Raw genomic sequence first — 113,657 nt, forward strand, 5'->3', positions numbered from 1 at the left:
GGGCATCAGGTCGCCGACCCGCACGCCGACCCGGAGCGGGGCGTCGCACTCGATTCCGTCGATGAACTTGATGCTCCATCGTTGCAGCACCATGAGCTGGACGGTCTCGCCGACGGCGGCGTGCAGGTGGTCGAGCCCGGCCCGGGCCGTCGCCCTGAGCTCGCTCGTGCTCAGGGCGGTGTCGTGCTGCTGACTGATCGCCGGGCCCGCGCGGTACCGGCGTTCCCGGTCCTGGACGGCGAAGCCGCGGTAGACCAGCGCGCCGAGCAGCCGGTGCGCGGTGGAGGGTGCGACGGCGAGGCGTTCCGCCGCGGCCTTGACGGTCAGCAGTTCGCCGTGACGCAGCATCTCGACCAGGCGTAGCGCCCGGTCGACCGATTCCAGCGGCGACCCCGACTCGAGGGTTTCCATCGCTCCCTCTACGCTGTGAGCCGAAGCAGCCGGATCGCGTTGTCCTTCATGATTAGCGACCGTACCTCGTCATTGATCTCCAGCTTGCCGAAATCGGACAGCCACCGGTCCGGGGTGAGCAGCGGATAGTCGGAGCCGAACAGCACCTTGTGCTTGAGCAGCGAGTTCGCCTGCCGGACGAGCTGCGGCGGGAAGTACTTGGGCGACCAGCCACTGAGGTCGATGTAGACGTTCGGCTTGTGCGTGGCGATCGAGATCTGCGCGTCCACCCATGGCACGGCCGGGTGGGCCATGACGATGTCCAGGCCGGGGAAGTCGGCCGCGACGTCGTCGAGCAGCATCGGGTCGGCGTACCGCAGCTTGATGCCCCGGCCGCCGGGGAGTCCGCTGCCGATGCCGGTCTGGCCGGTGTGGAACAGCGCGACCACCCCCAGCTCCTCCAGCGCCGCGTACAGCGGGTAGAACTCGGTGGAGTTCGGCTCGAACGCCTGCATGCTGGGATGGAACTTGAAGCCGCGCACGCCGTACTCCTCGACCAGGCGGCGGGCCTGGGCGACGGCGGCCGAGCCGCGGCGCGGGTCCACGGACCCGAACGGGATGAGCACGTCGGCGTGCTCCGCGGCCTGTTCGGCGATCTCCTCGCTGGATAGCGCCGGGTGGTTCATCCCGGTTGAGGCGTCCACGGTGAAGACGACGGCGGCCATGTTCCGCTCGCGGTAGTAGGAGGCCAGCTCGTCGATGGTCGGCGTGCGGTTGTCGCCGGACTTGAAGTACTTCGCGGAGGCGGCGAGCAGTTCGTCGTCGAGCGCGAAGTGCCGGTGGTCGCGGTCGGCCTCGATGTGGGTGTGCACGTCGATGGCCACGACGCCGGCGACGTCGATGGCGGGTTCGTAGCGGGTGGTCATGATTCTCCCTGCGGGTGAATGCGGTGCCGGGCGAGGTCGGCGAAGGCGGTGAGCGTGTCGGGGTCGGCGACCGCGTCCATGTTGACCACGGCCTGAGGCGCCTCGCCGCGCAGGATGCGCTTTACCGGGAGTTCCAGCTTCTTGCCGGTCCGGGTGTACGGGACCTTCGCTAGCCGAAGGATCCGGTCCGGGACGTGCCGGGGCGAGAGCCCGGTGCGGATCGTCCGGACGATCGTGTCCCGCAGCGTTTCGTCGAGCGGCCCGCCGGCGGAGGGGACGACGAACAGCAGCAGCTCACCGGTGCCGCCCTCCGGGTCTTCCAGGTGGACGACGAGGCTGTCCGCGACGCCGTCGATCTCCTCCACTGCCCGGTAGAACTCGGCGGTGCCGAGGCGTACGCCGCCGCGGTTGAGCGTGGCGTCGGATCGGCCGGTGATCACGCTGCTGCCCAGCTCGCTGAACCTGATCCAGTCGCCGTGCCGCCACACCCCGGGGTAGGTGCCGAAGTACGCGTCGCGGTAGCGGCTGCCGTCCCGGTCGCCCCAGAAGCCGACCGGCATGGACGGCATCGGCGAGGTGATCACCAGCTCGCCCAGCTCGCCGACCACGACGTCGCCCTTTTCGTCGTACGCCTTGGCGTCCACGCCGAGGCTGGGGCCGGACATCTCGCCGAGCCAGACCGGCTGCTCGGGGCTGCCCTGCACGATGCCGGTGCACACGTCGGTGCCACCGCTGCCCACGTTGAGCAGCACGTCGTCGCCGAACTGCTCGTGGATCCACCGGTAGCCCTCCGCGGCCAGCGGGCTGCCGACCGCGCCGATCTGCCGGATGCTGGACAGGTCGAAGTCGCGGCCCGGGTTGAGCCCGGCCTTGCGGCACGCCATCAGGTACGGCGGGCTGATGCCCATCAGCGTCGTCCGGGTGCGCTCCGCGAGCCGCCACTGGAAGTTCAGGTCCGGATATGTCGGATCGCCGTCGATCAGGACGACCGAGCTGCGGGTCAGCAGCGCGGAGACCAGCATGTTCCACACCATCCACGCCGTGGTGGAGAACCACAGCAGCCGGTCGCCAGGCTGGAGATCCCACTGGAGCGCGTGGTTCTTCAGGTGCTCCAGCAGCACGCCGCCGTGACCGTGCACGATCGGCTTGGGCCTGCCGGTCGTCCCGGAGGTGAACAGCACACACAGCGGGTGGTCGAACGGCACCGGCTCGAACGCGGGCTCGCCCGGCGCGTCGCCCGGATCGCCGAGCAGCTCCGCCCAGGACAGCGTCCCCGGCAGGTCCTGTGTACCGTTCGGCACGTGCACGACGTGCTTGAGCGTCGGCAGCCCGGCCCTGATCTCCTCCACAGCCGCCCTGCGGTCGATGTGCTTGGCGCCGTAGGTGTATTCGGAGACGGTGAGCAGCACAGTCGGCTCGATCTGCTCGAACCTGTCCACGATGCCGGCTGGGCCGAACTCTGGAGAGCAACTCGCCCACACCGCGCCGAGACCGGCGGTGGCCAGGAACGCCACCATGGTCTCCGGGATGTTCGGCAGGTAGGCCACGACCCGGTCGCCCCGGCCTACACCCAGCCGGCGCAGGCCCGCCTGGGCCCTGGCCACCTGGGCGCGCAGGTCGCCGAATGTCAGCTCCATCGGCGGCCGGTTCTGCGAGTGGGCCACGATCGCGACCGTGTCCGCGTCCTCCGGCAGGCCGAACGCGTGCTCCGCGTAGTTGAGCGTGGCCCCGGGGAACCATTCGGCACCGGGCATCTCCCTGCGGCCGAGCACCTTCTCGTACGGTGTGTGCGCCCGGACCCCGAAGTAGTCCCAGATCGACGCCCAGAACCCTTCGAGGTCGGTGACCGACCAGCGCCACAGCTCGTCCCACCCGGAGAACCGCAGCCCGCGCTCGGTCTCCAGCCAGCGCAGGTAGCGCTGCACGCCCGACTCGCGGGAGGAGTCGTACGGTGGGGACGTCAGCGGTTCGAGACCCGCGGCGGCGGAGCGGGTGGCCAGGTCCACCGTCGGGTCAGCCATGACGGTGACCTCCGTGCCCGTGACCGTCGCCCGCCCCGGCGGGCGTCCGGGCTCCCGCTCCGATCGAACCGACGATCCACGACATCAGGCCCGTGCCCGCGTCGAACGCCGGGGCGCGTTTGACCGAGCTCCACACGGTCTCCGGGCGGCACTGGAGCAGCACCAGGTTGGCGTCCTGCGGCAGGTCCTCGTCGACGGCGAACTCGATGTCCTGCGGCCTGCCCTGGAGCTGTTCGAGCTTGCGGCCGAGCGCGGCCAGGGCAAGCACCTCGTGGTCCTCCAGGCAGAGCCGTTCCCTGCGGTCCTCCGGCACCGGCACCGGCCGGTCGCCCCTGCGGTACTCCACCCGCTTGTCGCCCAGGACACGCTGGTCCAGGCTGAGCCCCACCTTGTTGACCACGTACCGGTCAGGGGTGACCTCGCCGCCGACGACGGACAAGCCGAGGCCCCAGCTCGATTCGAGGACGATCCTGGACCGGTCGCCGGTGATCGGGTCGAGCGTGAACATGACGCCCGCCGACCTGGCCCGGACGGTCTTCTGCACCACGACCGCCATCTCGACGGTCCGCAGGTCGATGCCGCGCTCCACCGCGTACGACAACACCCGGCCGGTGAAGACGCTCAGATAGCAGCGGTGCACGTGGGCCAGCACGTCCTCAGCGCCGACCACGTCCACCCAGGTCTCGAACTCCCCGGCGAAGCTGTCGCCGCCGGAGTCCTCGGCGGTGGCGCTGGAACGGACGGCCACCGGGACATCGCCCCCGCCGATCCGCGCGTTCAGCTCGGCGTACGCGCGGCGCACCTCGTCGGCGACCCGCGCAGGCAGCGGCGCCCGGCTCAGCCGCTCGGTCAGCGCCCGCTCCGCCGCGTCGTACGTGGACCGGTCGTCCGGATCCACCTGGCCGAGGATGCGCCGGACGTCATCACGCAGCCCGTTCTCGTCCAGGAAGTCGCGGTAGGCGGCGGCGGTCACCGTGAAACCGGGTGCGACCGGCAGCCCGGCGGCGGTCATCTCGGCCAGGCCGAGCGCCTTGCCGCCGACCTCGCGCACGTCGCGGCACGCCTCGGAGTCGAACGGAACCGTGTAGACCGTCATTCGCCCGCCTCGGTCAGGATCGTCACGACACCGGTTTCGCCGTCCACCCGGACCCGCTGACCGGTCTTCAGCCTCGCCGTGGCGAAGCCGGTGCCCACCACGGCGGGCAGGCCGTACTCACGGCAGACGATGGCGGCATGGCTCATCATGCCGCCGATGTCGGTGACCACGCCGACCGCGACGGAGAACGCCGCCGCCCAGGACGGCGCGGTGATCGGCGCGACCAGGATCTCGCCGGGCTGGAGCAGCCCGAGGTCGTTCTCGGTGCGCAGCACCCGCACCACGCCCTCGACGGTGCCGGGACCGCCGGGGATGCCGGTGAGCCGGGCGTCGCCGCCGCTCGCCGCGCCCAGCCACTCCTGCACCCGCTCCGTGGTGACGCCGTAGTTCATGACGGCGAACGGGTCGGTCACCTGCTCGGGCGGGATGCCGTAGGCGGGGGGCGCCACCTGACTCTGCAGGGCGGCCATGATGCCGCGGCGGCGGTCGATCTCGGCCTGCCAGCGCTTGGAGCCGCGGGCCGGGACGCCGATCGCCCAGGACTCGACGACGTCGAACAGGACGGTGTCCAGCTCGAAGCGGTTCAGGTAGAACACGTCGTCACGCTCCCGGGTGAATCCGGCCGACACCAGCAGGCCGCCCAGCTCCCAGGCCTTCTCCCAGAAGACCGCGTGCGCCCAGTGCTCGACGTAGATGTTGTGCTCCTCGATGTACGGGAACACCGTCCGGGCCAGGTTGAGCAGCTCGTCGAACTGGCGGGCCTCCTCCTCGGTGAGCAGCGCGCGGTACTCGGCGACCAGCCGGTCCCGCTCCTCGCGCAGCCTGGCCACCGGGCGGCTGATGTCCTCACCGGCCTGGAGCTTCGCGACGTAACGCGCGATTCCGGTGAGCGGAATGGACAGGTTGCCCGCCCAGGTGTCCTGGTCGTGGGTGAAGCCGTACTCGGCGAAGTAGTTGAACCAGGGGTCCTTGGCCTTCTCGAACGCCTTCAGCCAGACCTGGCCGTTCTCGGTCCCGGCCAGCGCGTCCAGCAGCGCGTCGGCGGCCGACGTGGCGGTGAACCCGGCGAACCGGTCGGCCAGGTCCAGCTCACCGGCCAGCACGGCCAGTCGGCGCAGCTCGTCGTCCGGCCGGAACGCCAGCACGTCCACGCCCGCGACCATCCGGGCCACGTCCTGCTCGCTGATCTGCGGGAACGCCTGGCGGCAGAACTGGAAGAAAGTGATGTAACCGCCGTAGCCGAGGTTGAGGAACTCGAAGTGGTACTGCCAGACCAGGAAGAACTCGTCGATCAGGCGGTGGTAGTTCTCGATGACGTCCCACGACACCGACCGGCCGCGGGCCTCGGTGACCACCTCGACCGGGTCCAGCTCGGGCAGCGGCGTGAACTTCAGGGTCCGCATGGACTCGATCGCGGCCAGCATCTTCTCTTTCCAGCGGCCGTACAGCTCGTCCCAGTTGGCGTAGTAGTAGCCTGCTCGCTCCTGGAAGAACGAGGCCCGCCGCCCGATCTCCTCCGGGTCGGTCACCGCGATCGGCGAGATGTACACATAGCCGTTGACAACCCGCACGTCCAGGCCGAGCGAGGTGGGCAGCACGAAGATCCGGGTGCTGTTCTGGCCGGCCCCCAGGTAGACCGCCTCGGCGCCGATGCTGTCGAACGGGTGGACCCCGCGCGACCAGTGCATCGTGTCGGCGAACCAGAACCGCGAGTTCTCCTCCTCACGGGTCTCCTCGCTCGGCACCAGGAAGTACGGATACATCGACTCCCAGCCCGCAGCGCCGTCGGGTGCCTGGGCCTCGTTGAAGAAGGGGAACCTGGAGTGATCGTTGGCGGTCATGCCGTGACTCCTTCGGACATGGTGAGGTGAGGGGTGAGGAGCCGGTAAAGCTCCGCGACGTCGGCGTATACCGCGTCCGGTCGTTCTTCCTGTGACACGCCGTCGAGCTGTTCCGGTGTGGTCGCCCCGCTGAGGACGAGAAGGGCGTGCGCTCCCATGTGCCGTGCCAGACGTACCTCGACGAGGGCGTCGCCGACGACGGCGACACGGCCCGGCGGCCGGCCGAGCCGGTGGGCCAGAGTCGCGGCCAGGGCGGGCGAGGGCTTGCCGAGCACCCGGGGCTCGGCGCCGGCCACCCAGCCGATCGCGTTGGCGATCGCCGCGGAGGCGCAGATGGACTTGCCGAGCCCGCCGTGGAACCAGCGGACGTCCACGGTGGTGTAGAGAGGGGCGCCCGCGTCCACCGCGAGGCCGGCCGCGTTCAGTTCGGCCGTCCCGTACGACCGGGCCGCGCCGACCACGACCACGTCGGCCAGGTCGCCCGGGTCGGCCAGCGCGACGCCCAGGCGGCGCAGCGGGTCGCGCAGGCCCTCCTCGCCGACGACGAGCACCCGGGCGCCGGGGTGCTCCCTGGCGATGAAATCGGCGGCAGCGCTGCCCGCGGTGACGAAGTGGTCGTCGGCGATGTCGAAACCGTGCGCGCGCAGGTGCTCGGCGTACGTCCCCGGCGGCTGCTCGGAGGCGTTGGTGCATATCACCACCTCGTGGCCGGCCGCCTTCAGTGCGGACACGAACCGCACGGCGTCCGGCATCGGCGTGCCGCCCGCGCCGCCCGCGTGGGCGGTACGCATCAGGCAGCCGTCCACGTCGAGCACCCAGGCGTCGATCGCGTGCAGCGGGCCGGTCATCGGGCCTCCTCGGGGGCGTTCCTGGTCAGGTCGAGCCGGGTGTCGCCGAGCTGGACGGAGACCGTGGTGAGTCTCGGCCGGTCCTCCACCGACCGCAGCAGGTTCCGGAGCGTGGACGCCGGTGAGGAACCACGCGCCGCGACCATGGCGTCCACCTGCTCGGCGGGCATGACCGCGCGGAGCAGCAGATCCTCGTCGCTGGTGGTCTCGCCGAACCGCTTGCGCAGTTCGGCCAGCGTGATGTCGGAGCTGCCGTCGTCGGCCGGCCGGCTGCCGCGCTTGGTGCTGAGCGCCCGGTCGAGCAGGTCCTGGTTCACCGGGCCGGGCAGCGGACCGAAGTCGCCGCGCAGCAGGTCCACGACCTCGTCGGAGATCTGCCGGTACCGCTCACCGGTGATCACGTTCAGCGTGGCCTGCGTCACGATGTACTGGGCGAACGGCGTCATGACGATCGGCCAGCCCAGGTCCTCCCGGACCCGTACGGACTCCTCGATCACGGCGGGGACCAGCTCGGGGCGGCCCAGCTCGCCGAGCTGGCGCGCCAGGGTGGACTGGACACCGCCCGGGATGGTGTGCCGGTAGTAGTCCTGGTCGTACTCGGCCGGGACTCCGGCGGGCAGCCGCTTGATTTTGGCCTGCCTGGTCAGGTAGGCCGACGCTCGGTCCATCGCGTCGAGGTCCACGTCCAGCCGATGGCCGCGGGCACGCAGGTTGCGGACCAGCCGCTGCGCGGCGGGGTGCGAGTTGCCGTTCGCGAGCGGCGGCAGCGCGCAGTGGATCGTGTCGATCCCGTGGTCGGCGGCGGTCAGTGCGGTCAGCGGGGACAGCCCGGTCGTGCTGTGGCTGTGCAGCTCGTTCAGCCGCAGCCGCGACAGCTTCGACTGGAGCATCGGCACCAGCGTGGACAGCCGCTCGGGGGTGAGCAGCCCGGCCGGGTCCTTGAGGTAGACGTTGTCGATGTCGGGGCAGCCGTCCAGCTCGGCGATCCGCTCGGCATAGTAGACGTCGGTGTGCACCGGGCTGGTCGTGTAGCAGACGCCGCCCACGATCTCCTCGAACCCGGCGCGCCGCGCCATCGCGGCCATCCGCTTGGCGCCGGCCATGTCGTGCATCGGGTCGATGATCCACAGCCTGGTCACCCCGTTGCGTACGAGCAGCCGGAAGGCCAGCTCGAACAGGGCGTCCGGGGTGCGATAGAAGGTGATGAACCGCTTGCCGGTGGTGAGGAAGCCGAGCCTGGTGTTCGGCATGCGGTCGCGGGCGGCGCGCAGCCGTGCCCACGGGTCCTCCTTGTGGAACCGCACGGCGACCGCGAGCACCGTGCTCGATGCGATCTCCACCGCCCGGTAGCCGACCTGGTCGAGCAGGGGCGCTACGCCCTCGACCATCCTGGTCGTCACGCCGACGGCGCCCCAGAGGCTCTGGTTGCCGTCGCGCAGCGATACGTCGATGAGATTGATGTCCGTCATTCACTCGTTCCGATCGCCGAGCAGATCGTTGTACCGGTCGTTCAGCCAGTGCGTGGTCACGGTCCCGGCCAGGAAGTCCCCGTGCCGGGTGATGCTCCGCAGCAGGTCGCGCGACGTGGTGACGCCGCCGATCTCGAAGGCGGCCAACGCGGCGTTCAGCCGGGCCGCTGCGGCGGCCCGGTCGGTGCCCCAGGCGACGAGCTTGCCCATCAGCGCGTCGTAGAAGGGCGGGAAGGCGTAGCCCTCGTAGATGTGCGAGTCGAGTCGCAGGCCGCCGCCAACGGGGGGCCGCCACCGCGTGACCGTCCCGGGGGAGGGCCGCAGCAGGTCGTACGGGTCCTGGGCGGTGATCCTGGCCTCGATCGCGTGCCCGGTGAGCCGCACGTCCTCCTGGCGGACCGAGAGCGGCTCGCCCAGCGCGGCGAGGAGCTGCTCGCGGACCAGATCCACTCCGGTGACGGCCTCGGTGACCGGGTGCTCCACCTGGAGCCGGGGGTTGACCTCCAGGAAGTTCAGCTCGTCGCGGCGCACGTCGTACAGGAACTCGACCGTGCCGAGCCCGACGTAGTCCAGCGCGCGCGCGATCCGCAGCGCGCTGTCGTGCAGCCGCTCCCTGGTGGCCTGCGGCAGCGCCGCGCAGGGCGCCTCCTCGACCATCTTCTGGTAGCGGTACTGCACCGAGCACTCGCGCTCGCCCAGGTGGATCCGGTTGCCGTGCCGGTCACCGAGGATCTGCACCTCGACGTGCTTGGCGTCGGTGACGTACCGCTCCAGGAAGACCGTGCCGTCGCCAAAGGCGGCCTCGGCCTCGGCGGAGGCCAGCGCCCATGCCTCGGCCAGCCCGGCGTCCGACTCGACCAGCTTCATGCCGCGCCCGCCGCCGCCGTGCGCCGCCTTGATCAGCACGGGGTACCCGATGCGGGCGGCCAGCTCGGCCGCCTCGGCGACGGAGGAGGCGTAGCCGCCGGCGGAGACCGGGACGCCGAGGGACTCGGCCAGTTCGCGGGCCGAGAGCTTGTCGCCGAGCGCTTCGAGCGCCTCGGGGGACGGCCCGACGAAGGTCAGCCCGTTCGCCGCGCACTCCCGGGCGAAGTCCGGCCGCTCGGACAGGAACCCGTACCCGGGGTGCACGGCGGTGCAGCCGGTGGAGACGGCGGTGTGCAGCACGGAGGGGATCGACAGGTAGCTGCCGGTGGCGTGCGGGCCGCCGAGGACGACCACCTGCCCGGCGCGGCGCGCGGCCAGCGTGTCGCGGTCGGCGCTGGAGACGCCGAGCACGGTCTCGAAGCCGAGCCGGTCGCACGCCTCGATGATGCGCAGGGCGATCTCCCCGCGGTTGGCGACGAAGACCCGCTGCCGCGTACGGTCGGCCTGACGGCTCATGCTGCCGGCCTGACGGCGAACAGCGGGCTGCCGTACTCGACGAGTTCGCCGTCTCCGGCGAAGACCTTGGTCACCTCGCCGGAGACCCCGGCGGGCACGGAGTTCATGAGCTTCATGACCTCGACGATGCACAGCACCGAGTCAGGCTCGACCTTGTCGCCGATCTCGACGTATGGGGGCTCGCCGGGCTTGGGGGAGCGGTAGAACGTGCCGAGCAGCGGGGCCGTGATCACGATCTCGCCCTCGTCCGGTTCAGCGGCCGCCTGGGCCGGGGCCTTCAGGGGGGTCTTCGCCGGGTTCTTCAGTGGGGCGGGGGCCGCCGACGCGGGCGCGGCCTGCACCGGAGCGCCCGGCACTGCGGCGGGTGGCGGGACGGTCGGTGCGGCGAGGTCGAGCGGAACGTTCCCGTCACGGCTGACTGTGATGCGAAGGTCGCCCTTCTCAAACCTGAAGTGCCGGAAATCTGCCTTGTCCAGCAGCTCGATGATCGAGGCGAGTTCCTCAAGATCGAAGTCCATCGGTGCCGACTCCATTGCCCGAATTGTCGTCGTAGTTACGGTGAAGTTACGTTTGCTCTCCATCAGGCGCAACGAAGTATCGGTAAATTCTCCTGAGCGGAATCTGCAGCCTAAGAGCCCCTAACAGAATGATCTCCGTTGTGGTTTGATCTCTCGTGCTAGTCGGCGAGAGGAGTGGCAGGTGGCACGGCTGAAGCCGTGGGAGGTCAGCGACGAGTTATGGGCGGTCATCGAGCCGTTGCTGCCCAAGCATCAGCGCCGGAGCCGCTATCCGGGGCGCAAGCGGCTGGATGACCGCCTGGTCCTGCAGGGCATCTTGTTCGTCCTGCACACCGGCATCGGCTGGGAGCACCTGCCGCAGGAGCTGGGCTACGGCTCGGGCATGACCTGCTGGCGACGGCTGGCCGAGTGGCAGAAGGCCGGAGTGTGGCAGCGCCTGCACGAGGTGTTGCTCGATCGCCTCCGCGCCGCCGACGCACTCGACTTCTCCCGCGCTGTCGTGGACTCCTCCCACGTCAGAGCGTTAAAAGGCGGGCGCAGACCGGCCCAAGCCCGGTCGATCGAGGCCGCCCGGGCAGCAAGCACCACCTGGTCACCGACGCCACCGGCATCCCGCTGGCATTCACCCTCACCGGTGGCAACCGCAACGACGTCACCCAGCTCGTCCCCGCGCGCTGCGTCCAGGTTGAGGTGGCCAGTCAGGGCCGGACGGTTGACGAGGCCCTGGCCGGCCTCCGCGACGCTCTGGAGCTCTACTTCGAGGACGAGCCTCTTCCCCAGACCCCGCAGCAGCCGATCGTGGCGCCGATCGAGATCCGTCGCTCGGCACGAGCCCGCGCCAGTTTCGGTCTGCTCCGGCACCGACGTCGTGCGCGCGCTGGAGAAGTGTGGCTTTGAGGTGGTGGCCACCCTGCTGTGATCACGGGGCCGTGCCGCGTTCCGTCGGCAGTCCCTGTCACCTGTGCACGACGGACCATTGGGTGACGAACTGAGTGACAACGACCACGGACGCCCCTAGAACCGTACGGACGTCCGTGGACGGTCGGCCCAGGTCAATGCCACTTTCATGGCACGTCGGCGATACGTCCAAGTGGACATCTGCTCGTGCCCGAGGATGCGCGCCACGGCGTAGCCGGGATTGTGATGCCCTACGTCGGATGGAACGTCAGTCGTGAGGGCTACCTTCACTCACTATGAGTGCCCAGTACGCATGGCCTGAACTCTTCCCTGCAAGGCATCAGGTGACCGACGGTTCTGACCACCCGGCGGTCAGTCCACTCGGCGATCTGTTCTCCCCGGCTACCGAAGCAGAGGTCCGCGAGCTTGAAGAGCGGCTGGGTGTGGAGCTGCCGCCGAGTTACCGGCAGTTTCTCCTGTCCGCCAACGGGTGGGGCAGCGACGATGACTGCTGCCTGCTGCGTGTCGAAGAAGTCGGCTGGCTCCGCGATGTCGATCCCTCGATCGCCGAGAGCTGGTCGGCACCCAAGCCGGAGAACTCATGGAGCGTGCCCGACGAGCTCTACTTCGTCTACGGACTGGAGCAGGACTCCATCCATTTCAGAGGGGAGTATGTGCCCGACACCCTGCTGCTCGGATACTGGGATGACGGAGCGGCGCTCCTCAATCCCCACGTCAGCACCGTTGAAGGTGAGTGGGAAGCCTGGTATCTCGCGCCGTGGCTGCCTGGCGCCAGGCGCTACAGGTCCTTCTGGGACCTCGCTATGGACCAACTGAGGATGGGCGTCAACCGGATTCGCTAGTGCTGGACAGGGCGGCCTCGTCTACGACGTTGCCCCTGCGAGCAGTGTCGGGAACCTGGTTCGCGTCACAGTCCTCAAAGCTGACAGCTTGGATCCGATGCTGATCCACCAGCGGGTGGCGGTGACCACCTGGGACCAGGCAGACATTCGCAATGTGTGGGCAACGGCGGTGGTGGTGGTTCTTTCGTGCCGGTGGAGAAACCTAGGAGATCGCGAGGGGTGCCCTGTTCCTACCAGCGGTACCCTCCATACGGCCTTTCCGCGGTCGTGGTGTGACCCTGGTATCGGCCTCGGCCCGCGTCGACCGAAGGCCAGACCGCTCAGCTTCCCCAGACGCCGACGGTCTCGCCCGAGGCGACGGCGGCGTCCTTGATCTGCTGGTGCGTCGACTTCGCGTCGCCGCTCGGTGCGACGGGACCGCGCAGGGCGTACACGATGAAGTGGTAGTGGTGAACGCCGCTCGGCGGGCAGGGGCCCGCGTAGGCGGCCTGGCCGTCGCTGCCCGGCAGCACCTTCCCCTGGGTCTGCCCCTCGCTCACGCTCGTCGCCGAGACCGGGATGCCCGTCACGATCCAGTGGATGTACGTCCCGCCAGGGGCGTCGGGGTCGTCCACCACGATCGCCAGCTCGCGTGCGGACTCGGGAACGCCGGTCCAGGTGAGCGGAGGTGAGACGTTCTCACCGCCCTGCTGCGTGCACACGTACTTCTCGGGGATCTCGGCGCTCTCGGCGAACGCCGGGCTGCTCACCTTGAGACCGTCGGTGGGTGAGGCGTCTCCGGCGTTCCCGGGTGCGCACCCGGTCAGCAGAAGGATGACGGCGCCGGCCACCACGCGCTTGCCGAGCTTCACCCGCCCAGGATAAGCGGCCGGAGGCCGGCAACTACGGCGTTCGTCCCCCATGTCGGCGAACTCATCCGGCACGCCGAGAGCGGGCGGCGCGGCTGAGCGGCCGGTCTGGCCGAGCTGTCAAAGGTCGGCCTTTTCAATCCCTCCCTTCGGTATTTATCAGCATCTCGGGCGCATTGATCAGATAGGCGCGGTGAGGATCGGGGTGCAAGCGCCGTCGCGTAGGTGCGCCCGGGAGGGATGACGGGGGTCAACCCTCGCACGACAGGGCTTCGTCCGGAGGGGACAGAAGGCGGTCTCCCGATCGCGAGACCGCCGGATCGGGGGAAACCAATGCGCAAGATGCTCACGAGCCTGGGGCTGGCCTTCCTGCTCACGCTTGCCCCGGCCGCGGCCGCCACGGCGGAGACGCCCGTCGCGCCGGCCACGTACAGCCAGCCCAATCCGTCACCGCAACCCGGCCAGGGCAGGGACGGTGGCGGCAACGGAGGCCTGTGGGGTCTGCTGGGCCTGCTCGGTCTGCTCGGTCTCGCCGGTGTGCGCAAGCAGAAGCACCGCGTGGGCACGGCCGAGCACATGTCCAACCGTCCGTACAGCTGAGGCCCTCCGTGGCGCGTGTCCCCGCGGCGGCCCGCCGCGGGGACACCGCCGCGTTCGGCGGCCCACTGGCAGGTTTGGCCCTCCTACCAGCGGGTACGGCGCGCGGACTGCTCGTAACCGCTTGATGGAGGAATCGCACGATGGATGCCAGCAAGCCCGCCAAGGCGGTCAAGGAGGTCGTGGAGAACGCAGCGGAGAAGGTGACTGACTTCCTGACGCCGGACGTGCCCGGCTCGCCGGGCAGCGCCCCGGCGACCGTGGAGGAGCCGACGACGCCGCGTGACCCGCTGCCCCCGAAGAAGGAGCAGGGCGCTCCCGCGACCGTCACGCCGACCGGAGCGGAGACCGGCGCGCCCGCCACGGCCAAGGGACAGCAGGGCGCCCACCTCACCACCGCGCAGGGGGCGCGGCTGCGCGACACCGACCACTCGCTGAAGGCGGGCGAGCGCGGCCCTACCCTGCTGCAGGACCACCATCTGCGCGAGAAGATCACGCACTTCGACCACGAGCGCATCCCCGAGCGTGTCGTCCACGCCCGGGGCGCCGGCGCCCACGGCGTTTTCGAGGCGTACGGCACCGCCGAAGCGGTGACCAGGGCCGGTTTCCTGAAGAAGGGGAAGAAGACCGACGTCTTCGTGCGGTTCTCCACGGTCCTCGGTTCGCGGGGATCGGCCGACACGGTCCGCGACACCCGCGGGTTCGCCACGAAGTTCTACACCGACGAGGGCACCTTCGACCTCGTCGCCAACAACATGCCGGTCTTCTTCATCCAGGACGGCATCAAGTTTCCCGACGTCATCCACGCGGGCAAGCCGCACCCGGACCGGGAGATCCCGCAGGCGCAGAGCGCGCACGACACGTTCTGGGACTTCGTCTCGCTGCACACCGAGGCGCAGCACCACACCATGTGGAACATGTCCGACCGCGGGATCCCGCGCTCCTTCCGGATGATGGAGGGCTTCGGCGTCCACACCTTCCGGCTGGTCAACGAGGCCGGGGAGACGGTGCTGGTCAAGTTCCACTGGAAGCCCAAGCTCGGCGTGCACTCCCTGACCTGGGAGGAGGCGCAGATGCTCGGCGGCATGGACCCCGACTTCCACCGCCGCGACCTCTACGACGCGATCGAGGCCGGCGCCTACCCTGAGTGGGAGCTCGGCATCCAGGTCCTCCCCGACACTCCTGACCAGACGTTCGAGGGCATCGACCTGCTCGACCCGACCAAGATCGTGCCTGAGGAGCTCGCGCCGGTGCAGCCCATCGGGAGGATGACGCTCGACCGGACGCCCACGAACTTCTTCGGCGAGGTCGAGCAGGTCGCCTTCCACGTCGGGCACCTGCCGCCGGGCATCGACGTCACCAATGACCCGCTGCTGCAGACGCGGCTGTTCTCCTATCTCGACACGCAGATCACGCGGCTGGGCGGCCCGAACTTCGCGCAGATCCCGATCAACCGTCCGCACTGCCCGGTCAACGACATGCTCCGCGACGGCTTCCACCAGCACGCCGTCCACGCCGGCGTCGCGCCGTACCGGCCGAACTCCCTGGACGGCGGCAACCCGTTCGTCGCCGGCGACGGCGAGAAGGCGTACACCGACGTGCCGGTCGAGGTCGCGCAGGCGAGGAAGGTCCGTGCCAACCCCGTGTCCTTCGACGACCACTTCAGCCAGACGCGCCTGTTCTGGCTGAGCATGACGCCGGTGGAGAAGGAGCACATCATCCGCGCCTACACCTTCGAGCTGGGCAAGTGCTACGAGCAGGCGATCAAGGAGCGTCAGCTCCAGTGCCTGGCGAACATCGACCCGGTCCTCTGCCGGGAGGTCGCCACCGGGCTGGGCCTTCCCGCGCCGGAGCCGGCCCTGCCGCTCGCCGACCCGGCGCCCAGCCCCGCGCTCTCGCAGGTGGGCAAGGAGTGGCCGGGTGACGGCCGCATGGTCGGCATCGTGGTCGACGACGGCGCCGACCTCGACGGCGTACGCGACCTGCGCAAGGCCGTGTTCGCCGCCGGGATGGTGCCGCTGCTGATCGCGCCGCACGGCGGCACGCTGGGAGACATGCCCGTGCAGCGGACCTTCGCCACCGCCCGGTCGATCGAGTTCGACGCGCTGCTGCTGGCGGCCGCGCCCGTGCCGGCGCCCGACGCGCTGCCCGCGCGCGACGCCAAGGCGGGAGCGGGCGATGCCACCGTGGTGGACCCGCGGGTCATGCTCATGATCGACGAGTGCTGGCGGCACGCGAAGGCGATCGGCGCGTGGGGCGGCGGCGCGAAACTGCTCGCGCAGGCCGGGATCACCGGCACGCCGGGCGTGGTCTCCGGTGACTCCGCCACCGAGGTGTTCACCGCAGTGCAGCGGTCGATGGCCGCCCACCGCGTCTGGGAGAGGTTCCCCGCCTCGGTCGCCTGACGGGTCCGCGTCAGGCGGCGAGGCGCGGGTCGCCCACTCCGCGCAGTCTCCACACGGCCTCCTCCCTTGATCGCCGCCGGGGGAGGAGGCCGTGGTGAGGAGCCCGGCGGATGGGTAGTGGGAGACAGTGCACCGATCCCGCGAATCCGGACGTCGACGAGCTCGTGATTCACGGTCGCGGCCGTTGTGAACGAGAGCCGGCCCTCCGGCATCGCGTGCCGGAGGGCCGGGTGCTCGGCGGTGAGCCGGTCGCTACCAGGTGATCGGCATCGTCGTCAGGCCGTGTACGACGGTGAGGGAGCGGAACAGGGGCTCGCCCGCCAACCGCAGGCCGGGGAACCGGCGCAGCAGGGCGGGGAACGCGATGTGCATCTCCATGCGGGCCAGGGGAGCACCGAGACAGTGATGGACGCCGTGTCCGAACGCGACGTGGCCGATGGCATCCCGGCGGATGTCCAGGTCGTCCGGGTTCGGGACGAGCCCCGGGTCGCGGTTGGCGGCGGGCAGGGAGCAGATGACGGTCTCGCCGGGGCCGAGGGTCCGATCGCCCAGCCGGACCTCGGACGTAGTGATCTTGACCGTCCCGGAGTGCACGATGCTCAGCCACCGCAGCAGTTCCTCGACGGCGGCGCCCACGCGGTCCGGCTCGTCGCGGAGCAGCGTGAGCTGGCCGGGGTGCCGCAGCAGGGCGAGTGTGCCCAAAGACAGCATGTTGGCCGTGGTCTCGTGCCCGGCGAGCAGCAGCAGGGTGCCGATGCCGGTGAGTTCGGCGTCGCTCAACTCGTCGCCGTGCTCGCGTACGAGCATGCCGAGCAGGTCATCACCGGGATCGGTCCGCATCCTCTCGATCAGGCCTGCGATGTACGCCCGGGCCTCCGCCGCCGCGGCCGCGCGTTCGTCCGGAGACAGGGACACGTCCAGGATCCGTTTGGACGTCCCCTGGAAGCCGGCCCGGTCGGCGTACGGCACGCCCAGCAGTTCGCAGATCACCAGGGAGGGAACCGGGAGGGCGAAGTCCGTCACCAGGTCGGCGGGTGGTCCGCCGCGCTCCATGGCGTCGAGATGGTCGTCGACGATCTGCTGGACTCTGGGCTCCAGCCGCCGCATCCGGCGGACGGTGAACTGGGCCGTGAGCATCCGGCGCAGCCGGGTGTGCTCGGGCGGGTCGGAGCCGAGCAGGTTGCCGGCGCGCATCGCGGCGGCCTCCTCCGCACTGGGCGGCGGCGCGCCGGGCGGCCGGAGCGGAGGCACGAGCGCGTTGCTGTACAGCTCGGGATGGCTCAGCACCGTACGGACATCCTCGAACCTGGTGACCAGCCAGGCGTCGGTGCCGAACACGGTGCGGATCCGGGCGACCCCCTCGTCGTTCCGCAGCGCGGAGAGCTCTGGGACGGGATGGAATCCGTCCCTTCGCATGTGCAGGGGCGGGGACATGTCGCGCACGCGATCTCCTCGGGTCACCGGCAGTCTGATGATCACCTTGCCATGATCCGACGATAACCGTCAGGTGCCCGCCGTGGACGGTCGTGACGCGATTTCGGCGGCGGCGCCCCATGCCGTTCGGCCGGGCGGCCGCGTGTCAGGGCGCGAGCCCGGCCAGGGCGGCGCTGTAGATCTCGACGGCCTCCTCGATCCGGTGGACCAGGCAGTATTCGTCGGTGACGTGCGCCTGCTCGGGCTCGCCCGGGCCGCAGATGACCGTGGGACCCCCGCCGCAGGCGGTGGCGAGGACCGAGGCGTCGGTGAAGTAGCTGGCCGCCGGCTGGTCGCCAGGAGCGCCCGCCCCCGCGTCGACCAGGGCCCGCACGAAGGGGTCGTCCGGCTCCGTCCAGATCGCGGGCAGGTCCACGAGCACGTCGAGGGTCGCCTCGTCGCCGAGCGCGGTCTGCAACCGCTCGCGGAGCCGTCCGTGGTCCTGGCCGGCGACGGTCCGCAGGTCGATGGTCGCGGCGGCCAGGTCGGGCACGGAGTTCACGTTGATCCCGCCGCGCACCGTCCCCACGTTCACCGTGGACGGGCCGAGCCAGGGGTGATCGGGCACCCCGGGATCGAACCGCTCGACGGCGCCGATAACCCGGGCGAGCTTGTAGATCGCGTTGTCGCCGAGGTGCGGCATCGAGCCGTGCGCCGTCCTGCCTCGCGTGGTGGCCTCCAGCCAGAGCGCGCCCTTGTGCCCGAGCAGCACCCGGTTGGCGGTCGGCTCGGCCACCAGCAGCGCGCGCGACCTGCCCACCAGGCCCGCGGCCGCCATGCCGGCCGCGCCGTCACAGCCGGTCTCCTCGCCGGCGGTGAGGACGACCTCCAGCGCGACCTTCGCCCCGGCGCGGCGCACGTGCCGCTCGGCAGCGACCACCAGCGCGGCCACCCCGGCCTTCATGTCGCTCGAACCACGTCCGTACAGCCGGTCGCCGTCGATCTCCGCGCCGTGCGGCGCGTGCCGCCACGCCTGCCCGCCCAGCGGCACCGTGTCGAGATGCCCGGTCAGCGTCACCGGCTCGCCCGTTCCCCAACGGGCGACCAGGCCGGTCCGGCCGGGCGCGTGCTCGTGCCGCCGCACCGCGAAACCGGCGTCCGACAGTCGTCTGGCGAGCGGTTCGGCCACCGCGGCCTCGCCCCCGCCCACCGAGTCGATCCTGATCAGCTCGCGTGCGAGCTCGACCGCCTCGTTCACCCGGACTCCTTCCCTGACCTACTCCGCGACGCCGGCCGCCGACAGCCGGCTGGTCTGCCGTACGACGAGCCTGGGCGTGATCGCGATCCGCTGCGCGGGCCGCGGGTCGGCGGCCTTGACCTGGCCGAGCAGGCGCACCGCCTCCGCCGCCATCTCCTCCACCGGCTGGCGCACGGTGCTGAGCGGTGGGTCGCACATCGTCGCGTGTCCCACGTCGTCGAACCCGACCACCGAGACGTCCTCGGGAACGCGCGCCCCGCCGAACCGCAGCGACCGCACCAGGCCCACGGCGATCTCGTCGTTCCCGCAGACCACCGCGTCCGGCAGCCGGCCGGCGTCGAGCAGCCTGCGCCCGGCCTCGACGCCCCATTCCAGTGTGAACTCGCCCAGCAGCGGCGGCAGGACCTCCACCCCCGCCCGCGCCGCGGCGCGTTCGAACCCGCTGAGCCGCAGCCGGGCGGAGGAGCTCACCAGCCGGCTGCCCGCGAAGACCACCGAGCGTGCCCCGCCCGCGAGCACGTGGTCGACCGCCAGGGTCACCCCGGCCTCGTCGTCCACGCCCACCCAGTCGGCCGCGCCGCCCTCGATGTGGCGGTCGAGCTGCACGAGGGGCACCCGCCGGGCCGCGTCCAGCACCGCCGGGACGCTGGCCTCGATGTCGCACGGACTGATGATCAGCCCGTCCACGCGCCGGGCCAGCAGGGTGCCCAGCCTCCGCGCCTCGACCTGGGGATCGTACCGGGACGAACACAGCAGCAGGTCGGTGCCGGAGTTCTGCAGCTCGCGCTCCACGGCCTCGACGATCGTGGTGAAGAACGGGTTCCCGATGCCCGGCACGACCATGCCGATGGTGCCGGTGGTCTGGTCGCGCAGCGCCTTGGCGACCGCGTTCGGCTGGTAGCCGAGTTCGGCCGCGGCACGCGCGACCCGCTCGGCGACCTCGGGCGTGACCTTGCGCCGCCCCGAGAGCGCGCGGGAGGCCGAGGCCACGGAGACGCCCGCGGCTCGCGCCACGTCGTGGATCGTCACGCCCATCGTGTAATCGATTTCCCTTGATCTTTGCCAACGATCGACCTTGCGGCCCCTTGCGGTGCCGGGATCACACGGAACGATAGAGGTTCAGTGAGGAAACCGCACCTTGACGGTGCTTTTTGGGTCCCACTAGCATGCCCGAAACTCGGGTAATCGATTACCCGCCGACCACCCCTACCCGGCCCCCCGAAAGGCTCATCTCTCATGGCTCGATCCACGAGACTCATCCGCCTGACAGCGGCGACGACGATCCTGGCCACCGGCCTGCTGGCGGCGGCCTGTGGCAGCTCGGACGACTCCGGCGCCTCCGGAGGCTCCGGCGGAGACCGGCCGAAGGTCGGACTCGTCCAGATCAACCAGCAGGCGATCTTCTTCAACGAGATGAACGCCGGCGCCCAGCAGGCGGCGAAGGAGGCGAACGTCGACCTCACGATCTTCAACGCCAACGACGACCCGGCCAAGCAGAACGAGGCCATCGACAACTTCGTCCAGCAGCAGTTCGACGCGGTCATCGTCGTCGCCATCGACGTCGAGGGCATCAAGCCCGCAGTGAAGATCGCCAAGGACGCCGGGCTGAAGGTCGTCGCCGTCGACGCCATCGTCGACTCGCCCGCCGTGGACACCCAGGTGGGCGTGGACAACGCCGCCGCGGCCCAGCAGGCGGGCGACTTCGTCAACAAGTGGGCCCAGGCGCAGGGCCTGACCGCGCCGAAGATCGGCGTGGTGGGCGCGCTCAACTCCTTCATCCAGAACATCCGCAAGGACGACTTCAACAAGACCGTCGAGGGCGCCGGCGCGAAGATCGTGCAGACCGTCGACGGGCAGAACAAGCAGGAGGCCGCGATGTCGGCCGCGGAGAACCTGCTCACCTCCCGCTCCGACATGAACATCGTGTACGCCACCGGTGAGCCGGCCCTGCTCGGCACGGTCGCCGCGGTGAAGTCGCAGAACGCGGCCGACCGGGTCAAGGTCTTCGGCTGGGACCTGACCAAGGAGGCCATCAACGGCATCGACGAGGGGTTCGTCGCCGGCGTGGTCCAGCAGGACCCGAAGACCGAGGGCTACGAGGCCGTCAAGGAGGCCCAGGCCCTGGTCGGCGGCGCCCAGGCGAAGAAGAAGATCGACGTGCCCGTGACGATCGTGACCAAGGACAACGTCGACCCGTACCGCGCCACGTTCAAGTGAGCGGCGAAGGGACTCGCATGACCGACCAGAAGGCGGATCGCGTTGATCGGGTGGTCATGCGCGACATCCGCAAGCGCTACGGAATGGTCGACGCGCTGCGCGGCGTGACGCTGCGCGTCGGCCCGGGAGAGGTGGTGGGGCTCGTCGGCGACAACGCGGCCGGCAAGTCCACCCTCATGAAGGTGCTGGCCGGCGCCGTCGTGCCGGACTCCGGCGAGATCGTCTTCGACGGCCGGCCGGTCTCCTTCGCCAGCCCGAAGGACGCCCGCGAGCTGGGCATCGAGATGGTCTACCAGGACCTCGCGCTCTGCGACGACATCGACGTGGCCGGGAACCTGTTCCTCGGCAGGGAGCCGCGCAAGGCCGGCGGCATGATGCTCGACGTGCGCAAGATGCACGCGGACGCCCGTCGCCACCTGGACGCGCTGAACATCCGGATCCCGCTGACGGACATCCCCGTCGGAGGACTGTCCGGCGGTCAGCGGCAGGCGGTCGCCATCGCCCGGGCGGTGACCTTCGGGCCCAAGCTGCTCATCCTCGACGAGCCGACGGCGGCGCTCGCCGTCGCCGAGGTCGAGACCGTCCTCGAACTGATCAAGACCGTCTCGGCCCAGGGCGTGTCGGTGATCCTCATCACGCACCGCCTGCAAGACCTCTTCCGGGTCTGCGACCGGCTGTGCGTCATGTACGAGGGCACGCTCAGGGCCGACCTCGACGCCCGGAGCACCAGCCTCGAACGGCTCGTGTCCGAGATCGTCGCCCACGACGAGGAAGACAAGGAGGGGAGGCGACGGTGACCGCCACCAAGACCGGGACCGGTCACGGGACCAGCCAGCGGGTCGTCACCACCAGGTCGGCCCGGGCCAACGCCCACATCGGCCGGCACGCGCAGACGATCGCGATCGCGGTCGTGCTGGTGGTCCTACTGATCTTCTTCGCGTTCTCCGCCGACCGGTTCGCCACGACGGGCAACCTGCTCAACCTGTTGCGGCAGATCGCCCCCACGCTGGTCGTCGCGACCGCGATGACCTTCGTGATCAGCACGTCCGGCATCGACCTGTCGGTCGGCTCCACGGTCGCACTGTCGGGTTCGCTGCTCGCGATCGTGCTGCAGCACGGGTGGAACCCCACCCTCGCCCTGGTCGCGATCCTCGCGCTCGGCGCCCTGATCGGGTTCGTGAACGGGTGGTTCTCCTCCTACCAGAGCATCCCGCCGTTCATCGTCACACTCGCGATGTTGTCGATCATGCGGGGCACGGCGCTGCGCGCCACCGAGGGCTACTCGACCCCCATCGACGGGAACCTCTGGATCGTCCAGATCGGCCAGGGCCGCATCGCCGGGGTGCCCGTCCCGGCCATCATCGCCGTGGTGGTCGCGCTGATCGGCTGGCTCGTCCTCACCCGGACGCCGTTCGGCCGCTACGTCATCGGCCTCGGCTCCAACGGCGAGTCGCTGCGCCGCACCGGCGTTAACACGCGGAAGGTCGGGCTGACCGTCTACGTGCTCGCCGGCGTCGCGGCGGCGGTCGCGGGCGTGCTCATCGCCACCCGCCTCAGCTCCGGCTCGTCCAACGCCGGCACCGGCTTCGAGCTGGAGGTCATCACGGCCGTCGTGCTCGGCGGCACCAGCCTCTTCGGCGGCCGGGCGAGCATGCTCGGCACGATCCTCGGCGCGCTCACGCTCGGCGTGATCGCCAACGGCCTGGTGCTGCTGCACGTCTCGCCGTTCTACGTGCAGATCGTCCAGGGCGGCATCCTGCTGCTGGCCATCTTCGCCAACAGCAAGGTGTGGGCGAAGTTCGGGGCGATCCGGAAATGACGTCCCCGGCCCGGCCCGCGGCCGTGACGACCGTGCTCGGCCCGGTGTCCCCCGACGACCTCGGGATCACGCTCTGCCACGAGCACCTGCGCAACGACGGCGCCCGCGCCTGGCACCCCGCGCCCGAGGGCGACGCCGAGGGCGAGCTGATCGCCCGCGACCGCCTGCGGTTGGAGTTCCTCGGCAGACTGCGCAACGACCCGTACCTCTCCCGCGACAACGTCTCGCTGGACGACACGGGGACCGCGATCGAGGAGGTGCGCAGGTTCGCCGAGCGCGGCGGGCGCACGCTGCTCGAAGTGACCCCCGAGGGGATCGGGCGGGCGCCCGCCGAGCTGGTCGCGATCGCCCGCGCCACCGGGCTGAACATCGTCATGGGCTGCGGTTTCTACCTGGAGAAGACCCACCCCGCCCGGGTCCGCTCGATGACGGCGGCGGACGTCGCCGACGAGATCGAGCGCGACCTCACCGAGGGCGTGGGCGGCGTTCGCGCCGGAGTGATCGGTGAGATCGGCGTCTCGCCCGACTTCACCGCCGAGGAGGAGAAGGTGCTGCGCGGCGCGGCCCGGGCGCAGGCCCGCACCGGCGTGCCGCTCTCGGTCCACCTCCCCGGCTGGGTACGGCACGGCCACCGCGTGCTCGACGTCGTCGCGGAGGAGGGCGGCCTGCTCGCCGGCACCGTGCTCTCGCACCTGAACCCCAGCGGGGCGGACCGCGACTACCAGGTGTCCCTCGCCCTGCGCGGCGCCTACCTCGGCTACGACATGTGCGGCATGGACTACCTCTATCCGGGCGAGGGCCAGTCCCCGTGCGACGAGGAGAACGCCGCCGCCGTGGCCTGGCTGGTCCGCGCCGGGCTCGGGCACCGGGTGCTGCTCTCCCAGGACGTGTTCCTGAAGACCATGCTCGTCCGCTACGGCGGCACCGGCTACGCCCACATCCTCACCCACTTCGTCCCGCGCCTGCACCGGCACGGGCTGACCGCCGGCGACACCACCCGGCTGCTCGCGGACAACCCGCGCGAGCTCTTCCTCGCCGCCGCGCGCGGCCACTGATCACAGAAGTAGATAGAAGGAGACGATTTCCATGACCCGCGTGCTCGTCGCCGGTGAATCGTGGGTGAGCGTGTCGACCCACTACAAGGGCTTCGACGCGTTCACCTCGACCACCTACCACACCGGAATCGAACCCCTGCGGGGCGTCCTGACCGCCGACGGCATCGAGGTCGACCACCTGCCCGCGCACGACGTGCCCGCGTTGTTCCCCGGCACGCCCGAGGCGCTGGCCGCCTACGACGTGATCGTGCTCTCCGACATCGGGGCCAACAGCATCCTGCTGCACCCCGCCACCTGGCTGGCCAGCGAGAAGACCGTCAACCGGCTCGACCTGCTGGCCGAGTGGGTGGAGCAGGGCGGCGGCCTCGCCATGGCCGGCGGCTACCTGAGCTTCCAGGGCTTCGAGGCCAAGGCCGCGTTCGCCGGTACGGCGGTCGAACGGGTGCTCCCCGCCGAGATCTCCCGCTACGACGACCGCGTCGAGACCCCGCAGGGCGTGCCCGGCCTGCTGGCCGACGACGCGCACCCCATCGTGGCCGGGCTCCCCGCCCAGTGGCCCGACCTGCTCGGCTACAACCGGTTCGCGCTGCCCGAGGACGCGACGCTGCTCGCGACCGTCGCCGGCGACCCCCTGCTCGCCGTACGGCAGGCCGGGGCGGGCCGCACGCTCGCCTGGGCCTCCGACATCGCGCCGCACTGGTGCCCGGACGAGTTCGTCTCCTGGGACGGCTACCGCACCCTGTTCACCCGGGCGGTCCGCTGGCTCGCGAAGGAGCTCTGACATGCCGATCCCGGTGATCCTCGACTGCGACCCCGGGCACGACGACGCCATGGCCATCCTGCTCGCGGTGGCCAGCCCGGCGATCGACCTGCGCGCGGTCACGACCGTCGCGGGGAACCAGACGGTGGAGAAGACCGCGCTCAACGCCCGCCGGATGCTGAGCCTCGCGGGCGTCACCGGCGTGCCGGTCGCCGCGGGCTGCGACCGCCCGCTGACGGCGCCGCTGGAGATCGGCGACTACGTCCACGGGGAGAGCGGCCTTGACGGCCCGGCGTTCGGAGAGCCGAGCGTGCCGCTCGACCCCCGCCACGGCGTTGACCTCATCCACGACACGCTGGCGGCCGCCGCCGAGCCGGTGACCGTGGTGGCCATCGGCCCGCTGACGAACATCGCCACCCTGCTGCGCCGCCATCCCGAGGACCGCGAGCGGATCAGGGAAGTCGTGATCATGGGAGGTTCCACGGATCGCGGCAACCACACGCCGTACGCGGAGTTCAACATCTACGCCGATCCGGAGGCGGCGGCGGAGGTGCTGGACAGCGGTGTGCCGACGACATGGGTCGGGCTCAACGTCAGCCACCAGGCGCTGGTGACCGCCGACGTGCTCGCCAGGATCGACGCGCTCGGCACCCCGCTCGCCCGGGTCTGCGTGGAACTGCTCACGTTCTTCGGCTCCACCTACCACGAGACCTGGGGCTTCCCCGCTCCGCCGCTGCACGACCCGATCACGGTGGCGTACCTGATCGATCCCGAGGTCATGACGTACGAGCGGGTGGGCCTGCGGATCGAGCTGGACGGCCGGCACACCCGGGGTGCGACCGTGGCCGACCTGCACCACCGCATGGACTGGGAGCCCAACGCGAACGTCGGCATCGGGCTGGACCGGGACCGGTTCTGGGATCTCATGATCGGCGCGATCGAGACGCTCGGCCGGGCCTCCTGAGCCTCGCCGCAGCACTGACAGCCTGAAACAGGAGGAACATCATGGAACCCCAAGGTGTCGTCGTCGTCGGGAGCATCTCCGCGGATGTCACCGCCTTCACCCGCCGCCTCCCGCGCCGGGGAGAGACCGTTCTCGGCGACGACGTCACCTTGGTCCTCGGAGGGAAGGGCGCGAACCAGGCGGTCGCCGCCGCCCGTGCGGGGGCGCCCACCTGGCTGGTCGGCTGCGTCGGCACGGATCCGTTCGGTGAGATCGTCTCGTCGGCGCTGCGCTCCCACGGCGTGGCGCTGACGGAGGTCCGCTCCGTGGCCGGCCGCACCGGCGTCGCGCACATCAGGGTGGACGCGTCGGGCGAGAACGACATCGTCATGACTCCACTGGCCAACGCGGACCTGAACGCCGCCATGGTGGACGAGAGCATCGGGGCCGTGCGCGACAAGGCGAGCGTGCTCCTGCTCCAGCTCGAGACCCCCGCCGACGTCGCCTGTCACGCCGCCGAAGCGGGTGCGCGGGCCGGCCTGACCGTGGTGCTCGACCCCGCGCCCGCGCAGCCGCTGCCCGACCGGGTCTGGCCGCACGTCGCCGTCGTCACCCCCAACGAGAGCGAGGCGGCCGCGCTGACCGGGGTGGAGGTCGTCGACGTCGCGTCCGCCGAGCGGGCCGCGGCCTGGTTCCTCGACCGCGGCGTGCGCCACGCGCTCATCACGCTCGGCGCGGCCGGGGCCCTGTCGGTCACCCCGGAGCGCACCCGGCACTTCCCCGCCTACGCCGTCACCCCGGTTGACACCACCGCCGCGGGCGACGCCTTCACCGGCTTCGTGGGCGCGGCCCTCGCGGCCGGCCTCGACACCGCCACGGCCATCCGCCGGGGGATGGCCGCCGGGGCCCTCGCCACCACGCTGCCCGGCGCCAGCCCCTCGCTCCCCGACCGGAAGGCCGTGGACGAACTGCTCGACGCCGAGGGAACCGCCCGATGACGCGCGCCGGCATGGGCTGAGCCGCGCGGGCCGCTGCCGGCGGGGGCGGTATCTCGGCGCGCCCCGGCGGCGGTGGGGAACAGGGCGGGAAAGAGCAGGCAAAGCCGCCTCCGGGCCGTGTCCGCGGGCGTTAGCGTCGCGCCGACCCGCTGCGTCGTGCCGATCCCGGCGCGGCCGGTCATGACCGTACGGGGGCCGGCCGGGCACAGCCCGCCGCGACGAAGGGGCAGGCGTGGACCGAGCGCGTGGAGCCGCTGCCGTGACCGTGGCGCTGATGATCGTCGGGGGATACGCCCTCGCCGGCTGCGCGGCGGGGCCGCCCGTGCCACCGGTCGCGCCGTCGCGGGTCACCGAAGCTCCGACGGCGTCCGCCCGGCCGTCGCCGCAGGCGTCGGTTGGGGCGAAGGGCCGGGATCAGGTCGACATCTACGCGGCCGACCGTCCGGGCATGCTCAGCCCCGTCGTGAAGGGCTTCCGCTCTCTCGTCTACGTGCCCAACAGCGAGAGCGGCACGGTCGACGTCATCGACCCGGAGACGTACCGCATCGTGCGGCACTTCACGGTCGGGGCGCTGCCCCAGCACGTGGTGCCGTCCTGGGACCTCAAGACGCTGTGGGTGAACAACAACCGGGGCAACTCCCTGACCCCGATCGACCCCCGCACGGGCAGGCCCGGCCGCCCGGTGCCCGTGGAGGACCCCTACAACCTGTACTTCTCGCCGGACGGCACGTACGCGCTGGTCATGGCGGAGCGCAACAACCAGCTCGACCTGCGCGACCCGCACAGCATGAAGCTGCTGCGCTCGCTGTCGCTGCCCTGCCGGGGGATCAACCACGGGGACTTCACCGCCGACGGCTCGGTGTTCCTCGCGAGTTGCGAGTTCAGCGGAGACCTCGTCGTGCTCGACTGGCGCACGCCGAGCGTGATCCGGCACATCCATCTGGGCCACATGAGCATGCCGCAGGACGTGAAGCTGTCGCCCGACGGCACCGTCTTCTACATCGCCGACATGGAACGGCACGGGGTGTGGCTGGTGGACGCGGCGACGTACGAGGTCATGCGGTTCCTGCCGACCGGCCGGGGCGCGCACGGCCTCTACGTCAGCCGCGACTCGCGCCATCTGTACGTGTCGAACCGGGGTGAGGGATCGGTGTCGGTCGTGTCGTTCGCGAAACGGAAGGTGGCGGACGTCTGGCGGATCCCCGGAGGGGGCTCGCCCGACATGGGCGGCGTGTCGGCGGACGGCACGAAGCTGTGGCTCAGCGGTCGCTACCACGGGGTCGTCTACGTCTTCGACACCCGGGACGGCAGAGTCGTCCGCACCATCCGGGTCGGCGCCGGGCCGCACGGGCTGTGCGTGTATCCCCAGCCCGGCCGGTACTCGCTCGGCCACACGGGTGTCTTCCGGTGACCTGAGCCCTCGGGGCCGGCCGCCGCGGGGAGCGCCCTCGGATGCCGAACCGATACAGGGATGGTGAATCGGTATCAAAGGTCATCATTATGATCGATTCCGATCGTGTCCCCCCATCCCAGGAGTAACTCCGTGCGTACCCGATCCCTGCTGACGGCCGCCGTGGTGGCCGCCGGCGTGGTCGCCGTCTCCCAGCCCTCCTACGCGGCGGGCCCGGCCGTCCGGATCACCAAGATCTACTATGACTCGCCCGGCTCGCCGGACTTCGGCGCGAACAGCAGCCTGAACGGCGAGTACGTGCAGATCAAGAACACGACGAGGAAGGCCGTGAGCCTCAGGGGCTGGACCGTACGCGACAGGACGAGGCGAGCGGACCACGTCTACACGTTCGGCGGGTTCACCCTCGGAGCCGGGAAGACGGTCACCCTGCGGACCGGCAGGGGGAAGAACACCGCGACCACCCTCTACTGGGGCAGGAGCGGGGGAACTTTCGCCTACATCTGGAACCAGACCGCGGACGCGGCGTACCTGCGGGACGCCTCCGGCGCGCTGGTCGACTCCTGCTCGTACAACTCGTCGCGGCACGACTACAAGATCTGCTGACCTGAACCGGCGGCCCCGCGGTCCGGTCGGCGAGATCGCGGTGGCATGACCGTATGTGAAACATTCAGCGGCCCCGCGGGGATTTCGACCGGCTCCGCCGCCGTCCCTGTCCTGGTCGTCGCGGAGCGGCGTCGGCAAGGTCCCCCCGGGCGCCGCGTTAACGCCGGACCGGATCCAGCCCTCGCGATCGCCCCGCTGGATCGGCCCGTGGCCGCGGCCATAGCCTCCGGGCACTCGCACTCCTGCAACGGATGAGGTGTGATTTGACCGCACGCTCGACAGGACGTCGCCTCACGGCGTCGTTCGCCATGGCCATCGGGGCGATCGCCGCCGCGCTCCTGCCGCTCAGCCCCGCGCACGCGGCGTACGGCCCGGACCAGCCGGTCTACCTGCAGCTGGTGAGCAACGACGGCAACGCGACGCAGCTGGCCCTCCTGGACGGCACTGTGGCGTTCGACGACGGGAACACGAAGTACCGCTACTCGCTGCGCCTGTGCTGGCAGCACGCCTACCCGCAGCCCTACTTCACGATCAACGTGAACGGCACGAGCACGGCCTGGCCGACCCAGGTCGGCCCGACGTCGATGCCCGGGTGCCAGCAGGCCTACCTGTACAGCGCCGAGGTGAACTTCGGCAGCACCGTCCGCAACGTCCGCTTCGACGTGACCGGCGGGTGGTTCGGCAGCAACGGGCAGTACCAGATGCGGACGAAGAGCACCGGCACCTACGACAACCCCTACAACTGAGCGCTGTCGCCGGAGCGCACCGGGGACAGTGTGAACCATGACCGAACGGCGAGGTCTCCGGCGGGCGGTTCCATCAGGACCGCCGACGCCGGGGACCTCGCGCCGCCTCCCGCCCGGGCCCGCGGGCGGAAGGCGTCCCGGCCCGGTCCGGGCCGGGACGCGTCGGTACGGCCTAACCGCCGCAGGGGTTGGCGGCGTCGCCGGTGACCACCCCGTTCTTCACGGTGCTGGTGCCGGCGCCGAGGGTGTAGTCCCTGCCGTTGTTGTTGTCCCAGGAACCGGAGCCGTTGTTGAAGGTGACCTGGAAGGCGGTGGCCGTGCCGAGGTTCACGGTCCTCTTCTTCCAGCCGGCGCAGGCGGCGTCCATGGCCACGCCGGGGACGGTGGTCCAGGAGCCGTTGACGCCGTAGTGGATGTAGGCCGGGTTCCAGCCCGTGTAGTAGTAGACGGTGGCGGTGCCGCCGGTCGGCGTCGCCGTGGGTGAGGGCTGGGCGCCGACGCGGATGGCGACGGCGCTCCTGCCCGGGACGGTCACCGTCGCCGTCCCCGCGGCGTCCACGGTCACCGAGCCGCCACCCGCGACGTTCGGATACGTCCCGGCCGGCAGGCCGGTGGTGAAGGTGCGGGTGACGCCGCCGCTCTCGTTGTTGATCGCCACCCAGCCCCTGCTCCCGCGGCTGAAGGCGATCAGATTGCCCCCGTTGTCGGTCCAGTTCGCGACCGGGGTGCCGGCGACCGTGTTGTAAAAGCCGACCATGCCCGCCATCTCGCGGTCGAAGCAGGTCCACCGGCCGCCGGAGCAGTCGGTGTCGGTGACGAACCCGCCACCGGCCGACGGCGGGCCGCCCTCGCCGTCGCTCCACGTGAAGGAGGAGTAGACGTTGGGCTTGCCGTACGGCCAGGCCAGCATGAAGACGTTGGCCAGCCTGTAGGCGGCGCCGTACTTGTAGTTGAGGGTGGAACCGTTGCGCTCGGTGTCGTGGTTGTCGACGAAGACCACCGCCTTGTCGTCGCCCACCGACAGGCCCCAGCTCTGGCCGAAGGTCCGCAGCCACTTGATCTGGCCGGTGAACTGCTCCTTGAGCTTGCGGCCGTAGACGAACTCGTCCACGTCGCCGATGCCGGTGTACTGGCTCGGCTGGACCGCCTCGTTCGTGCCGTGGATGACCTCCTGGTGGATGTACGGCGAGCCCCTGAGCCTGGACCGGATCGCCGCGAGGTCGTCGGGGCTGATGTGCTTGGCGGCGTCGATGCGGAAGCCGTCCACGCCGAGGTCGGTGAGCCTGTTCATGTACGCGGCGATCTGGCCGCGCACGTAGTCGGAGCCGGTGTTCAGGTCGGACAGGCCGACGAGTTCGCAGTTCTGCACCCGCCAGGCGTTGTTGCCGTAGTCGGCGTCGTTGATGCCGCAGGTGGGGGAGTGGAAGTCCCAGGAGGAGTACAGGCCGGGGTAGTCGTACTTGCTGAAGGAGTAGCCGCCGTAGCTGGTGGCGCCCTGCCCGGTCATGTGGTTGACGACCGTGTCCACCTGCACCTTCACGCCTGCGGCGTGGCAGGCGGCGACCATGTTCCTGAACGCGGTCTCGTCGCCGAACTTGCTGGTCAGGACGTAGCGGGCGGGCTGGTAGACGTCCCACCACACCGAGCCGCCCTTGGACATGGAGTCGGCGGGCGGGGACACCTGCACCGAGCCGTACCCGGCCGGGCCCAGGACGTCGGTGCATTCCCTGGCCACCGACTTCCAGTTCCAGTTCCACAGGTTCGCGGTCACGCCGGGGCCGGTCGCGGCGCCGGCGGCGGTCTCGGTGAGCACGGGCAGCGTCACCACGGTGCCGGCCGCCACGGTCGCGGACAGCGCGCCCGCGACGATTGCTTTGTACAGTCGCATAGAGGGGTCTCCAGGACATCGGATCGGGATCCCTTGAACGCGGGCCGGGTGGAGCCGACACCCGGCCCGCTTCGTGCGCACGCCTGTGAGAGGCGCACGCGGTGCCGCGGACGCGCGGGGTTGTCCGGGCGGCACGGACGATCGACGTCGCGCGGCGGCCGGAACACGGACGAGGCGGGGCGGCGCCCTCGCGCCGTGGGGAGACTGGCACACCATCGGGGCCTCCGTCGGGTTTCCGAGGTGTTGCCTGGAAGTTACTTAGCGGGCACCTGTTGTGCAAGAGCTTGCAGCAAGTTTCAGAATTTTTCCGACTACCGGGCTGTGCGGTGATCCGGGGCGCGTGGCCGGTGGCCGGGGACGATAGCCTCACGGGGTGAGCCCTGCTTCCCGCCGTACGCCCCGAGCCGGCGAGCCCTGCCCCTGTGGTCTGCGGGCGTACGGCGAGTGCTGCGGCCGGTACCACGCGGGACGGGCCGCGCCGACGGCCGAGGCGCTGATGCGCTCGCGCTTCTCCGCGTTCGCGGTCGAGGACGAGGCGTACCTGCTGCGAACCTGGCATCCCGCCACCCGCCCGGCGCGGGTCGAGTTCGAGCGGGGCATGCGCTGGACCGGGTTGGAGATCGAGGCGGTCACCGGCGGGAGCCCGATCCACACGGACGGCACCGTCACCTTCCGCGCCCGGTACGCCTACCGGGGACGGCCCGGCGAGATGCGCGAGCAGAGCCGCTTCGCCCGGCACGAAGGCGCCTGGGTCTATCTCGACGCCATCGGCGAATAAATCCACAAAGGCCGGACATTCACCTGAATAGCGGTATAGGCGTCGAATGTCGGGGTCTAAAGGCATAGCGACAAAAAATGCGTCATCATCCATGCCGCGCTCGGCATGAGCGAGGCCGAGGCCATGATGCGGGGTATGACGTCGGCGTTGCTCATGTCCGCGACGAAAGCCCACGTCGGATGGCCTTGGTAGGTAAGTAAAGGTGCGTGCCACGATGTCTCGCCGCTGTACGTTCCGCTCGCGGCCGCTCCAGGCCGTGACGGCCCGCCGCCTGACGCTGGCCGCTCTCGTGGCCACGATCGCGTGGACCGCCGCGGCTCAGGACGCGAGCGCGAGCCCGGCCGCGCATTCCGCGCATCGTGGTGCGGCGCACGTCGTCACAGGCAACGGCGGCGGTGGCGGGGAGCAGGTGGCGTCCGGCGGGTCGGCCAGGGCCCGGCAGTCGAAGTCGGGCAACGGCAGGTTCAACCAGAACCTCAACGGCGTGTTCGCCCCGACCTTCATGATCGGCCAGCAGCAGACCGGCATCACGAACGGCGGGCGCGTCAGCACTCAGGGCGCCTTCTGCGGCCCCGGCCCGAGGCTCTGCAAGATCTGGCAGAACATGCCCATCACCTCCAACGGCTGGTGATCGGGGATACGCGGGGCCGCGAATTCCACGAATGGGAGAGTCGTGCTGACTGATATGGCAACGATGCCGTAAGACATCGCGCGGGCCGGGCGCGGAAAACCGCCGCGTCACTAGCCTGGGGGCGGCCTGGGCGAAAAGGGCCGCTCAAAGCACGGGAGCGCGCGATGAAGTGTCGGTGGTACGTCAGGACGGCTTCGAGGAAGATCGGTCTCGGTCTCCTCGCCTGCGCGTCGGTCGCGGCGGTGCTGGCCGCCGCGGGCCCCGCCGCCGGGGACACGCGCAGCCACGGGCGGGAGACGCCTCGCCGGCAGGAGCCCGGGCTCACCGCCTCGAACACCACGAGCAGCCGCGGCACGCAGCAGGTCTCCATCAACGTCGCGAACGGGGGGACCGGCGTCCAGAACGCGATGTGCAGGGGTAACCGCGGGTGTGACATCGTGCAGGCGCTCGGCGTGCCGTACGCGGGCGGTGCGCCCGTGCGGGCCCCGGCCCCCCGGGCGATAGTGGCGACGCCGGCGAAGGCGAAGGCACGGCACCGGGCGGCCTCTCCCGGCGGACCGGGGGACGGGTCCGCGGACGGCGCGCGGCCGGGTGCCCGTGCCGGACGCGGGACTCCGCCGCGGACGCCTCCGTTGGTAACCTCGACAGTGGGAAGGGCGAACGCGTCCCCTCCTCTGTCCACGGCCCGTTAACGAGGATCACCCCGAGTCGTCAGGATTGCGCACCATGTCGAAAGCCGGTCGGTCCCAAGAGGAGATTCGCCGGCGCAACCTCGGTGACCTGCTGCGGCACGTGCACCTGTCCGGCGCGCTGTCCCGCTCGGAGCTGGCCGACCGGATGGGTCTGAACCGCAGCACCATCATGGCGCTGACCGCCGAGCTGTCCGCGGCGGGCCTGGTCGGCGAGGAACTGCCGGGGGACACCGGCAGGGCGGGCCGGCCGTCGCTGGTGGTCCGTCCGGAGCGCGACCAGGCGCACGTGCTGGCCTTCGACGTCCGCGTCGACCGCCTGGTCGCCGCCCGGGTGGGACTGGGCGGCGAGATCCTCGACCGCCGTGAGGCCGTGAGGCCCCGCGCGGGCGCGGACCTGGAGGACGTCGTCGGCGTGCTCGCGGGATTCGGCCGCGAGCTGCGGCGCGGCGCCCGGCCGGGCTCGGTGTGCGTCGGGATCGGCGCGGCCTACTGCGGCATGATCCGGCCCTCCGACGGCACCGTCCGCTACGGGCCCTACATCGGGTGGGTGGACCAGGCGTTCGGCGTCGAGCTCGGCGCCCGGCTCGGGCTGCCGGTGCTCGTCGGCAACGAGGCCCACCTGGGTGCGCTGGCCGAGCGCGACCGCGGCGTGGGCCGCGGCTACGACAACCTGATCTACCTGCACGGCGACGTCGGCGTGGGCGGCGGGATCATCGTCGGCGGCAAGCTGCTGGACGGCGACGGCGGCTACGGGTGCGAGCTGGGGCACATGATGGTCAACCCGTACAACGGGCGGCCCTGCATGTGCGGCTCGCGCGGCTGCCTGGAGGCCGAGGTCGGCGAGCACGCCCTGATCGACGCCGCGGGCCGTTCGGAGGAGCTGAGCGGACGCGAGGGCGTACGCGCGGTGGTGGAGGCCGCCGCGCGCGGGGACGCGGCGGCGGAGGAGGCGCTGCGCCGGATCGGCGACTGGCTGGGCATCGGCGTGGCGAACCTGATCAACCTCTTCAACCCCGGGATGGTGATCTTCGGGGGAATGCTGCGGGACGTGTACCCGGGGTCGGAGGCGCAGGTCCGCCGCAGGGTGGAGACCAACGCCATGGTGATCTCCCGAGAGCAGGTGCGGCTGTGTGTCTCGGCGCTCGGGGACGACGTCACGCTGGTCGGCGCCGCCGAGCTGGCCTTCTCCAGACTCCTGGCCGGCCCTCTGGAGGTGCTCGCGGAGATGCGGCGCCGTGCCGCGAGCCGGGCGGCGGCCCGGAGGCGCGCGCTGGCGCTCTGAGGGCGCCGCAGCCGTTCCCCGCGCCGTTCCCGCGCCGGCAGGGCTCGACGGCAGGGGCTCAGCGGCAGGCGAAGCTCTCGGCCCGGCGGCGGAAATCGTCCGCCTTCGCCAGGTGGGAGTCCCCGTCGCAGGACAGGCCGGAGCACGGCCGATCCGCGAGCGCGTGGTGAAGGGCCGCGAGACGCTCCTGCGCGTCCGCCAGACCCGCGCAGATCGACTCCGCCCTCATCCGCATCGTCGCCATGCGCGTGCGGGCCTGCTCACGCAGCAGCCGCGAGTGTTCCAGCAGCGTCTCCCGGTCCTGCCCGGACGTACGGGGCACCGCCGCCACGGGGCGTACGGGCGCCACCCGAGGCCCGCCGAGCCCTTCGCCCCGGCCCGGCAGCAGCACGAGCCGCCGCTCCAGGGGCGTCATGGGCGCGGCGCGCACGACGGCGGGGCGGTCCGGCCGTCCCTCCGGCCACAGGAGAGCGAGCAGCCGGCCCAGCGGGCGGCTCGCCCAGACGATGAGGCCCCCGGAGGCCTCGGCGGCGGCGATGTGCACGCGCTCGAGCGCACGCACCCCGGCGAGGTCGCTGAACTTCAGGCGGACCGCGTCGAGCACCAGGTGCACGCAGCCGTCGTCGATCAGCCCCGCGACGACCCCTTCGAGCCTCGGACAGCTGAAGAGGTCCATCTCTCCGCTGACGCTCACCACGGCGGAGTCCGACTCGCGCTGCGGCACCTTCACCCACAGATTCATGGGTGACCTCCTTACCCCGCCTGCGGCGGGGAGACGGGCACCGGGCGATCGAATTTTCCGAGCGCTCCGCATGACTCCGGCAGTTCCAGGATATGGGGCGAATATGGATGCGCTCGTCCAGCGGGACGTCGTGGTCGTCGCCGCGTCCGCGGGAGGCATCGAGGCCCTGCGGACGCTGCTCGGCAACCTCCCGGCCGGTCTGCCCGCCTCCGTCCTGGTCGTCCTCCACATCTCGCCGCGTGCGGGCAGCGCCCTGCCGGGCATCCTCGACCGCGCCGGACCGCTGAAGTCGGCCGCGGCGCAGGACGGCGAGCCGCTGCGGCACGGGCGCGTCTACGTGGCCCCTCCGGACCTGCATCTGCTGGTGGACGACGCATTCGTCCGGCTGTCGCGGGGGCCCCGGCACAACGGGCACCGCCCGGCAGCCGATCCGCTGTTCCTGAGCGCGGCCGCCTTCGCGGGCCCGCGGACCCTCGCCGTCATCCTGAGCGGCACCCTCGACGACGGGGCACGGGGCTGCGCCGAGGTGGAGCGCCGGGGCGGGCTGGTGGCCGTGCAGGACCCCGAGGAGAGCCCGTTCGACGGCATGCCGCGCGCGGCCATCGCCGCGACGAGGCGGCCGGCGGTGTCCTCCGTACCCGGCATCGCGGAATGGATCGTGCGGGAATGCGTCGGGACGCGGGCCGCCGGGGAGGTCGCGGTGGACCGGAGGCTCCAGCACGAGCTGGCGGCGTTCTTCTCGGCACGCCCGCAGGAACCGCCCCCCGGACGGTTGAGCGCTTTCACCTGCCCGGACTGCAACGGACCGCTGTACGAGGTGGCCGCGCCCCCCAGCGGGCACTACCAGTGCATGGTCGGCCACGCCTGGTCGATGGAGAGCATGGTCGACGGGCAGTCGGAGGCCGTCGAGCGGGCCTTCTGGGTGGCGATCCTGCGCATCGAGGAGCGGTTGCGGCTCCTGACACGGATGCTGGGCCACGCCGAGGAGCGCGGGCAGGTTCTGACGGTCCGCCGTCTGCGGCAGCAGACGGCGCGGGACCGGGACGCCCTGGAGACCCTGCGCCACCTGCAGAGTCAGATCGGCCGCGAGGTGCCCGCCCCGGTCACCCACGGCGACGAGCGGCGATAGCGCGGACCCATGGTCACCAGCGAGGAACGTGAGTTCGACGACCTCCTGCTGATGCTCAAGGAGACCCGGGGGTTCGACTTCACGGGGTACAAGCGCAGCACGCTGCAGCGCAGGATCGCGCGGCGGCTGGAGGCGCTCAAGCTCGAGACGACGGGCGAGTACCGCGACTACCTGGAGCTGGAGCCGGGCGAGTTCGCGGTCCTCTTCGACAGCCTGCTCATCAACGTCACCGGCTTCTTCCGGGACCCGCAGGCCTGGCAGGTCCTGCGGCACAGGGCCATCCGCGCGGTCCTCGTGGCCAAGGGCGGCGGCCGGCCGATCCGTGCCTGGAGCGCGGGCTGCGCCACCGGCGAGGAGGCCTACAGCCTCGCCATCGCCCTGGCGGAGGAGCTGGGGCTGGACGAGTTCCGGGAACGGGTCAAGATCTACGGCACCGACCTGGACCAGAGGGCCCTGCAGGTGGCCCGTACGGCGGTCTACGACGAGCGCAAGGTCGCCGACATGCGGCCCGAGCTGCGGGACAAGTACTTCGAGCCGACGGGGGCGGGCCTGGCGTTCCGCCGGGACCTGCGCCGCCAGCTCATCTTCGGCCGCAACGACCTCACCAGGGACGCCCCGATCTCCCGCGTCGACCTGCTGCTCGCCCGCAACACACTGATGTACTTCAACGCGGAGACCCAGCAGAACATCGTCCGCAAGTTCCACTTCGCCCTCGCCGACCCGGGCTACCTCTTCCTGGGCAAGGCGGAGATGCTGCTCGACCACGGCGACAGGTTCGAGCCGGTGGACCTGCGCGTGCGTCTGTTCAGGAAGATCCCCCAGCCTGTGGGCGGGACGCGCATCGGCTGGAACCCGCCGGCGGCCCAGGCGGAGGAGAACACGCGTCTTCCGCGACTGCGGGGCGCGGCGCTCGCCTCCGGTCCCGTCGCCCAGATCACGCTCGACGCGGCGGGCAGGCTCGCCCTGCTCAACACCCGTGCCGAGGTCATGTTCGGCCTGCAGGCCCGCGACGTGGGCAGCCCGTTCCAGGACCTCGAGGTGTCCTACCGGCCCGTCGAGCTGCGGTCGCTGATCGAGCAGGCCGAGCTGGACCTGCGCACGGTCGAGCTCCACGACGTCACCTGGCAGCGCCCCGGCGCGAAGGAGCCGGGCGTCTTCGACGTCGCCGTCGTCCCGCTCATGGACAGGACCGGCGAACTCGTCGGAGTCACGATCAACTTCCACGACGTCACGCGCTATCGCCGGCTCCGCGACGAACTGGAGCAGGCCAACAAGGAGCTCGAGCACGCGTACGAGGAGCTGCAGTCGCTCAACGAGGAGCTGGAGACCACCAACGAGGAGCTCCAGTCGACCAACGAGGAGCTGGAGACCACCAACGAGGAACTCCAGTCGACCAACGAGGAACTGGAGACGATGAACGAGGAGCTCCAGTCCAGCAACGACGAGCTCCAGCAGATCAACGAGACGTTCAACGTCCGGACACGGGAGCTCGACCGGGCCAACCAGTTCGTCGCCTCCGTGGTGCGCTCGCTCGGCGACGTGGTCGTCGTCGTCGACCGGGAGCTGCGAGTGCTGCTGTGGAGCCGGGGAGCGGAGGAGATGTGGGGGCTGCGCGCCGACGAGGCCGACGGCCGCGACCTGCCCTCACTCGACATCGGCCTGCCCCTCGACCCGCTGCTGCCCGTGGCGCGGCGCGTGCTGGACGGCGCGCCGGCCGCCGACGGTCAGGGGGACCCGGTGAGCGTCGAGGCCGTCAACCGCAGGGGCCGTACCGTCCGGCTCGCGGTCACGCTGGCGCCGCTCCACGAGGACGACGCGTCGGTTCAGGGGCTGATCCTGGTCATGAGCAGGGGGGAGTGAGCCTCCGGGCCCGCTGCGGCCTCAGGTGACCAGACCGACTCCGCCGATGATGGCGCCTCCGGGCATGCCGTCCCATTGGCGCTGCGCGGGATCGGGCCGCCACAGGTGCAGCGGCACGACGCCGGGCTCCAGCACGTCGAGGTCGTCGAAGAAGCTCCGGACCCGGGCCGCGGTGCGGGGCACGATGCCGCCCGCGGTGGTCGCGGTGTAGACGTCCCGGCCCCGCCTGACCGCGTCCTCGTCCAGGTCGCCGTGGGTGATGTGGGAGAGCACCAGGTGACTGCCCGGGACGAGCGGCTTGCGGAACGCGCCGACGACGCGCGCCGCCTCCGTGTCGTCGGTCACGAAGTGGAGGACGGCCAGCATGATCAACGCGATCGGCCGGGCGAAATCGAGGTGGGCGAGGACTTCGGGGTGGCCGACGACGGACTCCGGTTCGCGCAGGTCCCCCTCGACCACGACGGACCGGGGGTTGTCGGCGAGCAGGGCGCGCGCGTGGGCGAGCACGATCGGGTCGTTGTCGACGTAGACGACCCGCGCCTGCGGCGCCTCGGCCTGCGCGACCTGGTGGACGTTCTCCTGCGTCGGCAGCCCGGTGCCGATGTCGAGGAACTGCCGGACGCCCGAGCGGGCCAGGTGCCGTACGGCCCGCACGAGGAAGGCGCGGTTGGTCCGGGCGACCTCACGGGCGTTGGGCAGGATCGAAATGATCTTCTCCGCCGCCTCGCGGTCGGCCGCGAAGTTGTCCTTGCCGCCCAGGTAGTAGTCGTACATCCGGGCCACGCTCGGCGTGCCGGGGTCCACCACCCACGCGGGAGCCTCCTCCTCGTGCACCCTCTGCCCTCCATTGCTCGGGGTCCGGACGACCATCCTAGAGACACAGCTGCCGGTTTTGACCGCCTGATCCGACAATCGGCAATGTCGGATGTCCTTGTACGTGCCGACTCCGGCCTTGCCGGGCATTCAGAAATAGAACGGGTTCTCGTACGCTCCGGGGTATGCGTTTCACCTATGCCGAGGCCATGACCGACCCGTCGTACTACCTGCCGCTCGCCCGGGCCGCGGAGGCGGCGGGGTACGCGAGCGTGACCGTGGCCGACTCCCTGGTCTATCCCCGGGAGTCGGACGCGAGGTACCCGTACACGGCGGACGGGGACCGGGAGTTCCTGGAGGACAAAAGCTTCATCGAGACGTTCGTCCTGATCGCCGCCATGGGGGCGGTGACCTCGGCGATCCGGTTCACGCCGTTCGTCCTCAAGCTCACGGTGCGCCCGCCGGTGCTGGTGGCCAAGCAGGCCGCCTCCGCCGCCTGGCTCACCGGCGGCCGCCTCGCCCTCGGCGTCGGGCTCAGCCCGTGGCCGGAGGACTACGCCGCGATGGGCGTTCCGTGGGCGCGGCGGGGCAGGCGCATGGACGAGGCCGTCGAGATCGTCCGCGGCCTGACGCGCGGCGGCTACTTCGAGTACCACGGCGAGTTCTACGACCTGCCGGCGGTCAAGATGTCCCCGGTCCCGGCCGAGCCGATCCCGATCCTGGTCGGCGGGCACAGCGAGGGGGCGCTGCGCCGCGCGGCCAGGCTCGGGGACGGCTGGATGCACGGCGGGGGCGACCCCGCCGAACTGGACGCGCTGCTCGCCAGGCTCGCCGCGCTGCGCGCCGAGGAGGGCACCGCCGACCGGCCCTTCGAGATCCACGTGATCTCCCCCGACGCCTACAGCGCCGACGGCGTGAAGCGGCTGGCCGGCAAGGGCGTCACCGATGTGATCGTCGGCTTCCGCAGGCCGTACGTGAAGGGGCCCGACACCGAGCCGCTGAGCCGGAAGATCGAGCACCTGGAGCGCTTCGCCGAGAAGGTGATCGCCAAGGTGGATGAGCGTTCGTGAGACGCCTCTCGTGCGGCGGGGCGGCCGACGGCGGTAGAACGCGTTCTTGCCAGCCGTTCCGCGCTCGCGCATGCTGGGGCGCATGGATCTGATCGCGCTGGAGGAGATCCGCCGGACCAAGTACCGCTACCTGCGCTGCCTGGACCTCAAACGCTGGGACGACTTCGCCGACACGCTCACCGGCGACGCCGTGGCGGCCTACGACAATCCGGTCGCCGGCGACCCGCTGCGGTTCGACGGGCGCGAGGCCATCGTCGGCTACATGCGCGCCAGGCTGGGGCCGGAGGTGATCACGACGCACCTCGCCGGTCACCCCGAGATCGAGATCGACGGCGACGACGCGAGCGGCACCTGGTGCCTCGACGACACCGTGCTGATTCCGCGCCACCGCCTGATGATCCGCGGATCCGCCTACTACGAGGACACCTACCGGCGCTGCTCCGACGGGCGCTGGCGGATCAGCGGCACCGGCTACCGCCGGACGTACGAGTACACGGTCTCCCTCGACGACCTGCCCGGCCTGCGTTTCACCGCGAACCGCTGGGCCGCCTCCTGACTCTTTCCGGCTGTGCCGTTGACCGTTCCTAGAACGAGTTCTACTCTCACGGTGAGCAAGGTCATCGTCAGCGCCGCGCGGCGGAGGGAGTCCGATGGCCACGGAACCGTTCGCCCGGGCGATCGCCGAGGCCGAGAAGATCATCCGCTCCGCCCGGCACGTACGGACCGAGCAGGATCTGGCCGAGGGCCTGGACTACCTGGCGGGCGGCATCAAGGCGGCGTTGCACATGACGTGGGCCTACGACCGCGACTTCCCCTTCTTCGCCGCCTCCACCGGCCCGTACGCCAAGCTCGGCCTGGACAACCCCGACACGCTCTACTTCCACGCCTACATCCGGGACGACGCCGAATACGTGGTCACGGGCCGCCGCGGCACCACGGCGGACCTGAGCTTCCAGGTGCTCGACGGCGACTACTCGCCCGCGCGGTCGCCCGGCAGCCTCACCGCCTTCGACGACCGTGACATCGAGATCGCTCCGGACGGGTCGTACGAGCTGCGCTTCGGCCCGCCCGGCACGGGGGCGCGCCGCACGCTGGGAACGGGAGCGGCGATGCTGATCGTGCGCGAGGTCTTCTCCGACTGGGACGCCGAGCGGCCCGGCGAGATCCGCGTCCACCGCGCCGACACGCTCGGGTCGGCGCCCCCGCCCCCGGCCGTGGACAGGATCTCGAAACGCTACGAGGTGGCCGCGAGGATGCTGCTGGGCCGGCTGCGGACGTTCCTCGCGTTCCCGGAGCGGCACTACCTCACGCTGCCGGTCAACACGATGACCGAACCGAGGCCCACCCCGGGCGGCCTCGCGACGCAGTACTCCTCGGTCGGCCACTACGACCTCGAGGACGACCAGGTCATGGTCGTCACCGTGCCCGCCGCGGGCCGCGACGTCGCGCCATACCAGGGGTTCCAGCTCGGCAGCATGTGGTACGTCTCGCTGGACTACGTCAACCACCAGACCAGCCTCACCGCCGACCAGGCCCGCCACGACCCCGACGGGAAGATCCGCTACGTGATCGGCGAGCGCGACCCCGGGCTGGCCAACTGGCTCGAACGCACCGGGCACCGCCGCGGCTACCTGCAGATCCGCTGGCAGCGGCTGACCCGCCCACTCGGGCCCGAGGACGGCCCCGAGGTGGAGGTGATGCGGTTCGAGGACCTGCCGTCCCGGCTGCCCTACCACGACCGGCAGCGGGTGAGCCCGGGGGAGTGGGCGGCCCGGATCGCCGCCCGGCAGGCCGCGGTCGCCCGAAGGATGCTGGGCTGATGCCGCTGGAGGGCCGGGTCGTCGTGATCTCGGGGGTCGGGCCCGGGCTGGGGCGCGGCCTGGCGCTGCGGTGCGCGGCGGCCGGGGCCGACGTGGTGCTGGCCGCCCGCGGCGAGGAGCGGCTGGCGGCGGTGGCGGAGGAGGTCGCGCGGCTCGGCCGCCGGGCGGTGCCGGTGCCAGCCGACGTCACCGACGAGGCGTCGCGGCGGCGGCTGCTCGCGACCGCGCTGGAGAGCTGCGGCCGGGTCGACGGCCTGGTCAACAACGCCTTCGCAATGCCGCCGATGACCGACCTCGTCGACGTGGACCTCGGCGCGGTGCGCGCCGCCTTCGAGACCAACGTGCTCGCCGCGTTGCGGCTCACCCAGCTCTTCGCGCCGGCGCTCGCCGAGCGGGCGGGCTCGGTCGTGATGATCAACTCGGCGGTGCTGCGGCACTCGCGGCGCACCTTCGGGGTGTACAAGATGGCCAAGGCGAGCCTGCTCGCCCTCGCCCAGAGCCTGGCGACCGAGCTCGGGCCGCGCGGGGTGCGGGTCAACAGCGTCGCGCCCGGCTACATCTGGGCGGACAACCTCAAGCGCTACTTCGAGGCCCTCGCCCGGCGGCGCGGCGTCCCCGTGCGGCAGGTGTACGACGAGACCGCGGCCGCGCTCGACCTGCGCAGGCTGCCCGAGCCCGACGAGATCGCCGACGCCGCGGTGTTCCTGCTGTCCCCGCTCGCGCGGGCGGTCACCGGCCAGTGTCTCGACGTCAACTGCGGCGAATGGCACCACTGACACGTACGGAGGCGACCGGATTGAGCGCGGGACGCGACGGCGTCGGCACGATCGAGGACCTGCACGCCTGGGCGAGCGGCGCCACCGGCCTGACCGACTTCGGGGACGACACCTACCTCGACGGCCTCGGGGTGCTGCTCGAGTCGTACGCCCGGGACGCGGCGCTCACCCCGCCCGGCGCCCGGGCGGCCCGTGCGATGCTGCGCGGCGCGCTGACCGCCCGGCTGCGGTGCGAGGAGGCGTGGCGGCGGCACCCGGAGCACGCGGCCGTGCCGGTCGAGCGGCCGATCTTCGTGACCGGCCTGCCGCGCACCGGCACCACCGCGCTGCACCGGCTGCTGACCGCCGACCCCGGCAACCAGGGGCTGGAGCTGTGGCTGACCGACGCGCCCCGGCCGAGGCCGCCGCGCGAGACCTGGGCGGGCGACCCGGAGTACCGGGCCGCCCAGGCCGCGTACGAGCGGCACCACGTGCGCCATCCGGAGTTCATGGGCGTGCACTACATGTCGGCGGACATGGTCGAGGAGTGCTGGCGGCTGCTCCAGCAGTCGATGCGGTCGGTCTCCTTCGAGTGCCTGGCCCACATCCCGGCGTACTCGGCCTGGCTGGCGGCGCAGGACTGGAGGCCCGCCTACGAGCGGCACCGGCGGATCCTCCAGCTCGTCGGGCTGGGCGACCCCGGCCGGCGGTGGGTGCTGAAGAACCCCAGCCACCTGTTCGCCCTGGACGCGATCATGGACGTCTACCCCGGCGCGCTGGTCGTCCAGACCCACCGCGACCCGGTCACCGCCATGGCGTCGATGTGCAGCCTCGCCGCGCAGGCGACCGCCGGGTGGTCGGAGGCGTTCACCGGTGCGGTGATCGGGCGGGACCAGCTCGGCCTGTGGAGCCGGGGCCTCGGCCGCTTCCGCGCCGCCCGCGCCCGGCACGATCCGGCGCGGTTCTTCGACGTGCGCTACGAGGAGTTCGTCCACGACCCGCTCGGCACGGCCGAGGCGGTCTACGCCCGTTTCGGGCTGCCGCTCGGCGACGCCGCCCGCGCGGCCATGGCCCGCCTGCACGAGGAGAGCCGTTCGGGGGAGGCCCGGCCGTCCCACCGGTACGAGCTGTCCGGCTTCGGGCTGACCCCCGAGGAGGTCGAGGATCGCTTCGCCGGCGTCGGGTCGTCCAGGTGACCTCGCCGGGCAGCGCGCCCTCGCGTCAGGAGCCGAAGAAGCCCTCTCGGTGGTATTTGCACGTACCACCGCCGCAGCTGGGGTCCGAATTCCAGCCGTCGCTGTAGGCGGCCATCCGATAACGCATAACGGATCCCTTGGTCTTCACTTCCCAGTCGTCCGGTGGCACCTGGCTGTCGAACTGCTTGACGTAGTTGCCGAAGGCGTTCCGGTAATAAATCCGGTGTCGCGCGTACAGGAAGCTCGGTGACCCCGGAGGGGTGCAGTTGTAGACGAAACTATTCGTATAGCGGGCTTTGCCGCCGAAGTCCGCCGAATAGTACGCTTTGGGTGCTCTCCCGGGTATGGCGGAATCACTCCAGTCCGGATGCCAGAAGTACCCCGAATTGCACGTGGGCGACTGCGAAACACGACCCGCACGCCGTTCACGAACGTGAGATCGGCGAGCGTGTCCTCCGGATCCTCCACCGCCGTTCCGTCATCGGGCGGCGGGTCGCCGGCGGTGGCCGTGGTCCGTGCGATCGCCTGCGCGAAGCCCGGGGGTGCGGGTGCCGCCAGGGCCGCGAGCGCCAATACGGAAATGGACAGGATTACGGTCGGCTTCCTGGCCGTCATCGCGACACTCCTTTTATATCCCCGGGAAATTAGTCCTGGGCGGAGTATGAGCCGCGCGCTCGAAACGGTCAAGTAACGGAATCGGCCCCAAATCCGCTGTAGTTTTAGGAAAAATGCAACATTCGCATATTTTGGGAGCCGGACGAATAGGAGATAAGGCTGTCGCCGAATTCTGCTCAGGCAGCCAGAACGAGTTCGAGGCGGGCGAGGGCGAGGTGGCCGGCGCGGGGACATCGCTGAGGAACCCACGCAGGAGCGGGGTCAGCCCGCGGCGAGCGCTCCCATGATGCGGTCCTCGCTGACCTCGTGGCCGGCGAGTTCGCCGACCACCGCGCCGTCACGCAGGACCACCACGCTGTCGCAGTTCTCCACCAGTTCCGACACGTCGGAGGAGATCAGCAGGATCGCCAGCCCGTCCACCGCCAGGTCGTCGAGTAGCGCCCGCATGGCCAGCTTGGTCGCGATGTCGACGCCCCGGCTGGGCTCGTCGAGCAGCAGCACCTTCGGGTGCATCGCCAGCCAGCGGGCCAGCAGCACCTTCTGCTGGTTGCCGCCGGACAGCTCCCCGGCGGCCTGACGGGGCGAGACGGCCCGGATGTCGAGCCGCCGCATGAACGTGGCGACGATCCGGTCCAGATGCGCGTCGGAGACGATCCCCGCGCGGGACAGCCGGGGGAGCGCGGCCAGCGCGATGTTGTCGCGGACCGACAGCGTCGGCACGATCCCCTCCACGCGGCGGTTCTCCGGCACGAGCCCGACCCCGGCGCGGATCGCGTTCCTGATCGACCACTTGCCCGTGGGCGCGCCCGCGATCGTCACCTGCCCGGCGTCCACCCGCAGCGCGCCCGCGATCGCCTTCGCGGTCTCGCTGCGCCCCGCGCCGCGCAGCCCGCCGAGGCCGACCACCTCTCCCGTACGCAGGGCGAGGGAGACGTCGCGGAGGACGTGGCGGCGGGTCAGCCCCCGGGCTTCGAGCAGGGGCTCGTCGGCCGGTGGGCCGGCGGGCTCGCCGGTGACGGCGGCGTCCGCCCCGCCGGCGGCGAAGGGCCGGCCGAGCAGGAGCGAGACCAGCCTGCGGCGGTCGAGGCCGGCGAGCGGCCCGGTGTGCACCACCCGGCCCTCACGCAGCACGGTCACGCGGTCGCAGATCTCGTAGAGCTCGTCGAGCCGGTGGGTGACGTACAGCACCGCCCGGCCCTCGTCGCGCAGCCGGGAGATCGCGCCGAACAGGATGTCCAGCTCGTCGCGCTCCAGCGCGGAGGCGGGCTCGTCCAGGACGACCAGCCGCGCGTCCGCGGACGCGGCCCGCGCCAGGGCGACGAGCTGACGCGCGCCGTCGCCGAGCGAGCCGAGCGGGCGGCGCGGGTCGGCGCGCAGGCCGTAGGCGGCCAGCAGTTCGGCGGCCCGCGCGTGCATGGCCGCGAAGTCGATCAGGCCGAAGCGGCCGCGCGGCTCTCGCCCGAGGAACAGGTTGGCGGCGATGCTCATCGTGGGGACGAGACCGGCCTCCTGGTGGATGGTGGCGATCCCGAGCCGGGCCGCCTCGGCGGGGGAGGAGAGCGCGACCTCTTCCCCGAGGAGGCGTAATCGGCCGGCGTCCGGCCTGCACACTCCCGAGAGCACCTTGACCAGGGTCGACTTTCCCGCGCCGTTGCCGCCGACGAGCGCGTGGACCTCCCCGGCCCGCAGGGCCAGGGTGACGTGGTCGAGCGCCGGCGCGCCCTGAAAGCTCTTGCAAATACCTGCCGCCTGCAGCACGGTTGCCTCCGCCTCGAATGGTGCGCCCGGCAGGAAACAATCTCGTAACGAGGCCGTCACATTCGATCAAATCTGAGCAACATGCAGGCGGACGCCCTTGCCGCCCAGTTCGTCGAGCACGTCGCGCGGGGCGGCGTCGTCGGTGACCAGGTGATCGATCTGCTCGGCGGACACGGTCCGCACCATCGCGTCCATGCCGATCTTGGTGTGGTCGGCCAGCACGACGACCTCCTCGGCCGCGGCGGCCAGGGCCTGGTCGACGCAGGCGACCTGCATGTTCGGGGTCGACAGGCCGCGGTCGGCGGTCAGCCCGTTGCCGGAGATGAAGGCCCGGCGCACGCGCAGCCCCGCGAGGGACCGCTCGGCCGCGCTCCCGACGAGGGCGAGGATCGGACCGCGCAGCGTGCCGCCCGTCAGCATCACCTCGATGCGCGGGGAGTTGGCGAGGGCCTGGGCGACGAGCAGGGAGTTGGTGACCACGGCGAGTTCGGTGTGCCTGCTCAGCCTGCGGGCGAACTCCTGGGTGGTGGTCCCCGGGCCGATGACGATGGCGTCTCCGTCCTCGACCAGCGACGCGGCCAGATCGGCGATGGCGGACTTCTCCGCCGAGGAGAGCGCCACCTTCTGAACGTAGCTGGCCTCCCTGTTCAGGTCGCCGGGGAGGGTGGCGCCGCCGTGGTGCCGGTTGAGCAGGCCCTCCGACTCCAGCGCGCGCAGGTCGCGGCGGACGGTGACCTCCGACGACTGGACCGCCTGCGCGAGCTCGCGCAACGAGACGGCGCCGTTGGCCCGCACCAACTCCAGAATGCGCTGGCGGCGCTCGGCCGCGAACACGGGCCGGCGCCCGTCGCTGTCCGTGTCGACCACGCCCCCACCCTCCGCTGTGACCGGTTCCGATCATAGTCGACCAGCGAAACGGGCGCATCGCTGACCGGAAATGAACGAATCTGATCCGATCTCTTGACCGGATGGCCACCGCGGTGCTTATTTGAGGGCGATAACCGACTCGATCCTGTCCGAATCTGATCGGTCCCGTTCAATGGCACGATCCCCGCGTGCCCGGACGTCCGCGGCTCCGATCTCGACCCACCCCCCACGTCACGGCAGGTGGCCGTCGGCGCGCGGTGCCGCCTCGGAGCGCCGCCGCCGCCGCGCCGGCCGGACGCGGCCACGCCGTACGGCGCGTCCGCCCGGCTCCGCCCTGCCCGCAGGAAAGGATCCCTGTGAGAAAGCCCATCCTCTTACTCCTGGCCGTCGTTCTCGGCGCGGTCTGGCAGGTCGCGGGGCAGGGTCCCGCGACCGCCGCCGGCGCCGACCGGCACGGCCTGCGCGGCGACTACTACCTGTCCTCGGCAGCAGGGAAGTTCGACTTCGCCCAGCTCAAGGCCACCGTGATCGACCCGGATCTCGAACTGCCCGACCTCAATCCGGTCTTCACCTCGTTGACCGGACGGGAGGACGACGTCACCGTGCGGTGGACGGGCCGCATCCAGCCCGCGTACTCCGAGCCGTACACCTTCTCGATTATCGGGGACAACGGCTTCCGGCTCTGGGTGAACGACACGCTCGTCATCGACCACTGGGTGGACGACTGGGACAAGGAGCAGACCGGCACCCCGATCACCCTGCAGGCCGGCCAGAAGTACGACATCAAGGTCGAGTATTTCGAGCACTTCGGCGGCGCCAACCTCCACCTGCGCTGGCAGAGCCCCAGCCAGGCCAAGCAGGCGGTGCCGGCGGAGGCGTTCTACCTCCCCGAGGGCTTCGACCCGCCGGGGCCGGACAGCGCCGCCGTCGACGCGGCGGGCGACACCGCCACCCTCGACTTCGGCGACACCGCGCTCGCGGCGCTCCCCGCAGACGCCGCCGGGCACTTCGGCCTGACGGTGGCCGGCACGAAGTGGCAGGTCGCGTCGGCCGCCCTCGACGGGACCACCAAGGTCACGCTGAAGCTCGGCTTCCCCATCCCCCGTCTCGCCGCCGACATCCGGGCCTCCTACGACGGCAAGGGCGGCCTCGCCAGGGCGGACGGCACCGCGATCGAGGCGTTCACCTGGGTCCCGGTGTCCAACGGCTCCACGTACGTGCTGAAGACCCGCTGGTCGGGCGACGTGGACGCGAACAATCCGCTGCCCGAGTACCCCCGTCCGCAGCTCGTCCGCGACCGCTGGCAGAACCTCAACGGCACCTGGCAGTTCGCCGCCGCCAAGGACGGTGAGGCGCCGCCCTTCGGCCGCGACCTCGGCGAGCGGATCGTCGTGCCCTACCCCGTGGAGTCGAGCCTGTCCGGCATCGGCCGCCACGAGGACCGCATGTGGTATCGCCGCACCTTCGAGGTGCCGGCCTCCTGGAAGAAGGACCGCGTCCTGCTCCACCTCGACGCCGTGGACTACGAGTCGGTCGTCTACGTCAACGGCAAGCAGGTCGGCACCCACAAGGGCGGCTACGACAGGATCACCGTGGACGTGACCGACGCGCTCACCCGCAAGGGCCCGCAGGAGCTGGTCGTCGGCGTGACCGATCCGACCGACAACGGCCGCCAGCCCATCGGCAAGCAGCGGCTCAACCCGGGCAGCATCTGGTACACCCCCGCCTCCGGCATCTGGCAGACGGTCTGGATGGAGCCCGTCGACAAGACCCACATCGAGGCCGTGGACACGGTCCCCGAGGTGCTCGGGCAGTCCCTGCGGGTGAAGGTCAGGGCGAGCGGCGACGCCACCGCCGTTGTCACCGCCCGCGCCGGCAAGCGCGTCATCGGCAAGGTCTCCGGCCCGACCGGCAAGGAGCTGGCCGTGCCGATCCCGGACCCCCACCTCTGGTCGCCCGACGACCCGTACCTGTACGACCTCACGGTCGAGCTCAAGGGCGGCGACAAGGTGGAGAGCTACTTCGGCATGCGCTCCACCTCGGTCGGCAGGGTGAACGGCACGACCCGGGTCCTGCTCAACGGCAAGCCGGTCTTCCAGTTCGGCCCGCTCGACCAGGGCTACTGGCCGGACGGCATCTACACCGCGCCGACCGACGAGGCGCTGCGGTACGACCTGGAGCAGACCAAGGCGCTCGGCTTCAACATGGTGCGCAAGCACATGAAGGTGGAGCCGGACCGCTGGTACGCCTACGCCGACAAGCTGGGCCTGCTCGTCTGGCAGGACATGCCGTCGATGTTCGGCGCGGCGAGCGCGGCCGACAAGACGCAGTTCGAGACCGAGCTGAAGGAGATCGTCGACGAGCACCGCAGCAGCCCGTCGATCGTGATGTGGGTGCCGTTCAACGAGAGCTGGGGCCAGTACGACATCTCCAGGATCGCCGACTACGTGAAGAGCCTGGACCCCTCCCGGCTCGTGGACAACATGAGCGGCATCAACTGCTGCGGCGCCCAGGACGGCGGAAACGGCGACGTGATGGACTACCACATCTACCCCGGACCCGGCAGCCCCGGTAAGCCCGGCTTCTTCCGGGCGTCGGTGCTCGGCGAGTACGGCGGGCTCGCCCTGCCGGTGGTCGGCCACACCTGGACCGGCGGCGGCTGGGGCTACGCGGTCGAGGCCGACGGCGAGGCGCTGACCAAGCGCTTCCTGGAGATGGACGACGCCCTGCGCAAGCTGCACGCCTGCAACGGCCTGAGCGCGGCCGTCTACACCCAGACGACCGACGTGGAGACCGAGATCAACGGCCTGATGACCTACGACAGGGCCGTGACCAAGCCCGACGTCAAGCGCGTTCACGACGCCAACAAGGCGCTCACCGCGGAGATCCTCCCGGCCTGCGCCTGATCGATCGGCACCACGGCGGCCCGGACGACGGTCCGGGCCGCCGGCCCCGAGGACGCGCACGACGTGTCCCTCCGGCCCGCCGTGTCACCCCCCATCGGAAGGATCACCATGAAGCCATATCCCCGCGCGGCCGCGATCACCCTCGCCGTGCTGCTCGGCGCGGCCGGCTGCGCCAAGGCGGAGACCCAGGCCACGTCGGGTGCCGGCGCCGCGGCGACCGCGCAGCAGCAGGTGGTGCAGAGCCCGGCGGGCTCGGCCGGCCCGACCTGCACACTGGAGCAGTTCGGCGGCACGAAGTTCGACCTCAAGACCGCCACGGTCGGCTTCTCCCAGTCGGAGAAGGAGGCCAACCCCTTCCGCATCGCGGAGACCAAGTCCATCAAGGACGAGGCGGCCAAGCTCGGCATCGCCGATCTCAAGGTCACCAACGCGCAGTCGCAGTTCTCCAAGCAGATCACCGACGTGCAGCAGCTCATCGCCCAGGGGGTGAAGCTGCTCGTCATCGCGCCGCTGAACTCCGACGGCTGGGAGCCGGTGCTCCAGCAGGCCGCCGCGAAGAAGATCCCGATCATCACGGTCGACCGCAAGATCAACGCGAAGCCGTGCAGCGACTACCTGACGTTCATCGGCTCGGACTTCTACGAGCAGGGCAAGCGCGCCGCGGACCAGATGATCACCGCGCTCGGCGGCACGGGCAAGGTGGCGATCCTGCTCGGCGCGCCGGGCAACAACGTCACCACCGAGCGCACCAACGGCTTCAAGGACCGGGTCAAGGAGAAGGCGCCCGGCATCCAGATCTCCTTCGAGCAGACGGGTGAGTTCGCCAGGGAGAAGGGCCAGCAGGTCACCGAGCAGCTCATCCAGTCCAACCCCGACATCAACGGCATCTACGCCGAGAACGACGAGATGGCGCTGGGCGCGGTGACCGCGCTGAAGGGCGCCGGCAAGGACCCGGGCGCCATAAAGATCGTGTCGGTCGACGGCACCCGCAGCGCCGTCCAGGCCATCGCCGACGGCTGGCTGCACGCGGTCGTCGAGTCGAACCCCAGATTCGGGCCGCTCGCCTTCGAGACCGCGCAGAAGTTCCTGGACGGGCAGCCGATCCCGGACAAGGTCATCATCTCCGACCGCGAGTACGACGGCTCCAACGCCGAGGCGTCCCTCGGCGAGGCCTACTGACCCGCGAAGGCCCGCGCGGGCGCCCGGTTCCGTACGCGGACACCGGGGGCCCGCGCGCACGCCGCGCGGAGATCCGCGCGAGGAAGGGAAGTCATTGAGCCAGTCGGCCGCACCGGTGCTCGAGGCCAGGCAGATCAGCAAGCGCTTTCCCGGCGTGAGGGCCCTCGACGGCGTGTCCCTCGCCCTCTTCCCCGGCGAGGTGCACGCCCTCGTGGGCGAGAACGGCGCGGGCAAGTCCACGCTGATCAAGGTCTTCACCGGCGTCCACCGCCCGGACGCCGGTGAGCTGATCTACGACGGTTCGCCCGTGGCCTTCGGGACCCCGCTCGACGCGCAGCGCGCCGGGATCTCGACCATCTACCAGGAGGTCAACCTCGTCCCCATGATGAGCGTGGCCCGCAACCTGATGCTGGGCCGCGAGCCGCGCGGCCGCCTGGGCGTCATCGACACCGCCGGAATGTACGGCGAGGCGGAGCGGATCCTCGCGGGCTACGGAGTCGTCACCGACGTGCGCCGCCCGCTGCGCACGCTCGGGATGGGCGCCCAGCAGATGGTCGCCCTGGCCAGGGCCGTGGCGGTCGACGCCCGCGTGGTCATCATGGACGAGCCCACCTCGTCGCTGGAGCCGCGCGAGGTCGAGACGCTGTTCTCGGTGATCAGGAAGCTCAGGGACGACGGCATCGCGGTCGTCTACGTCAGCCACCGCCTGGACGAGCTGTACGAGGTGTGCGACCGGGTCACCGTGCTGCGCGACGGGCGGGTCGCGCACACGGGCCCGCTCGCCGGGCTCGAACGGCTGAAGCTCATCGCCCTCATGCTGGGCCGCGACCTCGACGAGGTCAGGACCGGAGGCCTGACCAGGTTCTCCCGGGACCGCCACCGGACCGGGGACCGGGACGGCGCCCAGCCCGCCGTACAGGCCGTGGGCCTGACCCGGAGGCAGGCGCTGCGCGGGGTGGACGTCTCGGTGTGGCCGGGCGAGGTCGTCGGCCTGGGCGGGCTGCTGGGCGCGGGGCGCAGCGAGACCGCCAAGGGCATCGTGGGCGCGCTCCCGTTGGACGCGGGCCGGGTGCTCGTCGCCGGCCTGCCCCTGCGCACCGGCTCGACCACGGCGGCGATCAGGGCCGGGGTCAGCCTGCTGCCCGAGGACCGCAAGGCCGAGGGCATCATCCCGGCGCTGTCGGTCCGGGAGAACATCGCGCTCGCCGCCCTGCCGTCGCTGTCGCGGGCCGGAGTGGTCTCAGACGCGAAGATCGACAAGGTCGTCGAGGTCTTCATGCACCGGTTAAGGATCAAGGCGGCCTCGCCCCACCAGCCGGTGCAGGAGCTGTCCGGCGGCAACCAGCAGAAGGTGCTGCTCGCGCGGTGGCTCGCCATCCGGCCGAAGGTCCTGCTGCTGGACGAGCCCACCCGCGGCATCGACGTGGGCGCCAAGGCCGAGGTGCAGGCCCTCGTGGACGAGCTGGCCGAGGAGGGCCTCGGCGTGTTACTGATCTCGTCGGATCTGGAGGAGCTGGTGGAGGGCGCCGACCGGATCCTGGTGCTGCGCGAGGGCGCCGTCGTCGGCGAGCTGTCCGGCGACGACGTCACGGAGGACAAGATCATGGCGTCCATCGCCGAACGAGGGGCGGAGTCCGATGGCTGAAGCGGTCGCACCGCCCGGGCGGCGGGTGCTCGCCTGGGCCCAGGAGTACGGCGTCTACGCCGCGGTCGGCGTCCTCCTGCTGTTCAACGTGCTGTTCACCCCCCACTTCCTCGACGTGGCGAACTTCCGCACCCAGCTCGTGCAGGTCGCCCCGATCGTGATCGTGTCGCTCGGGATGGCGCTGGTCATCGGCACGCAGGGCATCGACCTGTCGGTCGGCTCGGTCATGGCGCTGGCCGCCGCGCTCGTCGCGCTCTACCTGGGGTACGGCGCGTGGCCGGCGCTGCTGGCCGCCCTCGCCGGCGGGGCGGTGGCCGGGACGGCGGGCGGCGCGTTGGTCGCCTATGTGGGCGTGCAGCCGATCGTGGCCACACTCGCGCTGCTGGTCGGCGTCCGGGGCCTGGCCAACGTGCTCGTCCCGCAGCTCGTCGAGTTCCGCAACCCCGACCTGATCGCGCTCGGCAGCAGCTCGCTGTCCGGCGTGCCGGTGATCGTGGTCATCGCGGCCGTGCTGACGCTGCTGATGGCGTTCGTGGTCCGCAGGACGACGTTCGGCAGGCAGGTGGTCGCGATCGGCGGCAACCGCGCGGCCAGCGAGCTGTCCGGGCTGCCCGTCCGCCGGGTGCTGCTGCTGGTCTACGTGATCTCCGGGGTGCTGGCCGCACTCGCCGGGGTGCTCGCGACCGCGCGGCTGCAGGCGAGCGATCCGACCTCGCTCGGCCTGTTCATCGAGCTGTCGGCCATCACGGCGGTCGTGGTGGGCGGCACGCCGCTGAGCGGCGGGCGTATCCGGGTGCTCAGCACGGTCATGGGCGCCCTGCTCATGCAGTTGCTGTCGGCCACCCTCATCAAGCACAACCTGCCGCAGTCGTGGACGCAGATCGTGCAGGCGGTCATCATCCTGGCCGCCGTTTACGCCACCAGGGAGCGAGGAACCCGATGACCGGATCGCCCGGACGCGAGCAGGTGAGCCGCGTCCTCCAGCAGCACGGCGCGCTGATGGTGCTGGCGGCGCTGGTGATCGTCGGCAGCGTCGCCTTCGACTCCTTCGCCACCGCGGGCAACGCCGCGAGCGTCCTCGTGTCCTCGTCGTTCACCGCGATCATCGCCGTCGGCATGACCTTCGTGATCATCAGCGGCGGCATCGACCTGTCGGTGGGGTCGCTGTTCGTGTTCGGCGGGGTCCTCGCGGCGTACGGCTCGCAGTACGGGCTGTTCGTCGCGCTGGCGCTGCCGCTCGCCGCGTGCGGGCTGGTCGGGCTGCTCCAGGGGCTGCTCATCGCCAGGACCGGGATGGCGCCGTTCATCGTCACACTTGCCGGGCTGCTGGGCGTGCGCGGGCTGATGCTGGCGTTCTCCGACGAGGGCGCCACGACCTACCTCGTGGAGGACTCCGCGTTCGCGCGGCTCGGGCAGGGCGGGGTGTTCGGCCTGACCTGGCCGGTCTACATCACGGCGCTCCTGGCGGTGGCCGCCATGGTCCTGCTCCAGCGGACGGCGTTCGGCCAGAACGTGTACGCGGTCGGGGGCAACGAGCAGGGGGCCGCGCTGATGGGCGTGCCGGTAGCGCGTACGAAGGTCTACGTCTACCTGATGTCGGGCCTGCTCGCGGGCCTCGCCGGGGTGCTGAACGCGGCCCGGCTCTCCTCCGGCGTCACGATCCTCGGCATCGGCCTGGAACTCGACGTGATCGCCGCGGTGGTGATCGGCGGCACACTGCTGACCGGTGGAGCGGGCGGCATCACCGGCACCATCGCCGGCGTGCTGCTGCTCGGGGTGATCCAGAGCCTGATCAACCAGGTGGGCAACCTGACGTCGGCCTTCCAGCAGGTGGTCAGCGGCCTGTTCCTCGCCCTGGTCGTGGTCGCCCAGCGGCTGCTCGGCCGGGCGCAGCGCCTCGGCTAGCCCGGGCCGGTCGGCGCGCGGGGTCCGTCACGCGGTGCGAAGCGGCGCGTTGTATATCCCAAGACGATCCGGCGGGTCAGGCCGCAGGCCCGCCCAGGCGCACCAGCTCCCGCAGGGTCTCGCGAGGGAGGTCGATGCCGGCGAAGGTCAGGAACCGTCCCATCGGCATCGACGAGGCCATCCGCAGCCCGTCGGCGTCGTGCTCCGCGGGCCGTTCGCTCCTCCCGGCGGTCAGGACCTTGAGGAGAGCCGGCCCGGCGTGCGGATGGGACAGCCACTCGCCGAGCGTCGAGTCGAGCGACACCACGGGGACGGCGGCGTCGCCGTCGAGGCCGATAGTCGTCTCGGCCACGACGGACGAGGCGTTCTCGCCGATCTGGATCGTGTAGTCGCCCGGCGCCACCACCCACCGGCCGAGCGGGACGTCGTAGTAGGCGAACGCCCGCCGGCCGAGGAGGAGGGTGACCGTGCGCGACTCGCCGGGGGCGAGCGCGACCTTCGTGAAGGCCCGCAGCTCCCGGGCCGGCCGCCGCACGGGACCCGCGGTGGTGGCGACGTAGACCTGCACGACGTGCTTGCCCGCCCGGCCGCCGGTGTTGGTCACCGTCACGGTGACGGTCGCCGTGTAGTCGCCCGTACGCACGACCCTGAGGCCGCTGGTCGCGAACGTCGTGTAGCTCAGCCCGTGGCCGAACGGGTAACGCACGGGCCGCTCGGCCGTCTCGTGGTAGCGGTAGCCCACCATGACGCCCTCGCCGTAGCGCACGTGCCCGGCCTCGCCGGGGAAGTTGAGGTAGCTCGGCGTGTCCTGCAGCCGGAACGGGATGCTCTCGGCGAGGCGCCCGGAGGGGTTGACGACACCGAACAGGAGGTCGGCGACGGCGGAGCCGCCCGCCTGGCCGAGCAGCCAGCCTTCGAGGACGGCGTCCACGTCGTCGTGCCAGCCCTCCAGCGAGACGACGCCGCCGTTGGACAGGACGACGACCGTACGGCGGGCCGCGGCGGCGACGGCGCGGATCAGCTCGACCTGGACGGCGGGCAGGTCGATGGTCTCCCGGTCGAACCCCTCGGACTCCTCCCGCTCGCTGAGGCCGGCGAAGACGACGGCGACGTCGGCGGCCGCCGCGGCCTCGGCCGCCGCCTCGCGGAGTTCCCGGTCGTCGCCCGTTCCGTCCAGCGAGAACCCCTGGGCGTAGGCGGCGTCCGGGGCGTGGGCGCGGATCGCGTCGAGCGCCGCGTCGACCCGGGTCGCGTTGATGTGGGAGCTGCCGCCGCCCTGGAACCGGGGCCTGACCGCGAACTCGCCGATCACGGCGATGCGGGTGTCCGCCGGGAGGGGGAGCGTGCCGCCCTCGTTCTTGAGCAGCACGGCGCACTCGGCGGCGAGCTCACGCGCGAGCGCGTGGTGGGCGTCGGCGTCGAACGCGCCGGACACGCCGCTGTGGCGTGCGGTGAGGGCGACGACGCGGCGCACGCTCGCGTCCACCACGGCCTCGTCGAGCTCGCCCGCGCGGACGGCCTCCACGACGCGCCGGTCGCCCGCGCCGCCGGTGCCCGGCATCTCCAGGTCGAGCCCGGCGGCCAGCGCGGCGGCCCGGTCCTGGACGGCGCCCCAGTCGGAGACGACGACGCCGGAGAAGCCCCACTCGCGGCGCAGGACGTCGGTGAGCAGCCACCGGTTCTGGGAGGCGTAGACCCCGTTGACGCGGTTGTAGGAGCACATGACGGTGGCCGGCCTGGCCTCGGTGACCACGCGCTCGAACGCGGGGAAGTAGATCTCACGCAGGGTGCGCTCGTCCACGTCGGCGCTGACCCGCATGCGCTCGGTCTCCTGGTTGTTGGCGGCGAAGTGCTTGACCGACGCGCCCGGCCCCTCGGCCTGCAGCGCGGCGACGTGCGCCGCCCCCAGGACGCCCGACAGCAGGGGGTCCTCGGAGTAGTACTCGAAGTTGCGCCCGCACAGCGGCGACCGCTTGATGTTCACGCCGGGGCCCAGCACGACGGCGACGCCGAGGGCCCGGCCCTCCCGGCCGACCGCCGCGCCGATCCGGGCGGCCACCTCGGGGTCCCAGCTCGACCCGACCGCGACGGCGGGCGGGAAGCAGGTGGCGGGCATGCTGTCGTTGATGCCGAGATGGTCGGAGCCGCCGGCCTCCCGGCGGACGCCGTGCGGCCCGTCGCACAGGGCGATGGAGGGGATCCCCGCCTGCTCCAGCGGCTTGGTCGTCCAGAAGTCCCGGCCCGACAGCAGCGCGGCCTTCTGCTCAAGCGTGAGCGCGTCCAGTGCGAGCGCGCCGAAGTCGGTCCGGGCCAACGGGGAGGCTCCTTCCACGGGGGTGATTCACATCGTCTTACACAGAAGGAGCAACGGCGCGTGCTCCGGGCAGGGGAATCCGGCAGGCGGACGGCCTGCCGCCCGTCTGCCGCCTGTCACGGTCAGGAGGCCGGTTCGGGCGTCCGCGCGTGCGTGGTGAGCCGCCGCGCCCGGCCGAGCACGACGGTGTCGCCGGTCAGCAGGATCTCGGCGCGCAGCGGGCGCTCGGCGGCGGACGGGCCCGCGGTGAGCGCGATCGCGCCCGGCTCGACGATCCGGCGCAGGTCGGGGCCGGTGTAGGAGAAGGCGTCGGCCGGCACGTCGAAGACCACCTCGCGGGTCTCGCCGGGCGCGAGCGGCACCCGGGCGAAGCCCACGAGCTGCGCGACGGGCCGGGCCACCAGCGCCACCGGGTCGGTGGCGTACAGCTGCACGACCTCCTCCGCCGCCCTGGAGCCGGTGTTGGTGACGGTCACCCGCGCCTCGACCGTGCCGTCCGTGGGGCACCGCTCCGCGGAGGTCGTCAGCGCGTCGTACCGGACCGTCGTGTACGACAGGCCGTGGCCGAAGGGGAACGCCGGGGTCGGGTCGGACACGGAGATGCCGTCCGTCCGCAGCCCCAGGGGCGGCTGCAGATACGTGGAGGGGTTGACGAACGGGGAGCCGGGGATCTGGACGGGCAGGCGGCCCGAGGGCTCGATCCGGCCGCTGAGCACCCCCGCGATCGCCGCGCTTCCCTCCACGCCCGGCAGGAACGCCTGGAGCGCGGCGGCGGCGCGGCCGGCGTAGGGGCCCACCGCGTACGGACGGCCGGACACGACGACCAGCACGACCGGCGTGCCGGTGGCCAGGACCGCCTCGGCCAGTTCGCCCTGGACGCCGGGGAGGCCGAGGTGGTCGGCGTCGCAGCCCTCGCCGGAGGTGCCGTTGCCGAACAGTCCGGCCCGGTCGCCGACGAACAGCAGCACGAGGTCGGACTCCGCGGCCAGCGCGGCGGCCTCGGCGATGCCCGAGGTGTCGTCGCCCGACACGTCCGCGCCCCGCGCGAACCGCAGGTCGGCGGCGGGGAACTCGGCCCGCAGGCCGTCGAGGACGGGGGCGATGGGCAGGCCCATGCCGTGGTCGGGGAAGCGGTCGAGCACGTGGTTCGGGAAGGCGTAGCAGCCGAGCAGGGTCTGCGGGTCGTCGGCGCACGGGCCGACGACGGCGATCCGGGCGGCCGTCCCGGCGGCCAGCGGCAGCACGCCGGCGGGGTTGCTCAGCAGCACGACGGACCGCTCGGCGACCGTGCGGGCCAGGTCGCGGTTGCGGGGGCCGTCCAGGTCGACGTCGCCGGCGCCCTCGGGCACGAGCGGCCCGCCGTCCAGCAGGCCCAGCTCGATCTTCTGCACCAGCACCCGGCGGACCGCCTCGTCGACCAGCGACTCCGCCACGTGGCCCGCCCGCACCTGCTCGACCATGCGCTCGCCGTAGCCGACCGTCTCCGGCAGCTCCACGTCGATGCCCGCGCGCAGCGCGATGGCGCCGGCGTGCGCCTCGTCCTCGGCGACGTGGTGGTTCATGGCGAGGAACGGCACCGCCCAGTAGTCGGCCACGACCGTGCCGTCGAAGCCCCACTGGTCGCGCAGCACGCGCCGTAGCAGGTCGGCATTGGCGGCGACGGGGACGCCGTCGATGTCGGTGTAGGAGTTCATGACCGACCGGGCGCCGCCCTCGCGGATCGCCGTCTCGAACGGCGGGAGGATGACGTCGGCCATCTCCCGGGGGCCGATGCTGACCGGCGCGTGGTTGCGGCCCGCCCGGGAGGCGGCGTAGCCGGCGAAGTGCTTGAGCGTCGCGATGATCCCGGCCTCCTCGAGGCCGCGCACGTACGCCGCGCCGATCTGGCCGACGAGGTAGGGGTCCTCGCCGAGCGACTCCTCGACCCGGCCCCACCGGTAGTCGCGTACCACGTCGAGGACGGGGGACAGGCCCTGGTGGACGCCGACGGCCCGCAGGTCGTCCCCGATGGCCCGGGCCATCCGCTCCACGAGCGCGGGGTCGAAGGTCGCGGCCCAGGCCAGCGGCGTGGGATAGGCGGTCGCGCCGTACGTGGCGAACCCGGTCAGGCACTCCTCGTGCGCGATGGCGGGGATGCCGAACCGGTTGGCCGCCACCACCTGCTCCTGCAGCGAGCGCAGCCCGGCCGCGCCCTCGGCAGGGCTCACCGGCGCCGTGCCGTACACGCGGGTCAGGTGACCGACTCCGCCGCGGATCCGGTCGTCGAGGTTCGCGCCGTCCTTCATGAACAGGTCCTGCAACGGGGCGACGTTGCCCGACGCCGCCTGGGATCCGGCGGTCGAGATGTCGACCCAGACCGAACCGAGCTGGGCGACCTTCTCCTCCAGCGTCATCTCGGCCAGCAGCGCCTCCACGCGCTCGTCGAGAGGCCGCTCGGCGTCCCGCCAGGGCGCGATGCCCGGCGCGTCTACGAATGTCATGACATCCCTTGCTTGTCGATCCACCGCGGGGGGCCGGAAGACCGAAAGTTTCCAGATTAGGACCGATAGTTTATGTGGACTCTAGGTCGATGCGCTGGAGCGCGTCAAGGAATCGGACGGGAGATATCCGAAACATTCGGGTGAGTGACCGAAAATGGGCGCTAAACTGCGGCCATGACGACGACCAGGGAGCCGACACCTCCGGAACGCACGCCCTCCCGGCCGCTGACCATCGCCCAGATCGCCGAGCTGGCGGGGGTGTCCCCCGCGACCGTCTCCAAGGTCGTCAACGGCAGGTCCGAGGTCGCCCCCGAGACCCGCGCCCTGGTCGAGGACCTCATCCGCGAGCACGGATACCGCCGGCAGAAGAAGCGCCCCACCGCGGCCCCTCTCGTCGAACTCGTCTTCCACGAGCTGGAGGGCGCGTACGCGATGGAGGTCATCAAGGGGGTCGAGCAGGTGGCGCGCGAGCACGACCTGGCGGTGGTGGTCTCCGAGCTGCAGGACCACCGGCCTCCCGCCAGGGGCTGGATCGAGGGCGTCATCGGCCGCCGCCCCTGCGGCGTGATCGTGGTCTTCTCCGGTCTCACCGGGGCCCAGCGCGAGCAGCTCAGGACGCGTGACATCCCCCTGGTGCTGGTCGATCCCACCGGCGACCCCGGGCACGAGCTGCCCTCGGTGGGGGCCGGCAACTGGAGCGGCGGCCTGTCGGCCGCGCGGCACCTGCTGGAGCTGGGGCACCGGCGCATCGCCCTCATCACCGGCCCCGCCCACGCCCTGTCCAGCCGCGCGCGGCTCGACGGGTTCCGCGCGGCGATGGACGCCGCGGGCGTGCCGACGGACCCGGCGCTCGTCCGGCAGGGCGACTTCAGCGTGGAGGACGGCCTGGCGCACGCCCGTTCCCTGCTCGCCATGCCCCGGCCTCCGACCGCCGTGTTCGCCTTCAACGACGCCCAGGCCATGGGCGTGTACCAGGCGGCCCACGAGATGGGGGTGCGCATCCCGGGCGACCTGAGCGTGGTCGGCTTCGACGACGTGCCGATGGCGCAGTGGCTCATCCCCGCGCTGACCACGGTGCGCCAGCCGCTCACCGAGATGGCCGCCGCCGCCACGACCATGGTGGTCGCCCTCGCCCGCGGGGAGACCCCGCCGCAGAACCGCCTGGAACTCACCACCAGCCTCGTCGTCCGGGGGAGCACGGCGCCGCTCGCCGCCTGAAGTTTCGGATACCCGATAGAAATTTCGGCCAACGTCGGGACCGTGCGGGCACGAACGGGTTGCCGCGAAAGCCTCGGGACATCCGTGGTCACGAGGCCGCGCTCGCCGGACGGCAGGCGTCCGGTATCGCCGTTCTCGCCGAAACTTTCAGCCCACGTACTCGGCCGCCCACTCGGCCCGGCTCGCGGTCCGTCGCCCCCGGAAGGCGGTGCCGCGCCCGGCGAAAAGCGGCACCCAGCCTGCTGCGGGTCGCGCGGACGGCCGGAGTAAAGTACGCGAAATGTTCGATATGCCCAGATCGGTGAGGTAGCGGGTGGCGGGGGTACAGGCAGTCCTGAGGCGCGTCACCCTCGACACCCGCCCTCTGAGCATTCCCGCGTACCGGCGGCTGCTGGTGGGGCAGGGCGTCTCGTTCATCGGCTTCCAGCTCACCTCGGTGGCAGTGAGCGGGCAGGTGTACAGCCTCACCGGGTCGTCCCTGTGGGTGGGCCTGCTCGGGCCCGTCAGCCTCGTCCCGCTGGTCGTCTTCGGCCTGTGGGGCGGTGCGGTCGCCGACGCGGTGGACCGCCGCCGGCTCCTGCTGGCCGGTTCGGTGGTGGCCTGGCTGTCCACCGCCGCCCTGCTGGTGCACGCCTGGTCGGGGATCGGCAGCGTCCACCTCATCCTCGCCGTCATCGCCCTGCAGTCGATCGGCTTCGCCGTGACCTCGGCGACGCGCGGGGCGATCATCCCCCGCATCGTGCCCACCGAGCGGGTCCCCGCGGCCAACACGCTCAACTTCCTCGTCAGCAGCATCGGCACGGTGGTCGGGCCGCTGCTGGCCGGCGTGGTGCTCGCCAAGGGCGGTTACGCCACCGCGTACTTCATCGACGCCGTCCTGTTCGGCGCCGGCTTCTACGCGGCCGTACGGCTGCCGGCGCTGGCACCCGTCGGCGAGATCTCCCGGCCGGGCCTGAGGTCGGTCGTCGACGGGCTCGCGTACGTGGTGAGCAGGCCCGTCGTGCTCATGTCGTTCGTGGTGGACATCATCGCCATGGCGTTCGCGATGCCGAGGGCGCTGTTCCCCGAGATGACGGCGGAGCGTTTCGGCGGATCGGCGGTGGCGTTCGGCTGGCTGTCGGCGAGCATCGCGATCGGCGCGGTCGTCGCCGGGGTGTTCTCCGGCTGGGTCGGCCGGGTGCGCCGGCAGGGGGTGGCGCTCACGCTCGTGATCGCCCTGTGGGGCGTCACGGTGGCCGCGGCGGCGCTGGCGCAGCCGTTGTGGCTGGTCGTGGCGCTGCTGGCGATCGGCGGCGCGACCGACCTCGCCTCCGCCGTGTGGCGGCAGACGATCCTGCAGACCTACGCGCCCGACGAGATGCGCGGACGCCTGCAGGGGGTGTTCATGGTCGTCGTCGCGGGCGGGCCCCGCCTGGGCGACCTGCGGGCGGGCGCGACCGCGGACGCCTTCGGACTCGTGCCCTCCTGGGCGGGCGGCGGCCTGGTGTGCGCCGTGCTCGTCCTGCTGGCCGGCTTCGCCGTGCCCGCGTTCCGCCGGTACGACGCCCTCGCGAGCCGCCCGGACTCCCGCTGAGCCCTTCGACCCGGCCGGGCCTCAGGGCCGGGCCTCGCCGCGTACGCAGAAGGAGATGGGGCTGCGGACGCGCCCGGGGAAGACGAAGCGCTCCAGCGGCCCGACGGTGAATCCGGCCGCCTCGACGGCCGCCACGCTGTCGCGGCCCGTGTGGCAGCCTCCGGTCAGGCGCGGCCACACGGTCGCGTCCAGCAGGTCCTGCGCCCTGGCCCAGCCGCCGGGGGCGGCGCGGACGTGTTCGAGGAAGCGAAGCCGCCCTTCCGGGGCCAGCACGCGGCGGATCTCCCGCAGCCCGGCCACCGGATCGGGCAGCGAGCACAGCACGAACGACACCACCGCCGCGTCGAACTCGCCGCTCGCGGCGGGCAGCCGGCCGGCCAGGCCGCAGACGACCTCGATCCGCACCGGCGACCGGCGGGCGGCGTCGAGCGCTGCCGCGCGCAGCCGCGGTTCGGGCTCGACGGCCAGCACACCCGTGACGGACGGCGGATAGCAGGAGAAGTTGAGCCCGTTGCCCGCGCCGACCTCGATCACCCGGCCCGACAGCCCGGCCACCAGCGCCTCGCGCTGTGCGGCCATGCCGTGCCGGTCGAGCACCCCGCTGAACCACGTGTAGAAGCGGGCGAACAGTGGATGGCTGACCTCGGTAACCGGCATGACGTCCCCCTTCCCGTCCCGCCTTCATTCCCCGCTGCTCGGCGGAGCGGCATTACCGAATCCGGGCGATCCGGACCGTGGTCGCCACCGGTCCTCGTGGGTACGGGCTCCGATGGACGACGCGATGGACGACGCGGTGGACGACGCGGTGGACGACGCGGTGGACGACGCGGTGGACGACGCGGTGCATGTCGCGGTGGGACGCCGCGGCGCGCGCGGAAAGGAAGCGACCATGACCTCTGCCGTGACCCCTGCCGTGACCCCTGCGGTGGAACCCGCCACCCGGCTGCCGCTCATCGGCGACCGGGCGCCCGACTTCGAGGCCGACAGCACGCACGGGCCGGTCCGGCTCGCCGACTACGCCGGGCGGTGGCTCGTGCTGTTCAGCCACCCGGCCGACTTCACCCCGGTGTGCACCACCGAGTTCGTCGCGTTCGCCGAGCTCGCGCAGGAGTTCGCCGCCCGCGAGGTCGCCCTGCTCGGCAACTCGGTCGACTCCGTGCACAGCCATCTGGCCTGGATCCGGGCGATCGAGGACAAGCTCGGGGTGAAGATCCCCTTCCCGATCATCGCCGACCTCGACACGCGGGTGTCCCGCGCGTACGGCATGCTCCACCCGAACGCGTCGGCGACCGCGGCGGTCCGCGCGGTGTTCGTGATCGACCCGGAGTCGGTGGTCCGCGCGATCCTCTACTACCCGATGAACGCGGGGCGGATGGTTCCCGAGATCCTCAGGCTCGTGGACGCGCTGCGGACGGCCGACCGCGACGGCGTCTCCTGCCCGGCGAACTGGCGGCCGGGCGACGACGTGCTGCTGGGCGCGCCGAAGACCCAGGCCGAGGTGGAGGCCAGGATGGCCGACGAGCGGCTCAAGATCGTCGACTGGTACCTCGCCGCCCTGCCCGGCCACGGCGCCTGACCGTACGCCCCCCGCCTCGTGACGCGGCGGGGGAGGGGCGACCATGCGGCCCTTGGTCCGGTAGAACTCTTTCGTGACTCATACAGTGACAAACTGGGCGGGCAACATCACCTTCCGGGCCGAGGCGGTCGAGCGGCCCTCCTCCGTGGAGGAGGTGCGCGGCCTGGTGGCGCGTGGCGAGAAGATCCGCGTGCTGGGCAGCGGCCACTCCTTCAACCGCATCGCCGACTCCCCGGGCCTGCTGGTCTCGCTGGACGCGCTGCCCCCGGAGATCGAGATCGACAGCGCGTCCTCGACGGTCCGGGTCGCCGCGAGCGTCCGGTACGGCGAGCTGGGCCGCCGCCTGCACGACAAGGGCTACGCCCTGCCCAACCTCGCGTCCCTGCCGCACATCTCGGTCGCGGGCTCCTGCGCGACCGGCACCCACGGCTCGGGCGACGCCAACGGCGGTCTCGCCACGTCCGTACGCGCGATCGAGATGGTGACCGCGGACGGCGACCTCGTCACGCTGGACCGCGACACGGACGGCGACCGCTTCCCCGGGGCCGTCGTCGCACTGGGCGCCCTCGGCGCCGTCGTCGCCATGACGCTGGACGTCGTGCCGTCGTTCGACGTCCGCCAGCGCGTGTACGAGGGCCTGCCGGCCGAGGTGCTGGACGGGCAGTTCGACGCCGTCGTGTCCGCCGCCTACAGCGTCAGCCTGTTCACCGACTGGCGTACCTCCCGCATCAACCAGGTCTGGGTGAAGGAGCGGGCCGGCGCGGCCGACGCGGATCTCGCCGAGGCGGCGGCGGTGAGCGGGCTCGCGGGGGACGCGGCCGCGGGCGGCCTGGAGGGGGCCACGGCCGCCGGGGGCCTGCACGGCGCCGAGCCGGGCGGCGGCTTCTTCGGGGCGACGCCGGCCGACGGCCCGAGGCACCCCGTGCCGGGCATGTCCGCGGTGCACTGCACGGCCCAGATGGGCGTCCCCGGCCCCTGGTTCGAGCGGCTGCCGCACTTCCGGCCCGACTTCACCCCCAGCAGCGGGGAGGAGCTCCAGGCGGAGTACATGGTGCCCCGGCGGCACGCGGCCGAGGCGTTCCGCGCCCTCGACGAGATCCGCGACCGCATCGCCCCGGTGCTGCAGATCTCCGAGATCCGTACGATCGCCGCGGACGACCTGTGGCTGAGCCCGAGCCAGGGCCGCGACACGGTGGCCTTCCACTTCACCTGGATCAAGGACCCCGCCGCCGTGACGCCCGTGCTCACCGCGATCGAGGAGCGTCTCGCGCCGTTCGGCGCGCGGCCCCACTGGGGCAAGCTCTTCACCCTCCCGCCCGACGTCGTGCGCTCCCGCTACGAGCGCCTGTACGACTTCGCGGCGCTGGCGCGGCACTTCGACCCCCGGGGCGCGTTCGCCAACGAGTTCGTCGAGCGGTACGTCCTCGGCCGCGCCTGACGCCCCTGCCGGATTCGGCCCGTGAAGGCCGGGTACGTCCTCACGGGATCACGAGGCAGGACGATGCGCATCGAGGACTACGCGCTCATCGGCGACATGCACACGGCCGCCCTGGTCGGACGCGACGGCTCGGTCGACTGGCTGTGCCTGCCGCGCTTCGACTCCGGATCCTGCTTCGCGGCGCTCCTGGGCGGCCACCCGGCGGGCCGCTGGCTGCTGGCCCCCGCCGGGGGCGGGACGTGCACCGGGCGCCGCTACCGCGACGGCGCGCTGGTCCTGGAGACGACCTGGGACACGCCCGGCGGGTGTGTCCGGGTCGTCGACTTCATGCCGCCGCGCGGCGAGGCGCCCGACCTCGTGCGGGTGGTGGAGGGCGTGCGGGGCCGGGTGGAGATGCGCACGGAACTGCTGCTGCGCTTCGAATACGGGGCCGTGATCCCCTGGGTGCGGCACCGCGAGGGAGAGGTGGCGGTGATCGCCGGTCCCAACGCCGCCTGGCTCCAGACGCCCGTCGAGCTCACCCACGACTCCCGCCTTCGCGGGACGACCGCGTCGTTCGCCGTCGCCGCGGGAGACCGGGTGCCGTTCGTGCTCACCTGGCAGCAGTCGTGGCGGGACCGGCCGCGGCGGCTGGAGGCGGCCGGGGAACTGGCCGCCACCGACCGGCTCTGGAGGCGGTGGCTCGGCGGCTGCCGCTATCGGGGGGATTACGGCGAGGCCGTGGGCAGCAGCCTCCTCGCGCTCAAGGCCCTCACGTACGCCCCCACCGGCGGCGTCGTCGCGGCGCCCACGACGTCGCTGCCGGAGCGGATCGGGGGCCCGCGCAACTGGGACTACCGCTACAGCTGGCTGCGCGACGCCTCGTTCACTCTCCGGGCGCTGATGGACGCGGGATACGCCGACGAGGCGACGGCGTGGCGTGACTGGCTGCTGCGGGCCGTCGCGGGGGACCCCGCCGACCTGCAGATCATGTACACGGTCGACGGCAGCAGGCACATGCCCGAGTGGACTCTCGACTGGCTGCCGGGATACGAGGGGTCGCGGCCGGTGCGGATCGGCAACGACGCCTCCGGCCAGTTCCAGCTCGACGTGTACGGCGAGGTGATCGACTGCCTCTACCAGGCCAAGGAGTCGGGCCTGCGGCCGGACGAGGAGGCCTGGGAGCTGCAGTGCGCGCTCATGGACTATCTGGAGGGGGCGTGGCGTGAGCCCGACAACGGGCTCTGGGAGGTGCGCGGCCCGCGCCGCGACTTCGTCCACTCCAAGGTCTTCGCCTGGGTGGCGGCGGACCGGATGGTCCGCTCCGTCGAGAAGCAGGGCCTCGACGGCCCGGCCGGCCGTTGGCGCGCCCTGCGCGAGGAGATCCACCGGGACGTGTGCGCGCACGGCTACGACGCCGACCGGAACACCTTCACCCAGTTCTACGGGTCCAAGGGCCTCGACGCGGCTCTGCTGCTGATTCCCCGGCTCGGCTTCCTTCCGGTGGACGATCCCCGCGTCGCGGGCACGGTCGACGCCGTGTGCCGCGAACTGACCGAGGACGGCCTCGTCCTGCGGTACCGGCCCGAGGCCGACGACGTGGACGGACTGCCGGGCGGCGAGGGCGTCTTCGTCGCCTGCTCCTTCTGGCTCGCCCACGCCCTCGCCCTGCTCGGCCGCCGCGAACGGGCGCGGCGCCTGTTCGAGCGCCTGCTGTCCCTGCGCAACGACGTCGGCCTGCTGTCGGAGGAGTACGACGTCGGCCGCGGGCGGCAGGTCGGCAACTTCCCCCAGGCCTACAGCCACGTCTCCGTCGTCAACGCGGCCCAGGCTCTGGCGGCGCCGGGTCCATCTGCCTGACAGATGTCGTCCATCTGTTTCCCGCGCGTCTCGCGACCTACCCCAGGCCACCTGCCGCGTTGCATGATGCAAGTGAGGGCCGCGCGGGTCCGGGGAAACCCGCGACCGTGGCCCTGTCGGGGGAAAGAGGTGACGCACCATGGTGCAACCAGGTCTGGCACGACGCCCGGACGCGACGGAGCTGCGCCAGACGTACGATCGCGCGGGGTCGACCGTGCCCGCGCAGGTCATGGACGGAGTGACGTTCCTCGCCGGGCTCTATCTCGCCATCTCGCCGTGGGTCGTGGGCTTCGCCGGGTTCGGCGGCCTGGCGATCAACAACCTGATCATCGGGCTGACGGTCGCGGCGCTCGCGCTGAGCTGCGCGTCCGCGTTCGGCCGCACGTACGGCGTGAGCTGGGTGGTGCCGGTGCTGGGCGTCTGGACGATCATCGCGCCGTGGGTGATCCGCGGCCAACCGGCCACCACCGCGACCATCTGGGACAACGTGGTCACCGGAGCGATCATCTTCCTGTTCGGCCTCGGCGCGCTGGCGTTCGCCGCGAACTACCGGCAGCACGAGAGTGGCGGCCGACGACGGGGGGTCGGCGCACCGGGCGGCCAGTGGTAGCCGCCGTCAGGCCAGGCCGCGTACCCGTGGTTTCCCGTCATCGGGCGCGCGTACGCGTCCTGGCCGGTCGTACGAAGGCGGCGGGATAACCGGTTGCGGCCGCGCGCGGACGCGTGGGAGGGTACGACCGCTTCACAGCACGCGTACAGACGAAGGACTGAGGCCATGGCTTCGGCGACCCGCAGCGGCCGCCGCCGGCACTGAGCGGTCCGCCACCCGGCGGCACCGGCGTAGGCAGTGCCATCACCGTTTCACGGCGACCCCACGCCGCGGTGCCCTGCGCACCGTCCGCGTCCCCGACGGGGACGGCCCCCGCGCGGCTCATCGCCCGCTCGACGTGGCGGGAGCGCGCTCCACTTCGTCATCAACGTGAGGTCCAATCACCGTGGACATCGATGTCCAGAGCTTTGCCGTGGCCAACCTTCGCCGCCGCCCCGAGGTCGTCGAGACCGGCGGTTTCGTCGCCGGGTTCGATCCCGGAACCCGCAGCCCGTACGTCAACTACGCCACCCCCCTGCCCGGAGCCCGGCCGTCCGCGCGGGACGTCGCGGCGCTGGTCAGGGCGTTCCACGAGCGCGGGCTGGGGCCCCGGCTCGAGTTCGCGCCGGACGCCGCGCCCGGCGTGGAGCCCGCGCTCACACAGGCGGGCTTCGGCGTGGAGGCGGTGCACGACTACCTCGTCTGCACCCCGGACACGCTGACGCCGCGGAGCGACGGCGGTCCCCCGGTGGAGACGCCGGTCGCGGACCAGGACTACCTGTCGATCGACGCCGCCCTGTCCGAGGCGTTCGGCGCCGGGTTCGCCGCCTCGCCGGAAGGCGCGGCCCGGCTGCGCCGCCTGGAGGAGAGCGGCGGCGCGGTGCGGTTCGTCCGGGCGCAGGACGGCGGCTGCGCCGGTGCGGCCACCTGCTCCGCCCCCGCCGTCAGCACGTCGGAACTCGCCGGTGTCGGCACGCGCCCGGCCTTCCGCGGCCGAGGCGTCGCCGCCGCGGTCACCGCCGCGCTGACCGCCGAGATGTTCGCCCGAGGCGCGCGGTCGGTGTGGCTCGAGTACGGCGGCGAGGGGTCGCGGCGCGTCTACGAACGCGTCGGATACCGGCCGTGGGGCACCCGCCTGTACATGTCGCTCGACGAGTGACCCGTCCGGGGCCGGTCGCTGCCCGGAAATCCTCCGGCGGGCGGCTCGCACGGCGCGGTCAGGCGGGGGCGGGCCTCCGGGCCCGCCGCCGGTGCCGCACGGCGCGGTCAGGCGGGGGCGGACCCGCGGGCGGCGGAGGCGAGCCCGGGCGGCGCCGCGGCCAGGGCCTTGTGGATCGCGTCGACCAGGGCGAGCGCCGCCTCCTCGGTGAGCTCGATCGCGACCCGGGCCGACGGGCCCTCGGCCGGGTTGGTGAAGTCGATGTTCACCGTGTGCTCCTGGCAGGCATGGTAGGGATGGTCGACGTAGACCATGCCGTCGGTGACCGTGAACCAGCCCGACGCTCCCTTGGCGGCGCCGTCGATCCGGATCTTCTCGGTGAGATAGGTGCACATGTGGTCCTCCTCAGGCGGCGAGGTGGCGGCCGAAGAAACCGAAGATCTTCTTCCAGCCCTCCACCGCGGCGGCGGGTCGGTAGTTCGGCCGGTCCACGGAGAAGAACGCGTGGCCGGCGTCCGGGTAGACGTGGAACTCGTGTTCCTTGCCGAGTCTCGTCAGCTCGGCGTCGAGCACCGCGACCTCGTCCGGCGAGGGGAACCTGTCGTCCGCGCCGAAGAGCCCGAGCAGCGGGCAGGACAGGTCGGCGGCCCGGGAGATCAGCGGCTCGGCTTTGAGCGGGAAGTCGGCGGGCGGCGCGGTGACCACGAAGGCCCCGTAACAGTCGACGGCCGCGTCGATCCGGAGCGAGCAGGCGGCCAGGAACGTCTGCCGGCCGCCGGAGCAGTAGCCGATGACACCGATCCTGCCGTTGGCGTGCTCCAGGCCCTTGAGGTAGGCCGCGGCGCCCGCGACGTCGCCGACGAGCTGCTCGTCCGGGACGCCCCCCTTGGCCCGGGCCGCCGCGGCCTGGTCGTCCGGGCTGACACCGGCGCCCTCGCGGGAGTACAGGTTGGGGCAGATGGCCGCGTATCCGTGTGCGGCGAACCTGCGCACGACCTCCTTGGTGGCCTCGTCGTACCCGGGCAGGTGGTGGATCACCACAACCCCGCCGTGAGGGCCGGTATCGAGCGGCCGGGCGGCGTACGCCTCGAGATCGGCGCCTTCGTGTCCGGTGACGGCGACCGTGCCGGCCCACATCGCGTCGGTCATTGGGGTCCTTCCCTGGAATCGTGTCGCGCGCGGCCGGCGGCGTGGCCGCGTCCGGAAGCTCACGATAGTAGTTTCTTTTGCTAACTAAGTTTCCGCGGAGGCGATGTCGGGCCGCTGCGAGCGCGGCGGGGTGCGGGACTGTCGCCCGGGCGAGTGACGCCGCGCCCGGGCGCGGCGGCTCTGACCCGATCGGGCGTCCGGGCGCGCGTGCCGTACGGGGGGTGTGGCGTATCTCACCGAGGGCGGACCGCGACCGCGAGGACCAGCGGAAGTGTCGCGCGACACCGGCCTGAATGGGGCCATTTGCCGGTTTTTGGGCCGTGTCTTACTTGTTATCTACTATGCTTCCCGTGTCGCGCCGGTGTGCGGTCCTCAACCCGAGGACGACCGGCGACCGCCGAATCCCGGACGTCATCCATCCCGGGAACCGGGGACCCATGTCTCTTGGGGTGAATCCGGACCATCCGGTAGGGCTACTCCTGGCCCGAACCCGTCAGCTAACCCGGTAGGCGGCCAAGGAGAGGAGAGCGCGTGGAGTGTCGGCTCCACCTGCCGATCCGGTCCGCGTCGCATCGACGGACCGCATGCCCGCCCTGGAACGTCTCCAGGCTTCCGGGGTGATGGCGCGCCCGTGACGGGCTGCCACATCTCCCGTTTCTGATTCCGCCCCGCCGCGAGGCCGTGCCCTCGTACGGCCATGCCGTCATGCCGTCATGCCGTCACGCCCGGTGGGCCGGTTCGTCATGTCTCGAAGCGCGCCATGAGGAGCCTCCGATTTCCAGCGATCCCATAGCTCGACAGCTGCTCGACGCCGTCCGCCCGGAACTGGGCTACCGCGAACGAGCGGGAAAACATACGAAGTTCGGCGAATGGTACGCCGACAACGTGGCCAAGGACCCCGACTTCAAGACCGCACCCTGGTGCGACATGTTCGTCTCCTGGGCGGCGAACCGGGCCGGGGTGCAGGACCACGTCGGCGAGTTCGCGCTGACCACGCGGCACGCCAAGTGGTTCAAGAAGCAGCACGCCTGGAGCGACAAGCCCGAGCCGGGCGCCGTGGTCTTCTTCGACTGGTCGGGAACCAAGAACGTCCGCGACATCGACCACGTCGGCGTGGTCGAGAAGGTCGTGGGCGGGAAGGTCCACACCATCGAGGGCAACGTCGACGGCGTCTGGCTGAAGCGGAAGGTGCGCGACAAGAGCAAGATCGTCGGGTACGGCCTGCCGCGCAAGGTCAAGGCGACGCCGAAGGCGCCGGTGACGGTCCAGCCCGTGGCCGCGGTGAACGCCAGTGTCCAGGGTCCGGCCGGGCCGACCACCAGGAACATGGCGGCGCAACAGGGGCAGTCTCCCGACGTCGTGTGGTCGCCGGGTGACGCCGTCCTGCCGGCCGGTCTGCTCTTCGCGGTGGTCTCCACCGCCGTGACCGGGCTCCGGGTCAAGGCCGCGGCGGCGCCCTCCGGCGGACGGCACCGCAGGCGCCGCACCCGGTGATCTCCCGCGAGCCCGCGTCGCAGGGGCGACGGGCGGGCGGCGGCCGCCTCACTCCAGGAGGCGCTTCATCTCCTTGATCTCGGCCGACTGGCTGGAGACGACGGACGTCGCCATCCGCCGGGCCGGCTCGTACGCTCCGGCGCGCAGTTCGTCCCGTGCCATGGTCACGGCGCCCTCGTGGTGCCGGATCATCATCGTGAGGAAGGCCCGGTCGAAGGGCCGTCCGGACAGGCCTTCGAGGCGCCGCATGTCCTCGGGGGACATCATGCCGGGCATGGCGTGGTGGGCCGGCGCGGCGCTCTCATCGGGCACCCGTTCGCCCCAGGCGGTGAGCCAGCCGCTCATCGCCTGGATCTCGGCAGCCTGGGCGGCCTCGATCCGCTCGGCGAGCCGCTTGACCCGGGCGTCGGCCGCCCGGCTTTCGGCCAGCTTCGACATCTCCACCGCCTGACGATGATGCGGGATCATCATCTGGGCGAACATGACGTCATGCTCGTTGTGGTCGGCCGCCGGCGTCGTGGCGGCCGGGGCGGCGGGCAGGGCCGGCGTGCCGGCGAAGGCGGCGGCGCCGTACCCGCCCATGCCGCTCAGCAGACCGGCCGCCAGCAGGGCCGAGGGCAGCACGCGTCCCCTCATCACAACCACCTCCGTTTTCGTCCGGACACGGTGATCGGGCCGGAGCGGAGCGGCGGCCCGGCACGCGGAGGCACGCCGGGAGTCGCGGGGCCTGTTCCGCCGCGAGTCCCTCCGCGTGACCGGACCGCGACGCCCTCCGCTCGCCGTCCGCCTCGGGAGACGTGCCCGGCCGGATGCCGGTCATGCCTCCGGGGCCTCCTGCCGGTCGCGAGGCCGCGCGGTCCCCTGGGAAGGCGGCCGGACACACTTCTCGCCGCACTGTCGTGGCGTCCGCCGCTGGAGCGGACATGGGTCCGCTGAGCGGTCGTGTCAGAGGCTTCCGCTGCCGGGCGTCACGCAATGGCGGAGCGAACCTGGGCATCCCGGGTTCTTCCTCTCGCCGTCAGGCGGACAGCGGCACGCCGACAGGGTCTAAAGTTGACTCGGCGAGTTCGAGCGGAAGAGGCGTTCATGGCACGAGGCGACACCGGACCCGACTTCATCGAGGCGCTGGCGCGCGGCCTCGATGTCATCAGGGCGTTCCAGCCGGGGCATCCGGTCATGTCCCTGACCGAGGTGGCGGCCGCGACCGGACTGGCCCGGCCGACCGCGCGGCGCATCCTGCTCACGCTGCAGGAGCTGGGGTACGCCCGGGCGGAGCAGGGCGGTTTCGCCCTCACCCCGCGGGTGCTCGAACTCGGCGTCTCCTACGTCCGCTCGACGGGACTGTGGGAGGTCGCCCGGCCGCACCTGGAACGGCTGGTCGCCCAGACGCACGAGTCCTCGTCGATCGCCCAGCTCGACGGGTCCGACATCGTGTACGTCGCCCGGGTGGCCGTACCGAAGATCGTCGCCCTCTCGGTGCAGATCGGGACGCGGTTTCCGGCGCTGCAGACGTCCCTGGGCAAGGTGCTGCTCGCCGCGCTGCCGCCGGACGAGCTGGAGCGGGTGCTGGCCGAGCCGAGCCGGTCGGGCATCGAGCCGCGGTGGCGGCCCGGCCGGCAGGAGCGCGACGCGATGTTGCGCGAGGTGCGGGCGAAGGGCTGGGCGCTGACCGACGAGCAGCTCGCCCTCGGGATCCGGTCGGTGGCCGCGCCACTGCGCGACGGCTCGGGAAAGGTCATCGCGGCGGTCAACGTGAACAGCCACGCCGCCGAGACCTCGCTGGACAAGCTCACCGGGGAGCACCTGCCCCTGCTGCTCACGACGGCCGGGGCGATCAGCGCCGACTGGGCGCTCTACGAGTCGGTCCCGCAGGTCACGGCATAGCTGAGGGATGTGGCGGCACGGGCGTGAGTGCGAACCTTCCTACTCGGCGTGCTGCCGGCGCACCATCTCGGTGATCCAGACGGGCGCGAACGGAGAGGTGCAGCCCGGGGGTGTCGGGTAGTCCTTGAGCACCTCCAGGCGCTCACCGATGTCGATCGCACGGGCACGGTGCTCGGCGTGCTCGATTCCGATCTGCGCCAGGCAGTGGTTCATCGCCCATTGCAGGCGATCCGGTGCGTTCTTCATCTCCGCCTCGATGACGTCGAGCAGCCCTGCGAGGTCGAGGCCCTCCGGCTTCCTCGTCACGCGTTCGGTGGTCAGCGCCCAGCCCGCACTCGCGACCACCGGATCCGAATCGGCGGACCAGGCCAGGCGCAGCTCTTCGGCGTGCGGGTTCTTCTTCACCACGTAGTTCACGAGCCAGTCATGCACCTTGGGCGTACGCGCCTCGCGCAGCATGGCGTCCAACCCGTCACGCTCGAACGCCTTCGGACGGCAGATCAGGATCGCCAGCAGTCGCGCCGCGGTGTCATCCGTCTCCCAGAGCCGGCACGCGAGTTCCTGCTGCGTCTTCAGCCGCTTGGCGAGCGCGCGCAGCTTGCCGAGGTTCACACCGTGATCGTCACCGTGTCTCTCGTTCACCTCGCGCGCCTTCGGGTCATCGAGTTCGGCCAGCTCGGCCATCACCTCGGCCACCGTCGTCTCGGTCGGCGTCGTTCCGGCCACCTCAGCCTCCTGTCCGTCGAGCTCCCCGGCCCGTCAGAGCGTCAGACATTCCTCAGCGAGCCGCCCAGGGATGAGGACTATTCTGCCCGAGGATGCGCCGGCGGCCTGGCGCTGCCAGGCGGCCGCGGCCTCCTCCAGCGGGACGCGCTCGTGGGCGACGGACAGCCGCCCGGCCGCGGCCTGCTCGGCCACGAACACGATCGAGGCGGCCCGCTGCTCCGGGGTCAGCTCGTTGTTGGTGTATCCCAGCAGCCGCAGCGACCTGCCGCGCAGCGTGGAGGAGTCGATCGGGCAGGTCTCGTCCGCCGAGGAGCCGAGGTTGACCCACCGGCCTCCGGGGCGCAGGGCGCGTGCCGCGGCGGCCGCGGGCGCGCCGAAGAGCGGGTCGAGCACGAGGTCGGCGGGCCCGTCGCAGGCCTCGGCGAAGCGGGCCGCCAGTGTGACGACGTCACCGGTGTCGAGCGCCACCACGGCGTCCGCGCCCGCCTGCCGGGCACGTTCCGCGGCGGCGGGGGAGCGGGCGCCCGCCACGACCCTGCGGGCGCCGGCGATGCGCGCGATCCGTACGGCGGCCTGCCCGACCACGCCGCCCGCGCCGAGCACCACCACCTGTTCGCCGGGGGCGAGCTCGCCGCGCCAGGTCAGCGCCATGTGCGCGGCGACGGCCGAGAGCCCGAGCGCGGCGACCGCGACCGGATCGGCCGCGGCGGGCAGCTCGACGAGGTCGCGGGCGGGCACGGCCGCCACCTGCGCCATGCTGCCGTCGCCGGGCGCCATCCCGGCCGAGGTCGCGAACCACACCGGCCGCCCGTCCGCGATTCCGGCCCCCTGCACCCCCGGCACGTACGGCGTGCGCGGCCGGCCGAAGTAGGACGTGCCGCTCGCGCACAGCAGGTCGAGCGGCGTGACGGGCGCCGCGCCGACCTCGACCAGCGTCTCGCCGGGCCCGGCGGCGGGCACGGGCAGGTCGGCCACCAGCGGCGGCCTGCCGGGTTCCACGATCTGTGCCGCTCGCATGGTCCACCTTTCGCCGAAGCACGTCTGGTCGTGGCACATCTGGGGAAAGCTCGTCGTCATCGGCGAGCGCCGCCGGACACGCCCCGCACGGCCTGCCCGGCGCCTCGCCGCCCCGGCCCGCTCTCGACGGCGGGCAGGTCCGATCAGGTCGCGATGTCGGGGTACGGCATGGCCATGTGGGCCAGCCGCCGGGCGTACTCGGTCTGGAAGCCCAGCGGCTCGTGGTCGCGCTCGAACATCGCGATGAACAGCGTGAGCGTGAGGAAGGGGTGCGCGCCCAGCTCGAACAGCTTCGGGTAGTCGTGGCCGGCCAGGGCCTCGCGCTCGGCGTCCTCGAAGCGCAGCCAGGTGGACGCCTCCCCGCCGTGGCAGCTCAGCAGCCGGTTGGCGTACTCGGCCTCCCACCACTCGACCGTGCCCCGGGGGTCCTCGCGGTAGCGCTCGACCAGGCCGGGGTCGCGGTCCACGGTGAACAGGAACTTGTTCAGCAGGTACTTGCTCACGCCACGCCTCCGTTGGGGTACCAGGTGAAGTAGGCCTCCATGGTGTGGAACAGGTCGTAGGTGTCGACGTAGTCGGCCTTGGCGCCCTCGCCGGCCACGCCCATCATCAGCATGAAGTCCATGAAGCCGTGGGTGGCGTTGCCGGGCAGGTGCAGGCTGTCGAGGGTGACCTCCGACAGGCACCCCTCGATGTCGCCGGAGGAGATCCACTCGACCGCCCTGCGGTCGAACTCGGGGTCGGGCCCGTGCGGGCCGAACTGGCGCGGCCCGCCGAGCTCCAGCGACAGGTGCCCGGTGCCGATCACGGCCACCCGCCTGTCGGCCGGCCACGACTCCACCAGCTCCCGGATCGCGCGGCCGAGCTGCACGAACCGCTTCGGCCGCGGCAGCGGCGGGGCGAAGATGTTGGTGTAGATCGGCACGATCGGCAGGTCGTTCTGCGGCCGCAGCGTGATGATCGGGCAGGTGATCGAGTGGTCGATCCGCAGCTCGTTGGAGAAGGCCAGGTCGAAGCCCGCGTCCAGGCCCTCCCGCAGGATGTACGCCGACAGGTCCTCCTGGCCGGTGAAGAACATCCGGGGCAGGCCGAACTCGCGTTCCTCGTTGTACCAGTTCGCGTCGTAGAACGGCGCCTTGCCGACGAGGAACTGCGGCATGTTGTCGAGCCAGAGCTGGTGGAAGTGGTCGGAGCCGACCATGACCAGCACGTCGGGCCGCGCCTTCGTCAGCGTCTCCCGGAACGCCTCGACCTTGCGCACCCACTCGTCGGCGAACGGCGGGCGGTCCTCGCCGGTGGCCGTGCTGGCGCGGTAGTAGAACGGGTGATGGGTGGACGCGATCACCGCGACCAGTTCAGCCATGCGAACCTCCAGTGGCGTCAGGGGCGTAGGGCTCGGGGTCGACGGACCGGTTGTTGAGGTCCACCGACAGGAAGATCTCGTTCGCCACCGGGCGGCGCAGCTCCTCGGCGAGCTGCCCGATCAGGCCGGCCGTACGGGCGAGCAGGGCGAAGCCGCGCAGCAGTTCGAGCGGCAGGCCGAGGTCGGCGAGCGCCGCGCCGCACACGCCCGCGCCGTTGAGCGGCAGCTTCTTGCCCAGCACCTCGGGATGCACGCGGCCGATCGCGGTGAACAGCGACAGGTGCGGCCCGACCAGGTTCTCCTCGGCGGCGATTCGCAGCAGCCGGGGCGTGCGGGGGTCGCCCTCCTTGTGCACGTGGTGGCCGAGGCCGGGGATGAAGCGCCCCTCCTGCCGCCGGGCCCGTACGGTCTCCAGGGCGAGGGCGTCCCAGCCGGCGTCGTCGGACGGCGGCGGCCCTTCGTGGGCCGTCAGCACCTGGTGCAGGAACCGGCCGCAGTCCTCGGTCACGCCGAGGAAGCGCGACCCGCCGCCGAGCAGCCCGGCCGCGAGCGCGCCCTGGATCGAGTCGGGCGCGGACAGGTACGTCAGCCGGGTGACGATCGCGGTCGGGGTGAACCCGTGGTCGGCCAGCGCGGCGAGCACGGCCTCGAACACCCGGGTCTCACCCGGCGTGGGCCGCCGCTGGGCGGCGAGCCAGAACGCGAGCTCGCCGAACCCGACCTTTCCCATCACGTCCTCGGCGAGGTCGCAGCCGAGCAGGGTGATCGACCTGAGCGAGGACGCTCCCAAGGCCGTGGGGTACGACGGCCGCTCGATCATCTCGGGCCGGTCAGACATCCTCGTTCTCCTCCCGCGTCAGCCATTCGCGCAGCTCGTCTCCGTGCTCGTCCAGCTCCGGCGGCGGCAGCCGGTAGGCGGCGGGGGTCGCGGAGAACCGGATCGGGTGGCGGGTGGTCGGGACGGCCCGGTCGCCCTGGCCCACCTCCACGACCGGGTCGAGCCCGAAGCGCTCGGCCATGGCGAACCCGCCGTCGATGGTGTTGATCGGCCCGCACGGCACCCCCGCCGCGACCAGCAGCTCGAACCACTCCAGCGCGCCGCGCGTGGCCAGCCTCTCGACCAGGATGGGCCGCAGCTCCTCGCGGCGCGCGGTCCGGTCGGCGTTGCGCGCGAAGCGCGGGTCGCCGGCGATCTCCGGGATGCCGAGCACCTCGCACAGCTTGCGGAACTGGCCGTCGTTGCCGGCCGCGACGATGAGGTCGTTGTCGGCGGTGGGCAGCGGCTCGTAGGGGAACACGCTCGGGTGGGCGTTGCCCATGCGGTAGGGGACGACGCCGCCGGCGACGTACGCGGAGCTGTGGTTGACCAGGCCGGTCAGCGCCGAGGACAGCAGGTTGACCTCGACGTGCTGGCCCTGCCCGGTGGCGTCGCGGTGGCGCAGGGCGGCGAGGACGCCGATGGCGGCGTGGTTGCCCGCCATCACGTCGAAGACGGAGATCCCCGCGCGGTACGGCGGTCCCTCCGGGTCGCCGGTGAGGCTCATCAGGCCCGACATGGCCTGCACCATGAGGTCGTAGCCGGGCACGTCACGGCCCGCGCCCGAGCCGAACCCGCTGATCGAGGCGTACACCACGCCGGGGTTGGCCGCGTTCACCGAGGCGTAGTCGAGGCCGTACTTGGCGAGCCCGCCCGGCTTGAAGTTCTCCACCAGCACGTCGGCACGGCGGGCCAGCTCCCGGGCCACCCGGGCGTCCTTCTCGTCACGCAGGTCGAGCGCGATCGAGCGTTTGCCCCGGTTGACCCCCAGGTAGTACGTGGACACGTCGCCGCGTACGGGCGGCGTCCAGGTGCGGGTGTCGTCTCCCCTGGGCCCTTCGACCTTGACGACCTCGGCGCCCATGTCGGCCAGCAGCATCGTGGCGTACGGCCCGGCCAGGACCCGCGAGAAGTCGGCCACCAGCACGCCGGACAGCGGCCCGCCTCCCCGCTCGGGCGCGGTGTCTGTCATCCGGCTCCCCCTTCTTGCTGTGACTGCAGTGTCCGCTGAACGGACATCGGTCCGTGACGCCGATTCTGGCACAGGCGTCTCTCTGGTCAAACGGGGTGGCGGCTACTTCGTCGCAGGATGCAGGGGAAAACGCATGGTTGACAGCGGGGACGGCGCTCGGGAAAGTAACAGCGGATGCGGCACTGACCGTATGGCGGACAACTGTTCGCCGGATGCGGCCGTGCTCGGCCATGTGAGGGTGAGGAGTTCGACGATGAACGAGCCGACCGATTTCGGGCCGGAACGGCCCGTGCTGCTGCGCGGCGGGACGGTGCTGCCGATGGACGACGGGCACAGTGTGCTGCCGGGCACCGACGTCCTCGTCGTCGGCGACCGGATCGCGGAGGTGGGGCCGGACCTGCCCGCGCCGGACGGCGCCGTGGTCGTCGACGCCACCGGCGGCATCGTCATGCCCGGCATGATCGACACTCACCGCCACATGTGGCAGACGGCGATGCGCGGCTACGGCGCCGACTGGACGCTGACGCAGTACTTCGTCTGGTACTACCTGGAGTACGGCAAGCTGTGGCGGCCGGAGGACGTGCACGCCGGCAACCTGCTGGCCGCGATCGAGGCGATCGACGCCGGTGTCACGACGGTCGTGGACTGGTCGCACGGGCTGCGGACCGTCGACCACGCCGACGCGGCCGTCGACGCTCTGCGGGCGGTGCCCGGCCGGTTCGTGCTGGCCTACGGCAACATCCAGGCGCCGCCGGCCGAGTGGACCGGCGCGCCGGAGTTCCGCGACTTCGTCGACCGCCGCATCACAGGCGACGACATGCTGGGCTTCCAGATCGCCTTCGACGTCACCGGCGACCCGGCCTTCCCCGAGAAGCCGGCCTTCGAGGCGGCCCGCGACCTCGGCGTCCCCGTCACGACCCACGCGGGCGTGTGGGGCGCGACCAGCGACGACGGCATCCGGCTCATGTACGAGCACGGCTTCATGACGCCCGAGACGGTCTACGTCCACGCAGCCTCGCTGTCGGCGGACTCCTATCACCGCATCGCCGCCACCGGTGGTTCGATCTCGGTCTCCACCGAGAGCGAGCAGAGCGCGGGCCAGGGCTACCCGCCCACCTGGGCCATCCGCGCGCACGACATCCCGGTCTCGCTGTCGATGGACACGAGCGTCTGGTGGAGCGGTGACCTGTTCTCGGCGATGCGCACCACGCTCGGCGCCGACCGCTCCCGGGAGCACATGGAGGCGCACGCCAGGGGGGAGACGATCACCCACTGCAGCCTGCGCGCCGACCAGGTGGTGGACTGGGCGACGCGCGGCGGCGCCCGCGCCATCGGCCGCGCCGACGACCTCGGCAGCATCGAAGCGGGCCGGAAAGCCGACATCGTGCTCATCAAGAACGACGCGTCGCCCGTGTCGTTCCCGCTGCTCAACCCCTACGGGCACGTCGCGTTCCAGGCGCAGCGCGGCGACGTGCACACGGTGCTCGTGAACGGCCGGGTGGTCAAGCACGAGCACCGTCTGGTCGGCGTGGACCTCGCCGCGGCCCGCCGCGAGGTGGAGCGGACGGTCGAGTACCTGCGCTCGACCCTGGGTGAGGAGGCATGGCAGAAGGGGATGAACCCGGACATCCCCGAGACGAAGATCCTCGACAACCCCTACACGTACACCGACTACCACAGCGCGGCGACGCACAGCCGCTGACCTGGTACGCAGTGCGATCGAACCGGGGGAAACCCTGGGAGATTCATGATTGTTTGCGGTTCTTTGTGAGATTGGCTCACTCCTGGGGTTAATGTGGGCAGCCACCCGCGGAAGCCGTGGAGCTTTCCCCCGTAACGACCGCTGGGAGTTGTCTCACATGCAAGGGCGCGTCCCGTCGCAGACGAGCCAGGATGATCATTTCGGGCAGGAGATCCTCTCCAGCCGGGATGAGCCGTCGGCCACGACCAAGAACAGGAAGCCTCTCGTCATCGCCGCCGCGGCCCTGGTCGCCGTACTGGCCGCCGGGGGAGCGGGCTACGCGCTGCGCGACGGCTCGGGCCCGGCGGACCCGCCCGCCGCGGGCGGCGTGCAACAGTCGGCCCCCGCCCAGGACGGCGGCTCCGCCGGTGACGGCACCGGCGACCAGGCCGGGGCGGAGGGCGGACAGGACTCGCAGGGCTCGGCGGATCAGGGCTCCGGGGACCAGAGCGCGGGGGACCAGAGCGCGACGGGGTCCGGCGGAGACGGCTCCGGTGGCGGCCAGGCGCCCGCCGGAGGCGGCGCGGGCGCCGCGGCCGGGTCCTCGGGCGGCGGCTCCTCCTCCGGGCGGCAGGGCTCCGGCGCGGACCGGGCCGGGACCGGCTCGTCCAAGACGGGCGGTGTCTCGAAGGGCGGTTCGAGCCAGGACCAGGGCGAGGTGCCTGTGGGCGCCGACGGAGCCCCCGGGGTCATTCCCGGCGCCTGCGCCGACTCCGGCTGCTGACCCCCTGCCCGGCCGGCCTCTTCTTGACGGGGTCGCCCTCGCAGGCTGCCGTGCGCGTGATGGCGGCCGGACGGCTGCGCGATGTGGTCAGGAGGACGGGCCGGGCCAGCCGAGCGGGAAGGCGATGCGGGCGGGCGGTTCGCCCGCCGCCTCGTTGAACTCCCTCATGGCGACGATGAGGGCCTGCCGCCGGGACGCCGGCATCCGCGTGAGGATCGCGGCGATCTCCTCCTTGCGCCGGGCGGTGACCTCGTCCACGATGCGCCGCCCGGTGTCGGTCAGCCGCAGCAGGGTCTCCCGCCGGTTGTGCGGATTGACCTCACGCTCCAGCAGGCCGGTGACGGCGAGGCGGTCGGCCATGCGCATGGCGGTCGACGGGTTCACGCCGAGCTTGTCGGCCAGCGTCACCAGCTTGGTCTCCCCTTGTCCGACCACCAGCAACATGCGGAACTGCGGCAGGGTGACGCGGTCCTCCGCGGCGGCGAGGGACCGCGCGGAGACCGCGACGAGCACGCGAGAGGCGGTGAGCACGGCGACGGTGACGGCCTCCAGGTCGTCGCCGGTGGGCTCCTCGTCCGCTTCCTTTGCCATAGGCACCGTTTTTACACGCTCGCTCGCGCCCCCATGTCATTGCACCCTGCAAATAAACGAGTGTCAGCCGAGCGAGGCCAGCAGCTCGTTGCAGGCCTGGGCGCAGCGGCGGCACGCTTCGGCGCACACCCGGCAGTGCTCGTGCACGTGGGCGTGCTGACCACACTCGTCACCGCAGCTGCGGCACGCCTGCGCGCAGGCCTCCAACTGGGCGCGGGTCAGGTTCGCGTCGTAACCGGTGTGCCGCGACAGCACCCGGCCCGTCGTCGCGCAGATGTCGGCGCAGTCGAGGTTGGTGCGGATGCAGCGGACCAGTTCCGCCACCGCGTGCTCGCTCAGACAGGCGTCCGCGCAGGCCGTGCAGGTCTGCGCGCAGTCGAAGCAGGCCTCGATGCAGTTCGCCAGCACCTGCCTGTCCACGCCGCCGAGGTCGGCGGGGTAGGTCTCCAGCATCACTCCGGCGTGTCCCATGGCATCGCTCCTTCCGGTCTCGAACGAGCGGCTCCGTGAAGCGGCGAAGACCCCGGCCGGTGCGGCCGGGCCCGTCGAGCCCCGGCGCCCGGCCGGCTGTCCGATCGGGGTCGTGACGGCCGAAAAGCTCGTTCAGCTCTGGGCCATACCCGCCGGCAGAGACGTAAACGGAGAAGATCCCGTGTGCTGATCGTCTTCCGGGGTAGTCGTGGGGGCACCGGAAATCGTGGAGGGACACCATGGGCTGGAGCTATCGAAAAGCGATCAAGATGGGACCGTTCAGGCTCAACCTCTCACGCGGCGGCGTCGGGCACAGCTTCGGCGGACGCGCATTCCGCGTCACGAAGACGGCGGACGGGCGCCGTACCCTCACCGTGAACCTGCCCGGCGGCTTCCACTGGAGGAAGACGCTCAACTAGCCGTGGGCGGCCGGCGCCTCGGGCGCGCCCCCCGGCGCGCGCCCGCGGGCCCGGGCTCCTCCGATGCCTCTTTGGTCGTGGCTCTGGATACCCGGTGAAACGGCGTCGGCGACCGCCCGGCCGGACGGGGCCGCCATCCGCGCTCGGCGGACGGCACTCACTCCTTGGGGTGCAGGGCCGACGGCTTATGCACCGCGGCCCCGCCGCTCTTCTCGCTGCGTACGAGGAACTGCGGGTCCTCGGGCGAGGCGGCCACGGTGCGGCCCGCCTCCTCCGTGCGCTCGGTGATCTTCTTTTCGACCTTGCCGGTCGCGGTGCCGCCGTGGCTCTTCCAGGTGACCTCGTCTCCGACCGACAGCTCTTCCTTCTTGTCTTTCTCACTCATACGCCCGGCCCTACCCGGGGAAACGCGCCGTCCTCCCGGCATCGCCCCCAAAGGGTTCTTATTCCGGCAAAGCTCCCGTGCTAACCCGCACACGAGCGAGAGCCGGTTGGGGTGATCTCCGTATTGTTGCCACTTCGGCGGGATTACCCCGGTGCCCTCCCGCGCACGGTGGGAGCATGGGGCGGACCGTGCGGCTGACCGCGACCGTCACTTCGGGGGACGGTGGCCTGTACTGCGCGCGGTGCGTCCAGGTCGAGATGGCCTGCGAAGGGCGCACGGTCGACGAGGCGCTGGATCGGCTCCGCCGGGCCCTGGAACATCACTTCACGCATCGGCCGGCGCCGCACCCGCCCCCGAACCCGCCGATCGTGGTGCCGATCGACGTCAGGCTGCCGGACTGAGCCTGCTGGACTGAGCTTGCCGGGTCGCGCCTGCCCGGCTGGGCCTTCCGCGCTCCTCGGGGCTCACCGCACACCAGGCTCAGCGCGGCGCGCGCTTGCGGGTGCGATGGGATCTTTGCGGGTGAAGCGCCCGATCATCATGCTTGACCGGACATTGGTCGTCGGATGCGTGATCACTCCCCGGTGCGGCCCTTACCGTCGTGCTCGTACCATCCATGACCTCGGGGGAGTCTCATGCCTCTCTGCACAGCCGCTGTGCTGGCCGCCGCCCTGCTGTCGGGGCCGGCCGCCGTGCCGCCGGACCCGGCCCCGCCCGGAACGAGGGCCACCACAGACAAGAACAACGCCACGACGCCGTCCACGGGCCGGCCGCAACTCGCGTCGCTGCCCGGAATGGCGCCCCAGGCCGGGGAGTTTCCGTTCCCCATCCCCCAGGCGCCGCCATGGATGGCTCCCAGCGGGACGGACGGCAGGCGGAACGACACGGGCGCCGCTCCTGAATCGCCGGCCGCTCCGAGCTCGACCGGAGCCTCCGGAACGGACGCCGGAAGTCCCGCCCAGACGTCGGGCGACAGGGCGGCCGGAGGGGAGAACACGACCAAGTTCGTTCCGGTGATCGATCCCACGACACGCGACGTCTTCATCCAGCCCGTCCTCGCTCCCGGCGAGGCGCCGAAGCCGTTCACCTTCCGCCCCGTGCAGGGGGTCCAGAACACCAAGTCCTACCCGATGCCCAGGGGACAGCAGAAGACGGCGCAGCAGAAGGCGCCGCGCCACAAGACGGTCACCCGCCCCGGTCGGCACCAGTCGCCGCGGCTGGTGACCCCGCCCCGGACGGCCTGACGGAAGAGGCCCGTGTGAGCGGCCCGTCTGATCGGCCCGCCACACCGGTGCTGAGCCGGTGTGGCGGGCTCTTCCGGTGTCGCCGTCCGCAGGGGTCGGTAGGCGCGGGCGGTCGTGCGGGTGGCACGCCGCGCCCCGCGTCCGGTCCCGGGACCGATCGGTGCGTTCGCTCCGTGTCCCGTCACGCACCCGACCGCCACCCAGCAACGACCTTTCCACGACTAAGGAAGCACGATCATGAATACCCGTCTGCTCGCCCTTGCCGCCCTGACCGCGGCGCTCTCGATGTCCGCGGCCTGCGGCAGTCAGGGCGGCAATTCCGCGGCTCCGGTCGCGGCCAACGAGACCGCCACGGACATGACCACCGAGACTCCCAGCGCGGAGGCGAGTGAGAGCGTCACCCCGTCCCCGTCGGCGTCACCGGCGGTATCCGGGACGCCCGTCGGCGCGGGCTGCTCCTCGCTGCCGGCCTCGGGCAAGGGCAGTCCCGCCGAACTGGCCAAGGTGCCGGTCGGCACCGCGCTCGCCGACATCCCGTCGTTGTCCACGCTGGCGCGTGTGGTGAAGAAGGCCGGACTGGCCGAGACGCTCAACTCCGCCCAGGACATCACGGTGTTCGCGCCCACGAACGACGCGTTCAGCAAGATCCCCAAGAGCCAGCTCGACCAGATGATGTCGAACCGCAAGTCGCTCAGGGGACTGCTGGCCTACCACGTGGTGAAGGGACGCAAGGCGCCGGCGGACATGCACGGCGAGCTGACCTCCCTCGAGGGCCGCAAGCTCACGGTCTCCGGGTCCGACTCCAGCCTCAAGGTCAACGACGCCGCGGTGACCTGCGGGAACATCGCGACGAGCAACGCCACCGTCTACACGGTCGACAAGGTCCTCATGCCGAGGTGACCGTACGTCGCTCCGCGACAGTCTTGTGGGGGTGAGCCGCACCGCGGCTCACCCCCGTTCCGTTTACGGGGCCGTTCTGCGGCCTCGCCAATGGAGGCGGTTCGTCCGGAATCCCGCGCGAATTCCGCGGGCCGTGCGACGGACATACGGTCTTATTTCACGTTTTATCGTCGCTGGCCATGGTGATTCGGCTCGGTGCGTTTCCGGAGCCGGCGAGTAGTGCGTGACCTGCGGCCTATGTCCTGAAGCGGCTGATCCTCTTATTTGACCGGACACTGAGCCTCGGGTCCGTGATCGCCCGGCATCGTGCGCTTACCTTCGTTCTTGTACCGTCCACCAGATTTCGGGGGAAATTCTCATGCCTCTATGTACTGCCGTACTCGCCGCCGCTCTCCTTTCGGGTCCCGCGGGTGCGCCCGCCGACCCGGCTCCGCTGTCCGCCAAGGAGCCGATGTCACCCGGCAAGCAGATCGCCGCGCTGGCGATGAACAACCCGGAGGAGCCCGGCTTCGTCGCGTCGAAGGCCCTGGACATCCTGGACAAGGGCGCGAAGGTCGGCCCGTTCATGGCGGCCGACGACGAGGCCGAGAACCGGGCGAACGGCCCGGCGGCGAACGGCCGTCCCGCCAACCGGCCGGCGGCCGGTGAGCAGGCGAACGCCGGTGCGGGCGCCGGGGCCCAGCGGGGCGACGGCCCGACCGGCGCCGGGCCGAACATCCCGATGATCAGCCGGCCGGGCAACCAGGCGAACGGCACGCAGCCGGCCAACGGCTCCATGTTCACGATGCCCGCCACCGGCAGGAACAACAGCAACGGCGGCGGCGCGCCTCAGGACGTCTTCCTGCACCCCACGTCCAATCAGCCGACGTACTCCAAGATGTCCGGCAACGACTTCACCCGTAAGCCGTCGAGTCGGCAGACCGACGACGAGGACGCCGGCGCCTGGGTGCGGGAGATGCAGGGCTGGGGCATGCAGAAGCCGGGCAAGGCGAAGGCCGCCAAGTCCCAGGCCAAGCCCAAGGCCCAGCCCAAGGCCCAGTCCAAGGCGCCCGTCTCCGACGACTTCTGGAACATGCCGGGCTGGGACTGAGCGCCCGCGCCGTCGTGAGGCGGGGCGGTGACCCGACGGAGGGGTGAGCCGGACCGGCTCACCCCTCACCCGTGTGCGCGGGCCCTGGCGGCCCGGCGCAGGTCGACGACCTCCACCAGATCGGCGAGATCGAGGTGGCCCGCCACCTCCTCGACGGAGGCGCAGTAGCCCACGTGGTAGCCCAGGTGACGGACGCGCAGCAGCCGGCGGCCCTCGATGACGACCAGGTCCACCTCGTGCCCTTCCGAACTCACCCACCTGCGCACGGGGGGAACAGTAGGCAACGACGGGTCATGGGCCGGTAAAGCGGCCCTGGTCGAGCCGGCATGCCGACCAACACGGACATAAGACTGCACGTGCGGGCTCGGTCTCCGGGTATGAGGGCAACCGTCGGGGATCGGGGGACCGGGCCGGGGTGATCGGCATGACGAGCGGATGGACGTTCGAGGGACAGCCCAGCGCCATCGGCGGGGGCGCCATGACGCTCGTGGCCGGGGGATCGTTCTGCGTCTCGGCCCGCAACGGCGACATCCTGCCCGGGTCGGCGCAGGGGATCTACTACGCCGACACCCGGCTGCTGTCCCAGTGGGAGCTGCGCGTCGACGACGGCCCGGTCGAGGAGCTCCAGGTCCTCGCGGGCGAGCCGTACCACGCGACCTTCGTCGGCCGGGCGGCGCCCCGGCCGGGGCAGGCGGAGAGCACGCTGCTGATCGTGCGCGACCGGTACGTGGGCGGTGGGCTGTCGGAGGACGTCACCATCCGCAACATGTCCCACGAGCCGGCCGGCTGCATGGTGACCCTGCACATCGGCTCCGACGTGTGCGACCTGTTCGAGGTGAAGACCCACCGGGTGCACTGGGTGGCCGACGTGACCACTGTGGCGGAGGAACGGTCGCTGCGCATGTTCTCGGTCAGCAAGGCCAGGGGGGTGCGGGTGGCGGCCAAGGCCGACGGCACCCCGGTGATGCCGGTGGTCAACCCTCGCCTGCTCATCTTCCGCGTGGTGGTGCCGCCGCGCGGCGAATGGACGACCTGCGTCAAGGCCAACCCGATCATCGACGGGGTCGAGACCGAGCCGTGGTACTCCGAGAAGCGGCTGTCGCCCGCGCTGGCGCAGCGGGCGGGACAGCTGTTCGAGTGGGACAAGCGCTTGCCCAAGGTCACGGTGACCAACACCGCTCTGGCGGGAATCCTGCGCCAGTCGCACGACGACCTCGGCGCGCTGCGGCTCTTCGATCCCGAGCATCCCGAGCTGCCGCCCACCGTCGCGGCGGGGGCGCCCTGGTTCATGACGCTGTTCGGCCGCGACTCGCTGCTCACCTCCTGGATGGCCCTGCCGCTCGACCCCGAACTGGCGCACGGCACGCTGGGCCGGCTTGCCGCCCTGCAGGGCACCAAGGTCGACCCGCTGACCGAGGAGGAGCCCGGCAAGATCATGCATGAGCTGCGCTACGGCGCCCGGCAGGACGACACGTCGGCCGGCGGGCACGCCTACTACGGCTCGGTCGACGCCAGCCCGCTGTTCGTCATCCTCCTCGGCGAGCTGCGCCGCTGGGGCCTGCACCGGGCGGCGGTGGAGCGGCTGCTCCCGCACGCCGACGCCGCGCTGGAGTGGATCGAGCGGTACGGCATGCGTGACGGGTTCCTGTGGTACCAGCGCAAGACCGACCAGGGCCTGCTCAACCAGGGCTGGAAGGACTCCTTCGACGGCATCAACTTCGCCGACGGCACGATAGCCCGGCCGCCCATCGCCCTGGCCGAGGTGCAGGGATACGTCTACGCCGCCTGCATCGCCCGCCACTACTTCGCCCAGGAGGCGGGCGACACCGAGACCGAGCGGCGCTACCGGGAGCGGGCAGCCGCGCTGCGCGCCCGGTTCAACGAACGGTTCTGGCTGCCCCACCGCGGCTACTTCGCCATCGGGCTCGACCACGAGGGCCGCCCGATCGACGCGTGCGCTTCGAACATGGGCCACTGCCTGTGGTCGGGGATCGTCGACCGCGACAAGGCCGCCGCCGTGGCCGAGCACCTGCTGTCACCCCGGATGTTCACCGGCTTCGGCATCCGCACCCTCGCCTCCGACATGGGCAGCTACAACCCGATGAGCTATCACAACGGGTCCGTCTGGCCCCACGACAGCGCGCTCGTCGCGGCCGGGCTCATGCGCTACGGATTCGTGGACGGGGCCCAGCGCGTCGCCACCGGCCTGCTCGACGCCGCCCGGGCCTTCGGCGACCGGTTGCCCGAGCTCTTCTGCGGGTTCGACCGGGGGGAGTTCGACGTGCCGGTGCCGTACCCGACCTCGTGCTCGCCGCAGGCCTGGGCCTCGGCCACCCCGATCCAGCTCGTACGGCTCCTGCTGCGCATCGACCCGTGGGTGCCGTACGGCAAGGTGTGGATCGCGCCGGCGCTGCCGGAGGGGTTCGGGGACCTGCGCATCTCCGGAATGCCGCTGGCGGGTACGCGGGTCGACCTGGAGGCCAGGGAGGGCAGCGGCGCGGTGCACGTGTGCGGCCTGCCCGAGGGGGTGCGCCTCATCCCGGAGCCGCGCCCGGCGGGGACGTCCGGCGCCCGCTCCTGACCCCCGGCCGCCCCGGGCCGGCCGCCGATCGATCGGGGCATAGTGGAGCCATGGCCGAGGATCTCAACTATTACTCGACGCTCATCGCGGTCGCCGACGACTGCCCGGTGGACGCCGCGGAGGTGCCCAAGCCCAGGGGCGGCAGGCCCACCGTCGCCGTCCTGCAGTACGAACTGATCTCCGGCGCGCCGTACGGCCTGACGCAGGAGGACGTGCTGTTCGAGACCTGGCTGCGCCGGCAGGATCCGCCGCCGGAGGACCTGTCCGAACAGCGGCGCGCGGAACTCAGGAAGGAGTTCTTCTCCCGTTCCCAGGCCTGCCTGCGGGCCTCGCCCCTGCCCAAGAAGCACGGCTGGGGGCTGCTGTTCGACCGGGACGGCCGGATCGCGCTGTGCCCGATGGAGTCGGAGGAGTACCGGCGCCTGGTGGAGGGCCGGGCCGGCGGCCCGGGAGACAGCGATACGGGTGACGGCGGCGTGCGCGTGCTCAAGGCGATGCGCTCGCGCCGCTCCTGACGCCGTCCGTCCCCACGGGCGGGCCGCGCGGGTTTGCCGGGACCGGCCGGGGGTACGCCCGGTTGTTCCGCAGAGGTCGGCAGAGTCGGCAAAGGTCAGCAAAGGTCGGCAGGCAAAGGTCGGCAAAGGTCGGCGGAGTTCATTGGAGTTCAGCGCGGTTCAGCCGGGCGCGGCCGGGGAGGGCGGGCGTCATGAGCGGAGTCGAACTCAGCGTGCGGATCCCCGTCGGCGGGGTCGTGCTCGACGCGGACGTCGTGGTTCCCGGGGAGGCCAGGGGGGCGGTGCTGTTCGCCCACGGCAGCGGCAGCGGCCGGCACAGCCCGCGCAACCGCTACGTCGCGGGGGAGCTGCAGCGGGCCGGACTGGCCACCGTCCTGGCCGACCTGCTCACAGTGGAGGAGGAGCGCGCCGACGCCGTCACCGGCCACCTCCGCTTCGACATCGGCCTGCTGGCGGAAAGGGTGGGCGGGCTGGCCGACCGGCTGCCCGGGGACGAGGGCGTCGGCGGCCTGCCCGTCGGGCTGTTCGGCGCGAGCACGGGCGCCGCCGCCGCGCTCGTCGCCGCGGCGGCGCGGCCCGGCGGCGTCGGGGCGGTGGTGTCCAGGGGCGGCAGGCCCGACCTCGCGGGGGACGCGCTCCGCTCGGTGCGCCAGCCGACGCTGCTGATCGTGGGGGAGCGCGACTCCGTCGTCCTCGACCTCAACAGGACGGCGATGCGGGCGATCACCGCGCCGGTGGAGCTGGAGATCGTGCCCAGGGCCACGCATCTGTTCGAGGAGCCGGGCGCCCTGGAGACGGTGGCGCGGCTCGCCCGCGACTGGTTCCTGCGCCACCTTGCGGGTGGAGCGCCCCCCGCCTGAGCTGCCCCGCTACGATCTGACCTCATGGAACAGCGCGTGTTGGGCAGGACGGGCAGGCAGGTTGGCGTCGTCGGGCTGGGAGCCTGGCAGCTCGGGGCCGACTGGGGCGAGGTGAGCGAGGCGGACGCCCTGGCCACGCTCAACGCCGCGGTCGACGCCGGGACCACCTTCATCGACACGGCCGACGTTTACGGCGACGGCCGCAGCGAGAAGATCATCGGGAAGCTGCTGAAGGAGCGGTCCGGCCTGACCGTGGCCACGAAGATGGGCCGCAGGGTGCAGCAGACGCCCGACGTCTACACCCTCGACAACTTCCGCGCCTGGACCGACCGATCCCGGGCCAACCTGGGCGTCGACACGCTCGACCTGGTGCAGCTCCACTGCCCGCCGAGCGCCGTCTTCGACACCGACGAGGTCTTCGACGCGCTCGACACGCTGGTCTCCGAGGGCCGCGTCGCTGCGTACGGCGTGAGCGTGGAGACGGTGACCGAGGCCCTGACCGCGATCGCGCGGCCCGGCGTGGCCACCGTGCAGATCATTCTCAACGCCTTCCGGCTGAAGCCGCTGGACGAGGTCCTGCCCGCCGCGGAGAAGGCCGGTGTGGGCATCATCGCCCGGGTTCCGCTGGCCAGCGGCCTGCTGTCGGGCAAGTACGGCCCGCAGACGGTCTTCTCCGAGGACGACCACCGCAACTTCAACCGTCAGGGCGAGGCGTTCGACGTCGGCGAGACCTTCTCCGGCATCGAGTACGGCGTGGGCCTCCAGGCCGTCGACCGGCTGCGCGGCCTCGTGCCCGAGGGCATGACGATGGCGCAGTTCGCACTGCGCTGGATCATCGACCAGCCCGGGGTCAGCGTCGTGATCCCCGGCGCCCGCAACCCCGGCCAGGCCGAGGCGAACGCGGCGGCGGCGCGGTTCCCGGCGCTGCCGGCCGAGACGCACGACACGGTCCGCGAGGTCTACGACGACCTGATCCGCCCGCAGGTGCACCACCGCTGGTGACCCCGCCGTCGCGGCGTGCCCGCGGCGGATGAGTCCCGCGTGGGCCGGGGGCATCCGATCAGGGGGATCCGCTCGAATCACCCTGTGTGGAGACGTGGGATGCCACAGAGAAGAGGGCGGCCGAGGCTGACGGCACGCCCGCCGGGCGGCGCGGATCACGCCGGCCGCGACTGACGGGCCCGTGGCAGGCCCGGCCGCGCCTCAGCAGGCTGAGGCAGGCCCGGCCGCCCGGCGGGTCGCGGCCGAACGCGGCCGGCATGGCCGGGGCGGACGGCGTGGTCGGCATGGCCGGCGCGGTCCGCATGGTCCGCCTGGTCGGTGTGGTCGCGCTGGCCGCGATGACGGCCGCCCAGATCGCGACGGGGCTGCGGCCCCACGACCTGCGCCTCACCACCGTGGTCGTGGTCCTGCTCGCGGTGAGCGCGCTCGCCTTCGCCGCGGCGGCGTACGGCCCGGGCAGGGCGGCGGGCGCGTTCGCGGCGGCGGTGACGGCGGGCTTCGCCGCCGAGTGGGCCGGCACCAGGACGGGGCTGCCCTTCGGCGACTACCGCTACACCGACGCCCTGTGGCCGCGGCCCGGGGGCGTCCCGCTGGTCGTCGCCCTCGCGTGGGGCGGCATGGGCCTGGCCGCCCACGCCGTCGCCCGCCGCGTGGCGCCGCGCGGCCGGCTGATCCCGATCCTCGCGGGCGCCCTGGCGCTCACCGCCTGGGACCTGTTCCTCGACCCGCAGATGCTCCGGCTCGGGCTGTGGGTCTGGGCGGAGCCCGGGCCGTACCGCGGTGTGCCGCTCGGCAACTTCGCCGGGTGGCTGCTGGTGTCCCTCCTGGTCATGACGCTCATTGACCGCCTCACGGGCCGTACGGACGGCGGCCGGGCGGGGGCCACCGGGCTGGTCGTCCTCTACACGGTGATGGCGGCGATGGAGACCGTCGGCTTCGCCGTGGTGTTCCGGCCGCCCGATCCGTTGGTGGCCGCCGCCGGAGGGCTCGCGATGGGCACGTTCGCCCTGCTCGCCTGGGGGCGCGCATGGCGGAGGTGATCGTGGTCGGGGGCGGCGTCGGCGGCATGGTGGCCGCCCTGCTGCTCGCACGGGACGGGCACGAGGTGCGCGTCTACGAGCGGCTGCCCCGTCTGGGCGGCAAGCTGGCCGAGCACAGGCGGGACGGCTTCACGTTCTCGATCGGCCCCTCGCTGCTCACGCTGCCCGGCCTCTTCCTGGACCTCGGCGTCCCGCTCGACCTGCTCGAACTCGACGAGCTGTGCCGCTATCGCTGGCCGGACGGCTCGGCACTGTCCACCTACCGCGACCCGGAGCGTACGGCGGAGGCGGTGGACCGGCTCGCGCCGGGCGAGGGCCGCCACTGGCGGGCCTACCACCGCTGGGCCGGGCGCTGCCTGGACGCCTCGATGCGCACCTTCTTCGCGGGACCGCTGTCCGGACCCGTCGTCGAGCCGCCGATCCCGTGGTCCGGACGGCGGGCCGCCGGGATCACGGGCGGACGGCCGGGCGCCGGGCGGCGCGGCCCCGTCCCGCGGCCCCGGCCGGGCGACCTGCTCGCGGTCGCGCCCGGCCGCACCCTGGACGCGCTGGCCGGCCGGTTCTTCCGGGACGCCCGCCTGCGTCAGTACGTCGGCCGCTACGCCACCTACGCCGGGTCGAACCCCTACCGCGCGCCCGCCGCGCTGGGCTGCGTCCCCGCCATCGAGCACGGAGACGGCGGGTGGTACGTGCGGGGCGGGCTGCCCCGCCTCGCCGACGCGCTGGCCGCGTCGCTCGACAAGGCGGGCGTCGACGTTCACCTGGAGACCGAGATCACCGAACTGATCCCGGGCCCGGGGCGGGTCGGCGGCGTCCGCACGGCCCGGGGCGAGGCGGTCCGGGCCGACATCGTGATCGTCAACGCCGACGCGGCGGCCCTGTACGGGCGGCTCCTGCCCGACCGCGCCCGGCTTCGCCGGATCGCCGGGCTGGGCCTGTCGTCGTCCGCCTTCCTGCTGCTCGCCGCGGTGGAGGGGCGGACCGAGGGCATGCCGCACCACTCGGTGGTGTTCTCCGCCGACTACCGGCGCGAGTTCGGCGACATCTTCGACCGGCGGCGGCCGCCGGAGGACCCCACGGTGTACATCGCCTGCCCGGTGGCGGACGACCCCACCCAGGCTCCCGCGGGCGCGGAGAGCTGGAGCATGCTGGTGAACGTTCCCGCCGGCGACCCCGCGCGCTGGCCGCTGCCGCCCGAGGCGTACGCGGAGCTCGTCCTCGGCCGTCTGGCGAGCAGGGGCCACGACCTGTCCGGACGGCTGCGCTTCCTCGACCTGCTGACCCCGGCCGACCTGCGCGACCGGTACGGCGCGTGGGGCGGGGCGATCTACGGCGGCGCCTACGGCGGCCCGCTGGCCCCCTTCCGCCGTCCCGGCAACCGGGGGCCGCTGCGCGGCCTGTACCTCGTCGGGGGGTCCGCGCATCCGGGAGGCGGGCTGCCGCTGGTGGCGATGGGCGGCCGGATCGTGGCCGCGCTGGTGCGCCGCGACTTCCCCAGCTCCGCACGTCGCCCGGGGAAGGCACACCCGTGAGAACCAGCGCGGCCAGGACGGTCGGGTGCACTCGGGCCGGACGGGCCGGTTGGGCCGGGACCGCCGCGCGGGTGCTCGCCGCCGCCCAGGCCGTGGCGGCCCTCGTCGTGGTGGCGCGGCTCGCCCGCGGCCGCCGGCGGCTCCCGCCGCTCACCGCGCCCCTGCCGGACCCGCCTCCCGGCGCCGGCGGCCCGCCTGGTGGCGGGTGTCCGGGCATCTCGGTGGTCATCCCCGCCAGGGACGAGGAGCGGAGGCTCGGGCCCTGCCTGCGGGCGGTGCTGGCCGACCCCGCCGTCACCGAGGTCATCGTGGTGGACGACGAGTCCTCGGACGGCACCGCGCGGATCGCCGCCGCCTGCGGGGCGACGGTGGTGCGCGGACGCCCGCTGCCGGACGGCTGGGTGGGCAAGCAGTGGGCGCTGCACCAGGGGCTGTCGGAGGCGCGCGGCGAGATCGTGGTCACCCTGGACGCCGACACCCGGCCCCGGCCGGGCCTGTTCGGCGCGCTCGCCGCCGCCCTCCGGGACCACGACCTGGTCAGCGCGGGCCCCCGTTTCGTCTGCGAGGGACTCGCCGAGCAGGCGCTGCACGCGTCGTTCCTCACCACGCTGGTCTACAGGTTCGGCCCCATCGGTCCTCCCGCCCCGCCGCCGCCCCACCGCGTGGTGGCCAACGGCCAGTGCCTGGCCTTCCGGCGGGAGGCGATGCGGCGGGCCGACGGCTTCGCCCGGGTGCGCGGGCACATGACCGACGACGTCGCCCTCGCCAGAGCCCTCGCCGCCTGCGGCTGGAGGGTCGGCTTCCTCGACGCGGGGGGCCTGCTGGAGGTCGATATGCACGAGTCGGCGGCCGACGTGTGGCGGGAGTGGGGGCGCTCGCTGCCGCTGCGCGACGTCACCCGCCCCGCCTGGCAGGCGGCCGACCTCGCCGTCGTCTGGCTCACCGCCGCGTTGCCGGCGCTCCGCCTGGCCGCCGGGCGGCCGACCCGGCTCGACCTGGCGCTGCTCGCCGTACGGGTGCTGCTCACCACCGCGCTGCGGCGCAGCTACGCCCGGCCGGGCGCGGGCGTGGCGCTGTCGTTCCTGCTCGACCCGGCCACGGCCGTACGGCTGACGCAGGCGACGCTGCGGCCCGTCAGGACCTGGCGGAGCCGCGCCTACCCCGTCTACCCCGCGGCGGGGGCCGGCGCCGTCAGGCGCGGCGCGCGGCCAGCGCCGCCTGCCCGAAGCGCAGCCCGATGAGGCACATGAGCGCGCCGGTCGCGGCGACGTGGCCGATCGGCGCGAACGGCAGTTGCAGCAGCGGGATCGCGAACACCCCGGCCCGGGCCCCGGCCGCGAACGACCGGGTGAGCAGGAAGACCACCCCGAGAACGGCGAGCGCGAGCCCGAACGCGGGCGGGCAGATCACCGCGATGCCGCCGGCGAAGGTCAGCACCGACCGCCCGCCGCGGAACCCGGCGAAGACCGGCCAGGCGTGCCCGATCATCGCCGCCCCCACCGCCAGGTACGCCGTGGGGACGCTCGGGCCCGCGACCACCCCCGGCCCGGTGGTGTGGGCGCCGCCGGCCAGCAGGCCGAGCAGCCCGGCGAGCACGCCCTTGGCCATGTCCCCGGCGAAGACCGGCGCCGCCGTCCGGCCGCCGAGCCGTTCGCGCACGTTCCAGAAGCCGGGGTTGCGGTCGCCGATCTCCCGGGGATCGACGCCCCGCCGCCCCGCGACCAGCACCGCGACCGGAACCGAGCCGAGAAGGTAACCGCCGATGAGCGCCACCAGCAGGGGGATGAGCGGCGGGAGCGTCGTCACGTTCCACCTCCAGCGATACGCGGACCGGGGGGCCATGCGTCACATGGCCTTCGACCGCCCGGTGCTGCGCCGCACCGGGGGGCTGCTGTTCTGGCGGCTGCTCGGCTCGGGCCGGGGAGCGTCGACGACCCTCGGCGCCGACCTGCGCCGCTGGGCGCTGCTCGCCGTCTGGCGGGACGAGCGGGCGCTCGAGGAGTTCCTGGCACGCTCGCCGATCCCCGCCAGGTGGCGGCGCGAGGCCGTCGAGGCCTGGCACGTACGGCTCGCGCCGATCGCCTCGCGCGGGCGCTGGAACGGGGTCGAGCCGTTCACACCCGTGTCCCGGCTGCCCGGGCCGCCCGGCCGCGCGGGGTCCCACGCCACGGCGGGGCCGGAGGACGGCCCCGTGGCGGTGCTGACCCGGGCGTCGATCCGGCCGTCGCGCCTGGTCGCGTTCTACCGGTCCGTGCCCGCCGTCGAGCGGTGGCTGCGGGCCCAGGAGGGCTGCCTCGCCTCCGTCGGGCTGGGGGAGTGGCCGCTGGCCCGGCAGGCCACCTTCTCCCTGTGGCGCGACGCCGCCGCCGTCCGCGCGTTCGCCTACGCCGGGCGGGCCCACCGCGAGGTTGTCGAACGGGTCCGCGCCCACGACTGGTACTCCGAGGAGCTGTTCGCCCGGTTCATTCCCTATGCGAGCGTGGGCACCTGGGGCGGCGCCGACCCCCTCGCCGGTCGTCGAACCGCACAGTGAACCGCACAGTGAACCGCCCCGGTCTCCTCGTGGGCCGGGGCGGCGCCCGGCCGAGCGGGAGGTCACGGCGCCGGCTGGACGGCGAGACGGTCGCCGAGCCGGGCCACGACCTCGCCCTCGGCGAGGTCGCGCGCCACCACGCAGGCCCGGGCGACGGTGCCGGCCCGGGAGGAGCCGTGCGCCACGACGACGGTGCCGGTGAGCCCGAGGAGGGCCGCGCCGCCGTGCGTCTCGGGGTCGTAGCGGGCCGCCACCCGGCGGAGGCCGGCCGGGCCGGCCACGCCCTCCGCCGCCGCGAGGGCGAGCGTGGCGCGCACGGTCCCCTCCACGTTCTTCAGCACGACGTTGCCGGTGAACCCGTCGGTGACGATCACGTCGACGACCCCGGTGAGCACGTCGCCGCCCTCCACGTTGCCGTGGAAACGCAGCGGCAGGCCGCGCAGCAGGGTCTCGGCCCGGCGGGTCAGCCGGTTCCCCTTGCCGGGCTCCGCGCCGATCGACAGCAGCCCGACGCGAGGGTCGGCCACGCCCAGCACGAGCTGCGCGTACGACGCCCCGAGCAGTGCGAACTGGGCGATCATCTCGGGCATCGGGTCCACGGTCGCGCCGGCGTCGACCAGCACGGTGACCCCGCCCGCCGTGGTCGGGAGCGCGACGGCCAGCGCGGGGCGCAGCACGGCGGGCGCGGTGCCGAGCCGGTCGGCCGCGCAGGCGACCACGGCCCCGGTGGACCCCGCCGACACGAATGCCGCGCCGGCTCCCTCCCGCAGGAGGTCGAAGCCGACGGACAGGCTGGAGCGGACCATGCGGACCGCGCCCGCGCCCCGCTCGGTCATCGGCACGACCTCGGCGGCGTGCACGACGTCGATCTCGCCCGCCGCCCCGAGCCGGGCCAGTTCCCCGCGTACGACCCCGGCCCGGCCGACGAGGACGACCGGCACGCCGTGCTCCCGCCACGCCTCGACCGCCCCCCGGACGATCTCCGCGGGCCCGTGGTCGCCGCCCATGGCGTCCACCACGACCGGGCGGGACATCACGCCACCTCCACCCGGCGTTCGGCGCGGGCGGCGGCACGCGCGGCGAACAGGTGCCGGGTGAAGATCGCGAGCCTGCGCCGCCGGGAGACCCTGGCCCGCCTCGCCAGCACGTCGTGCCCGGCCGCCCCGATCTCGTCCAGGATGCCGCCGTACAGCTCGTACGCCGCCCTGATGCAGGGCCGGGACGACGGCGCGAGCAGCGCGATCCCGTCGCGGGCCCGCCGGTAGTGGTCGCGGGCGCGGTCGCACTCGTAGGCCACCAGCTCCCGCACGGCCGGCGCGGCGTACGGCGCGGCCAGGTCGGCCTCCGTCACGCCGAACTTGTCGAGGTCGGCGAGCGGCAGGTAGACGCGACCCCGCGTCAGGTCCTCGCGCACGTCGCGGATGAAGTTGGTGAGCTGGAAGGCCAGCCCGAGCTGGCGGGCGGGCTCGCGGGCCCGCCCCTCCTCGCCCGGCAGGGCCTCCAGCACCGGCAGCATCATCGTCCCGATGACCGCCGCCGACCCTTCCATGTATCCCAGCAGGTCGTCGTAGGTCGCGTACCGGTCCACGGTGAGGTCGGCGCGCATGGACGCGAGGAACGCCCGCACGTCGGCCTGGTCGATCCCGAACGCCCGCACCGTGTGCGTGAACGCGGGGAGCACCGGATCGCGGACGTGCTCGCCGTCCAGCGCGGCGGCGAGCCGGGAGGACAGGCGCTCCAGCGCCGCGGCCCGGTCGCCGGTCACCGCGAACGAGTCCACGATCTCGTCGGCGTAGCGGGCGAAGCCGTACAACGCGTGGACGTGCGGCCGTTTCCACGCGGGCAGCAGGCGGGTGGCCAGGTAGTACGAGCGGCCGTAGCTCGCGTGCAGCCTGCGGCACCGCTCGTAGCCGGCCGTCAGCGTCGCGGCCGGCGTCTGTGGTGGCGCGCTCATGGGGTGCTCTCCAGGATGCGTTCGGCGGCCAGGCGGCCGGAGATCAGCACGGGCGGCACCCCGACGCCGGGCGCCGTGTACATGCCCGCGAAGTGGAGGCCGGGGACCCGCCGGGCCGCGCCGGACGGGCGGAACCACGCCGTCTGGGTGAAACGGGCGTCGAGCGCGAAGGGCGTGCCGGCCGAGTGGCCGCGCCGCCGCCACGCGGGGGGATCGAACACCAGCCGGGGCGTGCCGGACAGGTCGCCGTACCCGAGGCCGGCGAGCCGGCCCAGCATGCGGTCCACGAGGCGGGGGGTGAGCGCGGTCCAGTCGGCGCCGCCCCGCGTGTTGGGGGCGGGCTCCAGCACGCTGAGCACGGCGGGCCCCCCGCCGCCGGGCCCGTGGTCGCCGGGCCCGTGGTCGTCAGGGCCAGGACAGGTCACGAGCAGGCTCGGGTCCGGCTGCGGCCTGCCCGCCTCCAGCTCCGCGAACGTCGTCTCCCATTCACGCCCGAAGTGCAGGGTGTGGTGGGCCTGGCCGTCCGGGCGCCGGTCCAGCGCGAAGTGCGCGACCAGGCACGAGGGGGACAACCGGGGCCGGCGCAGCCGCCAGTCGGCCGCCTCCTCGGGCAGCAGGCCGTCGCCGTCCCGCCGCCCGTGGGCCCGGAGCAGGTCGCAGGCCACCACGGCGTGCCGGGCCGCCAGCCGCTCCCCGGTGTCGAGGCGGACGGCGACCACCCCCGCCCCGTCGGTCTCGATCCGCGTGGCCCGCACGCCGTAGCGGAAGACGGCCCCGGCCTTCTCGGCGGCGGCGGCCATGGCCCGCGGGACGGCGTGCATGCCGCCCTCACGGGGGAAGTAGACCCCGCCGACCGTGTCCATGTGGGCGATCACGGCGTACACGCCGAGGGCGCGGCGCGGCGACAGGCCGACGTACAGCGCCTGGAACGTGTGCGCCCTGATCAACCGCTCGTCGGTGAGGTGGCGCCGCACGAGCCCGTCCAGCCGGCGGAAGCCGCCGAGCGCGGCCAGCCGCACCAGCGCGTACGGCCGGGCCAGCGCGCGCAGCCGGGTCATGTCGCGGTCGATGAACGCGCTCCACTCGGCCTCGAACATCTCGCCCAGCAACTGCCGGAACCGCCGGTAGCGCACGGCCTCGGCGGGCCCGCACAGCGCCCGCACCCGCTCGGCCATGGCGTCGGCCCCCGCCACCACGTCCAGCCGCGACCCGTCGTGGAAGGTCAGCCGGTAGTACGGATCGAGCCGGCGCAGCGGCAGCCAGCGCTCCAGGTCCTGCCCGGCGGCGGCGAAGGTGTCGGCCAGCACCCCCGGCATGGTCAGCACCGAGGGCCCGATGTCGACCCGGTGGGAGCCCAGGGCCGCCGTGCCGCAGCAGCCGCCCGGCACGTCGGCGGCTTCCACGACCGTCACCTCGCGGCCCGCCCCGGCCAGGCGCATCGCGGCGGCCAGGCCGCCCAGCCCGGCGCCGACGACCACGACCGGCCCGCCCGCGGTCATCGGCGGGCTCCGCCGGTCGAGGGCCCCGCGGATTCGGACAGGGGAGCGGGGCCGGGTCGAGCGGGGTCGGGTTGAGCTCGGCAGGTGCGGGCGAGGAGGCCTGTGGGATCGGGGTGGGTGAGGCGGCGGGCGAGGTCGAGCAGGGCCGACCGGGCGTCCGCGGGCATGTCCGCCCCGGACAGCGCCCCGGCCGCGGCCTCCGTCAGGTCGCCGATGCGCCGCTCGACCGTCTCCAGCGCGCCGGTCGCGACGATCACCTCCCGGGCCGCCGCCACGAGGTCCGGCGGCGCCTCGCCAGGTTTCGGCAGCGCGTCCGGCCGCGCCTCGCCCGGCCTCGGCAGCGCGTCCAGCAGCGCCGCGCCCGGGCCGTCCGCCCGTTCGCGGGCCAGCGCCAGCAGGTAGGTCCGCTTGCCCTGCAGCAGGTCGGCCCCGGCGGGCTTGCCGGTCCGCGCCGGGTCGCCGAAGACGCCGAGGACGTCGTCGCGGAGCTGGAAGGCCTCGCCCAGCGGCAGCGCGTACGCGCTGAGGACCCGGCGCAACCCGGGCTCGCCCCCGGCGATGGCGTGACCGAGGTGCAGCGGCCGCTCAACCGTGTATTTGCCCGACTTGTACGTCGAGATCAGCAGGGCCTCCCGGCGCCCGCCCCCGCCCCGGGCGGCGCAGGTCAGGTCGAGGTACTGCCCGGCGGCCAGTTCGACGCGCAGCTGGGTGAGAACCTCCAGGGCATCGGCCAGCCTGCGGCGGTCGGCCAGCAGTGCGGAATCGGCCCAGGTGAAGGCCAGCATGCCGAGCAGGACGGCGGCCGACTCCCCGAACCGCCGCGACGACCCGGCCCAGCCGCCCTCCCGATGCCGCTCGGCGAGCGCCACGTGGGCGGTGACCCGGCCGCGCCGCAGCGGCGACTCGTCCATCACGTCGTCGAGGATCAGCGCGCACGCGTGGAGGAGCTCGATCGAGCAGCCGGCCGCCAGCACGGCGTCGAGGTCGTCGGGGGAGCCGCCGGAGGCCCGGTGGCCCCAGTAAACGAAAGCCGGCCGCAGCCGCCTGCCACCGCGCGCGACGAAGCCGGCGAGGTGGCGCCGCAACGTCTCCCGGTCCTCGGCCCCGAGGAAGGACAGCCGGTCCATCTCACGCCGGAGCAGCTCGTCCAGGGCCCGGTCGAAGAGGGTGCGGTCGAACGACAGGGTGCGGTCGAACAGGGCGCCGTCGGACGGGCCGGACAGGTGATGATCGGACGGCTCCCGCGTCTCGTCCCGAACGCCGCCGGTCTCGCGGGTCAACGTCACCATGCGCACTGCTCCTTCGATCGTTACGGTGATCGGCGGCGCCGTCAGTAGAGTTTTCGCGCCCGCCCGCTCCGGCGGTTGCATCCGTGCCGGGCTCCCCCGTCGAAACAAGGCCAGGGGGCGGCCGAAAGGGGCGGAGGCGGCCACGAGGACCGTGCGCGTGCGGCTCCCGGTGTGCCGTGCCCGGCCGTGGTCGTGCCCGGTGCTCGCGAGGCGCGCGCCGGCGGGCTGAGAGGCTGGTCGCAGGGACGCGTACGGGCGGCCGGAGCACGGCGAGTGGCCGGGACGACCGGCCGGACGGACACGGGGTGAGCGGGTGGCAGACGAGGACGCACCGGGGGCCGGCGAGAACGCGGCCGCCGAGGAGGAGCCGGGCTACGGCATCGGGGCCGTCTCCCGGCGGCTCGGCGTGCCCGCGTCCACGCTGCGCACCTGGAACCTCAGGTACGGCATCGGCCCGAGCAGGCGCAGCCCCGGCGGGCATCGCCGTTACGACGACGCGGACCTGCGCCGCCTGGAGGAGATGAACCGGCTGATCCGGGCCGGGATGCCGCCGGCCGACGCCGCCAGGCAGGCGCTGCGGCCGCGGTCCGCACCGGGAGAGCGGGCGGCGCCCCCGGCCGGGCCGGGCGCCGCCGCGCCCCCGGAGTCCCGTGCGGGGTCGTCCGCGCCCTCCGAGTCTCATGAGTCCCCGGAGCCGCGCGTGGCGCCCGCGCCCGCCGTACGGCAGGCCCCGGAACCCGGGCTGCTGTCGGCGGTGATGCTGGCCCGCGCGGTGACGGCGCTGGACGCCCCGACCGTGAGCGTGGGACTGGACACGGCGCTGACCACGCACGGCGTGGTGTGGACGTGGGAGCGGCTCGTGCTGCCGGTGTTCGCGGCCGTCAGCCGCAGGCAGCAGGACACGTGCGCCGGGATCGACGTCGAGCACCTGTTCTCCGAGCGGCTCCAGGTCGCGCTCGCGCGGTTCGCCGCCCGTGCGCCCGCGCCCGTGCATCCCCGTCCGGTCCTGCTGGCCGCCGCCGAGGAGGAGCAGCACGCGCTGCCGGTCCACGCCCTGGCCGCGGCGCTCGGCACGCTCGGGGTGGAGACCCGCGTGCTCGGGGCGCGCACGCCGTACCGGGCGCTGGCGGACGCGATGCGCCGCCTCGGTCCCGCGGCGGTGTTCGTGTGGTCGCAGATGCGGGAGACCGGCGATCCGGCGCCGCTGGCCGATCTGCCGCGGCTCCGCCCCGCCTGCCGCGTCGTGGCCGGCGGGCCCGGGTGGGGGGACCACCTGCCCGCGGAGGTCGTCCGGGTGACGACGTTTCGCGACGCCATCTCGGCGGTAATGACCACTCTGCGGTGAATTCGCGCTCTTTGGCACTTTTTGAAGCCAGAGTTCGGCCCCCCATGGTTGCCCTCTTCCGGCGCGGGCAGCTATGAATAGGTTTTGAATAAGTTTTGGGGTCAAGGGGGGCCGATGGAGGAGACGCTGGAGTTCCGCCTCGCCGCGGGAGACGCGGGCGCCCTGGGGGAGTGCTACCGCGCCCACTCGCCGGCCGTGCGCTCCTACCTGCGCAGACTCGTGCCGCCCCAGGACGTCGAGGACGTCCTGCAGGTCGTCTTCACCGAGGTGTGGCGCTTCCGGCACCGCTTCGACCCGGGTCGCAGCCTGTCGGCCTGGCTGTTCGGCATCGCGCGCAACCGCGCGGTGGACCACCTGCGGGCGCGCACGCCCACGACGGTGCCGCTGGAGGCGGTGCCCGACCCGGCGGGGCACGACGGCCGGCTGGACGGCGACGAGCTCGCCGACCGCGACCGCGTCCGGCGCGCGCTGGCCGCCCTGCCCCATGTGCAGCGCCAGGCGATCGAGCTGGCGTACTACGGGGACCTGACCCAGCGGGAGATCGCCGAGCACCTGCGCGTCCCGCTCGGCACGGTCAAGGCGCGTACGGCGCGCGGCCTGCACCGCCTGTCCACGCTGCTGCGGACGGCGGCCTGACCATGGAACCGGCGGAGGAGATCAGGCCCAGGGTGGCCGTGTCGAGCTGCCTGCTCGGCGCTCCCGTACGGTTCAACGGCGGCCACAGCCGTGACCGGTTCCTGACCGGCGATCTGTCGGAGTACGTGAACTGGGTGCCGGTCTGCCCCGAGATCGAGATCGGCCTCGGCGCCCCGCGTGAGACGCTCCGCCTGGAGCGCTCCGCGCAAGGGGCACGACTGATGACCCGACGGACGCGCGAGGACCTGACCGCCCCGATGACCGCCCTCGCCGCCGAGCGCGCGGCCGGTCTGGGCGACGTCGACGGGTACGTGTTCAAGTCGAGGAGCCCGAGCTGCGGGCTCCACGGGATCCCCGTGTACGCGGGAGAGAGCGGGCCGGCCGACCGGCGCGGCAGGGGGATCTTCGCCGCCGCGATCGCCGGCGCCCGGCCGGAGCTGGCGGTCGAGGACGAGGGCCGGCTGCACGACGCCGTGCTGCGCGAGGCGTTCGTCGAGCGGATCTTCGCCTCGGCCCGTCTGCGGGCCCTGCTGGCCGGCGACTGGCACCCCCGTGACCTGGTCGCCTTCCACGCCCGGCACAAGATGCAGATCCTCGCCCACGCGCCCGCGGCGTACCGGGAGATAGGGCGGCTCGTGGCGGCGGCGGGCGAGCGGCCCAGGGACGCGCTCGCGGGGGAGTACGCCCGGGCGTTCCGGACGGCCCTCGCCGCCCGGGCCACGGTCGGGCGCCACGTCAACGTCCTGCACCACTGCCTCGGCATGATCGGCCGGGAGCTCGACCCGGTCCGCCGGGCCGACCTGGCCGAGGTGATCGCGTCGTACCGGGCCCGCAGGGTCGCCCTGACGGTGCCGCTCGCCCTGCTCCGGCACCACGCGAGGGGGGCGGGGGTCGATTACGTCCGCGACCAGACCTACCTGTCCCCCTATCCCGACGCGCTGCGCCTGCGCAACCACGTCCCCGCATGAACGCGCCCCGCGGGGCAGGAGAGGACCCATGAGATCCACATCGACGAAGACGCTGCTGCGCACGGCCCTCGCCGTGACCGCCGCCGCCGCGGTCGGCGGCCTGTCCACCGACGCCCGCTCCGGCTGGTACCGCCGGCTGCGAAAGCCCTCATGGCAGCCGCCGCCGCAGGCGTTCGGCCTGGTCTGGACGCCGTTGTACGCGACGATCGCCTACGCGTCCGCCCGCGCGCTGTCGCGGGCCGGCGACGGCTCCCGGCCGGCCCTGCGGCGGGCGCTCGCCGTGAACCTGGCGCTCAACGCGGCCTGGCCGCCGCTGTTCTTCAAGGCGCGCAACCCCCGCCTCGCGCTCGCGGAGATCCTCGCCCTCGACGTGTCGAACGCGCTGTTGACCCGCCGCCTCCTGCGCGAGGACCGCACGGCCGGGCTCCTGCTGCTGCCGTACGCCGGGTGGACGGTCTTCGCCACCGCACTCAACGCCGCCATCGCCCGGCACAACCCGCAGGCGCGGCGCGACCCCGGCGCCCAAGGAGCCTGAGGAGCCTGAGGATCAGCCGACCGCGCGGCGGAACCGCTCGCCGAGCGGCGCGTCGGGGACGGTGGGCCCGCGCGGGTTCACACGGTGGCGACCCGCGAGGCGGGCGGCGCCTTCACCGTGATCCGGGCACCCCAGCGAGCGTAGTACGTGTCGGTCCACTCACCGCCGCCGGCCACGCCCTTGCGGCTGTCGCTCCTCCGCGACCACTGCGTGGTCAGCCGCACTACCCGGCCCTTGCCGTCCAGCCACAGGCTCCAGCCGATCTTCACCGGGCTCGACTTGCCGAAGGCCTCCCGGCACGCCGCCGACACCGTGCACAGGGCCTTCGCGGTGACGGTGCCGCTGTAGCGCGTGGCCGGGACGCCATTGACGCTCTGGTGCACCGCCCCGCCGCTCCGGGTGGCGTACACCGCGCGCAGCGTCGCGGGTTCGAAGACGTCGATCGCCTGGCCGGACGCTTGGTACGGCTCGAGACGGAGGTCCCGGCTGCGTACCCAGCTCTTGCCCGCGGGCAGGCTGTCCGACCAGAGCCCGCCCTGGGCGTAGGTTCTGCCGCCTACGATGAGGAACCTGAACGTCTTCCCGGACGTGGTCACCCGCTTGACGGACGCGGCCGCGAGCCTTCCCCTGCCGAAAGCGAGAACGCCGCTGTTCCGGAAGACCGTCGCGTCCGATCGGTCGTCGCCGATCCAGGATTTCGAGGTCTCGGTGAACGCCACTCCGCGTCCCTGGACCAGCGCCTTGCTCATGACGGCCGCAGGGCCGGGTGTTCCCGCGCTCGCCTGCGCCGTGGGGACGAGAACCGCGGTTCCCGCGACAGCGATGGCCAGGCAGACGCGGGTACATGACATTGAGGGGCCCCTTTCACGCAATGTCCAAAAATCTTGGTCTTCATCGCATGGTCGCGCAAGCGCTTTCCGGGCGCCTTCGGGACTGGGCGGGCGGCGGCACGACGCCCGGGCGAGCAGCGACGCCGGGTGGGGACCTCGGGGTGAACGGCTCTGGCGAACCCCCGTCAGGGGTCGTTCACTGGGCTGCGGTGTCGAGTTCGCGCGGAAGCTCGGACTCGTCGGCCCGGTGTTCGAAGGCCGCGAGGATCGTGGCGAGGATCTCGCGGAACTGCCGTACCTGACCGGGGGTGAGGGGGTCGAACAGCACCCGCCGGACCTCGTCGACGTGGCCCGGCGCCGCCTTCACGATCGCGGCGAAGCCCTCGTCCGTGAGCTCGGCGACGGTCGTGCGCCGGTCCTCCGGCCGCTTGAGCCGCCGCACCCAGCCCTTCTCCTCCAGCCGGGAGACGGCGTGGGACAGGCGGCTGACCGAATACTGGAGGATGGCGGACAGTTCCGTCATCGTCATGGTCCGCCCGGGAGACTCGGAGAGGACCACCAGGATCATGTAGTAGGCGTGCGGCATGCTCGAGTCGCGCTGCAACTGCCGTTCGAGAGCCTCCTGGAGGAGCTGGCTCGTCCGCAGGTATGCGCGCCAGGTGCGCTGCTCCTCCTCGTCGAGCCATCGGGTGCCGGGCATGGCGCCAAGACTACCGCCGTGAGCAGCTTGATCTTGGGGCGAAAGACCCTGGTTCGGCCGCCGCCGTTGGGAAAGTGTCATGGGCATGAACGCATACGGGAACATCGACGCCTACTGGCGGGCCGCGAATTATCTGTCCGTCGGCCAGATCTACCTGATGGACAACCCGCTGCTGACCGAGCCGCTCAGGCCCGAGCACGTCAAGCCGCGACTGCTCGGCCACTGGGGGACCACCCCCGGGCTCAACTTCTGCTTCGCCCACCTCAACCGGATCATCCGGGAGCGGGGCCAGGACATGATCTACATCGCCGGCCCCGGTCACGGCGGCCCGGCGGCGGTCGCCCACGCGTGGCTCGAAGGCACCTACACCGAGCGCTACCCCCACATCACGCGGGACGCCGAGGGCATGCGCCGGCTCTTCCGGCAGTTCTCCTTCCCGGGCGGCATCCCCAGCCACGTCGCCCCCGAGACTCCGGGCTCCATCCACGAGGGCGGCGAGCTCGGCTACGCCCTCTCCCACGCGTACGGCGCGGCCTTCGACAATCCCGGCCTGGTCGTGGCCTGCGTCGTCGGCGACGGCGAGGCCGAGACCGGCCCGCTCGCCACCGCATGGCACTCCAACAAGTTCCTCAACCGGGACACCGACGGGGTGGTCCTGCCGATCCTGCACCTGAACGGGTACAAGATCGCGAACCCGACCGTGCTGGCCAGGATCCCCGAGGAGGAGCTGGTCAAGCTCTTCGAGGGGTACGGCTACCGCCCGCACATCGTCTCCGGCCACGAACCGGCCGAGATGCACGAGCTGATGGCCGGCACCCTCGACACGGTCTTCGGCCAGATGGCCGACGGCGGCCCGCTGCCGATGATCATCCTGCGTACGCCGAAGGGCTGGACCGGGCCGCGCGAGGTCGACGGGCTCCCGGTCGAGGGCACCTGGCGCGCCCACCAGGTGCCGCTGACCGACGTACGGGACCGGCCGGACCGGCTGGAGTACCTGGAGGAGTGGATGCGCTCCTACCGCCCGGAGGAGCTGTTCGACGCCGACGGGCGGCCGGTCGAGACGATCACGGGGACCGTCCCTGACGGGCCGCTGCGGATGAGCGCCAGCCCGCACGCCAACGGCGGGGAACTGCTGCGCCCGCTCGTGCTGCCCGACTTCCGCGACTACGCGGTCGAGGTGAAGGCCCCGGCGACGGCCTCCAGCGAGCCGACCCGCGTCCTCGGGGCGTTCCTGCGCGACGTCATCGCGGCCAACCCTGCGAACTTCCGGCTGCTCGGCCCGGACGAGACCGCCTCCAACCGCCTGTCGGCCGTCTTCGAGGCGACCGGAAAGGAGTGGGAGGCCGCCCTGCTGCCGACCGACGAGAACCTCGGCCCCGGGGGCAGGGTCATGGAGGTGCTCAGCGAGCACCAGTGCCAGGGCTGGCTGGAGGGCTACCTGCTGACCGGCCGCCACGGGCTGTTCAACTGCTACGAGGCCTTCATCCACATCGTCGACGCGATGTTCAACCAGCACGCCAAATGGCTGGAGTCCTCCCGCAAGATTCCCTGGCGGCGGCCGGTCGCCTCGCTGAACTACCTGCTGTCGTCCCACGTGTGGCGCCAGGACCACAACGGCTTCAGCCACCAGGACCCCGGCTTCCTCGACGTCGTCGTCAACAAGAAGGCCGAGGTCGTGCGCGTCTACCTGCCGCCGGACGCCAACACCCTGCTGTCGGTCGCCGACCACTGCCTGCGCTCGCGCGACTACGTCAACGTCGTCGTGGCGGGCAAGCAGCCCGTGCTCGACCTGATGAGCATGGACGAGGCGGTCGTCCACTGCACCCGCGGCCTGGGCATCCTCGACTGGGCCTCCACCGACGAGGGCGCCGACCCCGACGTCGTGCTCGCCTGCGCCGGCGACGTGCCCACGCTGGAGACCCTGGCCGCCGCCGCGCTGCTCCGCGAGCACCTGCCCGAGCTGCGGATCCGGGTGATCAACGTGGTCGACCTCATGCGGCTGCAGCCGGCCTCCGAGCACCCGCACGGCCTGCCCGACGTCGAGTTCGACGCGCTGTTCACCACGGACAAGCCGATCATCTTCAACTTCCACGGCTACCCGTGGCTGATCCACCGGCTCACCTACCGGCGTACGGGGCACGACAACCTGCACGTGCGCGGTTACAAGGAGGAGGGCACCACGACCACGCCGTTCGACATGGCGATGCTCAACGACATCGACCGCTTCCACCTGGTGATGGACGTGATCGACCGGGTGCCCGGCCTGGGCAGCCGCGCCGCCCACCTGCGCCAGCGCATGGCCGACGCCCGGCTGCGCGCCCGCGCCCACACCCGCGAGTTCGGCGAGGACCCCGCCGAGATCCGCGACTGGACGTGGCCCTTCTGAGTCCCCGGGCCCGGTTAATCCCGGCACCTCTCGCTCCGGGGCGGGGACCCGGGCGCGGCGCATCTCCGCCATTCGGGGGCGGCGGCACCGGTAGCATCGGAGGCGACCGGAGCCGCCGCCTCGCGTGCGCGCGGCCACCGAGATCCACGCATCGAACCTGTCCTAAGGAGCCACCGTGTCCGCCGCCCTTGAGATACGCATCACCCTCGCCGGAGCCGAGCGCGTGGTGGCGGCGGGTACGACGGCCGGGGAGGCGCTCGGCGCCGACGGCAGGTCGGTGATCGCCGCCCGGATCAACGGGGAGCCGCGCGACCTGGCCGCCGAGGTCGCCGAGGGCGACGTGGTCGAGCCGGTCGAGATCGACAGCCCCGACGGCCGGGCGATCCTGCGCCACTCCACCGCGCACGTCATGGCCCAGGCCGTCCAGGAGATCTTCCCCGAGGCGAAGCTCGGCATCGGCCCGCCGGTCGAGAACGGCTTCTACTACGACTTCGACGTCCGCGAGCCGTTCACCCCCGACGACCTCAAGCGCATCGAGAAGCGCATGCGCGAGATCGTCAAGCAGGGGCAGAGCTTCCGGCGCCGCCCGGTCGGCGACGACGAGGCCCGGGCCGAGCTGGCGGCCGAGCCGTACAAGCTGGAGCTCATCGGGCTCAAGGGCGGCGCGGCCGAGGCGGCCGACGGCGCGAACGTCGAGGTCGGCGGCGGCCAGCTCACCATCTACGACAACCTCGACCCCAAGTCGGGCGAGCTGTGCTGGAAGGACCTGTGCCGGGGGCCGCACCTGCCGACCACCCGGGTCATCCCGGCCTTCAAGCTCATGCGGTCGGGCGGCGCCTACTGGCGGGGCAGCGAGAAGAACCCGCAGCTGCAGCGCATCTACGGCACCGCTTGGGAGTCCCGCGAGAAGCAGGACGAGTACCTCAAGTTCCTGGAGGAGGCCGAGAAGCGCGACCATCGCAAGCTCGGCGCCGAGCTCGACCTGTTCTCCTTCCCGGACGAGCTGGGCTCCGGCCTGCCGGTGTTCCACCCGAAGGGCGGCGTGATCCGCCGGGTGATGGAGGACTACTCCCGCCGCAGGCACGAGGAGGCGGGCTACTCCTTCGTCAACACCCCGCACATCACGAAGGACAACCTCTACAAGATCTCCGGCCACCTCGACTGGTACGCCGACGGCATGTTCCCGCCCATGGAGCTGGAGGGCGCGCGCTACTACCTCAAGCCGATGAACTGCCCGATGCACAACCTGATCTTCAGGGCGCGCGGGCGGTCCTACCGTGAGCTGCCGCTGCGGCTGTTCGAGTTCGGCACGGTCTACCGCTACGAGAAGTCGGGCGTGGTGCACGGCCTGACCCGCGTACGCGGCCTGACCCAGGACGACGCGCACATCTACTGCACCCGCGAGCAGATGCGCGACGAGCTCACCTCGCTGCTGCGGTTCGTGCTCGACCTGCTGCGCGACTACGGCCTGGAGGACTTCTACCTGGAGCTTTCCACCAAGGATCCGGAGAAGTTCGTCGGCAGCGACGAGACCTGGGAGGAGGCCACCCAGACCCTGCGGGAGGTGGCCGAGTCGGAGAAGCTGGAGCTGGTCCTCGACCCGGGCGGCGCGGCCTTCTACGGGCCCAAGATCTCGGTGCAGGCCCGGGACGCGATCGGCCGGTCCTGGCAGATGTCGACCATCCAGCTCGACTTCAACCTGCCCGAGCGCTTCGGCCTAGAGTACCAGGCTGCCGACGGCACCCGGCAGCGGCCGGTCATGATCCACCGGGCGCTGTTCGGATCGATCGAGCGCTTCTTCGGCGTGCTGGTCGAGCACTACGCGGGCGCCTTCCCCGCGTGGCTCGCCCCGGTGCAGGTCGTCGGCATCCCGATCGCCGACGCCCACGCGCCCTACCTGCAGGACGTCGCCAAGCGGCTGCGTGAGCAGGGCATCAGGATCGAGGTCGACGAGAGCGACGACCGTATGCAGAAGAAGATCCGCAACGCCCAGAAGGCCAAGGTGCCGTACATGCTGCTGGCGGGCGACGACGACATCGCCGCCGGTGCGGTGTCCTTCCGCTACCGCAACGGCGAGCAGAAGAACGGCGTGCCGATCGACCAGGCGATCGACGAGATCGTCGACGCCGTCCGCCGCCGCATCCAGGTCTGACGGGCGGAAGACAGCGGATCGGGCGTCCCCTCCGGGGCGCCCGATCTCGCATGACCGGCCCAGTGCCGTCTCAGGAGGCCGGCGCCGCCTCGGCGGGGGAGCCCTGACCGGGGAGGCGGACGTCGTCCACGGTCACGTTGACCTCGACCACGCGCATGCCGAGCATGCGGCCCACCGACCGGGCGACGTTGACCTTGACCTCGGTGGCGACGTCCATGACCACATGGCCGTACACGATGACGATGGTCACGTCGACGGAGACCTGCTCATCCTGGATCTTCGCCTGCACGCCCTGCGTCGCCCGCTTGGCCCCCACGCCGATGAGGTCGCGTACGTTCTCGAAGGCGCGCTCGAGGTCGCCGCCCAGGTCGGCGACGCCGGGGATCTCCAGTGCGGCCAGGGCGGCGACCTTCTCCACCACCTCGTCGGCGACCTTGATGCGGCCCTTGAGGACGTCCGCGGTCGGGGCGTCGGGCCGGGGTGTCACCGCGAGCGGTTCTGCGTCGATCTGCTCTTCCATCCGCTCCTCGGCGGCGGCGGCCTCGCTCATGTGACGGCTCCATAGGGTGGGGGCGTCCGGCAGGTGCATTCTGCCCGACGATCAGACGGGCCGTCCGCCGCCCGCGCATATCGGCACACCGACCGGACCAAGGCCCCGAGCTCCTCGCCGCTCCCGGTCAACCCGGCGGGCGGGGAGAGATCCCCGGGGTCATATGCTGCTGCCGTGCCGTTGCTGTGCCGTCGTGCGGGCGGAAGCGGCGGCGGCCTGGCACAGGGGACGAACCGGAGGGAAGCGCGACCGTGGATTCAGAGCCGATCGAGCAGGCCGGCGCCGGGGTTCCCGACAGCTTCCAGCGCCTGTGGACCCCGCACCGGATGGCCTACATCAAGGGCGAGAACAAGCCCAGCGGGTCCGGGGTGGACGACGGCTGCCCGTTCTGCGAGATCCCCAAGCTGCCCGACGAGGACGGGCTGATCGTGGCGCGGGGGTCGGCCGTGTTCGCCGTGCTCAACCTCTACCCGTACAACTCCGGGCACCTGATGGTCTGCCCCTACCGCCACGTGTCGGACTACGCCGACCTCGACGGACCGGAGACGGCCGAGCTGGCCGAGTTCACCAAGCGCGCGACGCAGGCGCTGCGCAAGGCGAGCGGGGCGCAGGGCTTCAACGTCGGCATGAACCTGGGCGGCGTGGCGGGCGCGGGCATCGCCGCCCACCTCCACCAGCACGTCGTGCCCCGGTGGGGCGGCGACACCAACTTCATGCCGGTGGTCGGGCGCACCAAGGTGCTGCCGCAGCTGCTGCGCGACACGCGCGACCTGCTCGCCGACGCCTGGCCCGCCTCCTCCTGAGCGCCTCCTCCTGACCGGGCCGTACGCCGCGCGAAGACCGGCCGGCGCCGCGGCGGCGCGAACCCGGGGCGGCGACCGTCAGGCCGCCGGGGCCGGCTCGCCGTGCTGCAGGGCGCGGATGCCCGCGCTGAGGACGAGCGGCACGGCCAGGGCGAGGGCCATGGACAGCACCGCGGCCCCCGAGTCGTTGACGAGCATGCCGACCAGCCCGCTGACGAGCGCGCCGAGCAGGCCCGCCCTGAGCATGGGCGCCCGTTCGAACGCGATCGGCAGGACCCCGGCGCTCGCCGCTCCCGGCCGCAGCAGCGCGAAGACGAGGAACGCGAAGGCGGCGATCACCACGGGCATCAGGTTGGGGCTGAGCAGCGTGGACAGCATCGCCCCGAGCTTGCGGGAGATCACCGGCAGGAACGTGCCGTCGGCCACCTGCCCCACGAACCGGCCGAGGTGGGTCTGGCTGGCCGGGGGACGCAGGTAGTCGAGGTAGGCGATGGCCATCACCAGCACGCCGCCCGCGACGCAGAAGGCGCCCAGCTTCACGATCGACACCCGCCTGCCCGCCACGATCAGCGCGGTGACCGCGATGCCCGGCACGAAGGCGATGACGCCGCCGAAGTCGCTGCCCACGCCCGGCCAGCCGTCGAGCAGCATCGCGAAGGCCCCGAGCGTGGCGACCAGTGCCACCGCGACACCCTTGCGGCCGGCCCTGACCAGCCGGTCGGCGGCGGCCGTGGTGACGAGCAGCACGGCCGTGGCGAGCAACGCGAAGGGGATGTTCCCCAGGCCGTAGTAGCGGGCGCCGACCACGCCCGTGTAGCCCATCAGGCTGTTGAGCTGCAGGGGGGTGCCGGTCAGCAGGTCGCCGAGCAGCACGGCCGAGGTCACCGCGGCGATCACGGTCAGCGGTCCGAGCACGCCGCGCCGCCACGGGCCCGCGAGGGCCGCCACGGTGAGCGCCGCCGCGATCACCGCGATGGACGCGAAGAGCGTCAGCGCGGGCTGTGCCGCACGGGCCCACGGCGTGAGGTTGACGAGGTAGGTCGAGACGGGGATCGCGGCGAGCGCCACGGCGGCGGCCCGTACGGCGGGCAGCCCGTCGCGGCGGCGCAGCAGCACGAACGCGATGACGTAGAAGAGCACCTGGAGCACGGCGAGCGTGGTGAAGAAGACGCCGGTCATGTCGCGGATCGTCTGCCCGGCCACGTCGGCGGTGCGCAGGGCCGCGACACGCTCGTCCAGTGTTCCGCCGGCCGCGTGGGTCTCGACCGGCACGCCGACGACGTTCGCGGGAGCGGCCACCCCGGCCCTCGCCAGGATCGTGGCGGTGAGATCAGGAAGGATGATCATGTCGTCCCGGTGCGTGGAGCGGGCGCCGAGTGTGCCCGCCATCCCACCGCCATGGAGCATCGCGGCCCTGAGGTGGGGGACCGAACCATGGTCGGAGAGCCCGGCGACCAGCACCGTCGCCGATCCGAGCCGCGGCAGGAACGACCCGAGCCTCGTGTCGGCCGCCCGCGCCGCGGCCCGCCGCGCGCCGGCGGCCAGGAGTTCGGGCGCGTCGGTGAGCCGGTCGCCGGAGATGTAGGGCGCGACGAGGTCGGGGATCTCCACGGCGACCACGTCGCCACCGGACCACTGGGTGACCTCGGCCGGTGAGGAGGCGTAGACGTCCACCCGGCCCTCGCGGTCGGCCAGCGC

Annotated in this window: 102 protein-coding genes, 1 pseudogene and 1 riboswitch (2 of these 104 cut by a window edge); of the genes and pseudogenes, 60 read left to right on the forward strand and 43 right to left on the reverse strand. The window is 72.2% G+C overall.

The features are described from left to right. The 9 genes in view from HHX41_RS11125 to accB are tightly spaced (at most 8 nt apart) and all read right to left on the reverse strand, a layout consistent with a single transcriptional unit that may run on beyond the window. Positions 1-411: the 5' portion of an IclR family transcriptional regulator gene (locus tag HHX41_RS11125; RefSeq protein ID WP_182905876.1), read on the reverse strand. Its footprint begins 372 nt before the window's first position; only the first 411 of its 783 coding nucleotides appear in the window; the start codon lies at positions 409-411; its stop codon lies off the left edge, out of view. An 8-nt stretch (positions 412-419) separates the two neighbouring features. Then, on the reverse strand, positions 420-1,316 hold the full coding sequence (locus tag HHX41_RS11130) for an amidohydrolase family protein (RefSeq protein ID WP_182905877.1): 897 nt from the start codon (positions 1,314-1,316) through the stop codon (positions 420-422). Then, entirely contained in the window at positions 1,313-3,337 is a 2,025-nt protein-coding gene (locus HHX41_RS11135) for an acetoacetate--CoA ligase (RefSeq protein WP_182905878.1), read from the reverse strand. The genes HHX41_RS11130 and HHX41_RS11135 overlap by 4 nt, the downstream gene beginning before the upstream one ends. Beyond that, positions 3,330-4,433, reverse strand: coding sequence for a PEP/pyruvate-binding domain-containing protein (locus HHX41_RS11140; protein ID WP_182905879.1), 1,104 nt, complete (start codon positions 4,431-4,433; stop codon positions 3,330-3,332). Before HHX41_RS11140 ends, HHX41_RS11135 begins: the two co-directional genes overlap by 8 nt. Further along, positions 4,430-6,274 (reverse strand): PEP-utilizing enzyme, encoded by a 1,845-nt coding sequence (locus HHX41_RS11145; RefSeq protein WP_182905880.1) that lies wholly within the window; start codon positions 6,272-6,274, stop codon positions 4,430-4,432. Before HHX41_RS11145 ends, HHX41_RS11140 begins: the two co-directional genes overlap by 4 nt. After that, entirely contained in the window at positions 6,271-7,122 is an 852-nt protein-coding gene (locus HHX41_RS11150; protein ID WP_169983233.1) for an HAD-IIA family hydrolase, read from the reverse strand. Before HHX41_RS11150 ends, HHX41_RS11145 begins: the two co-directional genes overlap by 4 nt. Then, positions 7,119-8,591, reverse strand: coding sequence for a pyruvate/oxaloacetate carboxyltransferase (locus HHX41_RS11155; RefSeq protein WP_169983232.1), 1,473 nt, complete (start codon positions 8,589-8,591; stop codon positions 7,119-7,121). The genes HHX41_RS11150 and HHX41_RS11155 overlap by 4 nt, the downstream gene beginning before the upstream one ends. Then, positions 8,592-9,974, reverse strand: coding sequence for an acetyl/propionyl/methylcrotonyl-CoA carboxylase subunit alpha (locus HHX41_RS11160; RefSeq protein ID WP_182905881.1), 1,383 nt, complete (start codon positions 9,972-9,974; stop codon positions 8,592-8,594). It abuts the gene before it with no gap. Continuing rightward, positions 9,971-10,492 carry an acetyl-CoA carboxylase biotin carboxyl carrier protein gene (gene accB, locus HHX41_RS11165; protein ID WP_169983230.1) on the reverse strand — a complete coding sequence of 174 codons (522 nt, stop codon included), beginning with the start codon at positions 10,490-10,492 and terminating at the stop codon, positions 9,971-9,973. The genes HHX41_RS11160 and accB overlap by 4 nt, the downstream gene beginning before the upstream one ends. Before the next feature lie 181 nt (positions 10,493-10,673). Here accB and HHX41_RS40445 point away from each other — a divergent pair. Both HHX41_RS40445 and HHX41_RS11175 read left to right on the forward strand, forming a co-directional pair. Next, a pseudogene (locus HHX41_RS40445) lies at positions 10,674-11,161 on the forward strand (IS5 family transposase); the annotation flags it as partial. A 524-nt stretch (positions 11,162-11,685) separates the two neighbouring features. After that, positions 11,686-12,252, forward strand: coding sequence for an SMI1/KNR4 family protein (locus tag HHX41_RS11175; RefSeq protein WP_182905882.1), 567 nt, complete (start codon positions 11,686-11,688; stop codon positions 12,250-12,252). Positions 12,253-12,572: 320 nt separating this feature from the next. Here the strand turns inward: HHX41_RS11175 and HHX41_RS11180 are convergent, their stop codons facing one another. Beyond that, positions 12,573-13,103: a YbhB/YbcL family Raf kinase inhibitor-like protein gene (locus tag HHX41_RS11180; protein ID WP_182905883.1), complete on the reverse strand. Its 531-nt coding sequence runs from the start codon at positions 13,101-13,103 to the stop codon at positions 12,573-12,575. A gap of 330 nt (positions 13,104-13,433) precedes the next feature. Between HHX41_RS11180 and HHX41_RS11185 the strand changes: the two genes are divergently transcribed. Together HHX41_RS11185 and HHX41_RS11190 are read left to right on the forward strand one after the other, a co-directional pair. After that, positions 13,434-13,700 (forward strand): WGxxGxxG family protein, encoded by a 267-nt coding sequence (locus HHX41_RS11185; RefSeq protein ID WP_182905884.1) that lies wholly within the window; start codon positions 13,434-13,436, stop codon positions 13,698-13,700. Positions 13,701-13,840: 140 nt separating this feature from the next. Next, the gene (locus HHX41_RS11190; RefSeq protein WP_182905885.1) at positions 13,841-16,102 is read left to right on the forward strand and encodes a catalase; all 2,262 of its coding nucleotides are present in this window, start codon (positions 13,841-13,843) and stop codon (positions 16,100-16,102) included. Between the two features lie 252 nt (positions 16,103-16,354). Here the strand turns inward: HHX41_RS11190 and HHX41_RS11195 are convergent, their stop codons facing one another. The 3 genes from HHX41_RS11195 to HHX41_RS11205 all read right to left on the reverse strand — a co-directional run bounded on the left by HHX41_RS11195 (position 16,355) and on the right by HHX41_RS11205 (position 19,808). Beyond that, a complete protein-coding gene (locus HHX41_RS11195) occupies positions 16,355-17,536 on the reverse strand; it encodes a cytochrome P450 (protein WP_259400893.1) in 1,182 nt (393 codons plus the stop codon). A gap of 145 nt (positions 17,537-17,681) precedes the next feature. Then, entirely contained in the window at positions 17,682-18,773 is a 1,092-nt protein-coding gene (locus tag HHX41_RS11200; protein WP_182905886.1) for a M20 family metallopeptidase, read from the reverse strand. Between the two features lie 18 nt (positions 18,774-18,791). Beyond that, positions 18,792-19,808 (reverse strand): LacI family DNA-binding transcriptional regulator, encoded by a 1,017-nt coding sequence (locus HHX41_RS11205; protein WP_169983221.1) that lies wholly within the window; start codon positions 19,806-19,808, stop codon positions 18,792-18,794. A gap of 201 nt (positions 19,809-20,009) precedes the next feature. On the opposite strand from HHX41_RS11205, the gene HHX41_RS11210 reads away from it, so the two are divergent. From HHX41_RS11210 to HHX41_RS11255, 10 genes are all read left to right on the forward strand, one after another. Next, positions 20,010-20,990, forward strand: coding sequence for a substrate-binding domain-containing protein (locus HHX41_RS11210; protein ID WP_169983220.1), 981 nt, complete (start codon positions 20,010-20,012; stop codon positions 20,988-20,990). Between the two features lie 17 nt (positions 20,991-21,007). Continuing rightward, complete coding sequence (locus HHX41_RS11215; protein ID WP_182905887.1) at positions 21,008-21,787, forward strand: ATP-binding cassette domain-containing protein; 780 nt, start codon at positions 21,008-21,010, stop codon at positions 21,785-21,787. Then, positions 21,784-22,809, forward strand: a complete 1,026-nt coding sequence (locus tag HHX41_RS11220) for an ABC transporter permease (RefSeq protein ID WP_310741926.1) — start codon at positions 21,784-21,786, stop codon at positions 22,807-22,809. The genes HHX41_RS11215 and HHX41_RS11220 overlap by 4 nt, the downstream gene beginning before the upstream one ends. Continuing rightward, positions 22,806-23,864, forward strand: coding sequence for a phosphotriesterase (locus HHX41_RS11225; protein WP_182905888.1), 1,059 nt, complete (start codon positions 22,806-22,808; stop codon positions 23,862-23,864). Before HHX41_RS11220 ends, HHX41_RS11225 begins: the two co-directional genes overlap by 4 nt. 31 nt (positions 23,865-23,895) lie before the next feature. Then, a complete protein-coding gene (locus HHX41_RS11230; protein ID WP_169983217.1) occupies positions 23,896-24,645 on the forward strand; it encodes a glutamine amidotransferase in 750 nt (249 codons plus the stop codon). A 1-nt stretch (position 24,646) separates the two neighbouring features. Then, positions 24,647-25,588, forward strand: a complete 942-nt coding sequence (locus HHX41_RS11235) for a nucleoside hydrolase (RefSeq protein WP_182905889.1) — start codon at positions 24,647-24,649, stop codon at positions 25,586-25,588. A 41-nt stretch (positions 25,589-25,629) separates the two neighbouring features. Continuing rightward, complete coding sequence (locus HHX41_RS11240; protein WP_182905890.1) at positions 25,630-26,565, forward strand: ribokinase; 936 nt, start codon at positions 25,630-25,632, stop codon at positions 26,563-26,565. A 259-nt stretch (positions 26,566-26,824) separates the two neighbouring features. Further along, on the forward strand, positions 26,825-27,976 hold the full coding sequence (locus HHX41_RS11245) for a YncE family protein (protein ID WP_220503937.1): 1,152 nt from the start codon (positions 26,825-26,827) through the stop codon (positions 27,974-27,976). Between the two features lie 132 nt (positions 27,977-28,108). Further along, positions 28,109-28,579 carry a lamin tail domain-containing protein gene (locus HHX41_RS11250; protein WP_182905892.1) on the forward strand — a complete coding sequence of 157 codons (471 nt, stop codon included), beginning with the start codon at positions 28,109-28,111 and terminating at the stop codon, positions 28,577-28,579. A 263-nt stretch (positions 28,580-28,842) separates the two neighbouring features. Continuing rightward, positions 28,843-29,325: a hypothetical protein gene (locus HHX41_RS11255; RefSeq protein ID WP_182905893.1), complete on the forward strand. Its 483-nt coding sequence runs from the start codon at positions 28,843-28,845 to the stop codon at positions 29,323-29,325. A 172-nt stretch (positions 29,326-29,497) separates the two neighbouring features. Here the strand turns inward: HHX41_RS11255 and HHX41_RS11260 are convergent, their stop codons facing one another. Beyond that, positions 29,498-31,213: a carbohydrate binding domain-containing protein gene (locus HHX41_RS11260; protein ID WP_182905894.1), complete on the reverse strand. Its 1,716-nt coding sequence runs from the start codon at positions 31,211-31,213 to the stop codon at positions 29,498-29,500. Positions 31,214-31,586: 373 nt separating this feature from the next. On the opposite strand from HHX41_RS11260, the gene HHX41_RS11265 reads away from it, so the two are divergent. The 3 genes from HHX41_RS11265 to HHX41_RS11275 all read left to right on the forward strand — a co-directional run bounded on the left by HHX41_RS11265 (position 31,587) and on the right by HHX41_RS11275 (position 34,596). Continuing rightward, the gene (locus HHX41_RS11265; protein WP_182905895.1) at positions 31,587-31,991 is read left to right on the forward strand and encodes a YchJ family metal-binding protein; all 405 of its coding nucleotides are present in this window, start codon (positions 31,587-31,589) and stop codon (positions 31,989-31,991) included. Between the two features lie 214 nt (positions 31,992-32,205). Next, the gene (locus HHX41_RS11270) at positions 32,206-32,622 is read left to right on the forward strand and encodes a hypothetical protein (protein WP_182905896.1); all 417 of its coding nucleotides are present in this window, start codon (positions 32,206-32,208) and stop codon (positions 32,620-32,622) included. A 726-nt stretch (positions 32,623-33,348) separates the two neighbouring features. Beyond that, a complete protein-coding gene (locus HHX41_RS11275; protein WP_182905897.1) occupies positions 33,349-34,596 on the forward strand; it encodes an ROK family transcriptional regulator in 1,248 nt (415 codons plus the stop codon). Positions 34,597-34,654: 58 nt separating this feature from the next. Here HHX41_RS11275 and HHX41_RS11280 read toward each other — a convergent pair whose 3' ends face one another. Further along, entirely contained in the window at positions 34,655-35,338 is a 684-nt protein-coding gene (locus tag HHX41_RS11280) for an STAS domain-containing protein (RefSeq protein ID WP_182905898.1), read from the reverse strand. Between the two features lie 103 nt (positions 35,339-35,441). Here HHX41_RS11280 and HHX41_RS11285 point away from each other — a divergent pair, with 103 nt between their 5' ends. Together HHX41_RS11285 and HHX41_RS11290 are read left to right on the forward strand one after the other, a co-directional pair. Continuing rightward, complete coding sequence (locus HHX41_RS11285) at positions 35,442-36,467, forward strand: chemotaxis protein CheB (RefSeq protein ID WP_182905899.1); 1,026 nt, start codon at positions 35,442-35,444, stop codon at positions 36,465-36,467. Between the two features lie 9 nt (positions 36,468-36,476). Beyond that, positions 36,477-38,327, forward strand: coding sequence for a CheR family methyltransferase (locus HHX41_RS11290; RefSeq protein ID WP_182905900.1), 1,851 nt, complete (start codon positions 36,477-36,479; stop codon positions 38,325-38,327). A gap of 21 nt (positions 38,328-38,348) precedes the next feature. Here HHX41_RS11290 and HHX41_RS11295 read toward each other — a convergent pair whose 3' ends face one another. Continuing rightward, complete coding sequence (locus HHX41_RS11295) at positions 38,349-39,161, reverse strand: SAM-dependent methyltransferase (RefSeq protein WP_310741927.1); 813 nt, start codon at positions 39,159-39,161, stop codon at positions 38,349-38,351. Between the two features lie 164 nt (positions 39,162-39,325). Between HHX41_RS11295 and HHX41_RS11300 the strand changes: the two genes are divergently transcribed. The 5 genes from HHX41_RS11300 (at position 39,326) to HHX41_RS11320 (ending at position 43,981) form a co-directional block, all read left to right on the forward strand. Continuing rightward, a complete protein-coding gene (locus HHX41_RS11300; protein ID WP_182905902.1) occupies positions 39,326-40,210 on the forward strand; it encodes a TIGR03619 family F420-dependent LLM class oxidoreductase in 885 nt (294 codons plus the stop codon). Between the two features lie 82 nt (positions 40,211-40,292). Then, a complete protein-coding gene (locus tag HHX41_RS11305; RefSeq protein WP_169983201.1) occupies positions 40,293-40,766 on the forward strand; it encodes a nuclear transport factor 2 family protein in 474 nt (157 codons plus the stop codon). 94 nt (positions 40,767-40,860) lie between these two features. After that, positions 40,861-42,030, forward strand: a complete 1,170-nt coding sequence (locus HHX41_RS11310; RefSeq protein WP_182905903.1) for a hypothetical protein — start codon at positions 40,861-40,863, stop codon at positions 42,028-42,030. Beyond that, the gene (locus HHX41_RS11315) at positions 42,030-42,806 is read left to right on the forward strand and encodes an SDR family oxidoreductase (protein ID WP_182905904.1); all 777 of its coding nucleotides are present in this window, start codon (positions 42,030-42,032) and stop codon (positions 42,804-42,806) included. Before HHX41_RS11310 ends, HHX41_RS11315 begins: the two co-directional genes overlap by 1 nt. Continuing rightward, positions 42,794-43,981, forward strand: coding sequence for a sulfotransferase (locus tag HHX41_RS11320; protein WP_182905905.1), 1,188 nt, complete (start codon positions 42,794-42,796; stop codon positions 43,979-43,981). The genes HHX41_RS11315 and HHX41_RS11320 overlap by 13 nt, the downstream gene beginning before the upstream one ends. 876 nt (positions 43,982-44,857) lie before the next feature. Here HHX41_RS11320 and HHX41_RS11325 read toward each other — a convergent pair. Next, complete coding sequence (locus tag HHX41_RS11325) at positions 44,858-46,354, reverse strand: sugar ABC transporter ATP-binding protein (protein ID WP_310741928.1); 1,497 nt, start codon at positions 46,352-46,354, stop codon at positions 44,858-44,860. 66 nt (positions 46,355-46,420) lie between these two features. Further along, positions 46,421-47,221 carry a DeoR/GlpR family DNA-binding transcription regulator gene (locus HHX41_RS11330; RefSeq protein WP_310741929.1) on the reverse strand — a complete coding sequence of 267 codons (801 nt, stop codon included), beginning with the start codon at positions 47,219-47,221 and terminating at the stop codon, positions 46,421-46,423. A gap of 356 nt (positions 47,222-47,577) precedes the next feature. Here HHX41_RS11330 and HHX41_RS11335 point away from each other — a divergent pair, with 356 nt between their 5' ends. The 5 genes from HHX41_RS11335 (at position 47,578) to HHX41_RS11355 (ending at position 54,856) form a co-directional block, all read left to right on the forward strand. After that, positions 47,578-50,127: a PA14 domain-containing protein gene (locus HHX41_RS11335; RefSeq protein ID WP_220503938.1), complete on the forward strand. Its 2,550-nt coding sequence runs from the start codon at positions 47,578-47,580 to the stop codon at positions 50,125-50,127. Between the two features lie 108 nt (positions 50,128-50,235). Beyond that, positions 50,236-51,306: an ABC transporter substrate-binding protein gene (locus tag HHX41_RS11340; protein ID WP_182905906.1), complete on the forward strand. Its 1,071-nt coding sequence runs from the start codon at positions 50,236-50,238 to the stop codon at positions 51,304-51,306. Positions 51,307-51,400: 94 nt separating this feature from the next. Continuing rightward, positions 51,401-52,951 carry a sugar ABC transporter ATP-binding protein gene (locus tag HHX41_RS11345; RefSeq protein WP_182905907.1) on the forward strand — a complete coding sequence of 517 codons (1,551 nt, stop codon included), beginning with the start codon at positions 51,401-51,403 and terminating at the stop codon, positions 52,949-52,951. Next, on the forward strand, positions 52,944-53,894 hold the full coding sequence (locus HHX41_RS11350; protein WP_182905908.1) for an ABC transporter permease: 951 nt from the start codon (positions 52,944-52,946) through the stop codon (positions 53,892-53,894). Before HHX41_RS11345 ends, HHX41_RS11350 begins: the two co-directional genes overlap by 8 nt. After that, entirely contained in the window at positions 53,891-54,856 is a 966-nt protein-coding gene (locus tag HHX41_RS11355; protein ID WP_169983192.1) for an ABC transporter permease, read from the forward strand. Before HHX41_RS11350 ends, HHX41_RS11355 begins: the two co-directional genes overlap by 4 nt. A 76-nt stretch (positions 54,857-54,932) precedes the next feature. On the opposite strand, the gene HHX41_RS11360 is transcribed toward HHX41_RS11355, so the two are convergent. Both HHX41_RS11360 and HHX41_RS11365 read right to left on the reverse strand, forming a co-directional pair. Continuing rightward, positions 54,933-57,170 (reverse strand): glycoside hydrolase family 3 C-terminal domain-containing protein, encoded by a 2,238-nt coding sequence (locus HHX41_RS11360; protein WP_182905909.1) that lies wholly within the window; start codon positions 57,168-57,170, stop codon positions 54,933-54,935. A 122-nt stretch (positions 57,171-57,292) separates the two neighbouring features. Then, on the reverse strand, positions 57,293-59,650 hold the full coding sequence (locus tag HHX41_RS11365) for a beta-glucosidase (RefSeq protein WP_169983190.1): 2,358 nt from the start codon (positions 59,648-59,650) through the stop codon (positions 57,293-57,295). Positions 59,651-59,824: 174 nt separating this feature from the next. On the opposite strand from HHX41_RS11365, the gene HHX41_RS11370 reads away from it, so the two are divergent. Both HHX41_RS11370 and HHX41_RS11375 read left to right on the forward strand, forming a co-directional pair. Then, a complete protein-coding gene (locus HHX41_RS11370) occupies positions 59,825-60,868 on the forward strand; it encodes a LacI family DNA-binding transcriptional regulator (RefSeq protein WP_169983189.1) in 1,044 nt (347 codons plus the stop codon). A 313-nt stretch (positions 60,869-61,181) separates the two neighbouring features. Continuing rightward, the gene (locus HHX41_RS11375) at positions 61,182-62,441 is read left to right on the forward strand and encodes an MFS transporter (protein WP_169983188.1); all 1,260 of its coding nucleotides are present in this window, start codon (positions 61,182-61,184) and stop codon (positions 62,439-62,441) included. A gap of 21 nt (positions 62,442-62,462) precedes the next feature. Here HHX41_RS11375 and HHX41_RS11380 read toward each other — a convergent pair whose 3' ends face one another. Then, positions 62,463-63,098, reverse strand: a complete 636-nt coding sequence (locus HHX41_RS11380; RefSeq protein WP_182905910.1) for a class I SAM-dependent methyltransferase — start codon at positions 63,096-63,098, stop codon at positions 62,463-62,465. Between the two features lie 112 nt (positions 63,099-63,210). Here HHX41_RS11380 and HHX41_RS11385 point away from each other — a divergent pair, with 112 nt between their 5' ends. The 5 genes from HHX41_RS11385 to HHX41_RS41695 all read left to right on the forward strand — a co-directional run bounded on the left by HHX41_RS11385 (position 63,211) and on the right by HHX41_RS41695 (position 69,042). After that, the gene (locus tag HHX41_RS11385) at positions 63,211-64,017 is read left to right on the forward strand and encodes a peroxiredoxin (RefSeq protein ID WP_259400866.1); all 807 of its coding nucleotides are present in this window, start codon (positions 63,211-63,213) and stop codon (positions 64,015-64,017) included. A gap of 73 nt (positions 64,018-64,090) precedes the next feature. Beyond that, on the forward strand, positions 64,091-65,455 hold the full coding sequence (locus HHX41_RS11390; protein ID WP_182905911.1) for a D-arabinono-1,4-lactone oxidase: 1,365 nt from the start codon (positions 64,091-64,093) through the stop codon (positions 65,453-65,455). 63 nt (positions 65,456-65,518) lie between these two features. After that, a complete protein-coding gene (locus tag HHX41_RS11395; RefSeq protein WP_182905912.1) occupies positions 65,519-67,294 on the forward strand; it encodes a glycoside hydrolase family 15 protein in 1,776 nt (591 codons plus the stop codon). A gap of 139 nt (positions 67,295-67,433) precedes the next feature. After that, a complete protein-coding gene (locus HHX41_RS11400) occupies positions 67,434-67,904 on the forward strand; it encodes an SPW repeat protein (protein WP_182905913.1) in 471 nt (156 codons plus the stop codon). A 385-nt stretch (positions 67,905-68,289) separates the two neighbouring features. Further along, positions 68,290-69,042: a GNAT family N-acetyltransferase gene (locus HHX41_RS41695; protein ID WP_182905914.1), complete on the forward strand. Its 753-nt coding sequence runs from the start codon at positions 68,290-68,292 to the stop codon at positions 69,040-69,042. A gap of 107 nt (positions 69,043-69,149) precedes the next feature. Here the strand turns inward: HHX41_RS41695 and HHX41_RS11410 are convergent, their stop codons facing one another. Together HHX41_RS11410 and HHX41_RS11415 are read right to left on the reverse strand one after the other, a co-directional pair. Further along, a complete protein-coding gene (locus HHX41_RS11410) occupies positions 69,150-69,437 on the reverse strand; it encodes a DUF6295 family protein (RefSeq protein ID WP_169983181.1) in 288 nt (95 codons plus the stop codon). 10 nt (positions 69,438-69,447) lie between these two features. After that, on the reverse strand, positions 69,448-70,191 hold the full coding sequence (locus HHX41_RS11415; RefSeq protein ID WP_182905915.1) for a dienelactone hydrolase family protein: 744 nt from the start codon (positions 70,189-70,191) through the stop codon (positions 69,448-69,450). Between the two features lie 385 nt (positions 70,192-70,576). After that, positions 70,577-70,719: riboswitch (cyclic di-AMP (ydaO/yuaA leader) on the forward strand. 357 nt (positions 70,720-71,076) lie between these two features. On the opposite strand from HHX41_RS11415, the gene HHX41_RS11420 reads away from it, so the two are divergent. Continuing rightward, positions 71,077-71,685, forward strand: coding sequence for a CHAP domain-containing protein (locus tag HHX41_RS11420; protein ID WP_182905916.1), 609 nt, complete (start codon positions 71,077-71,079; stop codon positions 71,683-71,685). A gap of 48 nt (positions 71,686-71,733) precedes the next feature. Here HHX41_RS11420 and HHX41_RS11425 read toward each other — a convergent pair whose 3' ends face one another. Continuing rightward, complete coding sequence (locus HHX41_RS11425) at positions 71,734-72,321, reverse strand: DUF305 domain-containing protein (protein ID WP_182905917.1); 588 nt, start codon at positions 72,319-72,321, stop codon at positions 71,734-71,736. Positions 72,322-72,771: 450 nt separating this feature from the next. On the opposite strand from HHX41_RS11425, the gene HHX41_RS11430 reads away from it, so the two are divergent. Further along, the gene (locus HHX41_RS11430) at positions 72,772-73,569 is read left to right on the forward strand and encodes an IclR family transcriptional regulator C-terminal domain-containing protein (protein ID WP_182905918.1); all 798 of its coding nucleotides are present in this window, start codon (positions 72,772-72,774) and stop codon (positions 73,567-73,569) included. A gap of 39 nt (positions 73,570-73,608) precedes the next feature. Here HHX41_RS11430 and HHX41_RS11435 read toward each other — a convergent pair whose 3' ends face one another. The 6 genes from HHX41_RS11435 to HHX41_RS11460 form a co-directional block, all read right to left on the reverse strand. Further along, complete coding sequence (locus tag HHX41_RS11435; protein WP_220503981.1) at positions 73,609-74,253, reverse strand: DNA alkylation repair protein; 645 nt, start codon at positions 74,251-74,253, stop codon at positions 73,609-73,611. A gap of 75 nt (positions 74,254-74,328) precedes the next feature. Then, positions 74,329-75,312, reverse strand: a complete 984-nt coding sequence (locus tag HHX41_RS11440) for a zinc-binding dehydrogenase (RefSeq protein ID WP_182905920.1) — start codon at positions 75,310-75,312, stop codon at positions 74,329-74,331. Between the two features lie 143 nt (positions 75,313-75,455). Then, positions 75,456-75,815: a hypothetical protein gene (locus HHX41_RS11445; protein ID WP_182905921.1), complete on the reverse strand. Its 360-nt coding sequence runs from the start codon at positions 75,813-75,815 to the stop codon at positions 75,456-75,458. Then, a complete protein-coding gene (locus tag HHX41_RS11450; RefSeq protein ID WP_182905922.1) occupies positions 75,812-76,675 on the reverse strand; it encodes an extradiol ring-cleavage dioxygenase in 864 nt (287 codons plus the stop codon). Before HHX41_RS11450 ends, HHX41_RS11445 begins: the two co-directional genes overlap by 4 nt. Continuing rightward, the gene (locus HHX41_RS11455; protein ID WP_182905923.1) at positions 76,668-77,513 is read right to left on the reverse strand and encodes a citryl-CoA lyase; all 846 of its coding nucleotides are present in this window, start codon (positions 77,511-77,513) and stop codon (positions 76,668-76,670) included. Before HHX41_RS11455 ends, HHX41_RS11450 begins: the two co-directional genes overlap by 8 nt. Continuing rightward, positions 77,506-78,684 (reverse strand): CaiB/BaiF CoA-transferase family protein, encoded by a 1,179-nt coding sequence (locus tag HHX41_RS11460; protein ID WP_182905924.1) that lies wholly within the window; start codon positions 78,682-78,684, stop codon positions 77,506-77,508. Before HHX41_RS11460 ends, HHX41_RS11455 begins: the two co-directional genes overlap by 8 nt. A gap of 253 nt (positions 78,685-78,937) precedes the next feature. On the opposite strand from HHX41_RS11460, the gene HHX41_RS11465 reads away from it, so the two are divergent. Both HHX41_RS11465 and HHX41_RS11470 read left to right on the forward strand, forming a co-directional pair. Beyond that, positions 78,938-80,386, forward strand: coding sequence for an amidohydrolase family protein (locus HHX41_RS11465; protein ID WP_182905925.1), 1,449 nt, complete (start codon positions 78,938-78,940; stop codon positions 80,384-80,386). A gap of 157 nt (positions 80,387-80,543) precedes the next feature. Then, positions 80,544-81,149, forward strand: a complete 606-nt coding sequence (locus tag HHX41_RS11470; RefSeq protein ID WP_182905926.1) for a hypothetical protein — start codon at positions 80,544-80,546, stop codon at positions 81,147-81,149. An 87-nt stretch (positions 81,150-81,236) separates the two neighbouring features. Here HHX41_RS11470 and HHX41_RS11475 read toward each other — a convergent pair whose 3' ends face one another. Continuing rightward, positions 81,237-81,740 (reverse strand): MarR family winged helix-turn-helix transcriptional regulator, encoded by a 504-nt coding sequence (locus tag HHX41_RS11475; RefSeq protein WP_169983168.1) that lies wholly within the window; start codon positions 81,738-81,740, stop codon positions 81,237-81,239. A gap of 63 nt (positions 81,741-81,803) precedes the next feature. Next, positions 81,804-82,211 (reverse strand): four-helix bundle copper-binding protein, encoded by a 408-nt coding sequence (locus tag HHX41_RS11480; protein WP_169983167.1) that lies wholly within the window; start codon positions 82,209-82,211, stop codon positions 81,804-81,806. Positions 82,212-82,450: 239 nt separating this feature from the next. On the opposite strand from HHX41_RS11480, the gene HHX41_RS11485 reads away from it, so the two are divergent. Continuing rightward, positions 82,451-82,630: a DUF4236 domain-containing protein gene (locus tag HHX41_RS11485; protein WP_169983166.1), complete on the forward strand. Its 180-nt coding sequence runs from the start codon at positions 82,451-82,453 to the stop codon at positions 82,628-82,630. A gap of 157 nt (positions 82,631-82,787) precedes the next feature. On the opposite strand, the gene HHX41_RS11490 is transcribed toward HHX41_RS11485, so the two are convergent. Then, complete coding sequence (locus HHX41_RS11490; RefSeq protein WP_182905927.1) at positions 82,788-83,015, reverse strand: DUF2945 domain-containing protein; 228 nt, start codon at positions 83,013-83,015, stop codon at positions 82,788-82,790. 176 nt (positions 83,016-83,191) lie between these two features. Here HHX41_RS11490 and HHX41_RS11495 point away from each other — a divergent pair, with 176 nt between their 5' ends. The 4 genes from HHX41_RS11495 to HHX41_RS11510 all read left to right on the forward strand — a co-directional run bounded on the left by HHX41_RS11495 (position 83,192) and on the right by HHX41_RS11510 (position 86,249). After that, positions 83,192-83,416, forward strand: a complete 225-nt coding sequence (locus HHX41_RS11495) for a type II toxin-antitoxin system HicB family antitoxin (protein WP_169983164.1) — start codon at positions 83,192-83,194, stop codon at positions 83,414-83,416. 234 nt (positions 83,417-83,650) lie between these two features. Further along, positions 83,651-84,259 carry a hypothetical protein gene (locus HHX41_RS11500; protein WP_182905928.1) on the forward strand — a complete coding sequence of 203 codons (609 nt, stop codon included), beginning with the start codon at positions 83,651-83,653 and terminating at the stop codon, positions 84,257-84,259. Between the two features lie 237 nt (positions 84,260-84,496). Then, the gene (locus HHX41_RS11505) at positions 84,497-85,159 is read left to right on the forward strand and encodes a fasciclin domain-containing protein (RefSeq protein ID WP_182905929.1); all 663 of its coding nucleotides are present in this window, start codon (positions 84,497-84,499) and stop codon (positions 85,157-85,159) included. Positions 85,160-85,517: 358 nt separating this feature from the next. Next, the gene (locus HHX41_RS11510) at positions 85,518-86,249 is read left to right on the forward strand and encodes a hypothetical protein (protein WP_182905930.1); all 732 of its coding nucleotides are present in this window, start codon (positions 85,518-85,520) and stop codon (positions 86,247-86,249) included. 65 nt (positions 86,250-86,314) lie between these two features. Here HHX41_RS11510 and HHX41_RS11515 read toward each other — a convergent pair whose 3' ends face one another. Then, a complete protein-coding gene (locus HHX41_RS11515; protein WP_169983160.1) occupies positions 86,315-86,515 on the reverse strand; it encodes a transposase in 201 nt (66 codons plus the stop codon). Between the two features lie 158 nt (positions 86,516-86,673). Here HHX41_RS11515 and HHX41_RS11520 point away from each other — a divergent pair, with 158 nt between their 5' ends. The 7 genes from HHX41_RS11520 (at position 86,674) to HHX41_RS11550 (ending at position 95,020) form a co-directional block, all read left to right on the forward strand. After that, positions 86,674-88,830, forward strand: a complete 2,157-nt coding sequence (locus tag HHX41_RS11520) for a glycogen debranching N-terminal domain-containing protein (RefSeq protein WP_182905931.1) — start codon at positions 86,674-86,676, stop codon at positions 88,828-88,830. A 50-nt stretch (positions 88,831-88,880) separates the two neighbouring features. Then, entirely contained in the window at positions 88,881-89,345 is a 465-nt protein-coding gene (locus tag HHX41_RS11525) for a DUF6157 family protein (protein WP_220503939.1), read from the forward strand. A gap of 191 nt (positions 89,346-89,536) precedes the next feature. Further along, positions 89,537-90,205 carry a dienelactone hydrolase family protein gene (locus tag HHX41_RS11530; protein ID WP_182905932.1) on the forward strand — a complete coding sequence of 223 codons (669 nt, stop codon included), beginning with the start codon at positions 89,537-89,539 and terminating at the stop codon, positions 90,203-90,205. Between the two features lie 24 nt (positions 90,206-90,229). Beyond that, positions 90,230-91,207 (forward strand): aldo/keto reductase, encoded by a 978-nt coding sequence (locus HHX41_RS11535; protein ID WP_182905933.1) that lies wholly within the window; start codon positions 90,230-90,232, stop codon positions 91,205-91,207. A 257-nt stretch (positions 91,208-91,464) separates the two neighbouring features. Beyond that, complete coding sequence (locus HHX41_RS11540) at positions 91,465-92,247, forward strand: carotenoid biosynthesis protein (RefSeq protein ID WP_259400868.1); 783 nt, start codon at positions 91,465-91,467, stop codon at positions 92,245-92,247. Next, positions 92,235-93,779, forward strand: coding sequence for an NAD(P)/FAD-dependent oxidoreductase (locus HHX41_RS11545; RefSeq protein WP_220503940.1), 1,545 nt, complete (start codon positions 92,235-92,237; stop codon positions 93,777-93,779). The genes HHX41_RS11540 and HHX41_RS11545 overlap by 13 nt, the downstream gene beginning before the upstream one ends. Continuing rightward, on the forward strand, positions 93,776-95,020 hold the full coding sequence (locus HHX41_RS11550; protein ID WP_182905934.1) for a glycosyltransferase family 2 protein: 1,245 nt from the start codon (positions 93,776-93,778) through the stop codon (positions 95,018-95,020). The genes HHX41_RS11545 and HHX41_RS11550 overlap by 4 nt, the downstream gene beginning before the upstream one ends. Here HHX41_RS11550 and HHX41_RS11555 read toward each other — a convergent pair. Next, positions 94,971-95,585 carry a glycerol-3-phosphate acyltransferase gene (locus tag HHX41_RS11555; protein ID WP_310741930.1) on the reverse strand — a complete coding sequence of 205 codons (615 nt, stop codon included), beginning with the start codon at positions 95,583-95,585 and terminating at the stop codon, positions 94,971-94,973. The genes HHX41_RS11550 and HHX41_RS11555 overlap by 50 nt on opposite strands. On the opposite strand from HHX41_RS11555, the gene HHX41_RS11560 reads away from it, so the two are divergent. Further along, a complete protein-coding gene (locus HHX41_RS11560; protein WP_259400869.1) occupies positions 95,542-96,312 on the forward strand; it encodes a spheroidene monooxygenase in 771 nt (256 codons plus the stop codon). The two genes, HHX41_RS11555 and HHX41_RS11560, sit on opposite strands and share 44 nt — an antisense overlap. A 62-nt stretch (positions 96,313-96,374) precedes the next feature. On the opposite strand, the gene plsX is transcribed toward HHX41_RS11560, so the two are convergent. Genes plsX through HHX41_RS11580 form a run of 4 tightly spaced genes read right to left on the reverse strand, consistent with a single transcriptional unit; the run spans position 96,375 to position 101,054 of the window. After that, positions 96,375-97,346 carry a phosphate acyltransferase PlsX gene (plsX, locus tag HHX41_RS11565; protein ID WP_182905937.1) on the reverse strand — a complete coding sequence of 324 codons (972 nt, stop codon included), beginning with the start codon at positions 97,344-97,346 and terminating at the stop codon, positions 96,375-96,377. Beyond that, positions 97,346-98,266, reverse strand: a complete 921-nt coding sequence (locus HHX41_RS11570) for a phytoene/squalene synthase family protein (protein ID WP_169983152.1) — start codon at positions 98,264-98,266, stop codon at positions 97,346-97,348. Before HHX41_RS11570 ends, plsX begins: the two co-directional genes overlap by 1 nt. Next, positions 98,263-99,765, reverse strand: a complete 1,503-nt coding sequence (locus HHX41_RS11575; protein WP_182905938.1) for an NAD(P)/FAD-dependent oxidoreductase — start codon at positions 99,763-99,765, stop codon at positions 98,263-98,265. The genes HHX41_RS11570 and HHX41_RS11575 overlap by 4 nt, the downstream gene beginning before the upstream one ends. Further along, a complete protein-coding gene (locus HHX41_RS11580) occupies positions 99,762-101,054 on the reverse strand; it encodes a polyprenyl synthetase family protein (protein ID WP_182905939.1) in 1,293 nt (430 codons plus the stop codon). Before HHX41_RS11580 ends, HHX41_RS11575 begins: the two co-directional genes overlap by 4 nt. 313 nt (positions 101,055-101,367) lie before the next feature. Here HHX41_RS11580 and HHX41_RS11585 point away from each other — a divergent pair, with 313 nt between their 5' ends. The 4 genes from HHX41_RS11585 to HHX41_RS11600 all read left to right on the forward strand — a co-directional run bounded on the left by HHX41_RS11585 (position 101,368) and on the right by HHX41_RS11600 (position 104,538). After that, positions 101,368-102,399 (forward strand): MerR family transcriptional regulator, encoded by a 1,032-nt coding sequence (locus tag HHX41_RS11585; protein WP_182905940.1) that lies wholly within the window; start codon positions 101,368-101,370, stop codon positions 102,397-102,399. 114 nt (positions 102,400-102,513) lie between these two features. After that, positions 102,514-103,035 (forward strand): RNA polymerase sigma factor, encoded by a 522-nt coding sequence (locus tag HHX41_RS11590; protein WP_169983148.1) that lies wholly within the window; start codon positions 102,514-102,516, stop codon positions 103,033-103,035. 2 nt (positions 103,036-103,037) lie between these two features. Further along, positions 103,038-104,003 carry a DUF523 and DUF1722 domain-containing protein gene (locus HHX41_RS11595; RefSeq protein WP_182905941.1) on the forward strand — a complete coding sequence of 322 codons (966 nt, stop codon included), beginning with the start codon at positions 103,038-103,040 and terminating at the stop codon, positions 104,001-104,003. A 28-nt stretch (positions 104,004-104,031) separates the two neighbouring features. After that, the gene (locus HHX41_RS11600) at positions 104,032-104,538 is read left to right on the forward strand and encodes a TspO/MBR family protein (RefSeq protein ID WP_182905942.1); all 507 of its coding nucleotides are present in this window, start codon (positions 104,032-104,034) and stop codon (positions 104,536-104,538) included. Between the two features lie 77 nt (positions 104,539-104,615). Here HHX41_RS11600 and HHX41_RS11605 read toward each other — a convergent pair whose 3' ends face one another. Next, positions 104,616-105,389, reverse strand: a complete 774-nt coding sequence (locus HHX41_RS11605) for a hypothetical protein (protein WP_182905943.1) — start codon at positions 105,387-105,389, stop codon at positions 104,616-104,618. Positions 105,390-105,564: 175 nt separating this feature from the next. Further along, complete coding sequence (locus tag HHX41_RS11610) at positions 105,565-106,068, reverse strand: MarR family winged helix-turn-helix transcriptional regulator (protein ID WP_169983144.1); 504 nt, start codon at positions 106,066-106,068, stop codon at positions 105,565-105,567. 85 nt (positions 106,069-106,153) lie between these two features. On the opposite strand from HHX41_RS11610, the gene HHX41_RS11615 reads away from it, so the two are divergent. Next, positions 106,154-108,454 (forward strand): phosphoketolase, encoded by a 2,301-nt coding sequence (locus tag HHX41_RS11615; protein WP_182905944.1) that lies wholly within the window; start codon positions 106,154-106,156, stop codon positions 108,452-108,454. A 175-nt stretch (positions 108,455-108,629) separates the two neighbouring features. Beyond that, entirely contained in the window at positions 108,630-110,606 is a 1,977-nt protein-coding gene (gene thrS / locus HHX41_RS11620) for a threonine--tRNA ligase (RefSeq protein WP_169983142.1), read from the forward strand. Positions 110,607-110,676: 70 nt separating this feature from the next. Here thrS and HHX41_RS11625 read toward each other — a convergent pair whose 3' ends face one another. Then, positions 110,677-111,156, reverse strand: coding sequence for an Asp23/Gls24 family envelope stress response protein (locus HHX41_RS11625; RefSeq protein WP_182905945.1), 480 nt, complete (start codon positions 111,154-111,156; stop codon positions 110,677-110,679). 251 nt (positions 111,157-111,407) lie between these two features. Between HHX41_RS11625 and HHX41_RS11630 the strand changes: the two genes are divergently transcribed. Beyond that, entirely contained in the window at positions 111,408-111,959 is a 552-nt protein-coding gene (locus HHX41_RS11630) for an HIT domain-containing protein (RefSeq protein ID WP_169983140.1), read from the forward strand. Between the two features lie 78 nt (positions 111,960-112,037). Here HHX41_RS11630 and HHX41_RS11635 read toward each other — a convergent pair whose 3' ends face one another. Next, positions 112,038-113,657, reverse strand: partial view of a hypothetical protein gene (locus HHX41_RS11635; RefSeq protein ID WP_182905946.1) — the 3' portion only. The gene runs 468 nt beyond the window's last position; the window shows 1,620 of its 2,088 coding nt (coding positions 469-2,088); its start codon lies off the right edge, out of view; the stop codon is at positions 112,038-112,040.

The organism is Microbispora sp. H13382 (genome assembly GCF_014161445.1).
Lineage (GTDB): Bacteria > Actinomycetota > Actinomycetes > Streptosporangiales > Streptosporangiaceae > Microbispora.

Bases quoted from the DNA above. Each gene is read 5' to 3' on its own strand.
- HHX41_RS11130 (WP_182905877.1), bottom strand. From the start codon at position 1,316: ATGACCACCCGCTACGAACCCGCCATCGACGTCGCCGGCGTCGTGGCC.
- HHX41_RS11135 (WP_182905878.1), bottom strand. From the start codon at position 3,337: ATGGCTGACCCGACGGTGGACCTGGCCACCCGCTCCGCCGCCGCGGGT.
- HHX41_RS11140 (WP_182905879.1), bottom strand. From the start codon at position 4,433: ATGACGGTCTACACGGTTCCGTTCGACTCCGAGGCGTGCCGCGACGTG.
- HHX41_RS11145 (WP_182905880.1), bottom strand. From the start codon at position 6,274: ATGACCGCCAACGATCACTCCAGGTTCCCCTTCTTCAACGAGGCCCAG.
- HHX41_RS11150 (WP_169983233.1), bottom strand. From the start codon at position 7,122: ATGACCGGCCCGCTGCACGCGATCGACGCCTGGGTGCTCGACGTGGAC.
- HHX41_RS11155 (WP_169983232.1), bottom strand. From the start codon at position 8,591: ATGACGGACATCAATCTCATCGACGTATCGCTGCGCGACGGCAACCAG.
- HHX41_RS11160 (WP_182905881.1), bottom strand. From the start codon at position 9,974: ATGAGCCGTCAGGCCGACCGTACGCGGCAGCGGGTCTTCGTCGCCAAC.
- accB (WP_169983230.1), bottom strand. From the start codon at position 10,492: ATGGACTTCGATCTTGAGGAACTCGCCTCGATCATCGAGCTGCTGGAC.
- HHX41_RS11175 (WP_182905882.1), top strand. From the start codon at position 11,686: ATGAGTGCCCAGTACGCATGGCCTGAACTCTTCCCTGCAAGGCATCAG.
- HHX41_RS11185 (WP_182905884.1), top strand. From the start codon at position 13,434: ATGCGCAAGATGCTCACGAGCCTGGGGCTGGCCTTCCTGCTCACGCTT.
- HHX41_RS11190 (WP_182905885.1), top strand. From the start codon at position 13,841: ATGGATGCCAGCAAGCCCGCCAAGGCGGTCAAGGAGGTCGTGGAGAAC.
- HHX41_RS11195 (WP_259400893.1), bottom strand. From the start codon at position 17,536: ATGTCCCCGCCCCTGCACATGCGAAGGGACGGATTCCATCCCGTCCCA.
- HHX41_RS11205 (WP_169983221.1), bottom strand. From the start codon at position 19,808: ATGGGCGTGACGATCCACGACGTGGCGCGAGCCGCGGGCGTCTCCGTG.
- HHX41_RS11210 (WP_169983220.1), top strand. From the start codon at position 20,010: ATGGCTCGATCCACGAGACTCATCCGCCTGACAGCGGCGACGACGATC.
- HHX41_RS11215 (WP_182905887.1), top strand. From the start codon at position 21,008: ATGACCGACCAGAAGGCGGATCGCGTTGATCGGGTGGTCATGCGCGAC.
- HHX41_RS11225 (WP_182905888.1), top strand. From the start codon at position 22,806: ATGACGTCCCCGGCCCGGCCCGCGGCCGTGACGACCGTGCTCGGCCCG.
- HHX41_RS11230 (WP_169983217.1), top strand. From the start codon at position 23,896: ATGACCCGCGTGCTCGTCGCCGGTGAATCGTGGGTGAGCGTGTCGACC.
- HHX41_RS11235 (WP_182905889.1), top strand. From the start codon at position 24,647: ATGCCGATCCCGGTGATCCTCGACTGCGACCCCGGGCACGACGACGCC.
- HHX41_RS11240 (WP_182905890.1), top strand. From the start codon at position 25,630: ATGGAACCCCAAGGTGTCGTCGTCGTCGGGAGCATCTCCGCGGATGTC.
- HHX41_RS11260 (WP_182905894.1), bottom strand. From the start codon at position 31,213: ATGCGACTGTACAAAGCAATCGTCGCGGGCGCGCTGTCCGCGACCGTG.
- HHX41_RS11270 (WP_182905896.1), top strand. From the start codon at position 32,206: ATGTCTCGCCGCTGTACGTTCCGCTCGCGGCCGCTCCAGGCCGTGACG.
- HHX41_RS11275 (WP_182905897.1), top strand. From the start codon at position 33,349: ATGTCGAAAGCCGGTCGGTCCCAAGAGGAGATTCGCCGGCGCAACCTC.
- HHX41_RS11280 (WP_182905898.1), bottom strand. From the start codon at position 35,338: ATGAATCTGTGGGTGAAGGTGCCGCAGCGCGAGTCGGACTCCGCCGTG.
- HHX41_RS11285 (WP_182905899.1), top strand. From the start codon at position 35,442: ATGGATGCGCTCGTCCAGCGGGACGTCGTGGTCGTCGCCGCGTCCGCG.
- HHX41_RS11290 (WP_182905900.1), top strand. From the start codon at position 36,477: ATGGTCACCAGCGAGGAACGTGAGTTCGACGACCTCCTGCTGATGCTC.
- HHX41_RS11300 (WP_182905902.1), top strand. From the start codon at position 39,326: ATGCGTTTCACCTATGCCGAGGCCATGACCGACCCGTCGTACTACCTG.
- HHX41_RS11305 (WP_169983201.1), top strand. From the start codon at position 40,293: ATGGATCTGATCGCGCTGGAGGAGATCCGCCGGACCAAGTACCGCTAC.
- HHX41_RS11310 (WP_182905903.1), top strand. From the start codon at position 40,861: ATGGCCACGGAACCGTTCGCCCGGGCGATCGCCGAGGCCGAGAAGATC.
- HHX41_RS11315 (WP_182905904.1), top strand. From the start codon at position 42,030: ATGCCGCTGGAGGGCCGGGTCGTCGTGATCTCGGGGGTCGGGCCCGGG.
- HHX41_RS11320 (WP_182905905.1), top strand. From the start codon at position 42,794: ATGGCACCACTGACACGTACGGAGGCGACCGGATTGAGCGCGGGACGC.
- HHX41_RS11340 (WP_182905906.1), top strand. From the start codon at position 50,236: ATGAAGCCATATCCCCGCGCGGCCGCGATCACCCTCGCCGTGCTGCTC.
- HHX41_RS11350 (WP_182905908.1), top strand. From the start codon at position 52,944: ATGGCTGAAGCGGTCGCACCGCCCGGGCGGCGGGTGCTCGCCTGGGCC.
- HHX41_RS11355 (WP_169983192.1), top strand. From the start codon at position 53,891: ATGACCGGATCGCCCGGACGCGAGCAGGTGAGCCGCGTCCTCCAGCAG.
- HHX41_RS11365 (WP_169983190.1), bottom strand. From the start codon at position 59,650: ATGACATTCGTAGACGCGCCGGGCATCGCGCCCTGGCGGGACGCCGAG.
- HHX41_RS11370 (WP_169983189.1), top strand. From the start codon at position 59,825: ATGACGACGACCAGGGAGCCGACACCTCCGGAACGCACGCCCTCCCGG.
- HHX41_RS11380 (WP_182905910.1), bottom strand. From the start codon at position 63,098: ATGCCGGTTACCGAGGTCAGCCATCCACTGTTCGCCCGCTTCTACACG.
- HHX41_RS11385 (WP_259400866.1), top strand. From the start codon at position 63,211: ATGGACGACGCGATGGACGACGCGGTGGACGACGCGGTGGACGACGCG.
- HHX41_RS11395 (WP_182905912.1), top strand. From the start codon at position 65,519: ATGCGCATCGAGGACTACGCGCTCATCGGCGACATGCACACGGCCGCC.
- HHX41_RS11400 (WP_182905913.1), top strand. From the start codon at position 67,434: ATGGTGCAACCAGGTCTGGCACGACGCCCGGACGCGACGGAGCTGCGC.
- HHX41_RS11410 (WP_169983181.1), bottom strand. From the start codon at position 69,437: ATGTGCACCTATCTCACCGAGAAGATCCGGATCGACGGCGCCGCCAAG.
- HHX41_RS11415 (WP_182905915.1), bottom strand. From the start codon at position 70,191: ATGACCGACGCGATGTGGGCCGGCACGGTCGCCGTCACCGGACACGAA.
- HHX41_RS11425 (WP_182905917.1), bottom strand. From the start codon at position 72,321: ATGAGGGGACGCGTGCTGCCCTCGGCCCTGCTGGCGGCCGGTCTGCTG.
- HHX41_RS11430 (WP_182905918.1), top strand. From the start codon at position 72,772: ATGGCACGAGGCGACACCGGACCCGACTTCATCGAGGCGCTGGCGCGC.
- HHX41_RS11435 (WP_220503981.1), bottom strand. From the start codon at position 74,253: ATGGCCGAGCTGGCCGAACTCGATGACCCGAAGGCGCGCGAGGTGAAC.
- HHX41_RS11440 (WP_182905920.1), bottom strand. From the start codon at position 75,312: ATGCGAGCGGCACAGATCGTGGAACCCGGCAGGCCGCCGCTGGTGGCC.
- HHX41_RS11450 (WP_182905922.1), bottom strand. From the start codon at position 76,675: ATGGCTGAACTGGTCGCGGTGATCGCGTCCACCCATCACCCGTTCTAC.
- HHX41_RS11455 (WP_182905923.1), bottom strand. From the start codon at position 77,513: ATGTCTGACCGGCCCGAGATGATCGAGCGGCCGTCGTACCCCACGGCC.
- HHX41_RS11460 (WP_182905924.1), bottom strand. From the start codon at position 78,684: ATGACAGACACCGCGCCCGAGCGGGGAGGCGGGCCGCTGTCCGGCGTG.
- HHX41_RS11465 (WP_182905925.1), top strand. From the start codon at position 78,938: ATGAACGAGCCGACCGATTTCGGGCCGGAACGGCCCGTGCTGCTGCGC.
- HHX41_RS11470 (WP_182905926.1), top strand. From the start codon at position 80,544: ATGCAAGGGCGCGTCCCGTCGCAGACGAGCCAGGATGATCATTTCGGG.
- HHX41_RS11475 (WP_169983168.1), bottom strand. From the start codon at position 81,740: ATGGCAAAGGAAGCGGACGAGGAGCCCACCGGCGACGACCTGGAGGCC.
- HHX41_RS11480 (WP_169983167.1), bottom strand. From the start codon at position 82,211: ATGGGACACGCCGGAGTGATGCTGGAGACCTACCCCGCCGACCTCGGC.
- HHX41_RS11485 (WP_169983166.1), top strand. From the start codon at position 82,451: ATGGGCTGGAGCTATCGAAAAGCGATCAAGATGGGACCGTTCAGGCTC.
- HHX41_RS11490 (WP_182905927.1), bottom strand. From the start codon at position 83,015: ATGAGTGAGAAAGACAAGAAGGAAGAGCTGTCGGTCGGAGACGAGGTC.
- HHX41_RS11495 (WP_169983164.1), top strand. From the start codon at position 83,192: ATGGGGCGGACCGTGCGGCTGACCGCGACCGTCACTTCGGGGGACGGT.
- HHX41_RS11500 (WP_182905928.1), top strand. From the start codon at position 83,651: ATGCCTCTCTGCACAGCCGCTGTGCTGGCCGCCGCCCTGCTGTCGGGG.
- HHX41_RS11505 (WP_182905929.1), top strand. From the start codon at position 84,497: ATGAATACCCGTCTGCTCGCCCTTGCCGCCCTGACCGCGGCGCTCTCG.
- HHX41_RS11510 (WP_182905930.1), top strand. From the start codon at position 85,518: ATGCCTCTATGTACTGCCGTACTCGCCGCCGCTCTCCTTTCGGGTCCC.
- HHX41_RS11520 (WP_182905931.1), top strand. From the start codon at position 86,674: ATGACGAGCGGATGGACGTTCGAGGGACAGCCCAGCGCCATCGGCGGG.
- HHX41_RS11525 (WP_220503939.1), top strand. From the start codon at position 88,881: ATGGCCGAGGATCTCAACTATTACTCGACGCTCATCGCGGTCGCCGAC.
- HHX41_RS11530 (WP_182905932.1), top strand. From the start codon at position 89,537: ATGAGCGGAGTCGAACTCAGCGTGCGGATCCCCGTCGGCGGGGTCGTG.
- HHX41_RS11535 (WP_182905933.1), top strand. From the start codon at position 90,230: ATGGAACAGCGCGTGTTGGGCAGGACGGGCAGGCAGGTTGGCGTCGTC.
- HHX41_RS11540 (WP_259400868.1), top strand. From the start codon at position 91,465: ATGGCCGGGGCGGACGGCGTGGTCGGCATGGCCGGCGCGGTCCGCATG.
- HHX41_RS11545 (WP_220503940.1), top strand. From the start codon at position 92,235: ATGGCGGAGGTGATCGTGGTCGGGGGCGGCGTCGGCGGCATGGTGGCC.
- HHX41_RS11560 (WP_259400869.1), top strand. From the start codon at position 95,542: ATGAGCGCCACCAGCAGGGGGATGAGCGGCGGGAGCGTCGTCACGTTC.
- plsX (WP_182905937.1), bottom strand. From the start codon at position 97,346: ATGTCCCGCCCGGTCGTGGTGGACGCCATGGGCGGCGACCACGGGCCC.
- HHX41_RS11570 (WP_169983152.1), bottom strand. From the start codon at position 98,266: ATGAGCGCGCCACCACAGACGCCGGCCGCGACGCTGACGGCCGGCTAC.
- HHX41_RS11575 (WP_182905938.1), bottom strand. From the start codon at position 99,765: ATGACCGCGGGCGGGCCGGTCGTGGTCGTCGGCGCCGGGCTGGGCGGC.
- HHX41_RS11580 (WP_182905939.1), bottom strand. From the start codon at position 101,054: ATGGTGACGTTGACCCGCGAGACCGGCGGCGTTCGGGACGAGACGCGG.
- HHX41_RS11590 (WP_169983148.1), top strand. From the start codon at position 102,514: ATGGAGGAGACGCTGGAGTTCCGCCTCGCCGCGGGAGACGCGGGCGCC.
- HHX41_RS11595 (WP_182905941.1), top strand. From the start codon at position 103,038: ATGGAACCGGCGGAGGAGATCAGGCCCAGGGTGGCCGTGTCGAGCTGC.
- HHX41_RS11600 (WP_182905942.1), top strand. From the start codon at position 104,032: ATGAGATCCACATCGACGAAGACGCTGCTGCGCACGGCCCTCGCCGTG.
- HHX41_RS11605 (WP_182905943.1), bottom strand. From the start codon at position 105,389: ATGTCATGTACCCGCGTCTGCCTGGCCATCGCTGTCGCGGGAACCGCG.
- HHX41_RS11610 (WP_169983144.1), bottom strand. From the start codon at position 106,068: ATGCCCGGCACCCGATGGCTCGACGAGGAGGAGCAGCGCACCTGGCGC.
- HHX41_RS11615 (WP_182905944.1), top strand. From the start codon at position 106,154: ATGAACGCATACGGGAACATCGACGCCTACTGGCGGGCCGCGAATTAT.
- HHX41_RS11625 (WP_182905945.1), bottom strand. From the start codon at position 111,156: ATGAGCGAGGCCGCCGCCGCCGAGGAGCGGATGGAAGAGCAGATCGAC.